This window comes from Ereboglobus sp. PH5-5 (genome assembly GCF_029504805.1).
Classification (GTDB): Bacteria; Verrucomicrobiota; Verrucomicrobiia; order Opitutales; family Opitutaceae; genus Ereboglobus.
Genome location: NZ_JAQFIT010000005.1, coordinates 1 through 115,343, shown reverse-complemented (window position 1 = coordinate 115,343; position 115,343 = coordinate 1). Strand labels below are relative to the sequence as shown.

The 115,343-nt window shown below is 60.8% G+C and carries 82 protein-coding genes (1 of these 82 running past the window's edge); 40 read left to right on the top strand and 42 right to left on the bottom strand.

Annotated features, from left to right (window positions below; translation table 11 throughout):
* The 7 genes from M2103_RS04575 to M2103_RS04545 all read right to left on the bottom strand — a co-directional run.
* Positions 1–1,945, bottom strand: partial view of a type VI secretion system contractile sheath large subunit gene (locus M2103_RS04575; RefSeq protein ID WP_277509032.1) — the 5' portion only. It extends 38 nt beyond the left edge of the window; 1,945 of the gene's 1,983 nt are visible here — the first part of the coding sequence; the start codon lies at positions 1,943–1,945; its stop codon lies beyond the left edge, outside the window.
* 547 nt (positions 1,946–2,492) lie between these two features.
* Entirely contained in the window at positions 2,493–3,467 is a 975-nt protein-coding gene (locus M2103_RS04570; protein ID WP_277509031.1) for an ABC transporter ATP-binding protein, read from the bottom strand.
* On the bottom strand, positions 3,464–4,093 hold the full coding sequence (locus M2103_RS04565; RefSeq protein WP_277509030.1) for a hypothetical protein: 630 nt from the start codon (positions 4,091–4,093) through the stop codon (positions 3,464–3,466). Before M2103_RS04565 ends, M2103_RS04570 begins: the two co-directional genes overlap by 4 nt.
* Before the next feature lie 254 nt (positions 4,094–4,347).
* A complete protein-coding gene (malQ, locus tag M2103_RS04560; protein WP_277509029.1) occupies positions 4,348–6,006 on the bottom strand; it encodes a 4-alpha-glucanotransferase in 1,659 nt (552 codons plus the stop codon).
* A gap of 179 nt (positions 6,007–6,185) precedes the next feature.
* On the bottom strand, positions 6,186–6,743 hold the full coding sequence (locus tag M2103_RS04555; RefSeq protein ID WP_277509028.1) for an FKBP-type peptidyl-prolyl cis-trans isomerase: 558 nt from the start codon (positions 6,741–6,743) through the stop codon (positions 6,186–6,188).
* Positions 6,744–6,801: 58 nt separating this feature from the next.
* Complete coding sequence (locus tag M2103_RS04550) at positions 6,802–7,491, bottom strand: hypothetical protein (protein ID WP_277509027.1); 690 nt, start codon at positions 7,489–7,491, stop codon at positions 6,802–6,804.
* A gap of 3 nt (positions 7,492–7,494) precedes the next feature.
* Positions 7,495–7,767 (bottom strand): zinc ribbon domain-containing protein, encoded by a 273-nt coding sequence (locus tag M2103_RS04545; RefSeq protein ID WP_277509026.1) that lies wholly within the window; start codon positions 7,765–7,767, stop codon positions 7,495–7,497.
* A gap of 198 nt (positions 7,768–7,965) precedes the next feature.
* Here M2103_RS04545 and M2103_RS04540 point away from each other — a divergent pair, with 198 nt between their 5' ends.
* The 3 genes from M2103_RS04540 (at position 7,966) to M2103_RS04530 (ending at position 10,283) form a co-directional block, all read left to right on the top strand.
* Positions 7,966–8,853 carry a polyprenyl synthetase family protein gene (locus M2103_RS04540; RefSeq protein ID WP_277509025.1) on the top strand — a complete coding sequence of 296 codons (888 nt, stop codon included), beginning with the start codon at positions 7,966–7,968 and terminating at the stop codon, positions 8,851–8,853.
* A 29-nt stretch (positions 8,854–8,882) separates the two neighbouring features.
* Positions 8,883–9,290 carry a protease inhibitor I42 family protein gene (locus tag M2103_RS04535; RefSeq protein ID WP_277509023.1) on the top strand — a complete coding sequence of 136 codons (408 nt, stop codon included), beginning with the start codon at positions 8,883–8,885 and terminating at the stop codon, positions 9,288–9,290.
* 75 nt (positions 9,291–9,365) lie between these two features.
* On the top strand, positions 9,366–10,283 hold the full coding sequence (locus M2103_RS04530) for an endonuclease/exonuclease/phosphatase family protein (protein WP_277509022.1): 918 nt from the start codon (positions 9,366–9,368) through the stop codon (positions 10,281–10,283).
* Between the two features lie 93 nt (positions 10,284–10,376).
* On the opposite strand, the gene M2103_RS04525 is transcribed toward M2103_RS04530, so the two are convergent.
* The 4 genes from M2103_RS04525 to M2103_RS04510 all read right to left on the bottom strand — a co-directional run bounded on the left by M2103_RS04525 (position 10,377) and on the right by M2103_RS04510 (position 15,303).
* The gene (locus tag M2103_RS04525; protein WP_277509021.1) at positions 10,377–10,757 is read right to left on the bottom strand and encodes an RNHCP domain-containing protein; all 381 of its coding nucleotides are present in this window, start codon (positions 10,755–10,757) and stop codon (positions 10,377–10,379) included.
* A 266-nt stretch (positions 10,758–11,023) separates the two neighbouring features.
* Positions 11,024–12,439: a DUF1343 domain-containing protein gene (locus tag M2103_RS04520; RefSeq protein WP_277509020.1), complete on the bottom strand. Its 1,416-nt coding sequence runs from the start codon at positions 12,437–12,439 to the stop codon at positions 11,024–11,026.
* A gap of 257 nt (positions 12,440–12,696) precedes the next feature.
* Positions 12,697–14,259, bottom strand: coding sequence for an RNA polymerase factor sigma-54 (rpoN, locus tag M2103_RS04515; protein WP_277509018.1), 1,563 nt, complete (start codon positions 14,257–14,259; stop codon positions 12,697–12,699).
* Positions 14,260–14,313: 54 nt separating this feature from the next.
* A complete protein-coding gene (locus tag M2103_RS04510; RefSeq protein ID WP_277509017.1) occupies positions 14,314–15,303 on the bottom strand; it encodes a serine/threonine-protein kinase in 990 nt (329 codons plus the stop codon).
* 170 nt (positions 15,304–15,473) lie between these two features.
* Here M2103_RS04510 and M2103_RS04505 point away from each other — a divergent pair, with 170 nt between their 5' ends.
* Both M2103_RS04505 and M2103_RS04500 read left to right on the top strand, forming a co-directional pair.
* Positions 15,474–16,184, top strand: coding sequence for a MazG family protein (locus tag M2103_RS04505; RefSeq protein ID WP_277509016.1), 711 nt, complete (start codon positions 15,474–15,476; stop codon positions 16,182–16,184).
* A gap of 44 nt (positions 16,185–16,228) precedes the next feature.
* On the top strand, positions 16,229–17,173 hold the full coding sequence (locus tag M2103_RS04500) for a tyrosine recombinase XerC (RefSeq protein ID WP_277509015.1): 945 nt from the start codon (positions 16,229–16,231) through the stop codon (positions 17,171–17,173).
* 33 nt (positions 17,174–17,206) lie between these two features.
* Here M2103_RS04500 and M2103_RS04495 read toward each other — a convergent pair whose 3' ends face one another.
* Positions 17,207–18,094: an AraC family transcriptional regulator gene (locus M2103_RS04495; RefSeq protein WP_277509013.1), complete on the bottom strand. Its 888-nt coding sequence runs from the start codon at positions 18,092–18,094 to the stop codon at positions 17,207–17,209.
* A 226-nt stretch (positions 18,095–18,320) separates the two neighbouring features.
* On the opposite strand from M2103_RS04495, the gene nagB reads away from it, so the two are divergent.
* From nagB to M2103_RS04470, 5 genes are all read left to right on the top strand, one after another.
* Entirely contained in the window at positions 18,321–20,231 is a 1,911-nt protein-coding gene (gene nagB, locus M2103_RS04490) for a glucosamine-6-phosphate deaminase (protein WP_277509012.1), read from the top strand.
* A 39-nt stretch (positions 20,232–20,270) separates the two neighbouring features.
* A complete protein-coding gene (locus tag M2103_RS04485; RefSeq protein WP_277509011.1) occupies positions 20,271–22,067 on the top strand; it encodes a beta-N-acetylhexosaminidase in 1,797 nt (598 codons plus the stop codon).
* A 60-nt stretch (positions 22,068–22,127) separates the two neighbouring features.
* Entirely contained in the window at positions 22,128–24,098 is a 1,971-nt protein-coding gene (locus tag M2103_RS04480) for a sodium:solute symporter family protein (RefSeq protein WP_277509010.1), read from the top strand.
* Between the two features lie 333 nt (positions 24,099–24,431).
* A complete protein-coding gene (locus M2103_RS04475) occupies positions 24,432–25,841 on the top strand; it encodes an ROK family protein (RefSeq protein ID WP_277509009.1) in 1,410 nt (469 codons plus the stop codon).
* Positions 25,842–26,011: 170 nt separating this feature from the next.
* Positions 26,012–26,863 (top strand): PIG-L family deacetylase, encoded by an 852-nt coding sequence (locus M2103_RS04470; protein ID WP_277509008.1) that lies wholly within the window; start codon positions 26,012–26,014, stop codon positions 26,861–26,863.
* A 58-nt stretch (positions 26,864–26,921) separates the two neighbouring features.
* Here M2103_RS04470 and M2103_RS04465 read toward each other — a convergent pair whose 3' ends face one another.
* The 4 genes from M2103_RS04465 to M2103_RS04450 all read right to left on the bottom strand — a co-directional run bounded on the left by M2103_RS04465 (position 26,922) and on the right by M2103_RS04450 (position 31,542).
* Complete coding sequence (locus M2103_RS04465; RefSeq protein WP_277509007.1) at positions 26,922–28,346, bottom strand: hypothetical protein; 1,425 nt, start codon at positions 28,344–28,346, stop codon at positions 26,922–26,924.
* A 183-nt stretch (positions 28,347–28,529) separates the two neighbouring features.
* On the bottom strand, positions 28,530–29,498 hold the full coding sequence (locus M2103_RS04460; protein WP_277509006.1) for an AraC family transcriptional regulator: 969 nt from the start codon (positions 29,496–29,498) through the stop codon (positions 28,530–28,532).
* Positions 29,477–30,406: an NAD-dependent epimerase/dehydratase family protein gene (locus M2103_RS04455; RefSeq protein ID WP_277509004.1), complete on the bottom strand. Its 930-nt coding sequence runs from the start codon at positions 30,404–30,406 to the stop codon at positions 29,477–29,479. The genes M2103_RS04460 and M2103_RS04455 overlap by 22 nt, the downstream gene beginning before the upstream one ends.
* The gene (locus tag M2103_RS04450) at positions 30,403–31,542 is read right to left on the bottom strand and encodes an aminoglycoside phosphotransferase family protein (protein WP_277509003.1); all 1,140 of its coding nucleotides are present in this window, start codon (positions 31,540–31,542) and stop codon (positions 30,403–30,405) included. The genes M2103_RS04455 and M2103_RS04450 overlap by 4 nt, the downstream gene beginning before the upstream one ends.
* A gap of 184 nt (positions 31,543–31,726) precedes the next feature.
* Between M2103_RS04450 and M2103_RS04445 the strand changes: the two genes are divergently transcribed.
* From M2103_RS04445 to M2103_RS04435, 3 genes are all read left to right on the top strand, one after another.
* Entirely contained in the window at positions 31,727–32,560 is an 834-nt protein-coding gene (locus M2103_RS04445) for a hypothetical protein (RefSeq protein WP_277509002.1), read from the top strand.
* A 31-nt stretch (positions 32,561–32,591) separates the two neighbouring features.
* Complete coding sequence (locus M2103_RS04440) at positions 32,592–34,211, top strand: sulfatase (protein ID WP_277509001.1); 1,620 nt, start codon at positions 32,592–32,594, stop codon at positions 34,209–34,211.
* A 71-nt stretch (positions 34,212–34,282) separates the two neighbouring features.
* Complete coding sequence (locus M2103_RS04435) at positions 34,283–35,224, top strand: TatD family hydrolase (RefSeq protein ID WP_277508999.1); 942 nt, start codon at positions 34,283–34,285, stop codon at positions 35,222–35,224.
* Positions 35,225–35,299: 75 nt separating this feature from the next.
* Here M2103_RS04435 and M2103_RS04430 read toward each other — a convergent pair whose 3' ends face one another.
* Together M2103_RS04430 and rph are read right to left on the bottom strand one after the other, a co-directional pair.
* The gene (locus M2103_RS04430; RefSeq protein ID WP_277508997.1) at positions 35,300–35,857 is read right to left on the bottom strand and encodes a DUF1287 domain-containing protein; all 558 of its coding nucleotides are present in this window, start codon (positions 35,855–35,857) and stop codon (positions 35,300–35,302) included.
* Between the two features lie 329 nt (positions 35,858–36,186).
* Positions 36,187–36,939 carry a ribonuclease PH gene (gene rph, locus M2103_RS04425; RefSeq protein WP_277508996.1) on the bottom strand — a complete coding sequence of 251 codons (753 nt, stop codon included), beginning with the start codon at positions 36,937–36,939 and terminating at the stop codon, positions 36,187–36,189.
* 242 nt (positions 36,940–37,181) lie between these two features.
* Between rph and M2103_RS04420 the strand changes: the two genes are divergently transcribed.
* The 5 genes from M2103_RS04420 to M2103_RS04400 all read left to right on the top strand — a co-directional run bounded on the left by M2103_RS04420 (position 37,182) and on the right by M2103_RS04400 (position 43,043).
* Positions 37,182–37,955: an endonuclease/exonuclease/phosphatase family protein gene (locus tag M2103_RS04420; RefSeq protein ID WP_277508995.1), complete on the top strand. Its 774-nt coding sequence runs from the start codon at positions 37,182–37,184 to the stop codon at positions 37,953–37,955.
* Between the two features lie 174 nt (positions 37,956–38,129).
* A complete protein-coding gene (locus tag M2103_RS04415; protein ID WP_277508994.1) occupies positions 38,130–38,582 on the top strand; it encodes a hypothetical protein in 453 nt (150 codons plus the stop codon).
* A 222-nt stretch (positions 38,583–38,804) separates the two neighbouring features.
* Positions 38,805–40,574: a hypothetical protein gene (locus M2103_RS04410; protein ID WP_277508993.1), complete on the top strand. Its 1,770-nt coding sequence runs from the start codon at positions 38,805–38,807 to the stop codon at positions 40,572–40,574.
* 178 nt (positions 40,575–40,752) lie between these two features.
* Positions 40,753–41,514, top strand: coding sequence for an imidazole glycerol phosphate synthase subunit HisF (gene hisF / locus M2103_RS04405; protein WP_277508991.1), 762 nt, complete (start codon positions 40,753–40,755; stop codon positions 41,512–41,514).
* A gap of 122 nt (positions 41,515–41,636) precedes the next feature.
* A complete protein-coding gene (locus tag M2103_RS04400; RefSeq protein ID WP_277508990.1) occupies positions 41,637–43,043 on the top strand; it encodes a class II fumarate hydratase in 1,407 nt (468 codons plus the stop codon).
* 67 nt (positions 43,044–43,110) lie between these two features.
* Here the strand turns inward: M2103_RS04400 and M2103_RS04395 are convergent, their stop codons facing one another.
* On the bottom strand, positions 43,111–44,613 hold the full coding sequence (locus tag M2103_RS04395; protein ID WP_277508988.1) for a GTP-binding protein: 1,503 nt from the start codon (positions 44,611–44,613) through the stop codon (positions 43,111–43,113).
* A gap of 104 nt (positions 44,614–44,717) precedes the next feature.
* On the opposite strand from M2103_RS04395, the gene M2103_RS04390 reads away from it, so the two are divergent.
* Positions 44,718–45,992 (top strand): glutamate-5-semialdehyde dehydrogenase, encoded by a 1,275-nt coding sequence (locus tag M2103_RS04390; RefSeq protein ID WP_277508987.1) that lies wholly within the window; start codon positions 44,718–44,720, stop codon positions 45,990–45,992.
* A 101-nt stretch (positions 45,993–46,093) separates the two neighbouring features.
* Entirely contained in the window at positions 46,094–52,078 is a 5,985-nt protein-coding gene (locus M2103_RS04385) for an alpha-2-macroglobulin family protein (RefSeq protein WP_277508986.1), read from the top strand.
* A 72-nt stretch (positions 52,079–52,150) separates the two neighbouring features.
* Here the strand turns inward: M2103_RS04385 and ruvA are convergent, their stop codons facing one another.
* The 4 genes from ruvA to M2103_RS04365 all read right to left on the bottom strand — a co-directional run bounded on the left by ruvA (position 52,151) and on the right by M2103_RS04365 (position 55,031).
* Positions 52,151–52,762 carry a Holliday junction branch migration protein RuvA gene (gene ruvA / locus M2103_RS04380; RefSeq protein WP_277508985.1) on the bottom strand — a complete coding sequence of 204 codons (612 nt, stop codon included), beginning with the start codon at positions 52,760–52,762 and terminating at the stop codon, positions 52,151–52,153.
* 228 nt (positions 52,763–52,990) lie between these two features.
* Positions 52,991–53,725 carry a 4-hydroxy-tetrahydrodipicolinate reductase gene (gene dapB, locus M2103_RS04375; protein ID WP_277508984.1) on the bottom strand — a complete coding sequence of 245 codons (735 nt, stop codon included), beginning with the start codon at positions 53,723–53,725 and terminating at the stop codon, positions 52,991–52,993.
* Between the two features lie 263 nt (positions 53,726–53,988).
* On the bottom strand, positions 53,989–54,879 hold the full coding sequence (gene dapA / locus M2103_RS04370) for a 4-hydroxy-tetrahydrodipicolinate synthase (protein WP_277508983.1): 891 nt from the start codon (positions 54,877–54,879) through the stop codon (positions 53,989–53,991).
* 11 nt (positions 54,880–54,890) lie between these two features.
* A complete protein-coding gene (locus M2103_RS04365; protein WP_277508981.1) occupies positions 54,891–55,031 on the bottom strand; it encodes a hypothetical protein in 141 nt (46 codons plus the stop codon).
* On the opposite strand from M2103_RS04365, the gene M2103_RS04360 reads away from it, so the two are divergent.
* Positions 55,030–55,995, top strand: a complete 966-nt coding sequence (locus M2103_RS04360) for a hypothetical protein (RefSeq protein ID WP_277508980.1) — start codon at positions 55,030–55,032, stop codon at positions 55,993–55,995. The two genes, M2103_RS04365 and M2103_RS04360, sit on opposite strands and share 2 nt — an antisense overlap.
* A 105-nt stretch (positions 55,996–56,100) precedes the next feature.
* Positions 56,101–58,155: a sulfatase-like hydrolase/transferase gene (locus M2103_RS04355; RefSeq protein WP_277508979.1), complete on the top strand. Its 2,055-nt coding sequence runs from the start codon at positions 56,101–56,103 to the stop codon at positions 58,153–58,155.
* 71 nt (positions 58,156–58,226) lie between these two features.
* On the opposite strand, the gene M2103_RS04350 is transcribed toward M2103_RS04355, so the two are convergent.
* Positions 58,227–58,925 (bottom strand): L,D-transpeptidase family protein, encoded by a 699-nt coding sequence (locus M2103_RS04350; RefSeq protein WP_277508978.1) that lies wholly within the window; start codon positions 58,923–58,925, stop codon positions 58,227–58,229.
* 112 nt (positions 58,926–59,037) lie between these two features.
* On the opposite strand from M2103_RS04350, the gene M2103_RS04345 reads away from it, so the two are divergent.
* Entirely contained in the window at positions 59,038–59,841 is an 804-nt protein-coding gene (locus tag M2103_RS04345) for an Hsp33 family molecular chaperone HslO (protein WP_277508977.1), read from the top strand.
* Positions 59,842–59,976: 135 nt separating this feature from the next.
* Positions 59,977–61,011, top strand: a complete 1,035-nt coding sequence (locus tag M2103_RS04340; RefSeq protein WP_277508976.1) for a hypothetical protein — start codon at positions 59,977–59,979, stop codon at positions 61,009–61,011.
* A 114-nt stretch (positions 61,012–61,125) separates the two neighbouring features.
* On the opposite strand, the gene argC is transcribed toward M2103_RS04340, so the two are convergent.
* Positions 61,126–62,160, bottom strand: a complete 1,035-nt coding sequence (gene argC / locus M2103_RS04335; protein WP_277508975.1) for an N-acetyl-gamma-glutamyl-phosphate reductase — start codon at positions 62,158–62,160, stop codon at positions 61,126–61,128.
* A gap of 248 nt (positions 62,161–62,408) precedes the next feature.
* On the opposite strand from argC, the gene M2103_RS04330 reads away from it, so the two are divergent.
* Entirely contained in the window at positions 62,409–70,304 is a 7,896-nt protein-coding gene (locus M2103_RS04330; protein ID WP_277508973.1) for an autotransporter outer membrane beta-barrel domain-containing protein, read from the top strand.
* Positions 70,305–70,501: 197 nt separating this feature from the next.
* Here M2103_RS04330 and M2103_RS04325 read toward each other — a convergent pair whose 3' ends face one another.
* The 3 genes from M2103_RS04325 to M2103_RS04315 are packed head-to-tail and all read right to left on the bottom strand — an operon-like array spanning position 70,502 to position 78,085.
* Positions 70,502–73,270 (bottom strand): sugar-binding domain-containing protein, encoded by a 2,769-nt coding sequence (locus tag M2103_RS04325; RefSeq protein WP_277508972.1) that lies wholly within the window; start codon positions 73,268–73,270, stop codon positions 70,502–70,504.
* 38 nt (positions 73,271–73,308) lie between these two features.
* Entirely contained in the window at positions 73,309–74,733 is a 1,425-nt protein-coding gene (locus M2103_RS04320) for a sugar porter family MFS transporter (protein ID WP_277508970.1), read from the bottom strand.
* A 28-nt stretch (positions 74,734–74,761) separates the two neighbouring features.
* The gene (locus M2103_RS04315; protein WP_277508969.1) at positions 74,762–78,085 is read right to left on the bottom strand and encodes a DUF5107 domain-containing protein; all 3,324 of its coding nucleotides are present in this window, start codon (positions 78,083–78,085) and stop codon (positions 74,762–74,764) included.
* A gap of 182 nt (positions 78,086–78,267) precedes the next feature.
* Here M2103_RS04315 and M2103_RS04310 point away from each other — a divergent pair, with 182 nt between their 5' ends.
* From M2103_RS04310 to M2103_RS04280, 7 genes are all read left to right on the top strand, one after another.
* Complete coding sequence (locus tag M2103_RS04310) at positions 78,268–79,164, top strand: AraC family transcriptional regulator (protein WP_277508968.1); 897 nt, start codon at positions 78,268–78,270, stop codon at positions 79,162–79,164.
* Between the two features lie 239 nt (positions 79,165–79,403).
* Positions 79,404–80,540, top strand: a complete 1,137-nt coding sequence (locus M2103_RS04305; RefSeq protein WP_277508966.1) for a translation initiation inhibitor — start codon at positions 79,404–79,406, stop codon at positions 80,538–80,540.
* The gene (locus M2103_RS04300) at positions 80,537–82,396 is read left to right on the top strand and encodes a DUF1553 domain-containing protein (RefSeq protein ID WP_277508965.1); all 1,860 of its coding nucleotides are present in this window, start codon (positions 80,537–80,539) and stop codon (positions 82,394–82,396) included. The genes M2103_RS04305 and M2103_RS04300 overlap by 4 nt, the downstream gene beginning before the upstream one ends.
* Positions 82,397–82,516: 120 nt before the next feature.
* Entirely contained in the window at positions 82,517–83,932 is a 1,416-nt protein-coding gene (locus tag M2103_RS04295) for a DUF1501 domain-containing protein (protein WP_277508964.1), read from the top strand.
* 35 nt (positions 83,933–83,967) lie between these two features.
* Positions 83,968–86,349, top strand: coding sequence for a peptidase (locus tag M2103_RS04290; protein WP_277508963.1), 2,382 nt, complete (start codon positions 83,968–83,970; stop codon positions 86,347–86,349).
* A gap of 315 nt (positions 86,350–86,664) precedes the next feature.
* A complete protein-coding gene (locus tag M2103_RS04285; RefSeq protein ID WP_277508962.1) occupies positions 86,665–87,669 on the top strand; it encodes a hypothetical protein in 1,005 nt (334 codons plus the stop codon).
* Positions 87,670–87,788: 119 nt separating this feature from the next.
* Positions 87,789–88,742, top strand: coding sequence for a hypothetical protein (locus tag M2103_RS04280; protein WP_277508960.1), 954 nt, complete (start codon positions 87,789–87,791; stop codon positions 88,740–88,742).
* A 1,075-nt stretch (positions 88,743–89,817) separates the two neighbouring features.
* Here M2103_RS04280 and M2103_RS04275 read toward each other — a convergent pair.
* Positions 89,818–91,044: a class I SAM-dependent rRNA methyltransferase gene (locus M2103_RS04275; RefSeq protein WP_277508959.1), complete on the bottom strand. Its 1,227-nt coding sequence runs from the start codon at positions 91,042–91,044 to the stop codon at positions 89,818–89,820.
* Positions 91,045–91,189: 145 nt separating this feature from the next.
* Between M2103_RS04275 and M2103_RS04270 the strand changes: the two genes are divergently transcribed.
* Both M2103_RS04270 and queG read left to right on the top strand, forming a co-directional pair.
* On the top strand, positions 91,190–91,786 hold the full coding sequence (locus M2103_RS04270) for a shikimate kinase (RefSeq protein ID WP_277508958.1): 597 nt from the start codon (positions 91,190–91,192) through the stop codon (positions 91,784–91,786).
* Positions 91,770–92,912, top strand: a complete 1,143-nt coding sequence (gene queG, locus M2103_RS04265; RefSeq protein WP_277508956.1) for a tRNA epoxyqueuosine(34) reductase QueG — start codon at positions 91,770–91,772, stop codon at positions 92,910–92,912. Before M2103_RS04270 ends, queG begins: the two co-directional genes overlap by 17 nt.
* An 18-nt stretch (positions 92,913–92,930) precedes the next feature.
* Here queG and M2103_RS04260 read toward each other — a convergent pair whose 3' ends face one another.
* The 4 genes from M2103_RS04260 to M2103_RS04245 all read right to left on the bottom strand — a co-directional run bounded on the left by M2103_RS04260 (position 92,931) and on the right by M2103_RS04245 (position 97,907).
* Positions 92,931–93,845, bottom strand: a complete 915-nt coding sequence (locus M2103_RS04260; protein WP_277508955.1) for an alpha/beta hydrolase — start codon at positions 93,843–93,845, stop codon at positions 92,931–92,933.
* Between the two features lie 34 nt (positions 93,846–93,879).
* Complete coding sequence (locus tag M2103_RS04255; protein ID WP_277508954.1) at positions 93,880–96,129, bottom strand: AMP-binding protein; 2,250 nt, start codon at positions 96,127–96,129, stop codon at positions 93,880–93,882.
* A gap of 63 nt (positions 96,130–96,192) precedes the next feature.
* Positions 96,193–96,849, bottom strand: coding sequence for a hypothetical protein (locus tag M2103_RS04250; protein ID WP_277508952.1), 657 nt, complete (start codon positions 96,847–96,849; stop codon positions 96,193–96,195).
* On the bottom strand, positions 96,846–97,907 hold the full coding sequence (locus M2103_RS04245; RefSeq protein ID WP_277508951.1) for an ATP-binding protein: 1,062 nt from the start codon (positions 97,905–97,907) through the stop codon (positions 96,846–96,848). Before M2103_RS04245 ends, M2103_RS04250 begins: the two co-directional genes overlap by 4 nt.
* A gap of 188 nt (positions 97,908–98,095) precedes the next feature.
* Here M2103_RS04245 and M2103_RS04240 point away from each other — a divergent pair, with 188 nt between their 5' ends.
* Positions 98,096–98,734 carry a superoxide dismutase gene (locus M2103_RS04240; protein WP_277508950.1) on the top strand — a complete coding sequence of 213 codons (639 nt, stop codon included), beginning with the start codon at positions 98,096–98,098 and terminating at the stop codon, positions 98,732–98,734.
* Between the two features lie 167 nt (positions 98,735–98,901).
* On the opposite strand, the gene M2103_RS04235 is transcribed toward M2103_RS04240, so the two are convergent.
* Positions 98,902–100,188, bottom strand: a complete 1,287-nt coding sequence (locus M2103_RS04235) for a hypothetical protein (protein WP_277508948.1) — start codon at positions 100,186–100,188, stop codon at positions 98,902–98,904.
* A 203-nt stretch (positions 100,189–100,391) separates the two neighbouring features.
* Here M2103_RS04235 and M2103_RS04230 point away from each other — a divergent pair, with 203 nt between their 5' ends.
* Positions 100,392–101,516, top strand: a complete 1,125-nt coding sequence (locus M2103_RS04230; RefSeq protein WP_277508947.1) for a hypothetical protein — start codon at positions 100,392–100,394, stop codon at positions 101,514–101,516.
* A 32-nt stretch (positions 101,517–101,548) separates the two neighbouring features.
* Here the strand turns inward: M2103_RS04230 and M2103_RS04225 are convergent, their stop codons facing one another.
* The 3 genes from M2103_RS04225 to M2103_RS04215 form a co-directional block, all read right to left on the bottom strand.
* Positions 101,549–102,862 carry a homoserine dehydrogenase gene (locus M2103_RS04225; protein ID WP_277508946.1) on the bottom strand — a complete coding sequence of 438 codons (1,314 nt, stop codon included), beginning with the start codon at positions 102,860–102,862 and terminating at the stop codon, positions 101,549–101,551.
* 76 nt (positions 102,863–102,938) lie between these two features.
* A complete protein-coding gene (locus tag M2103_RS04220; RefSeq protein ID WP_277508945.1) occupies positions 102,939–104,411 on the bottom strand; it encodes a flippase activity-associated protein Agl23 in 1,473 nt (490 codons plus the stop codon).
* Positions 104,408–105,373: an FAD:protein FMN transferase gene (locus tag M2103_RS04215; protein WP_161554885.1), complete on the bottom strand. Its 966-nt coding sequence runs from the start codon at positions 105,371–105,373 to the stop codon at positions 104,408–104,410. The genes M2103_RS04220 and M2103_RS04215 overlap by 4 nt, the downstream gene beginning before the upstream one ends.
* Before the next feature lie 195 nt (positions 105,374–105,568).
* Here M2103_RS04215 and M2103_RS04210 point away from each other — a divergent pair, with 195 nt between their 5' ends.
* From M2103_RS04210 to M2103_RS04195, 4 genes are all read left to right on the top strand, one after another.
* On the top strand, positions 105,569–106,153 hold the full coding sequence (locus M2103_RS04210) for a hypothetical protein (RefSeq protein ID WP_277508943.1): 585 nt from the start codon (positions 105,569–105,571) through the stop codon (positions 106,151–106,153).
* 36 nt (positions 106,154–106,189) lie between these two features.
* Positions 106,190–107,536, top strand: a complete 1,347-nt coding sequence (locus M2103_RS04205) for a Gfo/Idh/MocA family oxidoreductase (RefSeq protein ID WP_277508942.1) — start codon at positions 106,190–106,192, stop codon at positions 107,534–107,536.
* Between the two features lie 8 nt (positions 107,537–107,544).
* Complete coding sequence (locus M2103_RS04200) at positions 107,545–108,204, top strand: discoidin domain-containing protein (RefSeq protein WP_277508941.1); 660 nt, start codon at positions 107,545–107,547, stop codon at positions 108,202–108,204.
* A gap of 165 nt (positions 108,205–108,369) precedes the next feature.
* Positions 108,370–109,077, top strand: a complete 708-nt coding sequence (locus M2103_RS04195) for a dolichyl-phosphate beta-glucosyltransferase (protein ID WP_277508939.1) — start codon at positions 108,370–108,372, stop codon at positions 109,075–109,077.
* A 23-nt stretch (positions 109,078–109,100) separates the two neighbouring features.
* Here the strand turns inward: M2103_RS04195 and M2103_RS04190 are convergent, their stop codons facing one another.
* The 5 genes from M2103_RS04190 to M2103_RS04170 all read right to left on the bottom strand — a co-directional run.
* Positions 109,101–111,674 (bottom strand): VWA domain-containing protein, encoded by a 2,574-nt coding sequence (locus tag M2103_RS04190; RefSeq protein WP_277508938.1) that lies wholly within the window; start codon positions 111,672–111,674, stop codon positions 109,101–109,103.
* A complete protein-coding gene (locus tag M2103_RS04185) occupies positions 111,671–113,437 on the bottom strand; it encodes a BatA domain-containing protein (RefSeq protein WP_277508937.1) in 1,767 nt (588 codons plus the stop codon). Before M2103_RS04185 ends, M2103_RS04190 begins: the two co-directional genes overlap by 4 nt.
* A gap of 334 nt (positions 113,438–113,771) precedes the next feature.
* Positions 113,772–114,668 carry a DUF58 domain-containing protein gene (locus tag M2103_RS04180; protein WP_277508936.1) on the bottom strand — a complete coding sequence of 299 codons (897 nt, stop codon included), beginning with the start codon at positions 114,666–114,668 and terminating at the stop codon, positions 113,772–113,774.
* Entirely contained in the window at positions 114,665–114,976 is a 312-nt protein-coding gene (locus tag M2103_RS04175; protein WP_277508935.1) for a hypothetical protein, read from the bottom strand. The genes M2103_RS04180 and M2103_RS04175 overlap by 4 nt, the downstream gene beginning before the upstream one ends.
* 35 nt (positions 114,977–115,011) lie before the next feature.
* On the bottom strand, positions 115,012–115,343 hold a 332-nt coding region (locus tag M2103_RS04170; protein ID WP_277508934.1), incomplete at its 5' end, for an integrase core domain-containing protein.

The window sequence follows — 115,343 nt, the reverse complement described above, 5'->3', positions numbered from 1 at the left end:
CAACGGAGATGGAGTTGATGCGTCCGAGGCGGATGGAGTCGGAGTTCTTGATCGAGAGGATCGGTATGAAACCGGCGTTCGACACGGCGACGGCGGCGCGCTCGGTGAGCCACGCCTCGGCGCAGGGCATCATCTTCGACTCGCCTTTTTCCTTAAAGTGGAAAACGGGAATGTCGCCGAGCGTTTCGCCCGCGTCGAGGTCCATGCCCCAGCCCTTTTGCTTGAAGCGCTCAAGATACATGCGGGCAACAAGCACCGCGGGGCTCGCCCAGAGATATTGCTCGTGCTGGTCGGGCGACTCGATTTCCTCGAAGGGGAAGGGCGCGATGGGATCGGTCGTCTTGCCGTAGGGCAGGCGCATGAGGACGCGCGGCATGGCGAGCGCGAGGTAGGCGGCGTCCGGGCTTTCGCGGAGGGCCTTGAGCGCGGCGCCGATGTCGGTGTCCTTTGTTTTTGTCCAGTCGTCGGGATCGGGTTGCGTGGCGAAACTGGCGCAACCGAGCGCGAAGGGATGCCCCGCGGCGATGATTGGCGTCTGGTTCGCGGCGAAGACCGCTGCGAGTTTTTTGGTGCGCGCGAGATCGTCGGGCGAATCGCCGAAGGTGTGCATGCAAAACGCGGCCATCCACTGGTTTTCCGCGATGGTGTCGCGGATCATTTTGTGGAGCTCGGTCTCGGTCGGGTTGTCGCCGTTCTTGGTGAGGTCGAAGGCGATTTCCTCCTTCGAGACATCGTAGACGAGAAGTTTGATGCGGTCGCCGTCGTCGAAAAGGCGCACGAGCATGTCGATCGAGCGCCACGCGGATTCAAGCGCCTGGAAGCGCGGATTCGAGAGAATGGCGCGGAGGCGCACGGCGCACGCGGCGTCGAGCGCGGCGACGAGTTGTTGCTGGTGCGCGGTGGGGTTCTTGACGACGTTGTCGGCGACGGCCTGCTTGATGAGCGCCTCGACCGCCTGCGTGGCCGTGGACGCCTTTGCCGCCGGAGCCGCGCCTTTTTTGGCGGCGGGCTTTTTCTTGAGAAGGCGTTCGAGCGTTTGCTCGGTGGTCTCGCCGGGACGCGCGCCGGAGCTGCGGCGCGGGGCTTTCGGGAGCGGCGTGCCGAGGAGTTTCTGGAGTTGCGCGGCGGCCTTCGCGAGCGAGGCGGACGAGAGAAGCTGCGGACGCAGCGTGCGGAGATTCTGGATGCCGGGGAATTTTTTGTAGAACTGGTCGGGGTGGAAATCGTCGAGTTCGTTGAACGTGAGCTCGACCTTGGTGCCGGGCGCGCCGGGGTCCTCGATGGTGAGGGTCGGGGAAAGTTTTTCGTAGAGCTCGTCGTGCGAATCGAGATCGACGAGGTAGCCCTTGCGGTCGGCGAGCGGCTCGACAACGCCGCGGCTGACGCGTCCTGTGAAATCGCCGATCAGCGCGATGACGAGCGGCTGCTTCGAGCCTGGGTGCGCCTTCGGCGCGGAACGGACGCCGAGAGTGGCCGAGAGCGAAGGTTTCACGCCGGAGCCGGTGGAGGCTTTCGGTGCTTCGCGCGGCGGAGCGGCGGGCGCGGGAGAATCCTCATCCGAAGAATCAGACGAATCATCGAATGAAGAATCATCGGATGAAGAATCAGACGAATCATCGGATGACGATGCGGACGAATCGTCATCGCCACCGAGACCCGCGAGCAAGCTGTCGAGATCGGAGTCGCCGCCGGACGAGCTGTCGCTGTCGGAGGAGGACGACGACGATGAATCGTCATCACCGCCGAGTCCGGCGAGAAGGCTGTCGAGGTCGTCGTCGCTCGATTCGCTGTCGCCGGAGTCGGCGGAAGGCGTGTCGTCGCCGCCGAGACTTTTTAGGAGATCGTCGAGTGAAGTGTCGTCCGATGCGGAGGAGGATGCGGAATCGTCGCCGGAATCGCCGAGTTCGGCGAGGAGGTCTTCGAGTGATTTATCGTCGTCGCTCATAATGATGGATGGAAGGGTGGATTTAAGGCGCTCTGCAAAAGACTATTGGGAAAACACGCCCCTAGGTTGCGCACATATTTAAGGAGCTGAATCGAGGTCGTCGAGATTTGTTTATGTCATTGAGTTGTAAATGACTTGTGTTTGCGAAAAATTCTGCAGGGGAGCCGCCCGCCGGCCCCCCTGCAAGGGCCGCATCCACCCGCTTCCCTGTCGGGAAGTTCCATCGTGTGGCAGCCCTAAGTGGTGATTGAGGAAATTGCGTGTTGAGGAAATAGGTGAACACGGTTTGAGGAGGTTTTTCAGGTGGTGGGATGCCTGTAAAAAGCGACCGGCCGCAAATACCGTCAATGGGAAGGTAATTACAAACTTTGGATTTTTTTGTAATCACACGGCCTTGGCGCGACGCAGGCGAATGCGCGCGTGACAGGGTTTGCCGGGGAAATTTTCGATTTTCGAAATACCCCAAAGCCCGCACCGCCCGTAGTTCTCAGTGCGCTCGGCGAGCACGCCCTACCCGTTAAAAAACAAAACCATCTCGCAAATTGTGTTACTGCGAAGTAAAAAGCTCGGCGATCACGTCCTCAAGCGGGACGTCCTCAATGGTGATGTCCGCGACACTGCCGGCGGAAAGAATTTCCTGCGAAACGGCGACAATGTCCGCGGCGGGAACGCTGAGCGTGATGTGTCCGTCCTTGTCGCGCACGGCCTGTCCGTGGCGCGATGTCCAGTTTTCGGGAAACGCGCCGGGCTGGGGGAGGAATTTTATGATTTTGCCGCGGGCGCCGGAACCGGCCTCAAGGCGGTCGAGCGCGCCGTCGTAGATTTTTGTGCCGCGATGAATCACGATCACGCGGTCGCAGAGTTCCTGGATGTCGGCCATGTAGTGGCTCGTCAGCAGGATGGTGACATTGTGCCGGCGGTTGTATTCGCGCAAAAACTGGCGGACGGCTTTTTGCGAAACGACATCGAGCCCGATGGTGGGCTCGTCGAGAAAAAGGACGCGCGGGCGGTGGAGCAGGGCGGCGATGAGCTCCATTTTCATGCGTTCGCCGAGCGAGAGTTCGCGCACCATGACGTTGAGCTTGTGGCCGACGTCGAGCCGTTCGACGAGCTCATCGAGCGTGCTTTTGAAGCTGTCGGCGGGCAGGCCGTAGATGTGGCGCAGGAGCTGGAACGACTCGATGGCGGGCAAGTCCCACCAGAGCTGGTTTTTCTGCCCGAGCACGAGCGCGAAGATGCGCCTGTAGGCGGACTCGCGCCGCGTGGGATCAAAACCGGCGACGCGCGCCGAGCCGCTTGTCGGAAAAATGAGGCCCGAAAGCATTTTGAGCGTCGTGGTTTTTCCGGCGCCGTTGGGTCCGAGGAATCCGACAAACTCGCCCTCTGAAATGTCAAACGAAACATCTTTTGCGGCGGCGATCTCCTCGAAGTCGCGTTTAAACAACCCGTAAATGCCGCCCAGAAAGCCGGGCCGCTTTTTATAGGTGCGAAAGACTCGCGTGAGATTTCGGACTTCGATCATTTTGATACCGCAGAAGAGTCACTTGATGGAATAATTTCCACGTAAATAATTTTGCCGTTTTCGGCTTTGAGTGAAACTTGATCCGCTTTTTTTCGAATGACTTTGTGCGTCGCCGGATCGCGCAATTGCAATGTTACGCCAGTCCGCGCCTCAAACGTGATGACAAACGCATTTTCGTCCAATTTCACTTCTCCGGCATAGGGAATAAATGGAATGTAACTTGCGTGAGGCTTTCCATCAATTTCTATAACCGGTTGATTATAGTAAATTGAAAACACCGCCTCTTGCTTTAAAATTTTATCTGGAATACTAAAGCGAAAGAGGGCGCAGTATGCATTCGGAAACAACTCGACATTGGTTATGATGGTGGCCCCGTTGCCTTCATATTTAGGGCGGTATTCCTTGTCGTTGTATTTCAGCACCGGGTTTATTAGCTCGATCAGTCCTTCCGCTGTTTTTATACTTTTGGGAACAGGAACGGGGAGTTTTATTTCAAAATGCGTGTCTGATCGCGATTGTCCATACTGGGCAGGTTTTTGTTTCTTTTGAATTTTTATAAATTTATAATAGCCTGTGACGACAATTTTTTGGTGAGAGCATCCCACAGTAACATTTTCCTCCGTCATGGCGTAATGGGGTTCGACGACCAAATTCGCATGCAGGAACGCACATATAATACAATTTAATATGAGAAAATAGGATATGCGTTTTGTAGGGGCGCACCTTGCGTGCGCCCTCGTATGAGAAAGACGGTTTGCGTGCGTATCCACAACGCGGGCGGGCGCGAGAGCGCACGCAAGGTGCGCCCCTACAGGATCGCTTTTTTCAAAATGCTGTGTTTGCGCGGGCATTTATTATAATTGTCTGAAACTCGTTTCAGTCAGCGTCCGTAGAGCTCGCCGATTGATTTCAAATACCCCGCGCTTTCCCTGTGCAGTGTTTCCAGTTGTTGCGCGGTATAACGCCACTGCCAGTTGCCGGCGGCGACACCGGGTGTGTTAAAACGCGCCTCGCCGCCAAGGCTCATGAGGTCTTGCAGCGGGATGACGGCGAGGTTGCTCACGGAGGCGTAGGCGGAGCGCACGAAATCCCAACCGATTTCGCTGCCGTTGACGCGGAGGTAGCGGCGCACGTGATCGGCGGCGGATTCGTTGTCGGCGGCGCGATACCAACCGAGCGTCGTGTCGTTGTCGTGCGTGCCGGGATAAACGACGCTGTTGTGATGATGGTTGTGCGGCAGGTAGAGGTTGTCGGCTTGGCCGCCGAAGGCGAATTGCAGAATGACCATGCCGGGAAGCCCGGTGGCGTCGCGCAACTCGATGACCGAGGGCATAAGCTCGCCGAGATCCTCGGCGATGATTTTGGCGCGGGGCAGGGCGGCGCGGACTTTTTCGAAAAGGGCAAGGCCGGGACCCTGCTGCCATTCGCCGGTCTTGGCGGTCGGCGCGTCGGCGGGGATCGACCAGTAGGTGTCGAAGCCGCGAAAGTGATCGAGGCGCAGGACATCGCACAGCTCGAAGTTCACCGCGAGGCGGCGAATCCACCATGCGTAACCGGTGGCAGCGTGTTTTTCCCAGGCGTAGAGCGGGTTGCCCCAGAGTTGTCCGTCGGCGGAAAAATAATCGGGCGGCACTCCGGCGACGGCGAGCGGTTCGCCCGTGTTTTCGTCGATTTGAAAGAGTTCGGGATTTGCCCAGACGTCGGCGCTATCGCGGGCGACAAAGATGGGCGCGTCGCCGATGATTTCGATGCCGAGGCGCGCGGCCTTGGCGCGCACGCGGGCCCATTGGCCGTGGAAGAGGTATTGGAAAAACGCGTGGGCCTTGGCACGGGTTAAAACGTCCCGCGGCAGGGCGGCGGCGCGCGCTTTGTCATAAAAACGGATTTCCTCCGGCCAGCTCCACCACGGGAGCGGATTGTGATGCTCCTTGAGCGCTTGGAAGAGCGCGTAGGGTTCGAGCCAGTCGGCGTGCTTTTTCAGAAATTCGTCGTAATCACCGTAGGGAAGGGTGGTTGCGGCTGCGTGTGTGATGCTCGTTTTGTCGCTGAAGTTTTCGTAGGCGCGGTGCAGCGCCTTCCATTTGGCGGCGTAGAGCCAGCCGAAATCGACATGGTCGCGGGGCAGGGCGGTGAGCGGCGCGATGTCGGGGCTTTCGAGGAGCCCGTGTTTTTGCAGGACTTGCAGGTCGATGAGATACGGGTTGCCGGCGAAGGCGGAGAAACACTGGTAAGGTGAATCGCCGTAACCGGTCGGGCCGAGCGGGCAAACCTGCCAGTAGCGAAATCCGGCGTCGCCCAAAAACGCGAGCCACGGGTCGATGGCGTCGTCGCTGAGAACGCCGATGCCTTGCGCGCCCGGCAACGAGGTCGGGTGCATGAGCACGCCGGCGGCGCGTTGCGTGAGCCAGTTGAAGAGCGGTTCGCGAGAGCCTGATGCCGGGGCGATTATTCCGGAGCTGGCGGAAAGCAGCGAGGAGGTGTCGGCGCCCATTGGTCTGGCGGCGTCGGTTGAATGTTTGATGTTGGTGAAATCAGGCATCGGAAAACGGATGGTTCCTTGTGCGAATGGCGAAAGGAAACGCCTGAATAAAACAGGCGATGGCGAAATGAATCGAGTTTTGTTTTCTCCGCGCGCAACTCCCCTCGCGCGCTTCGGCATGGCTGACAAAACGCGAACTTTTCACCGGCGGCGTCTTTCGGCGCGCAAGCGCGCTTGCGTCAGTTTTTGACCGGTGGGACGTTGGTCACGGGACCGGTGTCCTTCTTTTTCGCGCGCGGCGCAATCGGGGTCTTCTCGATCTGGGTTTCCGGATCGGGTTTCACAACTTTCACCAATTCAACCTCAAAAACCAGGGTCGAGCGGCGCGGAATTTTCGGGGGGTCGCCGCGCGTGCCGTAGCCGAGTTCAAAGGGGATGATAAGGAGGCGTTTTTCCCCGACGCGCATCATCGGGATGCCTTCCTCCCAGCCTTCGATGACCTCGCCGCGGCCGACACGGAATGTGAACGGGTGATCGGCGCTGCGCGTCTGGTCGAAAACAGTTCCGTTGAGCAGCATGCCTTTGTAGAGAACGCTGACACGGTCGCCGCGCTCGGCTTTTTCACCAGTGCCGGTTTGCATGACGATTGTGCGCATGCCCGTGGAGGTGATTTGGGCGTCCGGCCAGGTTTTCTCAACGTATTCGAGATCGGCGGGCGGCAGCTTTTCGCGTTGCGCGTGGAGCGCGGCGGGCGTGGCTAGGATCAAAAGGGCGGCGAGTAATTTGAGCAAACGCATGTCGAAAGGTTTTTCTGCAGGCGCACTTTCTGGCGTCAATCCCCGGCTGTCAGCAATTTTATTCGTTCGTGTTTGAAATAATGATGCGCAATTCGCGTCCGGTGATTGTGACGCGCTCGATTTTTCTCCAAGCGGCGAGCGCCTCGCCGGGAGGTGTTTGGGATTGGAGCACTTTTGAAATGAGCCACGCGGTCGCGCCGGGAATGCGGTGCAGCGGCAGCGAGCCGGCGTGGGCCTCGCGCGGCGCATACATGATCACGCTGGGCAAGCCGGTGTCGGGATTGGCCGCGACGCGCTCAAAGTTGCCGCGCATCCGCATGAGCACCGTTCGTTTGCCGGCGGGCGTTTGCACGATGACGGGGGCGGCCACTTGCAGCAGATTGTCGCCGATGCGGAAGTCGAGTTGAGGGGCGGGCGCGGTCGTTCCGGAGCGGCGGGCTTGTCGTGCGCGCGAGCTCGCGGCGAACCAGGTGTTGAGCTCGTCCTCGCTCAATGTGATCACGCCCGGCGCGGCGGCGAGAAGCGCGGCGCGTTTGCGAATCCACGACGCGCCCTTGGCGCGATCCCGCGAACCTTGGGCGTAATAAACCTCGCGTGTGTTTTGCGGCGGGGACGAATCGCCCGGAATGATCGTGACCGGCTTGAAAACCAGGCAGGCGCAGGCGAGCGCGCCGCCCGCGATTAATGCGACGGCGGCAAGGATGACGTCAGGCCAGAGGCGGGAGGGGCGGGGGGAGGGCGAGGGCACGCGTTATTTTGATTTGCCGGCGTTTTTGCAGGCGCAGCTGTCGCACGCCTTTGTCTGCTTGGGCGCGGACTCGACGGGCGGCTTGCCTTTTTTTGTTTTGAAGTCGGTCTCGTAGAATCCCGTTCCTTTGAAGACAAAACCGGCGCCGGGGCCGATAAGCCGCTTGACGCCCGTTTTTTTGCACGACGGGCACTTGGTGAGCGGCTTGTCGCTCATCGACTGGAAGGCTTCAAATTCGAAGCCGCATTTCGGGCAGACGTAATCGTAGGTTGGCATAAAAAACCTCCTCTCATAGTAATTTTTTTGCGACATGCGAGCCGAGTGTTTGAGAGGGGCGCAAAAATGTTTTTTGCGTGAAAATTCGCGTGTCGAGGCGAATCGTGTGAATAGGCGTTTGCAAATTTGCCGGAGTGCCGGCATTGCGGGATCTGTTTTGACACGATAACGCAAACTGCAAGAACCGGATATCGCCCCATGGATTTCACAACAAAGCTCAACACCCACATCGCCCGCGTCGAGCAGGCAATTGACGGGCTCCTGCCCGCCGCCGCGGCGCGCCCGTCGCGTTTGCACGAGGCCATGCGCTACGGCATGCAGGCGGGCGGCAAGCGGCTGCGCCCCGTGCTGCTCCTTGCCGCGGCCGATCTGCGCGGCAATCCGCTCCACGATCCGGCTGCCGCGGCGGTTGCCGTCGAGTGCATTCACACGTATTCGCTGCTTCACGACGACCTGCCGTGCATGGACAACGACGACATGCGCAGGGGGCGCCCCACCGCGCACAAACACTATGACGAGGCCACGGCGTTGCTCGCGGGCGACGCGCTGCTCACGCACGCGTTTTTGCTCCTGGCGACGCACTACTCCGCCGACGCCGAGTTGTCGCGCGCGCTCGTGCGCGAGCTTGCCGCCGCCGCGGGCAGCGAGCAGCTCATCGGCGGACAAATGGAGGATTTGCTTGCCGAGAAAAAAGTCGACGCCACCGGCGAGCAGCTCGAATACATCCATCTCAACAAAACCGCGGCGATGATTCGCGCGTCGCTTGTCATGGGCGGCATGTGCGGCGGCCTGCTTTCCGAAAGCGAGCTTGACGCGCTTCGCGAACTCGGGCGCGAGCTTGGGCACGCGTTTCAGGTTGTTGACGACATTCTCGATTCGACGGCCGACAGCGCCACGCTTGGCAAGACCGTTGGCAAGGACGCGAAGTCGGGCAAGACGACCTACGTGCGCCTTTATGGAATCGAAGGCGCGCGCCGCCACGCCGAAACGCACACGCAGGCCGCGCTCGCCGCGCTCGCGCAGTTGCCCGGCGACACAACTTTCCTGCGCGACCTGATCACTTCGATGCTCGACCGGCGAAAATAATCGCCCGCACCCGCTTCAAAACTATTTCGATGAAAAAACTGACTTTGATAATTTCCATTGCCGCCGCCGCTCTCGCGCCGGGCGGATGCTCGAAATCCGCGCGCATGCCGCACCAGGTGAGTGTTGTGCAGAAAAATGACGAGCCCTCCAAGGATGCGACCATCGTTTTGGGCGATGTGCTCGTGATCGAGATGCCCGGCGACATGGCCGCGGGCTACATGTGGGAGTTGCGTCCGCTGCCCCCGGATGTGGCGGGAATGGCGCTGATTGAGGGACGGTATTCCAACCCGTCCGAAGCGGGCAAGCCGGGCAAGTTCACCTATCTGATGCGCACAATCCACATCGGCGAGCAGCCGCTCGAGTTTATCTATCGACACGCCGCCCAAAAAGACAGGCCGCCGGTGAAAACCTTCACGGTGAATGTGAGGATAAAGTGAGCGGGCCAAAGCCTCCATCTGGCAAACCGCCCCAGGCAACCTCAGCCTTCGCTTCGAAACAATTCCCTTAATATCATGACAAACCAAAAAAAATGCCCCCTCATAATCGCAATCGCACTGACTTTCTCGATACTTTCGGGATCGATTTGGGCGCAGGCTTCCGGCGAATTCGCGCTTCGCAAGAGGCGGACGACCGACGGCTTCAGGGTCGTCACCGCCAATGTGCGGCAAATGATGAAGGATGACTACAAAACAGGCAACGGCTGGGACCAAAGGAAGGACATCTGCCGCGATGCCATCATGGCCCAAAACGCGGACATTTATTGCATTCAGGAAAATCGCGCGGCCATCACCGATTACCTGATGAAAGCCATGCCCGGCTTCACGCTTTCCAACACCATTTACCGCTCGAAGCAGCCCATAAACCCCATCATGTATTCGACGAAGCGTTTCAAAAAAATGAACGAGGGCGGTTTCTGGCTCTCACCCACGCCGGATGTTGAGAATTCCATATTCGAAGGCGGCACGCGCCGCGTGGCAAACTGGGTGTTGCTGAAGGACAAAGTCACCGGGAAACAGCTGTGCGTTATCAACGCGCACCTGCAGCACGACTCCGATTCCGTCCGCATGTTGCAGATGGATGTGATGCTTGATTTTGCGAAGACTCTCCCGCCCGGCACGGCCGCGTTTATGACGGCTGACTTTAATTGCGGCATGAATTCCGGCCCCATGAAAAAAACCACGGCGGCAGGCTGGGCTGACAGTTACGCGGTTGTGCACGGCCCCGCCGAGCCGGGCGCGACCTTCCATGGTTTTCGCGGAACTGAAGGCGAGAAGAAGCGGGTGAAGATCGATCACATTCTCATCAACAAGTTCCTCAAGCCCGTCGCCGCCGAAATCAGCAAGGACAGCCGCCTCGTCGATGGCGTCCGGCGCTATCCGAGCGACCATTATTTTGTTTCCGCGGAGTTGGTTTACGCGGGCAAGCGGTGAGCGGTTAAGGCTGATTGAGAGAATGATTTTGCGAGGGGGTTAACAGGATGCGCGGAGCCCCGGTTTCGGGTGCCCCGCGCATCCCGTTCCCAATCATATTGGGAATGGCGATAGTTTGAGCGGACGCACGGCGAGCCCTAGCAACTCCCGTTCGCTGTCGTCGCCGGCGATCCGGTTTATGTGGACGACGAAGCAGGTTTTGCATTGGTGCACGATCAGCCATTCTCCATCGGGGCACGCGCTCACGGCGATGGGCTCCATTCCTCCATGACAATCCGAGTTTCGGTCGCCCGGTTTGTCGTCGAGGTGGATGCTCCAGAGGCACCACGGGCAGTGGTTGCGATGCCGCGTGCCCGGCGCGTTAAGTGAAAATTCGCCTCCGCAATGGCGGCATTTTAGCCATGCGGCTGGCGATGAATGACAAATGTGTTGTTTCGACCGACGACGATGCGACGGATCAGTAAAATGAGACATAGGTGTGAAAAACACCCCGGCGGCAATAAACCGGAGCCGCCTTGCGGCAGGCTCCCTTACCTATGTTTACACGCCACTGATCCACTTTGCGGAGCGGGACGCCATGGTTGCCGGGGCATAACCAAGCCTTCTCTCGCTCACAGTGTTCACCAGTGCGCGTGTATTACTTTGCAGACTCACCTGAATTATTTGTCATGAGTCACCAACCGTGCGCATTCGCGAATGGCAGTCAAGATCGGGAAACGCCGCGGAGAAAATCGCGGGCATTAATTATAAAGCCAAAACTGACGGCTCGCGCCTTGGAATTTCAGGCATTCGCGGTGCCATGCGCGGAGGAATAGGTTGACGTCGATGCTGGCGCCGTCCTTTACGATGGTGTTCCACCACCAACGGCTGCCGGTGTGGATGTTGAAGCTGCGGGCGGAGGCGGGGCTGGCGGCTGCAAAGGGGTTTTGCGCATTGTAAGCACAGGCGAGGCGCATGAGGTGGAAGCTGAGCTCGGTCGGACGCCAGGAATCCCAATCGGTCACTTCCACAAAAATACCGTCGCCCTTGGGCGAGCCGTTGGGGGCGGTGAGGGTGATTTTGCGGAAACCGAGGCCGGGGGTCTTGAGCGCGTTGAGATCGCGCAAGAGCAAATTGACGGAGCGCGCCTTGTGGGAGAGTCCCCGGAATGGGAATTGCGTGCCAATGCCATGCTTAAAGCCGCCAATCTGGCAGCCGAGGCCGGTCATGGCATAGCCGACGCAGGCGTGGAAATCGCGGATGTAGGGCGAGGTGGGCACGAAGCGCAGGCCGGTTTCGGGCCAGCGCATGGCGCGCCGCCAACCGCGCATGGGGACGACGGTGAGGCGGCCTTTGATGTTGGCGGAGACGTCGAGCCAGCCGGGGGTGCCGACTGTCATGCGGGCGAGTTCGGCCATTGTGAGTCCGTGGACGTAGGGGATGGGCATTTGTCCGACGCCGCTGAAGAGGGTTTTGTCGAGGATGGGCCCGTCAACCTTGAGGCCGCCGAGGGGATTGGGGCGGTCGAGGACGATGACTTCGACGCCGTGCTCGAAACAGGCTTCAATGGCGTATTTCATGCAGACGGAAAAAGTGTAGGAGCGCACGCCGATGTCCTGCATGTCGATGACGAGCGCGTCGAGGCCCTTGAGTTGCTCCTTGGTGGGGCGGCGGTTTTTGCCGTAGAGGGAATAGGCGGGGAGGCCGGTGCGCTTGTCGATGGTGTCGGCGATGTTTTGGCTGGCGGGCGCGTTGCCATAGATGCCGTGCTCGGGGCCGAAGAGGGCGACGAGTTTAGCGTTTTTAGCGCGGAGGAGAACGTCGATTGTGCTAACGCCGTGGCGGTTGACTCCGGCGGGGTGGGAGAGGAGGCCGATGCGTTTGCCGGCGATCTGTCGGAAGCCCTCGGCTTCAAGCACGTCGATGCCGAGCATGATGGCGGGCGAGGTGTCGCGCGGAATGACGGGTGACGCGGCGTTCGCGGGCGTGATTGGTGTTGCGGGGCGTTGAGGGGAGGGCGCGGTGATGACCGGTGTTTGCGTGGTCGTGGCGGGCGAGATGCGCGTGTCGGCGGGCGTGGGTTCGGAGGTGCAGCCTGCGAGTCCGAGGATGGCGACGAGGGTTGCGAGGAACGGGAGGAGCGGTGGAACCGGGTGTTTGCTGACGAGACTGCGCATGAGTGACGGTCACTGTGCGAGCGCGCGCGGATTCGTCGAGCGATTATGCGAAAAAGTTGTTCGCAGTGTGTTTTAATCGCGGAAACGCTGAAGAGCGGAAGGCGCGGAAAAGAATCAAACACGGGGGGCTCAATCTCGTGTGTTGATGATTCGGTGATCAATGATTTCCAGCGACATTTTTCTCCATGAGTTTCCGTCGAAATCATGGTTTGCGGAGCAAGACATTTCCGCCCTTTCGCGTTTCCGCGATTAGTTTTTTATCCGGTGTAGTCGCGGCGGAGGTTGCTGGGGAGGATGTTCAGTTCCTCGCGATATTTCGCCACGGTGCGGCGGGCGATTGTGATGCTTTTTTCGGCGAGTTTTTCGACGAGGTCCTGGTCGCTGAGGGGGTGCGCGCGATCCTCGACGGCAATGAGATCGGCGATCATTTCCTTCACACTTGTGTTTGATACGGCGGCGCCGTCGCCGGCTTGGTAGCCGGACGTGAAAAAGTATTTGAACTCGAATGTGCCGTGCGGGGTTTTGATGTATTTGTTGGCGATGGCGCGGCTGACGGTTGTCTCGTGCACGCCGACGATGCCGGCGATTTGGGTCATGGTGAGAGGTTTTAGCTTGGAGACGCCCTCCTCGAAAAACTCGCGCTGGATTGTCAATATCTCGCGCGTGATGCGCTCGATGGTTTGCTGGCGTTGCTCGATGGAGTTGATGAGGAATTTGCCGGAGTGAATGCGTTCCTGGATGTAGTCGCGCTCTTGTTTGGTGAGGCCGCCCTTGGCGATGAGCTGGCGGTAGGTGTTGGAGATTCGGAGCCGGGGGATGTAGTCGTTGTTGAGCTCGATTTTCCATTCGTCGCCGTCCTTGGTGACGGTGACGTCGGGGATGACGACGCGATTGCTGTCGTGGGCGAAACGGCGTCCGGGAGCGGGGTCGAGCGCGCCGATTTCCGCGATGGCTGCCTGCACATCGTCGGCGGGGACGGCGAGCTTTCGCGCAAGTTCGGGGATGCGGCGGCGTGTGAGAAGGTCAAAGTGGTCGCGAATGATGCTCGCGGCGAGGCTGTCCGCGCGGTTTTTGGCGGCGAGCTGAATGAGGAGGCATTCCTGGATGTTTTCACCACCGATGCCTGTGGGGTCGAATGTTTGAAGGAGGCGGTGGGCTTTCTGGACGGCGTCGAGGGGAAGGCCGGTTTGGAGGGCGATGTCGTTGGGGGATTGGGTGAGGTAGCCGCGATCGTCGAGCGAACCGATGAGATAGTTAAGAGCCTCGGTGGTTTGGGGCGAGCGGTCGGCGAGGTCGGCTTGTTCGCGTAGGTGTTCCTGCAGGGAGGTTTCGGCGGTGATGGATTCGAGAAAGTGCTGGCGCTTTTCGGCGTCGTCGGAGGTGTAGGGCTGGGCGCCGCCGGCGTTGGCCATGTGGTCGTGCCAGTCCTGGTCGAGTTTTTGGAGAATTTCGTATTCCTTGCCGTTGGAAAAATCGAGGGCTTCGGGACGGGAGTTGTCGTCCGGAGTGTCGTCGGCGGGGAGGATGTGCGTGGTGGCGTCGTCGCTGCCGGGGTCGTCGGAATTGGGGCGGTCGATGGTGTTGTCCCCGGCGGGATCGTCGCGATTGGCGGCGTCCTCGGCGGCGCGCTCTAGCGAGATGGAGCCGGTGTCGTTGGCGAGTTCCTCCAGGGTGGGGTTGGACTGGAGTTCCTCCTGGATGACTGAGCGGAGATCAAGGGCGGCAACCTGGAGGATTTTTAAGGACTGGCGGAGCTGGGGCGCAAGAACGAGGTTTTGCGTCTGGCGTTGCTGGAGTCCTTGGTTGAGGTTGCCGCTCATGTGGGAATATGCGGAGTGCGGAAATACCCGGTGCGTGGCGCGATTTTTTGCGGGTTATCGTTGATGCAAACCCGTGCGCGGGGGCAGGGGGGATCGCGTGCCGGGCAGCGTGTAGTTCATGATTTTTTTGATATAAACGCCGAGCTTTTCGTTGGTGGGGCCGTAGCGGTCCGAGTAAAGATAAAGCTCGAGGTCGGTGAGCATTTGCTCGGCGGTTTGGTAGCGTTTTTCGCGATCACGATGGAGGGCTTTTTGTATGATTACCTCGAGACGCTCGTCGATGTCGGAGCGGAGGGTTGCGAATTTGGGGATGGGCATCGAGAGGATGTTGCGTCGCGATTCGAGGCGGTCGGCGGAGCGGAAGATGTTTCGTCCGAGGAGGAGCTCGGTGAGGACGATGCCGAGGGGGAAGAGGTCGGCGCGCGCGTCGGTGACGACGTAGGTGGCTTGCTCGGGCGAGAGGTATTCGTCCTTGCCCGCGATGACCTTGCCTTCCTCGTTATACATAAGGTCGAGGGCTTTCGCGATGCCGAAGTCGGTGAGCTTCACGTCGCCTTCGAGGGTGAGGAGAATGTTTTTCGGGCCGATGTCGCGGTGGACGATTTTCAGGGGGCGCCCGTCGTTGTCGGTTTTGCCGTGGGCGTAGGCGAGGCCGCGGGCGACGCGGGAGATGATGAAGACGGCGATGTCTATGGGGATGTGCTGGCGGAGGTGATGGTGGCGCTCGATGAGTTGCTCAAGGTGCGGGCCGCGAACAAACTCCATGACCATGTAGTAGAGACCGCTGCCGGTTTTGCCGAGGTGGTAGGTTTGGACGATGTTGGTGTGGATGAGGTCGGCCACGAGGCGCGCCTCGCCGATGAAGTTTTTTTGAAATTCGGGGATGGCGGAATACTCCTCGCGAATGACCTTGAGCGCGACGTTCTTCGAGAAATTGCCCGCGCCCCGCTGGGCCGCCTCATAGACGATGCCCATGCCGCCTTCGGCGATTTTGCGCAGGATGTCGTAGCGCAGCTCGGTGGAGATTTGTTTGAGGTTCTGCATGAGTGTTAAGAAAAGAGGGTTTTGGACTCTGGCAAGTGATGAAAGGAGAATCTAGCACGAAACATGCTGCATGGTCGCGCGGGCGCCGGATTGCGCGGTGATTTGGTATTTGCGAGGGAAGTGTGTTTTTGTCGTTTGAAATCGGCGCGCGCGCGAGTATCAATCCCAACATGAGCGAACCCAGCGAAATCGAAAAACTAAAACGCACAATGGCGCGCCTGCGCGAGCCGGGCGGATGCCCTTGGGACCAGGAGCAGACGCATGCCACGCTCGCGCGCTGCCTTATCGACGAAACGAGCGAGCTGCTTGAGACAATCGACCGCGGCGACATGGATCACATGCGCGAGGAGCTGGGCGACGTGCTCATCCAGGTTGTGTTCCACTCGCGCCTCGCCGAGGAGCGCGGGTTGTTCGACTTCGAGGATGTGGCGCGCGACATAAACGAAAAACTCATCCGGCGCCATCCGCATGTGTTCGGCTCCGACAACGGCGGCGTGGACACGCCGGACAAGGTCGTCACGCAATGGGACCAGATCAAGTTGCGGGAAAAGGCCGCCAAGGGGATCGACACGACCAGGGAGAAACTTTTTAAGGACCTGCCGCCGCGCCTGCCCGCGCTCATGTTTGCCGAGACGGTTTGGAAACAAATCGAAAAGAAAAAACTTCCTCACGGGGACATTGTCGATGCCTCGCGCGTAAACGAGATCGCCTCCCGGCTCGACGAGGCGGCGCTCGGCAGGATGCTTTTCGAGATCGCCGCCGCCGCCCGCCAGCGCGGGCTTGATCCGGAGGGCGCGTTGCGGTTGCACGCGACGGGGGTGATGGACGCGGTGGAGGAGAAACTCGCGAATTCTGGAATCACAAAAAACGCCGGCGCTTGATTGCCGTTTCTTGGGATTTCCAGGCTTGAGATTTGATCCGCGCGATGAACCAACTCCCGCCCATCCCCGATGCCATCGCCCGCGACTGGCTTGCGCCGTTTCTCGATTTTCTAGTCAAGGAGCGCCGCTACTCGCGCTACACGGTGCGCAACTACCGGCAGGCGTTCGAGGATTTCTGGCGCTGGATTGAAGGCGCGAAACTGGCGCGCGGTGACGATACCTTCGCGGCGCTCAACGCGCGCGATGTGCGCGACTTTGTAATCGAGTCGCAAGCGCGCTTTGATCGAAAGACGCTGCACAATCATGTGTCGGGCTTGCGCGCGTTTTACAGGTATTGGATGCGCCAGGGACGGCTTGCGGCGAATCCGTTCACGGGTGTGCCGTTGCCGAAAGTTGAAAAACGCCTGCCCAAATTTCTCACCGAGGAACAAATGCGCCGCCTGCTCAACGGGCCCATGCTCCTGCTCGAAAACGAGACGATCGATCCGTTCATGGCGTGGCGCGACCGGCTTGCGATGGAACTGCTTTACGGGGGCGGATTGCGCGTGAGCGAACTCGCGGCGCTCAATTATGGAGACATTGATTTTGAGAGCGGAGTCGCCCGCGTTCTGGGCAAGGGAAACAAGGAGCGCCTTTGCCCGCTGGGTCGCGTGGCGATGGCGGTGTTGAATAAATTTCGCGCCGGTTTCGCGCAGGGAAAAACGCCGGGATCGCCCGTGCTCGTGACAAAGGGCGGCGCGCGCATAACGGTGCGCGAGGTGCAGTTGTTGTTGAAGCGCTATCTCGCGCTGGCCGACTTGCCGCTGGAGATTTCGCCGCACAAGCTGCGCCACAGCTACGCCACGCACTTGCTCAACGCGGGGGCGAACTTGCGGCTCGTGCAGGAGTTGCTCGGCCATGCGAGCCTGAGCACGACACAAGTTTACACGCATGTGAGCGTGGCGCGCTTGCGTGACATCTATAAAAAAGCCCATCCTCGGGCGACGTAACATGGCGGCGATTCCGCGGCGCAGGCGAAGGGGTTATTTTTTCTTCCTCTGGCTTGTCTGCAATTTCACATGGCCGCCCTTGCGGTAGTTCAGGGGGGCGACACCGTAGGCGGTGTGGAAGGCGCGGCTGAAGGTGTAGACCGACGAGAAACCGCACATCTCGGCGATTTCCGTCACACGGCGCGTGCTCAGGCGCAGGAGGCCGCGCGCTTTTTCCAGGCGCACGCGGCGCAGGTGTTTTCCCAGGCTCACACCGCACGATTCGCGGAAGCGCGCGCGCAGATGGCTCACGCTGATTCCGAGAGTCGAGGCCATCACCTTCACGTTTGGCGGCTGCGCCTTGTCCTCGACGATTTCGTTGACCCTGGTGAAGAGGCCCGGCGCGAGCGTGGGCTTGGCGCGGCGTTGCGAGGCGGGTTTCGTCTGCCGGATGTGCGCGAGCAGGAGCGAGAGTTGCAGCGTGATGAGGTCGTTGGCAGAGGGGCCGGTTTTTAAGTAGGTCGCGACCAGTTCCGTCGCGAGTGATCGCATCGCGGGCGAGATCGCGAACGGCTGGTAGCGCAACGCCTGCATCGTCCCGTCGTCCACAAGGTCGAACGTGATGAACAGCCATTGCAGCGTCTCGTCGCCGGGGTTTGTGTAGTCGTGAAATTGAAACGGAAACACCATCAGGCCCTCGCCTTCGTTTAATGTGATTTCGCGGTCGTCCACGCGCACGGTCACTCCCGTTTGAAGCGCGAGCATGAGCACGAAACGGCGGTGCAGCGCGCGTCCGCGTTGGGGCTGGTTGAGGGCGGAGGCCTCGCGCCGGCCAAAACAAATGATGTTTTCGGGCAGGTTGAGCGGCACCGTCCGGCGTCCGCGCAGCGGGTGCTTCGGCGACGGAAGCAGGGCGATCATTTTTTTAAGATCGGGAGTCATAATGCGGAATAGGGCAGGGAGTAGGGCGAAGCCTCCGGCTGAGTCGAAATTATGTAACGATATTCAAATTGTCGCGGCTCACCCGGAGGGTTCGCACCACCGTTTATGGCGTTCACAGCTTTTGTCATTTTTGTTAAAAACATAATCGTTTTTGCCATTTCACATGAACACGACGGCGGTTATTATGGGCAAGCTTTTTTAACGTCATTAACGTCACACGCCACACATGAACCAAGTCACCACCGAAAGCCAGCAACGCGAGCGCATCCGTATCCAGATTTATGATACAGCCGACGAGGCGTCGTGCACGCTCGCCCGCGAAATTGCCGGGTTAATCCGCGCCCGCGCCAAGGCCGGGCGCTCCGTCGTCCTCGGGCTCGCCACGGGCGGGACGCCCGTGCGCCTTTACCGCGAGCTGATTCGCATGCACCGCGAGGAGGGGCTGAGTTTCGCGAACGTCGTCACCTTTAATCTCGACGAGTATTACGGCCTGCCGCGCGAGCATTCGCAAAGCTACTGGCGCTTCATGCACGAGCAGCTTTTCGACCACATCGACATTCCCGCGTCCGCCATCAACGTCCCCGACGGCATGGTGCCGCGCGCGGAGGTGTTTGCGTGGTGCCGCGCCTACGAGCAGAAAATCAAGGACGCCGGCGGCATCGATTTGCAGGTGCTCGGCATCGGGCGCACCGGCCACATCGGTTTCAACGAGCCGGGCTCCGGCGCGGATTCGCGCACGCGCCTGGTCACGCTCGACAGCATGACGCGCCGCGACGCCGCGCGCGATTTTATCGGCGAGGCCAATGTGCCGCGCCACGCGATCACCATGGGCGTCGGCTCGATTCTCGACGCGCGCCGCATCGTCCTGCTTTCGTGGGGCGGGGCCAAGGCGCGCGTGGTTGCCGAGGCCGCCGAGAAAGCGCCCTCGGAGGCGCTGCCCGCGAGTTTTCTCCAGCAGCATGGCGACGTCACCTTCCATGTTGACCGCGCCTCGGCGTCGGAGCTCACGCGCATAAAACTTCCCTGGCTGGTCGGCCCGGTCGAGTGGACCCCGACGATTTCGCGCCGCGCGGTCGTGTGGCTTTCGAGGCAGGTCAAGAAGCCCGTGCTCAAGCTCCTCGACGACGACTACACCGAGCACGGCATGACCGATTTGCTCACGGAGCAGGGCCCCGCCTACATCCTCAACATCCGCATTTTTAACGAACTCCAGCACACCATCACCGGCTGGCCGGGCGGCAAGCCCGACGCGGACGACACGCATCGCCCCGAGCGCGCCGCGCCGCATCCGAAGCGCGTGCTCGTTTTGAGTCCCGAGCCTTCCGACGATGTGATTGGCATGGGCGGCACCATCCGCCGTCTTGTCGAGCAGGGGCACCGGGTCACCGTGGCCTGCCAGACATCGGGCAACCTCGGCGTGCCCGACGAGGAGGCCGCCTCGTATGCCGACTTCATGATCGAGCTGGAGGACTCCGACGCGAAGGGAGCCAGCAACACATTTGTCCGCAAAATCAGGCAGCAGCTCGACGAGAAATCCGCCTTCGACATCGACCCGCCGGAACTGCGCCGCTTCAAGGGCGCGTTGCGACGCGAGGAGGCGCGCGCCGCCGTCCGCGCGTGCGGCGTGACCAAGGAAAACTCGGTCTTCCTCGATCTGCCGTTTTACGAACAGGGCCGCTACCGCCAGTTCCGCATCGGCGACGCGGATGTGGACGCGGTTGTGGCGCTCCTGCGCAAGATCGAGCCGCATCAGATTTTTGCCACGGGCGCGTCCGAGGACCCGAGCTCGCTGCCCGCGATTTGTTTCAGCGTGCTGCGGCAGGCGCTTGAAAAAACGCGCGACGACGCGTGGCGGCGCGATTGCCGCGTGTGGATTTATCGCGGCACCTCGGGAATCTGGGACATCGCCGAAATCGACATGGCCGTGCCGATGAGCCCGATGGAGTTGTCCGCAAAAATCCAATCCATCTGCCACCACAAAAGCCAGCGCAGCCAGACGCCCGCGCGCAGCCAGCAGGCGGGCGAGGCGTGGCAGCAGGCCGAGCAGCACAACCAGTCCGTCGCCCGCGCCTACGACGAGTTCGGCCTCGCCAACTACGAGGCGATCGAGCCGTTCCGGCAGTGGATGGAAGACTGAGTTTTTTTCGATCCTTCGTTTCCCAAAAATAATACCGATATGAAAACTCAGAATGAGCGCGCGCCCATCGTTTGTAGGGGCGCACCTGGCGTGCGCCCTGGTGTTCGCCCGTTTTATGCGAACGCGCGCAAACAGTCCTCCGTGAACGAGGGCGCACGCAAGGTGCGCCCCTACGGGTTGCTGTTTTTCGGCGCGCTTGTGTGTGCGGTTTTTTCCTGCGGGCTTGCCGCCGGTGAAATCAATGTCATCCCGCGTCCCGCGCAGATCGTGCGCGACGATGCGAAGGCGGACGCGCCGTTGGGCGCGGCGCATGTCATTGTGTGCGCCGATGCCGCGCTTGGGCGCGTGTATGCGGACACGCTTTTGGAATGGACGGGCTTGCGCCTGGCGGTGCATCCGACAACGGCGACCGCGGCGGGCCGTCCGGTAATCAGCGTTGATTCCGCCTCGCGCTCGACGAACGCGCACATCGCGCATCCCGAGGGCTACGCGCTTGAGGTCGCCGCGGATGGCGCCGTGCGCATCGAGGCGTCCGCCCGCAACGGCGCGTTTTACGCGTTGCAAACACTCGCGCAACTCGTGGCGCGGGACGGCGCGCGCGTCACGCTGCCGGTCGTGCGCATTTACGACTCGCCGCGATTCAAGTGGCGCGGCGTGTTGTTCGACGACGGGCGGCACTTCTTCGGCCCGGTTGCGGCGAAGCGATTGATCGACGCCATGGCGCTGTATAAATTCAACACGCTGCACTGGCATCTCACCGAGGACCAGGGCTGGCGCATTGAGATAAAAAAATATCCCAAGCTCACGCAAATCGGCGCGTGGCGCGCCAACTCCCCCACGCCCGGCGACCGCAACAAACCCGACGGCGTGCCGCACGGCGGTTATTACACGCAGGACGAGGTCCGCGAGATCGTCGCCTACGCGCACCAGCGCGGCATCACCGTCGTCCCCGAAATCGAAATCCCGGGGCACGCCGCCGCAGCCATCGCCTCCTATCCGGAGCTCGGCAACAGCGACATCGAAGGCTACGCGCCCAAGGTCGTCGAAACTTGGGGCGTCAAGCCCTACGTCTTCGCGCCCAAGGATGAGACATTTCGCTTTTTGCAGGATGTGCTCGACGAGGTTTGCGAGCTGTTTCCCAATTCAAAATACATCCACATCGGCGGCGACGAGGCTCCGAAAAAACAATGGAAGGCGTCCGCCTTCGCGCAAAAAGTCATTCGTGAAAACAACCTGAAGGACGAGTTCGAGCTGCAATCGTGGTTCCTCGCGCGCATCGAAAAATATCTCAACGCGCGCGGCCGCCGCATCGTCGGCTGGGATGAAATCCAGGAGGGCGGCCTGTCGCCAACCGCGACGATGATGGTCTGGCGCGACTGGAAGTGGGCGCGGCTCGCCATCGAAAAAGGCAACGATGTCGTGATGACACCAAACTCCCATTGTTACGTGGACTATCTCTCGTCCGCCGACGACAAACCGACGGATCCGTATTACGAGCAGCCTCCGCTCAACCGTTCCGGCAACCGTCCGCAGCGGCTCGTCACGCTGGAGAAGGCGTATCACTTCGAGCCCATTCCCGAGGGCACGCTACCGGAGCGCGAAAAGCAAGTGCTCGGCTGCCAGGCGAACCTTTGGGGCGAGTATCTTTTCGATTGGAACCGCGCCGAGTATAGCCTGTATCCGCGCATGTTCGCGCTGGCGGAGGTTGCGTGGAGTCCGAAGGAGGCGCGCGACTGGAACTGTTTCCAAAAGCGGCTGCCTTCAGCGATTCGCTATCTCGACAAAGTCAACGCCAACTACCGCCGTCCCGACGGCTCGCCCGCGCGGGCGCGATAATTAATTGTCTCAATACGCATCATTGCTTCCTAGTTGTAGAAGAAAACCCACACACTCCCCATGCTAACAAACCTCTCGTCTCTCGATTTGGCGATCATCGCCGGCTTTCTGATCTCGGTGGTGCTCGTCGGTTCCGCCGCCGCGCGCCGCTCGGGCCGCAGCGCCGGCGACTTCTTTCTCTCCGGCCGCTCCATGCCCTGGTGGCTGCTCGGCGTCTCGATGGTGGCGTGCACGTTTTCGTGCGACACGCCGAACCTCGTCACCGACATCGTGCGCACGCACGGCGTGGCGGGCAACTGGGTGTGGTGGGCGTTTCTGCTGACGGGCATGCTGACGGTTTTTGTCTATGCGAAACTCTGGCGCCGCTCGGCGCTCGACACCGACCTCGGCTTTTACGAGATCCGCTACAGTGGACGTCCCGCGGCGGCCCTGCGCGGATTTCGCGCGCTGTATCTGGGCGTGTTTTTTAATGTCATGATCATGGCCACCGTGTCGCTCGCGGCGATCAAGATCGGGCAGGTGCTCTTCGGCCTTTCGCCTGTGGAAACATTGCTGTGGGCCATGGCGGGCGTGGCGGTTTACGCGACGCTCGGCGGACTGACCGGGTCGATCTGGGCGGATTTTTACCAATACTCCGTGGCGATGGTCGGCGCGATTTTTGCGGCGGTTTACGCGGTCAAATCGCCCGAGGTCGGCGGCATCTCGTCGTTGGGTGAATTGTTTTCCAACGCCGACGTCTCGGCGCGCATGGCGATGTTTCCCGACCGAGAGGGCGGACTTTCGACGCTGATGACATTGCTGATTCTGCCTGTGGCCGTGCAGTGGTGGAACGTCTGGTATCCCGGTTCCGAACCCGGCGGCGGCGGCTACATCGCGCAACGCATGCTCTCGGCGAAAAACGAAAAGAACGCCGTCGGCGCCACGCTCCTGTTCAACTTCCTGCACTACGCCGTGCGCCCCTGGCCGTGGATCATCGTCGCGCTCGTTTCGTTGACGCAGTTTCCGCTCACCCCGCCCGACCAGCAGGCCGCCGCGCGCACATGGCTCGCCGCGAATCCGGATCTCGTCACCCGCTACGAAAGCGGCGACGCGACACTCGGCGAAACCGTGCGCAACGAGGTGCGCCAGGCGCGCGCCGACGCCGCCGGAACGGGCAGTCTCGCGCGGGAGTTTCCGAATGTGGACGAGCAGTTCTTGCGGCACGACATCGCGTATCCCGGCATGATTTCCAAGATGCCCAAGGGCTGGCTCGGGCTGATCGTCGCCTCGCTCATCGCCGCCTACATGTCCACCATCGCCACGCACCTGAACTGGGGCTCCTCCTACGTGGTGCAGGATTTCTACACGCGCTTCATCCGCAAGGACGTCAGCCCGCGCCACGCCGTGTTCGTCGGGCGCCTTACGATGCTCGCGCTGCTCGCGCTTTCGGGGGTGGTCGCGCTCTGGATGCAAAACGCGAAGGATTCCTTCGACATTCTCCTCCAGATCGGCGCCGGCACCGGGCTGCTCTACATCCTGCGCTGGTTCTGGTGGCGCATCAACGCGTGGAGCGAAATCACCGCGATGATCGTCTCCTTCGCCGTCGCCTGTTTCTTCCAATGGGGCGCGCCGCATCTCGGCATCGAGGCGGCCATGCGCGAGAGCGGCTGGTTCTCAATCATGGATTACAGCGCGTGGAAGCTCGTCCTCGGCATTTTGCTGACAACCGCCGGCTGGCTGGTCGTGACATTCCTCACGCAACCCGAGCCGCAGGAAGTGCTCGCGAAGTTCTGCGAAAAAATCCGCGCGGGCGGTCCCGGCTGGCGCAAGGTGAGCGCTGCGATGCCCGCGTCGTCCGTTGCGAAGGGCAAGTGGGATGTGCCCACCGGCCTGCTGTGCATGATGGTCGGCTGCCTTGCGGTTTGGTCGGCCCTGTTCGGCATCGGCAATTTGCTCTACGGGCGCTCGACTCTGGGCACGGTGCTCTGCGTCGTGGCGGTGCTCGCCACGCTTGCCACGCTGCGGCTCTCCACACGCATCAAGCTGGGCTGATCGCGTCCGTCATTATCCATTGAAATTTTCCGCCATGAAAACTCGAACTGCGCTTCCTCTCATCCCCAACGGGGATGAATCCCTTAGCCCAGGGTTGGCGCGAGGAACGAGCGCCTACCCTGGGTTTGTTGAAAGAGAAAACACAACCCTGAAGGGGTTGCATCTTTTGCGAACGCATGGCGAACAAACAGGCCGCAACCCCGTTGGGGTTGGTTGTCATGTTTATTATTCCCGGGGTAGCTCGCCGCGCTCGCAACCCCGGGCTAGAGGACAGAAGCCCGTTGGGCTTCAAGCGCGGACTCATCTGTTTTTTTAATCCAATAATTTTTTCCCATGACAGACATTCGTCCGAAAATCACACCTCCCCTCGATTCCGCCTTTGTGCCCGCCTCGCTTTGGACGCGCGCCTACGGCAGGCTGGTGGCAAACGACAACGGCGCGCGCGACGTCGAAATCACGCTCGTGCGCGGCGACGGCGGCCGCACAACCCATCGCACGCGCGCACTCGCCGCCGCGCATCCGCGGGCCGCGCTCACGCTCCGCCACATCGAGCGCATGATCAAGTTTCTCCTCTGGCAGCGCGGCGGCTGTCGCGTGCTCATCGCGGGCGCGGACGAGCTGGTCGAACCGCTTAAGCGCATTTACGGCGCGCAGGGCGAGCGCGCGTTCGACTGCGAAATGATGGGGACGAAGATTTACGGAAAACCCTTCGAGGTCGCCCGCGCGGATGTGTCTGGCGGGGCGTCCGCATCCGAGTCGCAGGACGAGCTTTCGGTTGGCGGGCATCTCGACGGCTGCCGCATCGGTTTCGACCTCGGCGGAAGCGATCGCAAAGTCGCCGCGCTCATCGACGGACGCGTGGTGTTTTCCGAGGAAATCCCGTGGAGTCCGTATTTCGAAAAAGATCCATCGTATCACATCGACGGCGTGCAGGATTTGCTTGTTCGCGCCGCCGCGCACCTGCCGCGCGTCGATGCCATCGGCGGCAGCTCCGCCGGCGTGTATGTGAACAACGAGGTGCGCGTCGCGTCGCTCTTCCGCAACATCACGCCCGAGCTTTTTGAGAAGAAAATCCGCCGCATGTTTCCCGACCTGCGCGAACGCTGGGGCGGCGTGCCCTTCGAGGTAGCCAACGACGGCGAGGTGACCGCGCTCGCCGGCTCGATGTTCATGAAGGACAACGCCGTGCTCGGCGTCTCGATGGGCACCAGCCAGGCCGGCGGCTACGTCACCCCCAAGGGCGGCATCACGCCCTGGCTCAACGAGCTCGCGTTCACGCCAATCGATTACCGCGAGGACGCGCCCCGCGATGAATGGTCGGGCGACGGCGGTTGCGGCGTGCAGTATTTTTCGCAGCAAGGCGTGGCGCGTCTCGCCCGCGCCGCCGGTTTCGGCTTCCCCGAAACCATGCCGATGCCCGAGCAACTCGAAGCCGTGCAGGAGGCCATGACGAAGGATGATCCGCGCGCGCGCGCCATCTACGAAACCGTGGGCGACTGCTTCGGCTATTCGCTCGCCCACTACGCGGATTTCTACGAGCTGCGCAACATCCTCATCCTCGGACGCGTGACATCCGGCGAGGGCGGCCGCGTCATCATCGACCGCGCGCGCGCCGTGCTGGACGCGGAGTTCCCCGAACTCTCCACGCGCCTCGCGTTGCGCACGCCCGGCGAGCAGGAAAAACGCCACGGCCAGGCCATCGCCGCCGCCAGTCTGCCGGCGATAACTGACGTGCAAAAATGACGACGACGATTTTTCTTTGGAGTGCGGTGGCAGAGCGAAGCGGCGACACCGCTTTGAGCGATTTGCGAATTTTCTCCGCATTCGAAAGCGGCGTCGCCGGGCTCTGAGCCCTCTGCCGCCGCACTCCAAAACAGGCAATTTTCAACAACCAACAACCACACCTATTCATCATGAAATTCACACGCAACGAAGCCGACACCTTTGTTCCCGAATCCGCCCTCGCGCCCGCCGACGCGCTCAAGCGCACCACGCACCTGTGCATCGCCGCGCACCAGGACGACATTGAAATCATGGCCTACCAAGGCATCGCCGCCTGCTTCGGCCGCGACGACAAATGGTTTTCCGGCGTCGTCGTCACCAACGGCGCGGGCAGCCCGCGCTCGGGCCCCTACAAGGATTACACCGACGAGGCCATGCAGGGCATCCGCCGTCGCGAGCAGCGCAAGGCCGCCTATGTCGGCGATTATTCGATTCAGTTTCAGCTCGCGCATCCCAGCGCGGCGGTGAAGAACCCGACCGACGCCGGCGTGCAAGCCGACCTCGCCGCGATCCTCGCCGGATGCGCGCCCGAGGTCGTCTATTTGCACCAGCCCGCCGACAAGCACGACACGCACATAGCGGTGCTCTCGCACAGCCTCAAGGCGTTGCGCGCGCTTCCAGCGGAGCGTCGTCCGAAAAAAGTGATCGGCTGCGAAGTCTGGCGCGACCTCGACTGGATGTGCGACACCGACAAGCACGCGCTCGACACCGGCGCGCACCCGAACATCGGCGCCTCGCTCGTCGGCGTCTTCGACTCGCAGATCACTGGAGGCAAGCGCTACGACCTCGCCACGGCGGGCCGCCGCCTCGCGAACGCCACCTACCACACCTCGCACGCCACCGATGTTTACGACGGCATCAACTGGGCCATGGACCTGACGCCGCTCGTTGAAAACCCCGAGTATTCAATTTCCGAATACACGCTCGCCCACATCGACCGCTTCCGCCAGGACGTCGCCGACCGCATCAAGAAGTTTTCTTGATAGGCACGCACGCAAGGGCGCGCCGCCGCGCGCGCCCCCCGGCGTTGCGATGAGATAATTATTGTTTGTCGATGATGACGGTTGTCAGCGACCAGCTGTTCAGCGGCAGGCAGACGGCCAGATACTGGTTCTTGAATTTGACCTGAAAGCGCTGGCGCACCTTGGGGTTTTCACCGGCGGCAACGACGATCACATACTGGCCGTCCGGGTTTTTGAATGTGATGGCGGTCAGCGCGTCGTCCGGCTGCTCAATGGCCATGATCTGCGCGCCCCGCTTTACGTAGGGGCTGAAGTGGTAGAACACGGCGCACTGCGTGCTCTTGCTCACTTTTCCGGTTTCGGTGTCGATCGACATGAGGCCGCCGCAAGGGAATCTTCCGGTGTTGGGCTGGCCGTCCTCGTCCAAGAGCAGATTCCAACTGGTGAAGGAGGAGCAGCCGTTGTTGAGGGCGCCAAAAATCACCTCCGACCACCATTTCGGAGTCTGGATGTCTTTCAGCGCCAGGTTGGGGCCGCGCTCGGTCAGGTGCATTTTCGTGCCCGGGTTTTGTTTCAAAACTTCCCGCATCATCTCGGGCTTTCCGGCGTAGGGATGCCATGCCACGGCCGCCGCGTTGCGCTTTACGTCGGGGTCCGCGAGCATCTGGTTCACGCGATCACGACCCTCGTAATCCCAGTCATACAACCATATTTCCGTGTCGAGCCCCGCCTCCTTGAACGCCGCGGGCATCAGTTTTCCGGCCAGTTCGATTTCCTGTTTTGCGGAAACGAGTGTCGCGGGGCAGCCGCCGCGCTGGTCGGTTCCCGGTTCGTTTTGCACCGAGACGGCGTCGATGCGAACGCCGCGTTCCTTGTAGGCCTTGAGATAGGCCGTCCAATAGGCCGCGAACGACGGCAAATATTTGTCGAGCAGGCTGCCGCCGCACATGGCGCCGGAATCTTTCATCCAGCCCGGCACGCTCCACACGGCCGCGTAGGTGAACAAGTCGGAGCGGTAACTGTGGACGCGCTTGATGATCGGAATCATATAGGCCTCGTCGCGCGCCACGGAAAATTTCTTCATCTCAACATCGCCCTCGTGATCGTTGTAGTTGTAGAGCTCGGTTGCGTAGTCGCTCGATCCGCAGTTGAGGCGTATCATTGAGATGTTCATGCCGCGGGAGCTGAACGCCTCCTTGAGCACTTTGTGGCGGGCTTCGATATCCATCTGTGAAAGCAGCCAGCAACTGGCGTCGGTCATTGAAACCCCGATGCCGAAATATTCGTGCGAAGGCCTGGCGGCATCCAGGTCGATCGACTTAAGCAAACTGTATTCGTGCCGCGTGAAAGGTGTCGATGCCACTTCGCGCAGAGCCTTGTCCTTTGTGGTTTGCAGGATGCGAAACTGAATTTCGTTGTCCTTGGGCACATAAGATCCGGCGAAGGCGGATAACACACTGCCAATCAGGGCAGGCACTAGGAGGAAGGTTTTAAGGGGACTCATAACGCGCATGTGAAACGCAAGGAATTGCTGAGTCGATTAAAACATTCGGAATAAATATTTATTTAATGTTTGGCGCGGCATGTTTGGGGTAGGGCGAACCGTCCCGGTGAGCCGAGACTGTGGGCGGCTCACCGGGACGGTTCGCCCTGCCAAAGCGGTTCACGGGCGTCGCAAGCGACGCCCCTACGTGGAGGATTTGGCGTTGTTTGTCTGAACGAATTTTCGGTAGGCGCGCGGCGACATGCCCATGGCGTTTTTGAATGCGCGGCTGAACGCGAAGATCGACTCGAATCCGCATGCCCTTGAGATTTCCTCAATGCTGCCGCGTTCCGGATCGCCGAGCATTGACGCGGCAATCAACAGTCGCGACTCGCGCATGTAGCTGCCGAGACTCACGCCCAGGTTCTTGCGAAAAATCGCCCGCAAATAACTAATCGAGTAGCCGGTGTGCGCGGCGAGATCGGATATGCTCACGGACTCGCCGAGGTGCGAGCGCACATAGGCGTTGATTTTTTCCAAAATCGCGCCGCGCGTGTCCGACTCCTCGCCGTCGTTGCGAATCACGCAATCGGCTTCGCGGCATTTGGCGAGTCGTTGCAGAAAGTCGGAAACCTTGAGCACCAAATTCAAGCCGCGCCCGGGGGCGGCGGCGGGCGATGCATATTCATTAATAAGCGCGTCGAGCTCTTCGATTTCGCGCGCGCCGAGTTTGCGAGGCGAGTTGCGCAGGGGCCGCAGGGTGGCGGCATTTTTCATTTCAAAGGTAACAAACATCCATTTCATCGGCCCTTTCTCAATGTCCAGATAATGGTGAAACTGGTGCGGAAATATCAGGCAAGCCATGCCGGGTGTGAGTTGATACGGCACGCCGTCCACATGTATGCGTCCGGTTTTCTGGAGCGGCACCACCAATTCGTAGCGATGATGGTAATTATGCGTCACGCCGCGCGGCCGCAGCATGTCCGGCGAGGTGCGCTTGAAAATGATGATGTTGTCGGCAACCGCGGCGTTCTCCAGTTTCGCGCCGGAAAACAAGTCAGCCGGATTGACCAGCCGGTTGAGCGATTTGCCGATTCGATCGCAGGCTGCCTTGAGCGAAGCTTGGTCGTTTGCGCGCGCGCCGCTCTTTTTTATCGGGCTTCGTCGTGGCATGCCTTGTAATACGCGAGCGTTTCGTGCAGCCCCGTCTCAAGCGATCCCGACAGCGGAACGCCCGCCTGGCGCAGCGCGTCCACGTTTGCGCGCGAATGGCGCACGTCGCCGGCGCGTTCCGGCGCGTGACGGATCTCGGAGCGCGATCCGGACATGGCGATGATGCGTTGCGCCAGTTCGAGTATCGTGATCTGCCCGCCGTAACCCGCGTTGAACACGCCGGCCAGTCCGGGAGTGGTGGCTGCCTGGATGCACGCCGCCGCGAGGTCTTTCACGTAGATGAAATCGCGCGTCTGCCCGCCGTCGCCGAAGAGGGTGAGCGGTTCGTTCGCAAGCGCCTTTTGCATGAAGATCGGCACCGCGGCGGCGTAGGCGCTTTCGGGGTCCTGGCGCGGGCCGAACACGTTGAAGAACCGGAAGGCGACCGTGTCGAGCCGCCCCGTTTCGGCGAACTGGCGGCAGTAGTATTCGCCGTCGAGCTTGGTGACGGCATAGGGGCTGCGCGGCTCGGGAAGCATTGCCTCGAGTTTCGGCACGGAGGGATTGTTTCCATAGACGGCGGCGGACGAGGCGAAGAACAGTTTGCGCACGCCGGCCGCGGCGGCCTCCTCAAGCACATTGAGCGTGCCGGTCACGTTGAGGGAAACGCATTCGTGCGGACGCTCAACGGATTCGGGCACGCTGATCAGCGCGGCGAGGTGAAACACATAATCGACACCGCGCATGGCCGCGCGGAGCGCGTCGCGGCTCAGGATGGAGTCCTTGATGAACTCCACGCTCATGCCCGCCAGGTTTTTTTCGAATCCCGTGCGCAGGCTGTCGAGCACGCGCACTTCGGCGCGTCCTTGCAATTGTTCCGCGATGTGACTGCCGATGAATCCGGCTCCGCCGGTGATGAGCACTTTCATTGTGAGGTCTCCTTGTTTGCGATGCGTGTGGTGATGGTTTCCATTGCGGATTGTTGCGAGTCGATGCTGCGCGCGAGGGCGAATTGCGTGCGGCATCGGTCGAGGTTGTGGCCGGGGCGTTTTGTTTTGAAATACACGTCGCCCTCAAGGTAATCGGTGAGAAAACGCAGGCCGATTTCGAAGGTGATGAGTTTGCCCGAAAAAGCGAGGTGCGCGCGCTCGGCCTCGTTCAGGAATGAGCCGGCGGCGCTCAAGTAGCCGGAGACAAGCCCCTCGTAAAAGGGCATGCGCATGGAGATTTTGGAGAGGTCCCGCTCATCCTCCGCGCCCGAGTTTGTCGCGGAGCGCACCATGTCGCCAAAGTCGTAGAGGGCGAGGCCGGGCATCACGGTGTCGAGGTCGATCACACAAATGCCCTCGTGCGTGGCGTCGTCGAGCATCACATTGTTGATCTTGGTGTCGTTGTGCGTGATTCGCTCGGGGATCGCGCCGCTTTTCTGGAGGTTGAGCAAAACGCCCGCCATGGATTCGCTCTTTAGCGCGAAGTCGATTTCATCGCGCGCATTCGCCGCGCGGTTGTGCGCGTCGGCCGCGAGCGCGCGCTGGAAGTTTTCGAAGCGTTTGCGCGTGTTGTGAAAATCGGGGATGGTTTCGCGCAGGCGCCCGCCGGGCAGGTCGTTCAGCAGGCCTTGAAACGTGCCGAAGGCGCGGGCCGCCTCGCGCGCGTGCGACGGGGTTTCGACGATGTCGTAGGTGCGCGCGTTCTCGATAAAAAGGTAACACCGCCAGGCGTGGCCGCCGGCGGCATTGAGATGGGAGCGCCCGTCACGGGTCGGCACAAGGGTGAGCGCGCGGCGCGAGGCGTCGGCGCCTTTTTCCTTTGCGCGGCGCGAGGCGTGGCTGGTGACGCGTTCGATGTTGTCCATCAGCGCCGCGACGTCCTTGAAAATATTTTGGTTTATTTTTTGAAAGATGTAGCGAACCGGCGCGCCCGACTGGTCGAATCGCGCGACGAAGGTGTCGTTGATATGCCCGGAACCGTAGGGTTGCGCGTCCAGGAACTGCCCGTGCAGCATGAATTGTCCGGCAACATCGGCCAAGTCCGAGGGTGGGGAAGGGGGGGCGTTATGGCTCATCGTAAAGAATTATGGGTAGGTCATTAAAATAGTCGTTTTTGTCAATTAATTTTCATTTTTAACGTTTTAGATGCTCGCCAAAACACCGGCACCCGCGCGGTGATAGGGATTGTCAAACAACAGCCTCCCGGCAAACCATCGACTGTGTATTTCACCAACAACCCTCAACTTCATCCTTTTCGCCATGCCCAAGCCATTGCCTGAAGTTTTTCATTATTTCCACGAGGCCGCGTTTTTTATTGTTCTGGTCGCGCTTCTGTTGCTCGTCACCGAATGCGCGTTCCGCTACGGGCGCCGGCGCGCCGCAAATGCGCGCGAGCATCTGAGCGGCCAGGTCACCGCGCTCGGCGGCACGCTGCTGGGGCTTGTCGCGTTGATGCTCGGTTTCGCCTTCGGCATGGCGCTCGGGCGCTTCAACACGCGGCAGGATTTGCTGCGGCAGGAGGTCAACGACCTTCAAACCTCCTACCTGTTCGCCGACCTCCTGCCGAGGGATGGCGCGCAAAAAATGAAGTCGCAGATTTACGAATACACGGGCCTGCGCGCCGAGTATTACACGCCGGGCACGCGCGCCGACCAGATGCGCGACAACATCGACCGCACAAACATCCTGCAAAATGAAATGTGGACGGAGACCGTGCGATTGCTCGAACGCGCCAACACCGAAAAGGCCGGCGTCGGCGCGGACCAAATCGTAAATTTCATGAACACGCTCACCCGCGTGTTTTCCGATGAAAACGACCGCACCGCCGCGCGCGGCAATCACATTCCAGAGGCGATCATCTGGCTGCTGATATTTGTCTCGGCCTGCGCCACCGGCACGCTCGCCTACGGCATCGGTTTGAAAAGCACGCGCATCTTCTGGCCAAACGTCGTTCTGGTCATGGCCATTTGCTCGGTGTTGACGATCATTCTCGACCTCGACCGCCCGATCCGCGGCGTCATCATCATCAACCAGGGCAGCATGGCCGCGCTTCACCAAACGATCGGCGGGGATATCAAGGCGCCGAGGGAGTAGCTTATCAAGGAGCGCAAAAAATAATACCGGCATGAAGATTGTCAAAAATACCGCGGGCGGCGTTTTGTGCGCGATGGCCGCGCCGTTGCTGTTCACGTCCGGCGCGGTCGCGCAGCCGGACGCCAACAAGGCAGGCCGCCCCAACATATTGTTTTGCATCGCCGATGACGCGTCGTTCGGGCACATGTCGGCGTATGGTTGCAAGTGGGTGAGCACGCCCGCGTTTGACCGCGTGGCGAGGGATGGCGTTTTGTTCATGCGCGCCTACACGCCGAACGCCAAGTGCGCGCCGTCGCGCGCGGCGGTGCTCACGGGGCGCAACAGCTGGCAGCTCGGCGCGGCGGCGAACCACGGGTGTTATTTTCCCGCGGAATACCGCACCTTCATGGAGGCGATTTCCGGAATGGGGTATGAAACCGGCTTCACGGGGAAAGGGTGGAGTCCGGGCGATCCGGGAACCGCGGAAGATGGAACGCGCCGGCAATTAACCGGCACGGAATACAATGGGGGTAAAACAACCCCGCCGACAAAAGGCATTTCGCCAATCGACTACGCGGGGAACTTCGAGTCGTTTTTAAAATCGAGAAAACCCGGCCAACCGTTTTGCTTTTGGTATGGAGGGCGCGAGCCCCATCGCAAATATGAATACGGCTCCGGTGTCGCCGTCGGTGGCAAAAACACGGCGCAGATTGATCGCGTGCCCCCGTATTGGCCCGACACCGAAACCGTGCGCAACGACATGCTCGATTACGCGCTGGAAGTGGAGCATTTCGACAGGCACCTCGGACGCATGCTGGAGGCGTTGGAGCGCGCGGGTGAGTTGGAGAACACAATCATCGTCGTCACTTCCGACAACGGCATGCCGTTTCCCCGGATGAAGGGAACCGCCTACGAGGCATCCGTGCACATGCCGCTGGCGATTTGCTGGCCGCGCGGCATAAAAAATCCCGGACGTGTTTCACACGATTATGTGAGCTTCATAGATTTCGCCCCGACATTCATCGAGGCCGCCAGCGGAGCTCCACAGGCGGCAATCATGGCCCCGGTTCAGGGGCGGAGTTTGATGGATATATTTCAGAACAATGCGCGGGGACGGGAAATGTTGCTCGTCGGACAGGAGCGGCACGACCTGGGGCGTCCGAATGACACCGGATACCCGATACGCGGCCTGCTCATGGACGGCTTTTTATATTTGAAAAACTTCGAGCCCGCGCGCTGGCCCATGTGCGATCCGGTAACCGGATATTTGAACACGGACGGCGGTCCGACCAAGACCGCAATCCTCGAGCAAAACAGACGGGGCGTTAATCACTGGATGTGGGAGCTCAATTTCGGAATGCGCCCGGAGGAGGAATTGTATGACCTGTCAACGGATGCTGATTGCATGAACAACCTGGCCCGCGCGCCGGAGCACAGTGCGCGGTTGTCGCAAATGAAAGAGTGTTTGTTTGCCGAGCTGCGCAGGCAAAACGACCCGCGCATGGAGGGACGCGGCGATGTTTTCGACCAATATCCCTACGCGTCGAAAAACAGGGATTTATACAATCGCTTCATGAACAAAAACGAACGCGCCAAGATAAGAACCTCGTGGGTGGAACAAAGCGATTTCGAGGCGCCCGATTTCGATCCGGAGCGTCCGCTGAAACGATAGGGCGGTCACAGTCTTGAAAGTTTGGAATTGGGAATGGCTCCGCATGACTTTTTCGTCTTGAAACCAAGCAAATGGAAATCGTCGATTCGCATGTGCATTTGTATCCGCCGGAGCTGAACGCGGCTCCGGCTGAATGGGCGGCGGCGCACGGCGAGGCGCACTGGGCGGTGCTGTGCACGCGCACGCGAAAGGACGGGCGGCGCGTGCAGGAGTTTCCAAGCGTCGATGAATTGCTGCGCGCGATGGATGCGGCGGGCGTGGCGCGCGCGGTGCTCCAAGGATGGTATTGGGAGCGGCCGGAGACATGCGAATGGCAGAATGGCTTTTATGAAAAATGCGTGCGCGCGCATCCGGACCGGCTGAGCGCGTGCGCGGCCCTGCATCCGGGCGCGGGAGCGGATGCGGCGCGCGAATCGGTGAGGCGCGCGGCGGAGGCCGGGTTTGTCGGGCTTGGTGAATTGTCACCACATTCGCAGGGCGTGATGGCCGATGCGGCGGCGCGGGATGCGATGGATGCGGCGCTGGCGCTTGCGGGCGAGCTGGGGCTGTCGGTGTGCATGCACGTCACCGAATCGGCGGGCGAGGCGGGACGAAGAAATTATCCGGGAAAGGTGGAGACGCCCCTCGGAGATTTTGTGCGCTGGGCGCGGCGGCATCCTGGGACGCGCTTCGTGCTGGCGCATTGGGGGGCGCGGTTGCCGCTGGATGCGGAGTGGAGTGAGTCAGTGCGAAACCTCGGAAACATTTTTTATGACACGGCGGCGTCGCCGCTGACGTATGGCGCGAACACCAGCGCGGGCATTTGGCGCGAGATGGCGGATGCCTCGGGCGCGGAACGGGTTTTGTTTGGAACGGATTATCCGCTTGTTCTGTATCCAAAAAACAATGACGCGAACGCCGCTGATTCGATGGCGTCGCTCATCGCCGAAGCACGCACAGGCGAGTTGAGCGAGATGGAACTTGAGGCGGTTTTAGGCGGCAATGCGAAGCGGGTGTTTGCGCAATCGCGTTAATTTTTAACCCGAAACAAACCGCTCAATCTTTCGCTCTTCCCTCAAATTGGGATGGATCAATGGGTGTGAGGTTGGTCACAGCCGGAAGTGGGCGGTGATTTGGTATTGGAAAAGGATATTTTCCTCACGGGTGCCGGAGCCGATGTTGTGAATAATGAGCGGGGTGCTGTCGGGTGCTTTTTTGTCGGAGACGATGCCGATGTGCGGGAGCGAGCCCTTGGGACGGAGATTCCACGCGACGATATCGCCGGGCTTGTAGTCGGCGGCTTTGTCGGTGACGGCAACGGATTTCCCGGCGCGTTTGAAATAGGTGCAAAGATTGGGAACGCGGCGGTGATCGATGTTTTTGTCGGTTTTGCTGAGCCCCCAAATTTTTGGGTAGGCGGAAAAGTTGGCGCGCATGTCCTCGTGGACGAGTTGCTGGAGGTCGGCGTTTTGCTTGCGCAAGGCGCGCACGATCACGTCGGCACACACGCCGGTGTCGATGGGCACATCGCCGTTCGGGTATCCGATTTTTCGATACGCCGGATCATAGGAAGTGGTGACGCCGATTTGCGCGCGGGCTGCGGCAATGGTTTGGGCGGGGGTGATTTTAGGGAGTGCGCCGGAGGCGCTTGCGGCGATGACGAGCAAAGAAAAGAGAAGTGCGGTTCGCTTCAAAAACTTATCTCTCATCGTGATATTCATCATCAAACACAGAGAGTTGTTGTTTAGATTCTTCATATATCCACCAACCGGTGGGGCTTTGATTGCGATAGGGAATCTGTTTTTTGCGAGGCATATAAATTGTTACAGCAATTTAGATTTTCATTTTGAATCTACTCCCGTTGCCCTAATCAGATGTTTTTCTTTTCTGAAATAGTCGATATACATTGAATCGCTTGGCAAACCACAGACCTGTTCGATGTATACTGTTCCGGTAGATTCAATGAAACGATTAATACGATAGTGTTTTTCACGCCTCACCCGATCTTCACCGTTCCCAGCAGTTGTTTCGTCAAAAACGCGGTTTGTTGCGCGGCCAAATCCTTGAGGCCTTTTTGGGCGAGAACGAGAAGGCCTTGGAGCTGGTCGTTACTGAAAGTGGCCTCCTCGCCCGTGCCCTGCACTTCGACAAACTGGCCCTTGCCGGTCATCACGACGTTAAAATCGACTTCGGCGTCCTTGTCCTCGAGATAGTTTAAGTCGAGCAGTTCCTTGCCTTCGTGGATGCCAACGCTCACGGCGGCGACGGAATCGAGGAGGGGATTTTCGGCGAGCTTTTTGGCGTCGATAAGTTTTTGCACGGCGAGGCGCGCGGCGAGGTAGGCGCCCGTGATCGAGGCGGTGCGGGTGCCGCCGTCGGCTTGGAGCACGTCGCAGTCGATCCAGAGGGTGTTTTGGCCGAGTTTCTGAAGATCGATGATGGCGCGGAGGGAGCGACCGATGAGTCGCTGGATTTCAACGGTGCGTCCGTCGATGCGGCCCTTGGAGATGTCGCGCGATTTGCGGTCGAGGGTGGAGTAGGGGAGCATCGAATACTCGGCGGTGAGCCAGCCGCCTTTCACGCCCTGCTGTTTCATCCAGTTGGGGACGTTGGGTTCGATGGTCGCGGCGCAGATGACGCGTGTGTTGCCGAAACCGATGAGCACGGAGCCGGTGGCGTGCGGCGCGATGTCGGGAACGAGCGTGATGGGACGGAGTTGGTCGGGTGTGCGGTTGTCGTTGCGGTGCATGGATGAAAAAGGTGTCAGGAGTCGGAATCTGCGGTTTGGCGCTGTTGTGTCGCGGAGGTTGCGGAGCCGAAACTGTTAACTGAAAACTGTAAACCGTAAACTGCCGCCGAGGCATCCTCGCAGTCTGCTCGCGTCGCATAAAATAATCATGGTTTCTCGTTGCAGATGAAACGCGGGGCGGAGTATTCACTTGGACTCATTTTCAATTCCGGAAGTTGAAGCCCGCGTTTTCCGTTTCACAAATGTCCTCGTTGCGCATCGTCACTTACAATATCGCCCATGGCCGCGGGCTGCGGCCGTTTTCGGCATTGTCTTCGCAGCGCCGGATTCGTTCGCAGCTGACCAAGATCGCGAAGCTGTTGTCCATGTTCAAGGCCGACGTCGTCGCGCTGCAGGAGATTGACCAGGACTCGTCGTGGGCGGGGCATTTCGACCACCTGGAATACTTGAGGCGGTTCACGCGGTTTCCGTATGCGGTGTTCGGCGTGAACACGCGCAGGGACGGGTTGTTTCACTTCAACTACGGCAACGCGTTTTTGTCGAAGCATCCGATTTTGGACTCGGAGAATATTGCGTTTGGGAAAAAAACACTGGGAGAGAAGGGCTTCTTGTTTGTTGAGCTGGATGTGGGCGGAAAACGCGTCCCCATGGTCAACATGCACCTGCATCACCGGTCGCGCGCGCACCGCATAAAGCAGGTGGAAATGCTCATGGGTTACCTCACAAAAAAATCCGCCGAGATGCGTCCGAAGTGGACGGTGCAGCCGATTGTGTGCGGCGACTTGAACAATCCCTCGCACACGGCGGATGCTACGCGGTCGCTGTTTCAATATTTCTCGCGGCACGGCGACTACCGTTTGTTTCCGATGGATGAAAAAACATATCCCTCGCCGCTGCCCCAGCGCACGCTGGATTTTGTTTTTCTGCCGCCGTCCTGCACCAACGCCTCGTGCAGTGTGGTGAAATCGTTTTTGTCTGACCACCGCCCGGTCGTGGTGGATTGCAAATTAAAGTAAGGCAGGGCGGTTTCGAGCGCGCTTTAGTTTTAGTAATTTTTTTACGCGGGCGCGCAAACGAATATCAAATACGGTTGACTGCAAATAACTATTGCAGAGAAGGGCATTTAATTAAGAGTAAACGCCGTCTGGGCGAAAAAATTGCCTGATTAATCAAAACGGAGAATACAAATCATGAAGAAAAAAACAAAAGCCAAAGCTACCCCAGCGGCGCCGGCGCCCGTTCCGGCAAAAAAGAAGAAAACCAAAGCGGTATCCTCGGCTAAAGTCACTTCGCCCAAGGTGGCGAAAGCGGCGGCCGCGGCGGTCGCTCCCGCGCCTGCTCCGCAAGTGAAGAAAGCCGCCGCGTCAGCCGGGCAGCCAAAGCCCTCGATCATCAAGATCAAGGCGCAGATCGACATCGGTTTCGGCAATTCGCTCACAATTCGCGGCCTCGGCGCCGGCTTGAGCTGGGACAAGGGCATTTCGATGAATTGCGTCAACGACGACCTCTGGTCGATCACGCTCGTCGGCGTCAGCGGGCCTGTCTCGTTCAAATTCCTTGTCAACGACCTGTCCTGGAGCGATGGCGAGGACTACGTTGCGCAACCGGGCGACGAACTCGTTCTTATCCCTACCTTCGAGTAACCGGCGCTCGGCACAAACACATTTCGTTTATCGCGACATGCGGGGACGGCTTTCGGGCCATCCCCGCATTTTTTTGAAAAACCCGCGCGATTCCCGCGTTTGCGACGTAATTTTTTAACTTTACGAAAAATTACCTCTTGCACACGCATCCAAAACACTGGCAAAATTAACGACTTCATTGTTGCGCGCGTGGTGCGCACGACAGATTAGCCTACTACCTTCATGCACAGCTTCTCCGAGCAATGTCTCGAAATGGCCCGCACAATGCTGGCCCACAATTTAACCTCAATACAGCCGGAAGGCACTATTCTTCCTGTTGAAGGCGAGCACTCCCGGCCCGACGAACCCGGTCACGCCGCGCTTGCACTTGGCGAGTATTACCGCGCCACCGGCGCCACCACGCTCAAAGGCTACGACCTCGTTGACCTGACCGCGCGCTGCATCACCGCGCAGATGTTCACCGAACCCGCCGCCGAAAACGGCCTCGCCTACGCCTCGCTCGGCCTGCTCTGCTTCGGCCCGTCCAAGGAACGCAATCTCGTTTGGGAACGCCTTGTTGACGAAACCCGCGCCCGCATCGACAAACAATTGCTCCACCGCTCGGACTACGACAACCACTGGCAGGCGTTCAACGTCGCCAAGGCCGTCGCCCGTTTCTCATTCGGTCTTTCCAAGAAGGACGAAACCTCGCGCCTCATCGAGCGCATGGTCGAGCGCATCAACGCCACCAGCTCCACCGGATTTTTCGACGACGCGGCCCCCGGCATCGGCGGCAACTTTTCACTCTACGGCGTGATGACCTACGTGTTCATCCGCTCCTCGCTCCAGCTCCACGCCAACTCAGGCGTGCGCGACCGCAAGCTCCCCACACTTCGCACCTACGCCGAGAAATACATCAAAATGATGCCCGACCTCGTGCGCGCGGACGGGCTCGGCTGGGCGTTTGGCCGCTACTCGGGCGCCTACGGCCAGATGCACTGCATCAGCCTCATTCTGCAAGGCCTGCGCGACGGCTGGATCGCCGAGGATCAAAAACCGAAGTATTTCGACATCCTGCGCCGCCTCTTCCTGTTCTTCTACCAAACCTATCTCGACCAGGAGCACGGCTTCCTCGACATGCGCGACAACGAGCGCACTGCCAATCAGCACCATACCACGCGCATCGCCAATTTCGACGCCGCGCGCTTCCTCTGCCAGTGGTCGCGCCTCGCCAAGACCGTGCAAATGCCCGCCGCGCCGATCAAACCCGAGCCCGTGCGCGCCAATCCCACCGGACGCTTCGTCATCTTCGACAAGTCGAACCGCAAGGAGCAGGGGCTCTTCCTCTATCGCGATCCCACGAGCGGAATCCAAGCCCAAATCCCGCTCGTCAGCTCCAGCAAGGTGCCGAGCGCCGACACGCTGCCCTTCCCGCATTGCCCGGGTGTGTTTGACTGGCCGTGCAATGTTTACGCGCCGATCATGCTCCCAGAGCTCACCTTCGACGACACCACAGTCACGATCCCCGCGTATTACGGCAAAAACTGCGTGACCGGCCTCGGACTGCGCAACAGCTTCTATTTCCGCTACGAGCAACCCGAACTCATCACCAAGGACGAGGAACTCACAAAAAACATCGGCTCGGTGAAAGTGCAGTGGAATTTTGCGGGCCCAAGCATCAGCTGCGAATTCGCCTACACGGTGAAGCAGCAAGTCACGCTTACGAAGTTCCGCTACATGCTCGCCATCGCCGCGCCGCATTCGCGCTATCGCGTGGCCGGATCGCTCGCACTCGGCGAGCAGGCGCACCGTTGCACAGTGCAAAAGGATGATTTCCAGGCCTCCTGGCAGGAAACCGAGGTGGTGACCGACGACCCCAACTATTGCACGAACTACGGCAAAATCCACTATTTGCAGAGCCTCGTGCGCGACCATCCGCTCATCATGCGCCCCGGCAACATCTACCGCCTCATCGTGAACTTCGAACCCGACGTCATTAGAATTGAAGAGTGAAGAAGGAGTCAGGAGTCAGAATACAGGAGTCAGCCTCCGGACGGGCGCTGCCGCGCCATTGGAAAAAGTAAGGCAAAATGGACTCGCCTAGTCTTTCGGGGACTCCCGCACTTCGGCCTTCAGTCTTTTTTCTCCTGACTCCTGTATTCTGACTCCTTTTCCTCCAATCCAAAACACCATGCTTTCGAAACGAGTCATTCCCTGTCTGGATGTCAAAAACGGGCGCGTCGTCAAAGGCGTGCAGTTCGAGCAACTTCGCGACGCCGGCGACCCGGTCGAGTGCGCCAAGGCTTACGACGCGCAAGGCGCCGACGAACTCGTTTTTCTGGACATCACCGCCTCGTATGAGGAACGCAACATCATGCACGATGTCGTCGCCCGCACCGCGGAAAAATGTTTCATGCCCCTCACTGTCGGCGGCGGACTTCGCACGGTCGATGATATCGAGAAAATGCTCAAATCGGGTGCGGACAAGGTTTCGCTCAACACCGCCGCAATCAAAAATCCGCAGCTCATTGCCGACGCGTCAAACCGGTTTGGCAACCAGTGCATCGTTGTCGCCGTCGACGCCAAACGCGAACCCGATGGCAAGACATGGCGCGTTTACACGCATGGCGGCCGCAACCCGACCGAACTCAACGCGGTTGCCTGGGCGCGCGAGGCCGTCGCGCTCGGCGCGGGCGAAATCCTCCTCACCAGCATGGATTGCGACGGCGTGCAAAATGGCTACGACTGCGCGCTCACCCGCGCGGTGAGCGACGCCGTGACAGTGCCCGTGATCGCCAGCGGCGGCGCGGGAAAACTAGAGCACTTTGCCGAGGCGGTGACGGAGGGCCACGCCAGCGCCGTGCTCGCCGCGAGTCTCTTCCACTTCGGCACGCTGAGCGTCCCGCAAGTGAAAGGTTACCTCGCCTCCTGCGGCATTCCGGTAAGGCTGTAACTTTCAAATCGGTCCAAAAACGCGACGCGCGTTCGACGCGCCCGATGTTAAGTTTTTGGCAAACAGCGACAAAAACGGGCTTCCGCTTTGATTTTTTTGCCAAAGCGGTTATTGGTTTACCCATGCGTATTGAAAGAGATTCCATGGGCGAAATGTCCGTTCCGGACGAAACACTCCACGGCGCGTCCACCCAGCGCGCGTTTTTGAATTTTCCGATCAGCGGGCGTCCGCTGCCCGAGAGTTTCATTCGGGGCCTTGCGCTTGTGAAGTTCGCCGCGGCCGCCGCCAACGAGCAGCTCGGGCAGCTCTCACCCGAGAAATCGCAACTCATCCAGCAGGTCGCGCAGGAAATCATCCAAGGGGAGCACATCGCGCACTTTCCGCTCGATATTTTCCAGACCGGCTCGGGCACCTCGACCAACATGAACATGAACGAGGTCATCGCCAACCGCGCCAGCCAGATCACGGGCAATCCGATCGGCTCCAAAAAACCGCTTCATCCGAATGACGACGTCAACCACGGCCAGTCATCCAACGACGTCATTCCCACCGCCCTGCATGTTTCGGTCGCGCTTGCGCTGCACGCGCAGCTCGTGCCCGCGCTCAAGCACCTGCACACCGAACTCGCCGCAAAGGCGCGCGCCTTCGACGGCGTTGTGAAAATCGGGCGCACGCACCTGATGGACGCCACGCCCATCACGCTCGGGCAGGAGTTTTCGGGTTACGCCGCGCAAGCCAAGAAGGCCGCCGACCGCGCGGAAAAAGCCATCGCCTGCCTGCGCGAACTTGCGATCGGCGGCACCGCGGTTGGCACCGGCATCAACACCCATCCCGAATTTGCCGCGACAGTCTGCCGCATTCTCACGGAACGAACGGGCATCCTTTTCTACGAGGCGGAAAACCATTTCGAGGCGCAGGCGGCGCGCGACGATTGTGTTGAGGCCGCCGGCCATCTCAGCGCCATTGCCGCGGCGCTCACAAAAATCGCAAACGACATCCGGCTGCTCGGCTCCGGCCCGCGCAGCGGCCTGCAGGAAATCAAACTCCCCGCCACGCAGCCCGGCAGCTCGATCATGCCGGGAAAAGTCAATCCCGTGATGAGCGAAATGCTCGTGCAAGTCTGCATCTACACTCAAGGCATGGCCAACATTGTGGCCATGTGCGGACGCGACGGGCACTTCGAACTCAACGTCACGCTTCCGTTGATGTCTTACGCGCTGCACGACTCGATTCGGTGCCTGGCCGCCGGCGCGCGACAGTTTGCCGACGCCTGCGTGAAGGGCATCGAGGCCGACCCCGGGCGCTGCCGCGAACTCGTTGACCGCTCGCTCATGCTCGTGACCGCGCTCAATCCCCATATCGGCTACGATGCCGCGGCCGCGGTTGCGAAGGAGGCGTATTCAAAAAACAAGACATTGCGCGAAGTCGTCCTCGAAAAAGGCCTGCTCGACGCTGCCACGCTCGACCGCGCCCTTGATCCGACAACCATGGTCCGGCCCGGCGCAGGCACGCCCGGGGCGGGCGGATGACAGTTCGCTCTATATCTCGCTCGCCTCAATCAGCGAAAAAGAGCCGCCCATCGAGCGCGCGCAAATCTCACGCCAGGCACTTGTTAAAACCTTCGTTGAGCGCGGCGCGGTCCAGGTTTTTGCCGATGAAGACAAGCGTGTTTGCGCGCGTCTCGCCCGCGGCCCATTCGCGGTCCATCTTCGCGTCGAAAAGCATGTGCACGCCCTGAAAGACGAGACGGCGGTTTGAGCCCTTCACGCTGAGCACGCCTTTCATGCGGTAAATGTCGTTGCCCTTGGTGCGCAGCAATTCGCTGATCCACGCGTTCAGGCGCTGGCCGTCGAGGTCGCCGGGCGTGTTGATGCCCACCGACGAAACATCGTCCTCGTGCGAATGCGTGTGCTCAAAATCGCGCTGCCAGTCCGGGCGCGCGTTGTCGTCCTCGCCCGCGCCCTCGGGATAAATGTGCAGCGGATGCTCGCCGCAGCCCTCGAACACAAGGTAATAACCGGGCTCGGCGACGGTGAACTTAAAATGCCCGTGCTCATGCTCGCCGAGATGCAGGCGCTGAAGCGTGTCGCCGGGCGTGAACGCGTCGCCGTCGCGCACATTGTTTTCCCAATCGGAAAACGTGAGCACCGTGGTTTTCACCACCGCGTCAATATCCGCCTCGTCGAGCGATTTCACCGGCGCGACAACGACATCGAGCTCGCCCGGATTGCCGTGGTGATGATGGTGGTGATGCTCGTGCCCGTCGCCGTGTTCATGTTCGTCGCCGTGCGCGTGCTCATGCTCATGATCGTGTTCGTGATCGCAACCCTCATGCCCGTGCTCGTGGCAATGGCAGTGGCCGATCACGAGCTTGTGCGTGCCGGCGGGAAGTTTGTAAGCGCCGGCCCACTCGAACGGATAACTCGGCTGGAGAAATTTCGGATCGACCGACAGCGCGCGCGCCGGATCAAAGCCGGCGATGTTGATGACGGCGTCGAGCGGCACGTCGCAATTTTGGGCGCGGTAAATCTTAGCCGCGGCGTTCATGGCGTGAATGCGTTTTTCGAGCGCGTCGAGCTCGGCGGCGGCGATGAGATCGGTTTTGTTGAGCACGAGCACGTCGGCGAAGGCGATTTGTTTTTTCGCCTCGGGCGAGTCGTCGATGTGCCGGAGTATGTGCGCCGTGTCCACGATGGTCACGATCGCGTCGAGGCGGAAGTTCGCGCGCATCTCGTCGTCGGTGAAAAACGTCTGCGCCACGGGGCCGGGATCGGCGAGGCCGGTGGTTTCGATGATGATGCCGTCGAGCCGGTCCTTGCGCTTCATGAGGCGCGTGAGGATGCGGATCAAGTCGCCGCGCACCGAGCAGCAGATGCAGCCGTTGTTCATCTCGAAAAGCTCCTCGTCGGTCTGGACGACGATCTGGTTGTCCACGCCCACCTCGCCGAATTCGTTTTCGATGACGGCGAGCTTTTTGCCGTGCTGCTCGGTGAGGATGCGATTGAGGAGCGTGGTTTTGCCCGCGCCGAGAAATCCGGTGAGGACGGTGACGGGAATGGGCGCGGGCGCGGTGTTCGTGGAATCTGCGGAATTGCTCATGAAGAAAGCATAACAAACCCGTCCAGCCCGCCGACGCAAGCGCGGCTTCCGCTCTCCGCTTGCATGTGGGGCGCGCAACGCTAAATTGCATGCTTTTCAACATCATGTCCGCCGATCTCGCACAACTCGTCACCACCATCGCCCAACGCGCCCGCGCCGCATCGCTCGCCCTTGCCACGGCGACGCCCGAACAGAAAAACGCCGCGCTCACACGCCTGGCCGAGTTGATCGCCTCTTCACAGGACGCGCTTCTCGCCGCCAACGCCCGCGACCTCGCCGAGGCGAAAAACAACGGCTTGAGCGACGCGCAAATCGACCGGCTCACACTCACACCCGCGCGCATCGCCCAGCTTGTCGAAAGCGTGCGGCAGGTTGTCGCGCTGACAGATCCGGTCGGTGAGGTATTGGAGGACGCCACGCGTCCCAACGACCTGCGCATCCGCCGCGTCCGCGTGCCCATCGGCGTGATCGGCATTATCTACGAGGCGCGCCCCAACGTCACCATCGATTGCGCGATCCTCTGCCTCAAGAGTGGCAACGCCTCGATCCTGCGCGGCGGCAGGGAAATCTTCAACACCAACACCGCCTTCGCCGCGCTCATCCCCAACGCGCTGCGCCACGCAGGCCTGCCCGCCGACGCCGTGCAGCTCATCCCCACGACCGACCGCGCCGCGCTCAACACGCTGCTCAAGCTCGACCAATACGTGCACTGCATCATCCCGCGCGGCGGCGAGTCGCTTATCCGCTTTGTCACCGAAAACGCCACCGTGCCCGTGCTCAAGCACTACAACGGAATCTGCTTCGTCTATCTCGACGCCGCGGCCGACGCCGACATTGCCGAGCGCGTGACAGTGAACGCAAAAACGAGCCGCGTCTCCGTCTGCAATTCCGCGGAGCAACTCCTCGTGCACCGCGACGCGGCGGAAACACTGCTGCCCCGGGTGGCGCGCGCGCTAGTCGCCAAAAACGTCTCGCTCCGCTGCGACCCCGCGAGCGCGGCCATTCTTGCACGGGAAAACATTCCTCACGCCGCCGCGACCGAGGCGGATTATCGCACCGAATTTCTCGATTACGTGATGGCCGTGCGCGTGGTTGATTCGCTCGAAACCGCCATTGCAACAATCAACCGCGACAGCTCCGCGCACAGCGACGCCATCATCACGCGCGACGAGCTGACAGCCCGCCGCTTTCTCGCGGCCGTGGACAGCGCCGCTGTTTTCTGGAACACCTCCACGCGCTTCAACGACGGCTTTGAGTTCGGTTTCGGCGCCGAGATCGGCATCAGCACCGACCGCCTCCACGCCCGCGGCCCCATGGGCCTGCGCGAACTCTGCAGCTACAAGTTCCTGGTCGAAGGCACCGGCCAGATTCGCGAGTAGGGTGTTTTGGCGAGGGGAAGGGCAGGGGCGATGTCTGCGATTGTCTTTGTGATTAAGAAAAGCGAAAGTTGGTCGTGTTTCCACAAGTCACCCAACCCTTCATGAAAATCCCCTCAGCCATTTGTTGGAGCGCGCTGTTTTTTCTCGGCTTAATTTTTTCGCAAACCTCAGCCGCAAGCACCGAAAAAACATACGCGGTGCAAGTGGACAAGGCCCAGCGTCTCGCCGACGAAAAATCCTGGGCGCTGGCGCGCGACGCCTATGCCGAGGCATCCAAATTTCAAATTAGCGCCGAGTCGAAACGCTGGTGTGAAATGCGGCAGATGCAGGCTGAATGGCGGGCGTTGAACTCCGAGGAAAAGAAAGAACAGCGCCCCGCTTTTAATCGCAGGCTGGACGAGTTTCTTAAAACTTATGGCACTTACAAGAGCGGAGGGAGGCGGGTCGGCGGGCCTCGGGATTTTGACGCGGCGTGGACAGAGGCGATGATTTTGCAAATCGAGATATCCAGAAAACTTGAGGGTAGGTTGCACCGGTTAACATTGGCGGAAGTGCAACAGAAGAATTTAGAGATAACGGCCGAGGAGTTTCTTGAGTTGACGAACCGGAAAGATCCGCCTTGGGAGACGTGGCGGGAGATTCTTGATTATCACGCCAAAAGAACTCCGAATCCCTACAATGAAAAATGGTTGCTCGATTTTTTGGAGCAGGTGGATTTTCATTGGAGACGCCGAGGGGACGGAGTTGACAAGGGGCAGCGCTCATTTGGAAACGCGCTGATGTCGTTTGTGCGCAACGGCGCCTTGCCCGCCGAACAAAAGGCGAAATATGCGCTGAGGGCGGCATGGTTGTGCTGCGAGCCGGTGGACGACGGCTGGCAGCGGCGGGAACCGATCACGTCATGGCGGGATGCCGCGCTGGTTTGCCGTGGAACCCGCTACGAGGCGGCGGGAAAAGCGATGCTGTTTGCCGCCCAGGCAAGGTCTTGGAATCCCCGGTCAGTGGTTGATGACTTGGGAGATGATGCGGATTTGTGGAGCGGTGGTTATGCCGCGGTGCTGCCCAGGGCCAGGGAATTGCGATGCGAAATTGAGTCGGCTCCGGATGATTTTATCCGCGCGAGGGCGATTGAGTTGCTCGACGCGTTGATCAACAATTGGTCGAAGCCGATTCTTAGCATCTCGGGTGACAATTATGTATTGGCGGGGGACGCCTTGAAATTCTCGGCGAACTGGGTGCTGCAAAAATCGGTCAAGGCGGAACTGCATCAATATTCGATGGAGGGATACGCAAAAAAGGAGGCGCTGAAGCAGGAGGTGTCGCCCAAGGATGTGCTGGAGATCATGCAAGCGCGGCTGGTGCAGTCGATGGAGTTGTTTGAGCAAACACAGGACGGTGACATTGAGTGGCACTCCGACATGTTTGAATTCGCGCAACCGCCCGAGCCTGGATTTTACATGGTGGTTGTCCGGGCGCTTGGGATTGATGGCGAGGAGTGTGTGCGGGCGTGGCACGCCATTGTCACCGGCGCAAGGGCGGTCGCCATCGTGCCGGCGGCGGGCGACGCGCAGCTTTATGTGATAAACCGGAGGGACGGCTCACCCCTGGCTCGCAAGACGTTGGATTGGTTTTGGCTTGGGGAGATTCATCATTCGCGCGTGAGTGGACGAATGGTGCTTGATCCGCAAAAATGTTTCTCGGCAAAAACAGACGCGGAGGGTCGCGTGAGTTTTCCCATGCCGCGGTTGAAAAAGGCGCGCGAGATGCTTGCCATGATTGACGGGCAGCCGTTTCGGATTTCTGTGCAAGCCGATTATTCGGATTCAGAGAAAAGGTTTTTCGCGGAATTGCTTTTTGACAAGCCGATGTATTGGTATGGCGACATGGTTCGCTGGAAGCTGATCGTCAGGGAACGCAAGGAGGACGGGCGGTTTGAGCCGTGCAAGCAGGCCTCCTTTGCAATGTGGTCAAGGAACGAAACCTTTGTGAAACGGGGGCCTGTAAAATTCAATGAGTTTGGCACGGTTCATGGGGAGTTTGTGCTTACCAACAGAATATACGCGGAAGACAGTGTTCAGGCCGCGTTGCAAATTGACGGCGAAGAGATGGAATTTTTGAATGTGTTTCGCATGCACAGCCCTCCGCATTCTTCAATGCATGTGGAGGTCGGACTCGACGGAGCGCGGGACAGGGTAAGCCCCGGGCAGGAAATAAAAATCCGCGTGAAGGCGCGGTATCATCAAGGCGACGCGGTTGTGGGGGCGGATGTGAAATGCGAGATGCGCGTGGAGTCTGTCATTCATGACGTCGATAAAAAGAAGGCTTCGCAAAAAAGATACGAGCACTGGCTTAAGGAGCAAAACAAGAGCATGCCCGCGAAGGGCGTGACGGATGCCAATGGCGAGGCGGTGTTCACCTTTAAGATTCATGAGGCGCTTCCCGAGAATTCAGTGTTGCTGGCAATAGGAACGGTTGAGGCCGAGAAACTGTCGCCCGTCAGTGTCCTTGAACGTTTTTCCGTGAGCGACACGGGGAGTTTTGCCGACATGCCGGGGTTGTTGCAGCCGAGGCTTGTGGCTCCGGGGGTTGAATCGCAGTTCAACGTCAGGGTGACGGGACTGTCCGGAAAACCACGAGCTTTTGTCGGCGACGCTCGCATCTACGAATGTCGCTGGGTTGAGATATGGCTTGATCCGGAGGGGCGGCAGGTGACGGGAGAGGCGCTGGCAGAGGCGCGCCGCCAAAGGGAGCAGCCGTTGAGAGACAGTATGGGGCCGGGGTGGAAAAAGGTTTTTGCCGACTACGTGACCGTGCCGTTTGGGGACAGCCAGCCCGTGACGTGCGGGGATGACGGTTTGTGCGTCGTTAAATTCACGCCGCCAAAGAGCGGGATTTATGAAATACGCCTGGAGCAAAACGGACGCGTCCTTGCGCCGCGCAACTCGTGTTTCCGATGGATGGAAACTCCGAAGGATTACAAAGGCTTGTGGGGATTAATGAAGACGCACGAGCGCATGATTTTTTACGCGGCGGATGAATCGACGGCATCGCTTGAGGCGGACCCGCGCGAGGCCTTGCTTTTGGGGTTGGAAAACTACCGCGAGGGCAAACCTCTCAAATTGATGCTCATGTTGCCGGAGGAATCGAGAAACGTGTTCCTGTCCTTGCACGGTGCGACGAGGTCGGAGGCGCGACGTGTCATGCAAAAAAATCGCGTCGGCATGGTGACGATGGAGACCGTCCCGACGGCCAACGGCTTGATCGGCGCCGAATTGCACGGAGGGGTTTATCTTAACGTCAAGGAGCTGGTGCCGCCGGGCAGGAGGGGAATCACATTGGAAGTTTCCGCGGAGCAGGACGAGTCGCGGCCGGACGCCGTGACAAATATAAAAGTGGTGGCAAAAGATTTTGCAGGAAACCCGGTGCGGGCCGAGCTTGCCATAGCTGCCGCCGACAATGTGTTTATCGAGAAGGCGGAGCCGCCGGACTGGACGCCGCGATCCATCGCGTTTGAAGAAATCAGCAAACCAGCCAAACTCCGCTGGAATTATTCCGCTGTCAGAATCTGGTCCACGGCCATGACAGTATCGGATCGCAGAAGCGGGAGCGGATTGATGGAATTGCTCAAGATGAAGGCTGCCGGCGCGCCCATCCCCCGCCGCGCAAACGCGGGTGACTGGCGGGAAGGCCCTCAAGGGGGGGGCGGTTCGCGCCATGCCGGTTTATTTGCGAAAAGGCGTGTCGAGAGGATGTTCACCCCTTCGCAGAGGGACATCTCGGTTGTCATGCCGCGGCAACATTTCACACGAAAGAGCTTTTGGGCGCCGTCGATTGTCACGGACGCGAACGGGGTGGGGCGAGTGAGCTTTGCATTGCCGGACAATTCCAGACAATGGCGCATCTCGGCATACGCGGTGGGCGCGGATGGAAACACGTTTGGAGCCGCGCACATGGTGACGCGTCCGCGTCCGTCCCCGCCTCTGCGCATTCAAACGCCAAGATTCCTTGTCGAGGGTGATGATGCGGTGGTTTCTGGGAAAATTGAGAATCGAAATGCCTCGCCGCTGACCGCGACCATGCAAATGCGGGGCGAGGGCGCAGTGGAATTGGCCGATGCCGGAATGCAGCGGACTATTGTCGTGCCGAAACAGGGTGAGGCGATCGGCACTTGGAAGGCAAAGGCGGACGCCCTCGGAGAGGCGACGCTGATATTCACCGCAAGCGGCGAGGGCATGAGCGAAACAGCGCGCGCAACATTGCCGGTGCTGGAGAGCGGAATGCGCCGGGAAATTGCGGCCTGCGGGCGGCTTCCGCCCTCCAGTAAAAACGCAACGGTGACGCTGGCGTTGCCGGACTCGTTTAATCGCGAGCGCCTGGCGGGAGAGATTGTGATAACACGCGGACGCGCCGCTGTGGTGCTGGATGCACTGCCCGGCTTGATTGATTCGCCCCACGGCAGCGTGGAGCACATGGTGAGCCGTTTTTTGCCGGCGGTGGTTGTCAGAAAGGCGCTCGTTGACCGCGGGCTGGATGCGACGGCGGTTGAAAAGCGCATAATGGCCGTCGAAAGACGGAATGCGAACGCGCGGCCGGCGCATTTGGCAAAATTGAAAAGCGTGGACGATGTCGCGTCAAAATCGCTCGCTGAATTGCGCGAAGCCGGGGAACTCTACCAGCGCGGGTTTGGCTGGTGCCCCAAAAGTTACACGCCTGACATTTGGATGACCGCGTATGTGGCATGGGGGCTCCGGCTCGCAGCCGAGGCGGGGGTCGATGTTTTCGGCGACTGGTTGAAGTCGATTCACAAGATGATTCTCAAATATATGCACACCCCGCGAGATAATGAGGACCGGCTGGCGTGGGCGCTTTTTGTGATGTCGGAGGTGTCGGAATTGGACAACCAGGATGAGGAGATATTGCGGAAAGCGTATGCGAGTGCTTATGCCGCGCGTGAAAAATTAACGGCGTCCGGACGCGCCTGTTTGCTGGCGGCCTCGCTTCGATGGGGCGTGGATGAGAGCCGCGCCGTGCTGCTTGAGCATCTTGAAAAGAGCGCGCAACACACGCCGCGGGGAGTTCATTGGGGATCGACAGGCGGTCACACGCGCGCGATGGAAGGCGCGGTGGAATCGACCGCATTAAGTGTGCTAACGTTGAGGAAGATTGATCCCGAACACGCGTTGATCGAACCCGCGCTTGAATGGCTCGTCGCAAGCCGGCATGGCCTTGGCTGGCAAAACACAAGGGCATCGACGTTCGCCATACTGGCATTGATCCGTGCCGCCCCGCCAGAAGGTTTTGGCGGGAGCCTCGTGGCGGGCCGGAGTATGCAAATGGAGCTGTTGTTAAACGGGAAAAAACTGGAAGGCGTGACAATTCCCGGAGACGGTTTGCTTTCGGAGTCGGTTCGGGTGGCGCTGCCCGCGGATCAACTCGTGGACGGTGACAATCGCATCGAGTTGCGGCGGCGTTTTGCGGCGAAGAAAGACAGTAATCCCTTTTATGCGACGGCGCGGGTGTCGCTCTGGACAAATGGCGGTGATGTTGGGCGGAAAACCGACGGGCTGTTGCGAGTGAATCGGTATTTCACCACATCACGCCGTCAGCCAGACTTGGGTGGTATTGGAAATTGGATGATGATTCATTTGAATGAAAACTCAATCGTGCGGGCGGGCGAGGAAGTGTCGCTGCGAGTCAGGCTGTCAAAGGAATATAGAGGGGTGCATGCTGATGAGACTTTGGAATATGTGATTATTACAGTTCCTAAGCCTGCTGGCTGCGAGCCATTGAGTGCTGGCAATAGTTGGAGCGGGTTGTCCGAAAAATGGGATACAGCGTTGGTTATTGGGACGCTTGGCAATGCGAGAGACACGAGCTCGTCCCACCGCCTCGTTTACCGAGAGGAACATGATGATCGCAGCGTATTTTATTTGGATCGCGCGGTAGGATTGCAGGAACTTCGTTTCATGATGCGCGCCGTCACGCCGGGGGATTTCCGCGCGCTGCCGGTGAAGGTCGAGGCAATGTATGTGCCGGAAATCCGCGCCAACAGCGACGCTCGGCGCGTGCGGATCGATGCGAGGTGATGTGGTGAAAATGCAATGGGGGTTCGCGCGGATGCACCCGCACAGACAGGAATGTCCGTGCTACCTTGCGGATTAACCAAGCGCTTTTTTGATGAGTTGCTCGGTGGTGGCCTTGGGGCCGAGGGCGAGGTTCGCGCGGCGGATGGCTTCATCGGCGGCGGCAGTTTTGTAACCGAGCGCGGCGAGTGCGAGCACTGCGTCGCGGATGCGCGAATCGCCGGCGGGCTGGGGCTCGCCGGAGGCGTTTGTCGCGATTGGCGAATCACCGGTCGCGGTGCCCGTTCCGAGTTTGCCGCGGAGTTCGACGACGAGGCGCTCGGCGGTTTTTTTGCCGATGCCGGGGCATTTTGAAAGGGTCGCGATGTCTCCCATGCGAATCGCCGACTCGAGCGAGGCGAGCGAGAGCTTGCTCATGATTGTGAGCGCGCTTTTGGGGCCGATTCCGCTCACATTGTTGATCATGAGCTGGAAAAAATCGCGCTCTTCGATGGTTGCGAATCCGTAGAGCGTTTGCGAGTCCTCGCGGTAGATCGCCACGGTGTGCAGTTTCACATTGGAGCCGGCGGCGGGGAGTTTTTCGGCGGTGGTGACGGGGATGTTCACGCCGTAGCCAAGGCCGTTGATTTCAATGGTTGCGTGGAGCGGTGTGGCGGCGGCGAGTGTGCCTTGGATTGAGACGATCATTGAAGGAAAGTAGTCAGGAGCCGAAGAAGAGTGAAGAGTGTTCCGAACGAAGTGGGATATTTGACATTAAGAAGAGGGAAACGAACTTAGGCAGAGGGGCGCTACTGCGTTATTTTAGGTTCAAGATGAGGTTGAGGGTGTGGATCAGATTTAATCTTTCGGCCTTCTGGCTCTCCGGCCTCTGACCTTTTACTTCTGACTCCTGACTCCTGTATTCTGACTCCTTTTTCAGGCCGTCAGGCCTAAAACACGTTGCATGTCGTAGACGCCGTTTGGCTGGCCGGTGATCCACTCGGCGGCGCGGAGGGCGCCTCGGGCGAAGATGGCGCGGTCGCTGGCTTTGTGCGTGAGTTCGATGCGTTCGCCGAGGCCGGCAAACATGACGGTGTGGTCGCCGATGACGTCGCCGCCGCGCAGGGAGTGCATGCCGATTTCGGATTGCGTGCGTTCGCCGGTGATGCCTTCGCGTCCATGGCGGGCGGCGTCGGCGGCGAGTTTGCGTTCCTCAAGGATGATTTCGAGGAGGCGCGCTGCGGTGCCGCTGGGGGCGTCTTTTTTGAAGCGGTGGTGCATCTCGATCACCTCGGTGTCGTAGTCGGCGCCGAGGACGGCGGTGGCGCGGCGGGTGAGCGCGAAAAGGAGGTTCACTCCGATGGAATAGTTACCGGACCACACGCAGGGAATTTTGGCGGCCTCGACGAGGAGCGCTTTTTTCTCGGCGTCGGTGTGCCCGGTGGTGCCGATGATGAGCGGCTTGTTGTTGGCGGCGGCGAGCCGGATGATGTCGCCCGTGATTTTGTGCGAGCTGAAGTCTATGAGCACATCGCCGGCTTTCGCGCCCGCGTCGAAGTCGTCGCCGAGGTCAACGGTGGCGGCGATCGTGTGGCCGAGTTGTTGCGCGGCGTTGATGATGGCATGGCCCATGCGGCCCTTGGAGCCAAAGAGTGAGATGCGTAGTGACATTTTTTTAAAAGGAGGAAGGAGTCAGGATACAGGAGTCAGGAGGAAGATGCCGGAAAGCCAGAGACCAGAGGACCTGAATCTTAAACTTTCAGCTTAAACTTGGAAATTGGAGGGTTAGAGTTTCTGATTTTAACCACGGAGGACACTGGGAAACACGGAGAAATCGTGGGAAACTGTCGGTGATTTTTCTTCGTCTCCGTGCATCTCCGTGTCCTCCGTGGTTATTCTATTTTAGGCTTTTGGTGCTCCGGCCTTTCGACTCCTTATGCTTTGCCGAGTTTTTCGAGCGCGGTGGCCAGGATTTTTTCGTTGGCGGCGGACATTTCGCAGAGAGGCAAGCGCACGACGGCGGAGCTAATGATGCCGGCGCGGGCGAGCGCGGTTTTCAGGGGAACGGGATTCGGTTCGATGAAGAGCGCCTTGAACAGCGGGTAGAGTTTGCGGTGCAGCTTTGTGGCGGCGGCGTAGTTGTTGGAAAGGGCGAGCGCGGTGAGCTTCACAACCTGGCGCGGGATGAGGTTTGAGGCGACGCTGATGACGCCCTCCGCGCCAACCGACATGAAGGGGAGCGTGAGGCTGTCGTCGCCGCTGAGCACGGTGATGTCCTTGCCAAGCGCGTTTTTGAGCTGGTCAACACGATCGACCGAGCCGCCGGCTTCCTTGATGTAGCGGACGTGCGGATACTTGGCTCGGAGGCGTTCGACGACGGGCACGCCGATTTCGATGCCGCAACGGCCGGGGATTGAGTAGAGGATGAGCGGCCGGTCGGTGGCCTCGGCGATGGCGGCGAAATGCCGGTAGAGGCCCTCCTGGCTGGGTTTGTTGTAATAGGGCGCGACGAGGAGCATGGAGTCGGCCCCGGCCTCGTGCGCGAAGCGCGTGTATTCTACGGCCTCGTGCGTGGAGTTGGAGCCGGTGCCGGCGATGACGGGCACGCGGCCGCGCGCGGTTTCGATGACGGCGCGGATCACGTCGAGATGCTCGTCGTGGAGGAGGGTGGGGGACTCGCCGGTGGTGCCGACGGGAACGAGGCCGTTGATGCCCGATTTGATTTGAAACTCGACCAGCTTGCGCAAGTCGTCGTAGGCGACGGCTTCGTTCTTGAATGGCGTTGCGAGGGCGGTGATGGCTCCTGTGAGTGGACGCAGTTTCATGTCGGATGTTGTTAAGAGAATTTCCCATCAACAAAAGCATCCATTTGAATCAATGCGACACGTTTTTTCGCATTTGCGCAGGTTGAGGGATGCGGCTTGCCACGGGGCGCGGGATTGTTCATGTTCGGGGCAAGCTCAATGATTGCCCACATGATTTTCCCTCGCGTCCAAGTCCCCGTCGTCTGTGCCGTCCTCGCAATGGCGATCACGCCGTTGTCCGGCAACGAAGGGCAAAAGCAAGCGGATGCGCAACCGCAGCCATCGCCGTCGAACGCGGGCAAGGAGTTGCAGGCAATGGCCCCCGCGCCGGTTCCGCAAACCGGCCTGAACACGGGCGCCGCCGATTCCGCGTTCGCGCCGGATCGTATCGGCGGCCTGTCGGTCGTGCATCCCTCCGTCAACGAATACGCGCCGGCTTCGCGGATGCCGCGTGATCGCATGACCCCGGTGACGACGAACAACAATGTCGCGCACCAATTGCCGGGGAGCGCGGCCTACTCGCCCAACTGGCTGGTTGACGGCATGGCCCAGCTCGAGGCGGATGAAAAGCGGCAGAAGGAATTTGAGGCGCGTTTCGGCAAGCGCGAGGACGGGAGCGCGCGTGGTGCGTTGAACGAAAAATCGGAGCGCGACCGCGATATCGAAAACAATCCCGAAAATAGAAACGCCGTCGCGGCGAATGATCCGCTGGTGCAGTATTTGCAAAAATGGGCGGAGGCGTCGCCCGCGGCCGCAGGCATCGCCGCCGCCGCGCAGAATGCAGTTTCCGGCGACACGCCCCCAAGCGCGGGCGGTGTCGTTAATGCGGCGGATGCCGGCGCCGGCGACGCGCCGTCGAATGTGTCGCCGCGCGCGGCGGGCGGTGCCGATCTCGCCGCGATGATGGGGCAGCCCATGCTTGAGGCGACGGGCCCGAGCATTGTGCTGCCACCGCCACCGCCCGTTGCCCCGGCGGGAACAACCTTCCAAGGTGTCGGCGATCAGCAACCCGCGTCGGTTGCAACGGGAATCCCCGAGCACGCCGCGTTGAAGATCAAGCCGATCGAAAAAGACACCGAGCCGACCAAGCCGATCGTGAACGACAAAAAATATTTTCCGCAATTGCAGCGGTTCTGAGCCGCTCAAAAGGCGTTCACAAAAACGGCGCGCCGCCATGCGCATTCAGTCTGGCGCGACCGGAGTCATCATTCTTTTTATTGCCTCTCCAAAAAACAACCCGACATGAATCCCGCCGCCCGCCTCACTGCCGCAGCCGCCATCGGTCTCGGAGCGCTTGCCTCCGCAACCGCCCAGCCCGCGCAACAACCCAACATCATTTTCATCCTCACCGACGATCTCGGTTATGGTGACGTCGGCGTGTTTTACCAAAATCAGCGGCGCGCCGACGACAATCCCGGGCGTCCCTGGCACCGCACGCCCAACATCGACCGCATGGCCGCCGAGGGCGCGCGTTTCACCAGCCAGTATGTCGCCGCGCCCGTCTGCGTCGCCTCGCGCGCCTCGCTCATGCAGGGCGTCCACCAGGGGCACGCCACCGTCCGCAACAACCAGTTCGACAAGGCGCTCGAGGAAAACCACACCCTCGGCACCGTGCTTCGGCAGGCCGGTTACGCCACCGCCGCCATTGGCAAATGGGGGCTGCAAGGCACGGGCAACGGCCCCGACTGGACCAGCCATCCGCTCAACCGCGGCTTCGATTATTATTACGGCTACATCCGGCACATCGACGGTCACGAACACTACCCCGTCGAGACGATCTATTTTAAGAAAAAGGCCCGGCAGCGCGGCCCGTTGATCGTTTGGGAAAATCGCAACGACGTCACCGCCGGCCTCGACAAATGTTACACCACCGACCTGTTCACCGCCCGCGCAAAAAAGTGGATCGTCGAGCAAAAGCAAAACACGCCGAACAAACCCTTCTTCCTCTACCTCGCCTATGACACTCCGCACGCCGTCCTCGAACTGCCCGCGCAAGCCTATCCCGCGGGCGGCGGACTTCACGGCGGCATGCAATGGCTCGGCACGCCCGGTCGCGCCATCACCACCGCAAGCGGCACGCCCGATTCCTGGATTCACCCCGAATACAAGGACAAACCCTGGACCGAAGTTTACAAACGCCACGCCACAAGCGTGCGCCGCATCGACGATGCCGTCGGCGACCTCCTTCAACTTCTCAAGGATCTCAACATCGACGACAACACGCTCGTCGTGTTCACCTCCGACAACGGCCCCGCCGCCGAATCCTATCTTCCCGAGGATTACAAACCGTCCTTCTTCGGCACCTACGGTCCGCACGACGGCATCAAACGCGACTGCCTCGAGGGCGGTTTGCGCGTGCCCACCATCACCCGCTGGCCCGCAAAAATCCCGGCCAACCGCGTCATCGCCGCGCCCACCGCGTTTTGGGACTGGATGCCCACGTTTGCCGCCGCAAGCGGACTCACGCCGCCCGCGCGCACGGACGGCGTTTCCCTGCTCCCGCTCCTCTCCGGCAAAGGCGCGCCACCAAGCCGCGCGTTCTATTTCGAATACTTTAACAAAAGCAAAACGCCCGGCTATCCCGATTTTGAACCCGCGAGGCGCGGCCGCTTGCGCGGCGAAATGCAGGCCATCCGCATCGGCGACATGATGGGTGTGCGCTACGACATCAAATCGCACGCCGACGATTTTGAAATCTACAACGTCGTCACCGATCCGAAGGAAACACAAAACCTCGCCGCCGGGCAGCCCGCGCTGCAAGCCGAGATGAAGGCGCGCGTCCTGCAAATGCGCGTCGCCTCGGCGCCCGCGCCGCGTCCCTACGACGACGAGTTTGCTCCCGCAATCGACGCACCCGCGCCGCTTGCGGACGGTCTCGCGTGGAAATTTTATCCGGGCCAATTCCCCTGGGTGCCCGCCCTCGACAGCATGGCGCCGGCTGACAGCGGGACGCTCCCGCGCCCCGACACCAAGCCGGCAAAACAGCATGTCGCCGGCGCGATTAGTTTCACCGGCTACCTGCAAATTCCCGCTGACGGTGAATACACCTTCCACCTGCTCGCCCGCAACGGCGCCACGCTGCGCATCCACGACGCCACGGTTGTTGACGCGGACTATGGATACCAGGGCGACGCGGAAAAAACCGGCGCGATGAAACTCAAGGCGGGCCTGCATCCGTTCCGCCTTGTCTGCCGCAGTGCCAAGGATCGCACCGCGCCGCGCCTGGATGTTTCATGGAGCGCGCCCGGCCTGCCCAAGCAGCCGATTCCCGCCGGGGCGTTCAAGTCAGACAAATGATCGTGCCTGCCCGCCGGCGCATGAGCCAACCGTTGCGCAAGAGCGGCTCGCGCAGGGTGTGATTGTGCTCCTCATTTATAATCCTCGAGCACGAGCTTCAGGTTTTTGTAGATCGTGGCGGTCCACCCGGGGGCGGTGAAGGGCGGGAGAAAGTTTTCCTGCGAGCGCAGGTCGCAGGGGCAAAGGAGGACGCGGATGTTTTTAACGCCGGTTTGCGCGGCCATCACGAAGAGTTCCTCCGCGGCCTCGTCACCCATCGCGATGCAGCCGATGGACACCGCCTTGCCGTGGATCATGATGTCGCCGCCGAGGTTGGCACGGCGCTCCTCCCTGGCGCGGGCGCGGTCGAAGGCGTTCGGATAATTGATTCGCAACGAGAGATGGTAGCGGCTGTTGGGATTGAGCGATTCGATGGCGTAGATGCCCTCGGGAACCTGCCGGTCGCCCTCGCGGAGCTTGGGGCCTGCGGTGCCGCTGGCGGCCTTGATTTCGTAGGTTTTGACGAGGCGCATGGGCGCGTCCTTGGAGGTGTTGTTGCCCGCCCAAAGTTCGAGGCGCTTGACGTCCTTGAGCACGATGAATGTAAGGCGCGCGGCGGGGTATGTGAGGCCGGCTGCCTTGAAGCGCGGTTCCATGCGCGCGCGAACCGCGGCGCCGTATTGGTTGACCCGCTCCTGCACGGTGGCGGCGTTCGCCGCGAATGCGAAGGTTGCGAAAAGTATGAAGCTGATGAGAAAAATCCGATGTGTTCGAGTGATGCGAGTGCCCATGTTTTTGAGCCGCGAATGAACGCGAACAGGCGCGAATATTTCAAACCAATTAGCCTCAATGGCCGCATATTGCGGCTTTTCAAAAACGGGGAATTCGCCTTGCCTGTTCGCCATGCCTGAAAACACACCGCCCAACTTGAAGGACGCCGGCCACGAAGTTCGCACGTATTTTGTCCGCAATCGCAACGCGCTCGTCGCGCGCGGCATGTTCAGCGAGCTGTATGTCGATTACTTTTTGCATGCCGGCGAACAGAAACTGCGCGTCGAGCCCGCGCACGCGGAATTGTTCAAGCGCGCGCTGGCGGGTTTTGCGCTCCACCTGGCGTCGCGCCCGTGGAACGAGATGACCGCGTGGACGATTCATTTTCAGCAGCCGCTTTTGAACCTGTTTCTCACCGGCGACAACGAGACCGGCGCGATCACCGGGCGCGTGTTCGACGAGGACGTGAAGGAAATGCAGGGCAACTTGTTTTACGCCGACACGGTGCGGCCCGGCGAGCCGAAGCGCCGCAGCGCGGTCGAGTTCGAGGGCGGCGATCCGCTCGCGGGCGTTGAAAAGTTTTACGCGCAAAGCGAGCAGCGCCCCGCGCGTTTTTTTCAGCTGGCCGAGGAGGATTACGTGATGGTCGCGGAGCATCCCGATTGTGACAAGGCATGGTTCGACGCGCTCACGACCGACGCCATGCGCGGGATCGACAAAAGCGAAACGCTCGCACTGCTCGAAAAACGAATCTACCGCTGGCACTGCGGATGCAACCAGAGCCGAATGATGGAGGTGCTCCTGCCCGCGATGAAACGCGACCCCGGCGGGCTTTTCGGCGACGAGCCGAAAATCGAGATGCGCTGCCCGCGTTGCGGCGCGCGCCATATCATCACGCGCGAGGCGATGGAGGCGTTTGCGCCGGGCAAAAAGTAAACCGCTTGTGAAACTCGCGCGCTTGCGGCGACGGCTGTTTCTTCCGAACGAAATTCAATCCTTAAAACATTGAAACAAGGCAGCGCGTTTGTTTCATGAAATCGCCCGCCGCCCGTCCCCAAAAACAATTTTACCATGAAAACCACACTCCGAATCCCCATCCTCGCGCTCGCCTGCCTCATCGTCTCGACGGCCTGGGCGCAAACCGCCGACGAGTCCTTTAACAAATTTAAGGGCATGCGCAAAAGCCCCAAGCGGGACGTCGCCTTTAGCCAGCAACTGTGCGACGCCGGCGTGGGGTTCCTCGCCGATCACGGAGGCGATGCAAAACGGGCGAGGGAAGTCGTCAACGACATGCTCAGTTTCGGCACGAGCGTTCTCGCCAAAAATGACGCGCTGCGATCCGACTGGTATGCAAAAGTCAACTTTGCGATCATAGACAAGCAACCCGCCGCCAACGACAAGAACAAGGCCGCCTTTGCCGCGCTTCGCGCCGCGATCGCCGAGGGCGAAACCCTCGACGCGCCATCCGGAAGCGCGATCAATGACTGGCGCAGGCATATCGACGACCTTGCGCAAACCCCGGGCAGCGACATTTACATGCTGGATCGCGAGCGGGGCTTCTACCTGGTCTTGAACCGCATGAAGGCACGGCTGCCCTCGATGCAAAAGGTCATCGACACGCAGCTTGAGGGATGCTCAAAAAGCAAGATCAGGGACCTCTCCAACTGGGCGAAGCGGGAGCTCCGGCTCGGCGAAATGCGCAAGACGCCGTTCACGCTCGCCTTCACCACGATCAATGGAAAGGCGTTCGACTCCGCCAAGCTCAAGAGCGACACACTGCTGTATGTCTTCACCTGGAGCACGACATCCCGAAACGCCGCCGGCGAAATGGACCGGATGCTCGACCAGTATTACAATTACAGCCGCAGGCAGATTGAGTTTGTGGCTGTGTGCCTCGATCCGGAAAGCAAGAGCGCCGAAGTGAAGGCATTCATCAAAAAAACGAAGTGCAAGATGCCCGTTCATTTCGACGGCAAGGGAAACAAGGGCGAACTCTATCAACGCCTGGTTGCCGGCGGCCAGTGGAGCGGGCACATTTTCGACGGCAAGGGGAATGTTCGCGCCACGGACATCAGACCGTGGGATTTGAAGAAATTCATCAAGTGACGCTTTTGGCGAGGCAGAGCCTGGGGCAGGGCGAACCGTCCCGGTGAGCAGGGATGGCAAGGCGGCTCACCGGGACGGTTCGCCCTGCCTTTTACCCCGGCCAAATTTTTTGCCTCACACCAATCCGGCGGTTTCGTCGAAACCGCACCAGATGTTCATAATCTGCACAGCCTGGCCGCTCGCGCCTTTCACAAGATTGTCAACGGCGGAGGTGATCACAAAATTGCCCGTGCGCTCGTCGAGCACGGCGGACATGTCCACGCGATTCGTGCCCGTCACATGCGCGGTGTCGGGAGTCTCGCCCGTCGGGAGAATTTGCACGAAAGGGCGCCCGGCGTAAACGGACTTCCACGCGGCGTAGAGCGCGTCGATTGTCGCCCCCGGCGCGGCGGGCACGGTGATTGTTGTCGCGATGCCGCGGCGCATGGGGGCGAGATGCGGGTTGAATTGGATCGCGATGGGGCTGCCGCCGGCGCCGAGCGAAAGTTGCTCCTCGATTTCGGCAAGATGGCGGTGTTTAACCAGACCGTAGGCCTTGATGCTTTCGGCGCGCTCGACGTAGAGATATATTTCCTGCGCCTTTTTGCCCGCGCCGCTCACGCCGCTGTGGGAGTTGGCGACGATATGCTTGTGCGAAATGATGCCGCCCGCGCGCACAAGCGGCAGGAGCGGGGTGAGGATGCTCGTCGGATAACAACCGGGCGCGGCGATTAACTTGGCCTCGGTCTTCCACGAGGGCGGCGCGAGCTCGGGAAGCACAAAACGCGCGCCGGGCAGCAACTCGGGCGCGTGGTGTTTTCCGTAGTATTTTTCGTAGGTTGCGAGATCGGCGATGCGGAAATCGGCGCTCAGGTCGATCACGCGCTTGCCCGCCGGAACGAGCGCCTTGGCAAACTCAGCCGCGGCACCGTGGGGAAGGGCGAGGAAAAACAAATCGATGTCACTCGCGGCGAGCGCGGCGGCGTCCGAGTCGACAAACGCGAGCCCGCGATCCTGTCCGCGCAAAAACGGCACGACTTGCGAGAGCGGCTTGCCCGCCTGCGAACGCGAGGTGACGGCCGCGAGTGTGACGCGCGGATGCGCGAGAAGCAGCTTCAGCAACTGCTCGCCCGAATAACCCGATGCTCCGATGACTCCGACTTTTAACATAGCCCGCGAGGCTCAAAGAAAATCCTCCGCAGTGCGAGCGGTTTTTTAGCGTGCCCGCAAATGCGGTTCGGCGCCTTGCGTGTTCAAATTTCCCAGGTGTTTTGTTGGCGCAAATCTTCATTAGAGGATTGCAAAAATTGCCCGTAACTAAAAACGTGTAAAAAAACAAAAAACGTCCCATTCATCCATAAACCAGCAGGGCGCCATTTCCATCGCCCCATGTTAACCCTCAATCCTTTTTCCCCCTCATGCACACCACAAACCGTCTCACACGCCATCTGATTCGCGCCCGCTCGCGCGGCATCCTTGCGCTCATTCTGCTCGCAGCATTCATGAGCCACGCACCCCTGCCCGCCGAGTCGACACGCATCGAGGGCCTCAGCACCAGCTACACCTTCGCCAATTCCGGCACTTACACCCTCACCGGCACCGTCAGCGGCGGCACCGGCATGCAGGGCACGATGACCGGCGTGAACCTCACCATCGATGCCGGCGCGCTGGCATCGGGGTCATCCAATGGGATATACCTTTCGGCTGGAGGCGGTATCATTGACAACCACGGCATAATCATAGGCAGCAGCGATGGCATCAACTCCGGCACCGCATCGACCTTGGTCACCAACAACGGACTCATCCATGGCATCGGTGATGATGCCATAGACCTCTACGGAGGCGGCACGGTCGCAAACTCCGGCACCATAAAAGGGAACTGGGGTGTTCATGTGGGCAACGCCGTTTCCGCGCTGGTCACGAACGAGGCGAACGCGGTTATCAGCGGCACGGGCGATGCGGTGCTTCTACGTGCCGGAGGCACAGTTGCGAATAAAGGCTCGATTATCAGTGGAACCGGCCGTGGCGTATTTTCCAACAGCACGGCGCTCATCACCAACCAAGCCAGCGGCACGATTCAAGGATATGGCAATGGGGTGCGTCTGGTGAATGGCGGCACGGTGAGTAACTATGGTGAAATCACGAGCGACTCTAATTACGGCGTGTATATAGGCGCGGGCGAGGGCCTCGTGGAAAACAATGCCGGCGCCACAATCAACGGAGGCATCTACGCCGGCGGCACCACCAAGGTGGTGAACAACGGCACCGTTTCAGGCAGCCTGGGCATCTGGCTGGGCACCAATTCCACCCTTACGGGAACCGGCTCCATGGACGTCACCGGCACGGCGCTGATCCTGCTGGACGGCGCGACCCACACCAATCCAAACGAGATCAAGGGCGGCATGGTCGGCGTGTCCTTTGCGGGCACCGGTTCGCTGGGCAACAACGGCACGATCGAGGGCACAAACGACATCGGCGTGGAGGCGAAAAGCGCGCCGGTGACGATCACCAACACCACCGACGCCTTGATCATGGGTGGCAATTATGGCGTAAACCTCGACATGGGCGGCACAGTGACGAACGACGGCAATATCGAAGGCTACGCCGCGTCCGGCGTTTATTCCACCAACGCCGCCACGCTCATCACCAATGAGACGAACGGCATCATTTACGGTGGCATCGACGGCGTGACGCTCACTGCGGGCGGCTCGGTGGTCAACAACGGCTGGATACAGGGCGACAACGGTCACGGCGTGCGTGTGGAGGGCGGCGTGGCGCGGATCGAAAACAACGCCGGCGCCACAATAGAGAATGGCATTTATGCGGACGCAAGCGCCACCATAAACGTGCGCAACGACGGACGCATCGAAGGCGGCGGCGTTTATCTCGGCGTGAATTCCACGCTCACCGGCACTGGTGAGGTCTATGTCAGCAGCGGCACCGCGTTGATTCTTGCGAACACCAAAACTCACACCAACGAAGGCACTCTCACCGGTGGCATACTGGGCGTGCATATGCAGGGCACGGGCTCGCTGGGCAACGACGGCGCGATCTTCGGATATGGCGAGGCCAGCGTGCGCGTGTCCGGGGCGGCGACGATCACGAACAACTCCGCCGGACTCATCCAAGGCGGCCCCAGCGCCGTATTGTTCGAGGCAGGCGGCACGCTTGCCAATTCCGGCACGATTGAAAGCAGCTCGAGGGTGGGCGTCACGGCGACCGGCGCGGCGGTGTTTGTTGAAAACAACACCGATGCGCTCATCAACGCAAATTACGTGGGTGTTGAGTTTCTGGCGGGCGGCACGCTCGTCAATTCCGGTTCGATCACCGGCAACTACGGCGGTGTTTCCGGCAGCAATGTTTCCATCCGCATAAGCAACGAGACGGGCGGCTTTATCCGCGGCCATACCCGCGGTGTGAGCATCGAGCTGGGCACCGTGGCCAACTCCGGCACAATCCTCGGCGGCACGGGAGTCGATGCAATGACCGGCGCCATCCTCGTCAGCAACAGCAACACCGGCCTGATTCGAGGCGCCGATACCGGTGTGAACCTCGCCGGCGGCGGCACGGTCACCAACGCTGGCGCAATCAGTGGCACTTCCGCCACCAGCCAAGGCATCTATTCCAACAATAATGCCACGCTCATTTCCAACACCACCAACGCCCTCATCCAGGGGCTCGGACACGGCGTGAATCTGAACCAGGGCGGCACGGTTACCAACTCCGGCACGATCACCGGCACCGCCTACAACGGCATCGGCGTCAATTCCGCCGCCAACGCCACGCTCGTCACCAACGACACCGGCGGTCTCATTCAGGGCGGCGCAAGAGGAGTTTCCCTCGCCGCCGGCGGCACGGTGCGCAACTCCGGCACGATCATTGGCGCCACCGCCAACTCCACCGGCGTCTATTCAGCATCCAACGCCACGCTCGTCACCAACACCACCGGCGCCCTCATTCAGGGCGACCTCTACGGCGTTTCCCTCGTCGCCGGCGGCACCGTGAGCAACGCCGGCACGATCACCGGCACCGACGCCTCCTCAGGCCAAGGCGTCAATTCCGAAGTCTACGCAGCCTTCGTCACCAACACCACCGGCGCCCTCATTCAGGGCGGCTACAGAGGAGTTTCCCTCCTCGCCGGTGGCACGGTGAGCAACTCCGGCACGATCATCAGCACGGCCGCCAACTCCACCAGCGTCCTTTCCGACGCCAACGCCACGCTCGTCACCAACGACACCGGCGCCCTCATTCAGGGCGGAGCAAGAGGAGTTTCCCTCCTCGCCGGCGGCACGGTGAGCAACTCCGGCACGATCACCGGCACCTCCGCCAACGGCATCGGCGTCAATTCCGCTGGCAACGCGGCCTTCGTCACCAACGCCACCGGCGCCCTCATTCAGGGCGGCACCTACGGCGTGCGGCTGGTTGCCGGCGGCACGATCACCAATCACGGCGCCATCGTCAGCGACACGACCCGCGCCGGCAGCATCGGCGTGTATTCCAACGGTCGTGTTGACATCACCAACAGCGGCCTCATCGAGGGCTACTCGCAAGGCGTCTCGCTCGACACGGGCGCGGCGGGCGGCACGATCCTCAACACCGGCACCATCCGCGCCATGATGGGCAGCGAAGCCATCGTCTCGGCGACGACCACCCTCGTCACCAACACCGCGGGCGGACTCATCGAGGGCAACGACATCGCCGTGTGGCTGCAAGGCGGCGGCACCGTCGCCAACCACGCCCTCATCACCGGCGGCACCACCGGCATCCGGCTCGACGTCGGCGGCACGATCACCAACACCGGAACAATCAGCGGCGCCTCCGCCGGCAGCCACGGCATCTATTCCGGCGGCACCGTCACACTCACCAACGAAAACGGCGGCCTGATTTCGGGCGGAGCCGCCGGGGTGCGCATGACTGATGGCGCCATAACGAACTCCGGCACGATCAGCGGCACCTCCGCGGTCAGCCACGGCGTCAGGCTGGGCAATTGGAACGCGCTTGTCACCAACACCACCGGCGGCCTCATCCAGGGCGAGTCCATCGGCGTTTATTTTGAATCGAGCGGCACGCTGGCGAACCACGGCACGATCCTCGGTGTGTCGGGCAGCGGCCTGGGCGTTTATTTCAACGGCCCCGCCCTGCTCACAAACACGGGCCTCGTCCAAGGCGGCGGCACCGGCGCTTACCTCGCGGGCAGCGGCACGACGCTCAACACCGGCACCATCCGCGGCCTCGCGGCCGATGGCGCCGGCATCCACGTCTTCGGCACCATCGAAATCACCAGCACCTCCAACGCCTTGATCGAGGGCGGACTCTACGGCGCGTATCTGAACGGCAGCGGCACGGTGACCAACTCCGGCGAAATCACCGGCACCTCCGCCTCCAGCCACGGCATCTACGCCGACAGCGCCGGCCAGGTCGCGATTGTCAACAACGACACCGGCCTCATCCGGGGCGATGACAACGGCATATACCTCGCCAACGGCGGCCGTGTCACCAACTCCGGCACCATCTCCGGCACCGCCGACACTGGCATTTATGCCAATGCCCAGACCGTCATCACCAACACCACCGGCGGCGTGATCAGCGGCGGCACCCACGCGATCAACCTCACCGCCGACGCCGCGAACGAAGTGACTCTCTGGAACAGCGGCACACTCGTCGGCAACCTCAACATCGCCGGCGCGGCCTCGCAACTCACGCTCAACGGCGACGCGGGCGGCACGCAAAATTACTCCGACGCCGTCACCGGCGACACCACCTTCAGCGGCACGCTCATCAAGCAGGGCGCGGGCGCATGGACAATCGACAAGGATCCCGGCGCGGGCATGAAGCAACAAATCACGCTCGTGAAAACCGGCACCCTCAACGTCGCGTGGGACGAATACCAGCTCAGCGGAAGCGCCGCCTCCATCGACGCCGGCGCCACCCTGCAAATCTCCGCCACCGCCGCCGCGACCGTTAGCAACGCCATCTCCGGCGTCGGCCTGCTCGACCTCGCCAACACCGCCCCCATCGCCGGCACCATCGACTACACCATCGACATCGGCACGGCCTTCACCGGCACCGTAGGCATTCGCGGCGACAACGGCGGCGCGCACCTCGTCCTCGACACCAACGCGCTAGACACCCTGCGCAACGCCACCCTGAGCCTCGGCGAGAAAGGCAGCACCACGGTCGATTCCGCCATCACCGGCACCCTCGGCACGCTCGACATGGCCGGCGGCGCGCTCGTCGTCGTGACCAACACCAACACCAGCCCCGTCGCGCCCTCCGTGCTCAACACCAGCACGCTCACCGTCACCAACGGCGCGAGCCAAATCCACGTCGCCGACGGCATCCTCAACGGCCTCGACGCCACCGGCGCCCTCAGCGGACACCTCTTCGACGTTGACGGCGACAACCAAGCCCTCGTCGTCAAGGCGGACGTCCTCGGCGTCGGAGCCACGGACGGTGTCTCCTTCACCGTGAAAGACGCCTACGGCAACGAAATCGCCAACCCGCCCGGCACGGCCTCCACCACGATCGAAAACGCCGGCGGCGTCACGGTTGGCAACATTCACTACGGCTACACCGCGACCGTCGTTGACGCCAGCGGCACCCTCGGCGCTGCCGGCATCGCCCTCGGCTACGGCGTGAGCAAAATCGAAAGCACCACCTCCATCGCCGACGGCCTCGGCGTGGTGATCGACCACACCGGCTCGGTTGACAAAACCCTCAGCGCGCAACTCAGCGGCACGGGCGGCTTCGCCTTCACCGGCGGCGGCACCCTCTCGCTCGGCCACACCGGCAACGACTACACCGGCGCGAGCCTCATCACCGGCACCACGGCCGTGAAAGCCCTCGCCGACAACGTCCTCGGCCAAACCTCCAGCCTCACCATCGAAGCGGAGTCGGTCTTCGATCTCAACAATCAGGAGCAAACCATCGGCGACGTTGACATAGCAGACACCGCCAGCATCAACCTCGGCGCCAGCGGCGTGCTCAATATCCACGGCTCCGGCACGCTGCACGGCGACAACGCGCTGACCGGCGGCGACGCCTCCACGATCACCCTTACTGGCAACTCCGATGTTTACATCCACGGAGCCAATACCGGCTTCACGGGCAACGTATATGCCGGCAGCGACACATCGTGGAGCGATGTCCACCTCACCAACCTCGCCGGCCTCGGCAACTCCGGCACCGTATTTCTCGGCGACTTCGGCCCCACCTGGCTCTACCTCGATGCCAGCGGCACATTCAGCAAGGACCTCGTCAGCAATAGCGGCGTCGTCATCATCAAGGAGGACCGCACCGTGCTCCTCACAGGAAATAACACCGGCCTCACCGAAAACGCAGCCTTCTGGATTGATGAAAGCGGCACCCTGCGCGCGCAAACCCAGTCGGTGCTCGGCTCGGCATATATCGCCGGAGACGGCAATGACGCCACCCTGCGCCTCGAAGGTTACACCGACACACTTCGCAACGAGCTCGCCGGCAACCTCGCCGTGCACGTCGCCGAATCCTCGACCGTCACCATCTCGCGCGACAACTCCGGCCTCGCATCCAACGCACGCGCCGTCATCGACGCCGGCAGCGCGCTCGCCCTCACCGGCTCCTCCGCCATGGGCGACGCCTCGTTGCTCACCAACGACGGCCACCTCGCCATCACGCACGCCGTCGCCGTCGTCGCCACCGCCACGCTCGCCAACAACGCCGACCTCTACATCAGCTACGGCGGCACCGTCTCGAACCCCTTCGTCAGCACTGCGGACGCCACCGCCACGCTCGACGCCGACGGTTACGACATGACCCTCGCCAGCAACATAGGCGCGGGCAACCTCGTGCTCCCCGGCTCCGGCGTCACGACCATCGCCGTCGCGCAAACGCACGCCGGCGCCACGCTCGTCGAAAACGGCACCCTGCGCGCCGGCGTTGCCGACGCGATCCAAAACAGCGGCACCCTGACCCTGCGCAACGCGATGCTCGACCTGAACAATTACTCGCAATCCGTCAAAAACCTGCACGCCGAAAACGGTCGCATCAACTACAGCACCGCCGCCGGTCTTTCGACCAATTACACCACACTGACGATCACCGGCAACCTCACCGGCGACACCACCAGCGTCATGAACGTGGACCTGTTCAACCAAAACAGCGACACACTCTCGATCCAAGGCACGGCCAGCGGCACGCACTTTGTTTACCTCAACTCGACCAACGACACGCCGCTCGACGACCCGCTGCGCACCTACGCGCTCAAAGTCATCGGCTACACCAACGGCGACGCCGTGTTTGAGTCGGATGGCCTCGAATCCGGCATGCACACCTACAAGCTCCACAAAGGCGACGGCGGCCTGATTCTGCCCGACAAAAACGCATACTATCTCTCGGGCGGCGACGCCCTCAGCCGCGCCGCCGACGCGATCCTGCTCACCGCCGGCGTGATGGGCGCCGACTGGCACTACAACCTCGACAACGTCCACAAACGCCTCGGCGAAATCCGCGTGAACCTGCCCGTTGACACCGGCAACGTCTGGGCCCGCGTGAACAACTACCGCCTCAACGCCTCCGCGCAACTCGGCGGCAGCACCTTCGAGCAGGACAGCTACGGCGTCACCGCCGGCGGCGACAAAATCTTCCGCCGCGAAAACGCGGTGCTCATTGCCGGCGCCTACCTCGGCATGAGCCGCAGCGACCGCACCTTCGACGACGCGCGCAACCAATACGGCGACGGCAAGAGCAACATGATCGGCGCCGGCCTCTACGCGCTCTGGCTCTACGACAACGCCTGGTTCGTGGACGCGACCCTGCGCTTCGACCGCTCGACCAACGAACTCAACGCGCGCGGTGTGGACGGCTTTGTCTCGCGAGGCAAATACACCAACCAAACGCAAGGCCTCTCGGTGGAGTTTGGCCGCCGTCTCATGAACGGCCGCTACTGGGTTGAGCCCGGCGCGCAAGTGGCCGTGGCATGGATCAACGGCGCGGACTACACCGTCTCGAACGGCGTGAGCCGCGACCTGCAAGTGCACATCGGCGACTCCGACGCCTGGCAATATCGCGGACAACTGCGCACCGGCGCGGACTACGGACGCTGGCAGCCCTACCTGAAGTTTGCCGCGGTGAAAAGCGACACCGGCGGCGGCAGGGTGACGGTTGAAGGCCGCTCCTACCAACCCTGGTTCGACGGCTGGCGCATGGAAGCCGGCGCGGGTGTCGGCTACCTGATCGACGCGCGCAGCCAGGTGTATTTCGATTACGAATACAACAAGGCGACCCGTTACGAGCGCCCCTGGTCGCTAAACCTCGGCTACCGCCGCGCCTGGTAAGACACAACGCGCGCTTAACACAAACACGAGCACTGGCGTCCGCCCTTCGCTTATAATTCCACATGGCGAAGGGCGCGTCTCAAATGCCACGGACCAACCCCTGCCATCCACGATTTAGTTCTGGTTGTTGAAGGGCAGGGCGGACGCGCCGAGGTTTGTTGAATGTCAAACACGACCGCACTCTTTATATAAATGCGCTAGTTGCTCAAAATCATTCCGCCGAGTTCGTCCGGTTTCATTTCGGGGTTTGGATTAAAGGAGTCGCCGGCCATGTAGCCCAGTATGCTGTTGCGCAACTGGCGCGCGGGCGGGCGGGTTTGCAGGTCGGCGTCCAGGTCGATGGTGCAGAATAGCAGGCGTCCGTTTCCGATGCGCGCCTCGAACACGGCGGCGAGCGAGTGGTTGCGGGCGAAATTGTCAATCACCCGCACAATCGGCGTCACGGAGAGGCCGTCGATTCGCACGCTTTTTGATTTCAACGCCAGATCCCACCATTGCCAGTCGGAGTGCTCCCCGGTCGGGAAGTTTTTCAGCGCCGGATGTTTCGGGTCGCACAACATGCCCATCGTGCCGGGTTGCTCGGGGAAATGCACCGGGCTCCAGAAAACGGGAACGAATTTCCCATCGATGCCCTTGGTTTGCGCGACGGGTGGATTGAAGAGCACTTTCTTGCCAGCGGACAGGGCGGTCAATGCCTCGCCGAGTGTTCTTGTATAGGTGACGTTATCCGGCACGGGTGTTGTTTCCTTCGGATAGACCCACAGGTTCCAATGGTTGCGATATGGCGTGCCGTCGATTGTCACTTCGAGTGTCCAGCGCGCCGCGGGGCCGCTGCCTGGAATCGCAACCGAAATCCGACCGCAATCCACGGTGCCGCCGGATGCGATTTCCTGTTTATCAAATTGTCCCGACGCGATCTGTTTTCCCGCCTGGTCCTTGACGCGCCATTTGATGACGGCCGGGTCTATATCATTTCCATAATTTGCCACTTGTATGGCGGCGTTCACGGTTTCGCCGCGTTCATAAACCGCCTTCGGCAGGCGGGCGAGCGGCACGGTGGCGCTGCAAAACTCGCGAAACTCGGACGATTTTATAAAGCGTTTCCCCTCCCAAAACACGTTCACCATGCCGACAAGCGCGGTGCCCTGGCCCGGGAAATCCTGCAATCCCAACAACTGGAACCCGTCGAACTCGGGCGTGCGCAGGGCGCGCTCAATTTCCTCCTTGTAGAGCAGGGTTGCAAATCTGCCCGTGGCCTCGGTGAATTTGTCCGCCAGTTTCAAGAGTCCCTTTGCCTTCAAGTCGTTTTGCACGGCGATGAAATTTAACGGCACGAGGTTGCCCTTGTATTTTTTGATTTCGGCGAGATCGGGATAAACCGAATATTGTCCGATTTCGTGCGTGATGATCGGCACTTTTATATTTTTTGCGGCATGACTGTAGTCATTGTCAAAGGAGGGCGGTTTTTCATTAAACACACCCTGCCCGCGAACCCAGCCATCATTGGTGTATTGTGTGATGAAGAATTCGTCCTGCGGTTCGGGCGAGCGTCCGTGCCCTTTTTTGAAGGTGAACGAGGTCGTTGTGTAAAGCCGGCGCGAATCCTCCGCGCGCAGTTCCCCGACCAGCTTGTTCAACAAATCCAGGTCGCCTTGCAGTTCATTGCCGAGCGACATGAGCACGAACGAGGGATGGTTTCCATAGGCGGTCAATATGCGCCGCGCCTCCTCGTTTAGATAATTCCAGGACTTCTTGTTTTGACCGACCAGAAGGCTCCAGTGCGGCAACTCGGCTTGCAGATAAAAACCGAGTTCATCGGCCGCTTGAAACGCGGCGTCGGGCGGGCACCACGAATGGAAGCGGAAATGATTCAGCCCCCATTCCTTGGCCGTGGCGATTATGCGTTTCCACTCGGCGACGGATGTTGCCGGATAACCGGTGAGCGGAAACACGGCGCACTCGAGCGTGCCGCGCAAAAAGACGCGCTTGCCGTTGACGTGAAGCTCGCTGCCTTGCGCCGCGATTTCGCGAAATCCAAGAGTCGTCGATGCAAGCGCGCCGGATTTGCCGGGAGCGCGCACTTCCAGTTTATAGAGATGCGGCGCAAGTTCGTCCCATGCGCGCACACTGCCTTCCGGCAGCGTCCACGCGGCTTCCAGCGAGTCGCCCGCTTGGTTTGGCAGAAATGATTTTGTCGCCGCGGCGACTTGTTTTCCCGCGGCGTTGCGCAGCACCAAATCGAATGTCGCGGCATTGCGCGTTTTGCTTTTCGCCGCGGCGGAATCGAACGCGAGCGCGATTTGAACCGAGAAGCCGGGCGTCACGCGCGGGTGCGCCGAGATTGTCCTGATGGCGTCCGGTTCAATCGCGGCCAGGCGCATGAATCCGAGCGCGCCGTTCCACATCACTTGCGTGTGATTTGTATAGGCGTGGGCCAGCGCGGTGTCGTGGCGGGCCTGGTATTTTCGCGTGTGGTGGCGGCTCAAGTCCGGCAGGATTTCCGAATTGTCGATTTGCAAAATCAACTCGTGCCGCCCCGGTTTCAGCGCGGCGGTGAGGTCGTGCCGGTGCGGCGTGCTCAGGCTGTCTTCGCGGCTGATTTCCACTCCGTCAACAAACACCCGCGACTCCCAAAGCACGCGCTCAAGCTCCAGCACGACTTGTTTGCCGCGCCAGTTTTCGGGAATGACAACCTCGCGCCGATACCACGCGGGGCCGATGTGAATGTGCTTTCGCTGGAGTCGCGTGAGCACTTGCAACGTCAGCTCCGGTTTTAATGCGAGCGCCTCGCCGATGCCGGCGTCGTCGAGTGTTCCGGGCAGGCGGATTTCGCGCCATGCCGCGTCGGCGGACGGGGGAGGGCGCAGGCTCACCTGCCACTTGCCGGCCAATGACAATTCATCCTTCGCCCCCGCAAGCGTCTGGATCAATATTAGGGCGAATATAATTACTGTTTTTTTTGACATGGGATAATCAGGTTAAAATTTCGTTGTGGTGTGTGTCATTAATCAACCAGTTCCTTTTCCAATTGCTCGAGTGTTTTTCCCTTTGTTTCGGGCAGTTTAATTTTGATAAAAATAAATCCGGCGAGGCAGATCGCGGCATACAGCCAGAAGGTGCCGTAGGCGCCGAGCGCGCTGTTGAGCAGCGGGAACGTGTAGGTGAGCACGAAGCACGCGCCCCACAACGCCGCCACGGCGACGGCCATCGCCGCGCCGCGTATGCGGTTGGGGAACACCTCGGAAATCACCACCCAAGTCACGGGGCCGAGCGACATGGCGTAGCAGCCGATCGCGGCGAGCACGAGCAGCAGCATCGGCCAGCCTTGCACGCCTGTGAAATAACAAAAGCCCATCGCCGTGTAAATGAGCGCAAGCCCCGCCGCGCCGAAAAGCATCAGCGGGCGGCGTCCGCCCTTGTCCACCGTTCCGAGCGCGACAAACGTGAACGCGAGATTCACCGAGCCCGTCCACGCGATGTTTTTCAACACGGTCGAAATATCATATCCCGCCGCGCTAAAAATATCCTCCGCGTAATTGAATATGACATTGATGCCGCACCATTGCTGAAAGACGGCGAGCGTGATGCCCAGGATGAGCACGCCCCGCAAACGCGGGTCGAGCAGTTCGCGGAAGCTTATTTTTTCCCGCGTGGTGGTGATGGTTTGGTTGATCTCGCCAATCGCCGTTTGCGCGTAGGCCGCGCCGCCGATTTTGCCGAGGATTTTCGCGGCGTCATCCACGCGGCCCTTTGTCACGAGCCAGCGCGGACTTTCGGGAACAAAAAACATGCCGATGATGAACAGCACCGATGGCACCGCGGTGAGGCCGAACATCCAGCGCCAGCCTTGCTGGCCGAACCACGAGTTCACGATCCACTCGTTCGTCGCGCCCTCGGGCAGGTTGCGCACTAGAAACCAGTTTATGAATTGCGCCAGCAAAATGCCGATCACGATGGTGAGCTGGTTCACGGAAACGAGCCGTCCGCGCAAATGCGCCGGCGCGACCTCGGCGATATACAGCGGCGAGAGATTCGACGCCAGGCCGATGGCCACGCCGCCGAGCATCCGCCAGATGATGAACAGCGTGAAGTTTGGCGCGAGGGCGTTGCCGATCGAGGTGATCGCAAATGTGAGCGCGGCCGTCATCAGCAGCCGTTTGCGTCCGAAGCGGTCGCTGAGCATGCCGGCCACCATGACGCCGACCAGGCAACCGATGAGCGCGCAACTGTTGGCCCAGCCGGAAAGCGCGGGATTATCGAGCTGGAAATAGCGCTCGAAAAAGGGCTTCGCGCCGCCGATCACGACCCAGTCGTAACCGAACAGCAAACCGCCCAGCGCGACGACAATCGAAATGCACCAGACGTAGGCGAGGTTGTAACCGGTTTTCGGCGCGGGGACTGCGGAGCCTGCGGGGACGTTGGCATTCATGGTTTTTTATATGAGGTTAATGGTGCGGTTATTTTTCCAGTTTGTTTTTCAAGTCGGCGGCCCATGCGTCGGCGTTTGTGAAAGCGAGCGTGCGCGCGAGGTGTTCGCGAGCCCGAGCCGCGTCGCCGAGGCCTTCGCAGGCGAGCGCGATTAAGAGATGGTTTTCCGCGTCACGCCGGGCTTGAAGGTTTTCGTCGAACACAAGGATGTCGGGCAGCGACGTGGCGAAGTAGTCGATTTTCGCGCGCTCGCCCAAGCGGATTTTTGCGAAACTTTTCATTTCCTCAAACAGCGTTTCCGCCTCTTGCCCGCGTCCGAGTTTTCGCAGCGAAAGTCCGCGATAATAACTGAGCGGGCTGTGGACGGTGACGGCCATCTCGCTGAAATCGCCCTGCTCGGCGGCGCTCATTTCGAAGTGTTTCGCGGCCTCGTCGTTTTGTCCGAGCGCCAGCAGCGCGCAACCGGTCCAGTAGTTCACATTGGCTTTGGCTTGCAACAGGTGGTAGGACTCGCCGAGCGAGTCGGGCGTGTCCATCGCCTGTTGAAATTGCTTCAGCGCCTCGTCCGCGGTCCCGCGTTCCAGCGCGTCGCAGCCAAGCAGCAGCCGCGCCCGCGTGTATTCGCGCAGCACTTTTCCCTCGCCACCTTCCCACGGGTGGAACCGGCGCGAGAGCACGAGGTCGAGCGCCTTGGCGGATTGTCCGGTCAGGTTATACAGCGTGGCGAGCTCGACCGATGTGTCGTCGCGCTCGTTGACCAACTCGCGCCGCGCCTCAAGCCAGGCGAGGCGTTTTTCGAGCGGTTCGTTGCGCTTTTTGCAGAGTTGGTCGAATTCGTAAATCAGGCGCGGATCATTCGGGTCGATTTCAAGAGCGCGCTCGTAGGCGGCCTTTGCCTTGTCGCCGTCGTTGCGAATATTCCAATACGCGATGCCAAGGTTGCGGTGCGCGGTCGCGCATTTCGCGGAGGAGGCGGCGCAGCGCTCCCACACGGCAATCGCATCCTCGTGACGCTTTTTGTCGTAATAATAATTGCCAAGCGCGTAGGCCGCGAGCGGATCGTCGCCGGGTTGCGCGAGCGCCCATTCGAGCGCAACTTGCTCGTGCACGCGCGAGGGGAAGAAATATTCGAACGGCGCATTGCGCGCCGCTGCGAGTTCGCGCTCGGCGGTGGCGGCATCGCCGGTTTGCGCAAGCAGCCATGCGCGCGTGTAGCGGATCGACTGCGAGCGCTCCATCGGGTTCGGCGTGGCGCTGACGCCCACGGGTTGCGCCTCGTGCAAATCAAGCAGCGCGAGCGCTTCCGCAAACAGGCCGGCCTCGGCGTAATCAAACGCAATGTCCAGAATCGTCTGCGCGTCGTTGCGCGACAGCTTGAGGAACTCGGTGTTGTCGTTCATCGCGCGCGCCCGCTCGCAACGCGCCCAATGGTCGAGCGCGTCGGTTTTCAGCAAGGCGTCCAGCGCGGCGCCTGCCATTTGGTTCTCACCGAGACGGCGCAGCACGATGGATTTTAACACGAGGGCCTTGTTGTTTTCGGTGTTGGTTTTCAGGCCGCTCTCCAAGTGTTCGAGCGCGCGTTTCCATTGACGGTCGCGGCACGAAAGCGCGGCGAGTTCGTAGTGCGCGGGCGCGCGCCATTCGTAGTTCCATGTCGCCTTGCCGAAATGGCGAGCGGCCCCGGCATGGCGGCCTTGGAAGCGGCGGGCCAGGCCGAGGTAATAATGCGCCTCGCCCGTCGAGGGATTCGGATGCCGCTCCGTGAGCCGCGCAATGGCGCGTTCGAGATGCGCGGCGGCTTTCTCAAAGAGCCCGCGCGAAAGCAGGCGGCGGCCAAGCGCGATATTGCACGCGACATTGTCCGGATCGCGCCTGAGCGCCTCCTCCCAGTAGGGCTCGGGCGCGCGCGTGCAATGGCGGTATTGCTCAAGATGCTCGGCGACGGAGCGCAACTCATCAACCGTCGTTATGTCGGCGGGGGAGGGCGGCTCGATCGCGACGTTGCGCGATTGTTTCTGCGCGGCGCGGTCAACGGGACGGTAGTCGAGCACGCGTTCGCCGCGCGCGTCCTCAAGGATCAGCTCAAGCGCGGACGGATTGTCACCGCGCATGATGTGCTCGCGGTTTTGCCAGGGCCGGCCCGGACGCAGCTCGACGCGCGTGTCGATGAGCGTGTGCCCGCCCTCGCGCAAAATGACGCGCCCGTCGAGCGACGCGGGCGCGAGCGCCGCCGCGTCGATGCGCCTGTCGTCGGCGACGACGAGGCGGAGCGCGGCGCGTTCGCTGGCGTTTTGCACGGGGCCGGTTTTCTGGATGGGCCACCAGTATTGCGAGAACGTCTTGGTCTCGTAGGGCGCGAGATACGCGAAGTCGGGCTGGTTGTCCGTGTAAACGCCCGCCATCAATTCGATGTAGGGGCCGCCCTCGTCGGTCAGCTCGCGATCCCACGAATAGCCGAAAGGGTGGTTGCCCCAGGTCCATTGCTTTTTGCCGGGGGAAATCATGCGGTCGGCCACATGCACAAAACCGCCGTCCGCCTCGAAGTCGAAACCGCCGAAGAAATCGAACGCGGTCTGGCACACCATGTAGCTGGTCGGCACGGGAATATTTTTATACCAAGTCAGGTCGTTGGCCCCGGGGCGGTCCTGATAACGGACACCGTAATACGGACTCGTCGCAATCGGAAACGATGTCATCGCGCGCACCGCGTGGTCGGCAACGTAGGTGACATCCTCCGGGAAAAAAGACTGGTAGCGATCATGCACCCGAGCCGCGACATTTGCCCACCACAGAAATGTCTGCATGAAGGGCGTGCGATTGAACAAACGCGCGCGCAGCTCCACCAGCGAACTGCCCGGGCGCAGGCGAATGCCGTGCATGCCTTTCATGCGCAACATCGGATCGTGATCCGACATCCAGACCGTGCGCGCGCCGTCCGCCTCCTCCTCGATAAACATGTCCGCCGGCATGAAGGTGCCGGGGCGGTGGTGTTGCGGCCAGTTAAACTCCACGCCGCCGGAAATCCACGGCCCCGCGAGCCCGACGAGGGCGGGCTTGATGACGGTTTGCTTGTAGAAAAAATCGTAGTTGTTGTTGGTCTTGTCCTGCCCGAGAAAAATCCTGCCGCCGATTTCCGGCAGCATTTCGAGTCGCACAAATTCGTTCTCCAATTCCGCGACGCTGTAGTTCGCATCGACCGGATCGTCAAAAACCTTGTCGATAAACGGAACCGGATAAACGCGCCCCGACGAGCCTTGATAAACCCGCCGCTCGAAGAACATGGGGTTGCGCTCGGGTTTTCCGACCGGATACGTTTTTATTGTTTTCTGGATGATGTGTGCGTGGATTGACATGACTATTCGCAAGTGTGCCGGGGACTCGTTTGCCGTTGAATCGTGAGGTTGCGGGATTGAAGGGTGGGGAAGGGTGAAATGCGGGAAGCCGGTTTTGAAAACAGGATGCCGAAAGCGTAACACGCCGCGCCCGTGTTTGAAATGGACATCCCTATGATTGGCATGGAAGATATTATGGTATTGTGAAAACTCCAGCAACACCGCGCATCGCGGACGGATTCCCCGGCGAACGGCTTGTCATCCTTCCGCAAAACGTGCTCCGGCAGGCCGGGCGCATTCCCGCGTGCGCCGACCTTTGCGTGACGCACATCGGACGCTTTGACCGCGTGCTCGGGCATTATGTGGACCGGCCTGACGGTTGCGCGCAGCACGTTCTTATCTTTTGCCTCGGAGGGCGCGGCATTGTCCACGCGGGCTCGTCGAAGTGGTTTTTGCACCGCGGGCACGGCATTGTGCTGCCCCCGAATGTCGCGCACCGATACGCGGCGGACGCGCGCGATCCATGGACGGTTTTCTGGTTTCACTTCACGGGCGCCCGCGCCGCCGCCTACGTGAAAATGCTCGGCCTCACCACGCGACAACCGCGGTTTTGGATTCAGAATGTCGATGTGATGATCGAAGCGTTTGAGGAATGTTATCATCACACAATCGGCGGCCACACCGACTCCGACCTCATCGGGCTCTCGACCACGTTCATGCGATTCATGGGATTGTGCCGCACGATGAAACGCTCGCCGAGCACGCGCCGGAGGCACACCGAGGAGCGCATCGTCCGCAGCGTGCGCTTCCTGCGCGAGAACTTGGACCGCACGCTCACGCTCGTTCAAATCGCGAAGGAGGCGGGCATTTCGGTGCCGCATTTCTGCGCCATGTTCAAACGCCAGATCAACTGCGGCCCGCTGGAATTTTTCGCGCGCCTGAAAATGCAGCGCGCCTGCGAACTGTTGATGCAAACCGATCAGGGCATTTCTGAAATTGCCTACGGCCTCGGATTCACCGACCCGTTGTATTTCTCAAAACGCTTCCGCCTGCACGTCGGCACAAGCCCGTCGGAGTATAGGGAACAGGCGGGGCGCTGAATTGCCGCTCAAGACTGACTGGACAAACCGGAATGAGGAGCATTTCAATTTAATGTAATTAGACATAATCTATCTTGTGCGAATTTGATTAATCTTTCCCCGTAGCTCCAGTTTCCAGGGGTTTTACTCCTGAAAATCGCCTCTCAAAACCCTCTGTTGTAACCGCCTGCTGAAATAAGCGTCCTCAGTCGCATCAAAGTCCCCAAACCCAAACAACACTGACTTTTTCCTCGAAAACTATGTCACTGCAAACTCCCGTTCCATCTGATTTGGAATCCTCGCAATCCCACACCAACGGCTTCGTTCGTGAGAAATCACTTGGCGGAAGCATGGTCTCAATCAGCGCAAATGCCGGGTCCGACGAGTCCATCGTCGCGCTGATTGGCCGGTTGTCCGATGCGGCGCTCGCTCGCGGGCTCGTTCCGATTCAAGGCAATGCGTTTTGTGATCCCGCGCTTGGCAACGCGGCCGCGAACCTGCCCTTCCCGGTGGCGTTTCTCGGGCGTCACGACACACCGGCGGGCTGCGTCTTGAGCGCGCGCATCACGGCGCTTCCCAAGGAAATCAAGATTGACCGCGTGCTGGATGAGCGTGGAGCGGTTTGCGGCGCGCAATGGGAAACGCCCGATGCGCGTTATCTGCTGCTCGGCGCGCTCACGCCGCCGGATGTTCGCGCGGCGCGTGATGCCCAGTCCGCGGATGTGTGGCAGTTGTTGAAGGCGCGGCTCGAACACGCGGGTTTCACGCTCGGCAACCTAGTTCGCACCTGGTTTTTCAACGACCATATTCTCGACTGGTATACGGACTTCAATCGCGTGCGAAATGCGTTTTTCACGGAGCACAATATCTTCGGCACGCTGGTGCCCGCGAGCACGGGAGTCGGCGCAAGCAACGCCGCGGGCGCGGCGCTTTCACTCGATGCGCTCGCAGTCGCGCCAAAATCCGCCGTTGCGCCGCGCGTGAGCGCGGTGACTTCGCCGCTCCAGTGCGCCGCCTACGATTACAAGAGCGCGTTTAGCCGCGCCGTGGAATGCGCGGACGCGGACGGTTCGCGCCATTTGCTCGTGTCGGGCACGGCGAGCATCGAACCCGGCGGCAAGACCATCCATCTCGACGATCTCGACGCGCAAATCGACCTGAGCCTGCGCGTGGTCGAGGCGATTCTCAAATCGCGCGACATGGACTGGCGCGACACTGCGCGCGCGATTTTATATTTCCCCCGCATCGAATGGATGCCCCGCTGGGAGGCGCGCCGAACGGCGCTCGGGATTCCGCCATTGCCCGCGATTTTTGCGCATTGCGACATCTGCCGCGACGATCTGCTTTTTGAAATCGAACTGGACGCGTGGAAAAAAGAAAGCGAGGCGCGTGCATGAAAACGCAACACACCCGCGCGCTGCGGACGGCTTTTTGCGCATTTGTGTTTTGCCTGATCGGCTCCGTTTTGGCGCAAGCCGCGGCACTTAAAATCCGTCCCGAGTCGGTGGTCATTGAGCCGGGCAAAACGAAGCGCATTAAAATCCCGTCCGGCACGAGCGTCCATTCAAACGATTCCAACGTCGCCCGAATCAAAAGCGACGGCACGCTGGAGGCGGTTTCGCCGGGGCGCGCCGTGCTCAGTTTTCGCTCCGGGGATGATTACGCGACGGTTTTCGTGACGGTGAAACAAACACCTCCTTCCGGCGCGAAATTTTTCACGACAGCCGATGCCGCCGACGCGCATCCGATTGACATGCTGGTCAATAAAAACCTGCGGCAGCTCGGCGTTCTCCCCTCCCCTCTTTGCTCGGATTCGGAATTCCTGCGGCGCGCGTGTCTCGACCTGACGGGCGCGCTTCCCCCGCTCGAAAAAACGCGCGAGTTTCTTGCGGACACAGATCCGCAAAAGCGCGAGAAGTTGATCGACTGGATTTTTTCGCGCCCCGAATACGCGGATTATTGGGCGATGAAGTGGAGCGACGTGTTGCGCGTGAAAAGCGAGTTCCCCAGCAACCTCTGGCCCAACGCCGTGCAGGCCTACCACAACTGGCTGCGCGGAGCGATGGCCGGCAACATGCGCTACGATGAGATGGCGCGGACGCTTCTCACCACGGCGGGCAGTAATTTCCGCGATCCACCGTGCAATTTTTACCGCGCCACCCAGCGTCGCACGCCCGCGGGGCTCGCGTCGGCGTTTGCGCTTATTTTCATGGGCGCGCGTCTCGATTGCGCCGAGTGCAAGGAGCATCCGTATCAGACTTGGCAGTCCGGGCAGGCCGCGGGTCTCGCCGCGTTTTTCACCAATGTGAAATATAAAAAAACAGGCGAGTGGAAGGAGGAGATTGTGTATTTCAACCCCTCTTGGTCCCAGCACAGGATCGGCGCGGAAAAAAACACCGTCGCAGCCCCCGTTCTCCCCGATGGCACGCCGGTGAAATTTAACCGCGCGGACAATCCGCAAAAGCATCTCGTCAAGTGGCTGACCTCGCCGAAAAATCCCTACTTCGCGCGGCACGTGGCAAATCGTTATTGGTGCGCGCTGTTCGGGCGCGGCATCACAATGCCCGTCGATGATGTGCGCCCCGGCAATCCGCCGGCCAATCCCGAGCTGCTTGATCTGCTCGCGGAAAAGGTGGTCTCAAGCGGTTTCGATTTGCGCGCCCTGCTCCGCTTCATCGTGACCTCGCAAACTTACCAGCGCTCGAGCGCCGCAAACGAAAGCAACGCCCGCGACTCGCAAAACTGGTCGCATTACATTCCGCGCCGCCTCGACGCCGAGGTTCTTGCGGACGCGATCGGCACGGCCACCGGCGCGTATGAATATTTCGAGAGCCGTATCCCCGAGCCGTTTGCCATGTGGCCGGACGATTTCCACAGCGTGGCGAATCCCGACGCGAGCGTGACGAGTGGATTTCTCGAAACCTTCGGGCGCCCCGGACGCGACACCTCCCACGAGGTCGAGCGCGACCGCAGACCCTCGATGGCGCAGGCCCTCTACCTGTTCGACTCGGAGGCACTCACCAAAAAACTGCGAAAAAAAGACGGCGTTATTTCGCAGCTCGCCAAAAAGCACGGGGCGAACGCGGGCGCGTTTGCCGAGGAGTGTTACCTCACGTTTCTCGCGCGCATGCCGACCGGCGGGGAAACCTCCATCATCAACAGTTATTTCCAGGAGGCTCCCTCCAAAAACACCGCCGCGCAAGATGTCGTCTGGGCGCTGATCAACACAAAGGAATTTTTATACAATCACTGATACAAAATGCGGAATTCGGAATGTGGATTTCGGAATGCGCGCTGCCATGCGAATTTCAAAATCCCCAGTGGGGCGGAAGCACCACAATTCCTAAATCCGCGTTCTGAAATCCACATTTCCATGAACACTCCCGATCCTCTCTTTTCTCCCGATTCCGCCTCGCCACACGACCCGCTCTGCGCCCACGAAGACCACGCCTCGGACGCGCTTTACCGGCGCGCGTTTGACCTTGTTACCCGGCGCGACTTTCTGCGCATCGGCGCGCTCACCGTCGGCGGACTCGCCATGGCGCCGTATCTGCGCTCCGCGCCCGCGTCGAACGCCCGCGCCAAGGCCGTCATTCAACTGTTCCTGTTTGGCGGCCCGTCGCATATCGACACTTTCGATCCCAAACCGCAGGCCTCGACCGACATCACCGGCCCGTGGCGCAAAACCGCGCGGACCAACGTGGACGGCATCCAGATCGGCGAACTGCTGCCGCTCTCCGCGAAACACGCCGACAAATACACGCTCCTGCGCGGCCTCTCGCACAAAACCAACGCGCACGAAACCGCCACCTACATGATGCAAACCGGCACGGATCCCAGGTCCGGCCTTGTGTATCCGTCGATGGGCGCGGTCATCGCCTACAAAATGGAGGAGGCCGGCCTGCTCAAGGGGCGCGCGCTTCCCGCCTACATGACGGTGCCGGTTGCGATCGGGCGTTTTTCCGAGACCGGGTTTCTCGGCCCCCGCTACCGTTCGTTCATTCCGGGCAACCTCTCCAATCCGATCAGCGCCGAGCAACGCGCGCACCTCGAAAAACGAGCCGCGCTCCTGGACAACCTCGACGCCCTCGGCCATTCGCAAAAAGCCGTGTTCGAGGAAGCCGATTATTTCCGCGACCAGGCTCGCGAAATGGTGCTCGGCAAGGCGCGCGACGCCTTCGACATTTCCAAGGAAAGCGCCAAGACCCGCGAACTCTACGGCAACACCGAGTTTGGCCGCTCGTGCCTCCAGGCGCGCCGGCTCGTCGAAAACGGCGTTTCCTACGTCACCGTGAACATGCGCGGCTGGGACACGCACCGCGACCAGGCCGAGCGCTACAAAAAACTCATGCCCGAACTCGACCGCGGCTTCTCCGCGCTGCTCACCGACCTCACCGAGCGCGGCATGCTCGACTCAACGATTGTCACTTGCGGCGGCGAGTTTGGACGCACGCCGCGATTCATGACCGAGCCGCCGTGGAACGGCGGGCGCAACCACTACGGCGCGGCGTTTTCATGGGCGATTGCCGGCGGCGGATTCCGGGGCGGACAAGTCGTCGGCGAAACGGACAACCGCGGCGAACGCGTCACCAAGCGCGCCATCGCGCCGTGGGATTTGTCGGCGAGCATCTACAAGCTCCTCGGTATCGATCCCGACGGCACCCTCCCCCACCCCCTCGGTTGCGCCGCCTACGTGACGCCGCGCCAGGACGAAACCGCCCAGCCCGCAAAAAAATCCACCCAATTCACGCCCGGCGAGGGAATGTTAAAGGAGATCATGCCAACATGACCGCTCGCTGCGCTCTCGGTAAATCCCAAATTCCAATGAACAAATTCCAACGAAATTCCAAATTCCGGCATCCAAATTCCAAAACTGAAAAAGCATTCCTCCAGCCAACATTCCGCTGGCTGGTTGGAATCTGGATTTTGATCGTTGGAATTTGCGGCCACGCAGTGGCCGCGCCTTACATTGAATACCTTTACCCCGCGGGCGCGCAGCAAAACCGCACGATGGAAATCACGCTCGGCGGCAGATCGCTTGAGGGCGCGAGCGAGGTTTGGGTCAGCGGCAGCGGAGTCACCGGCAAGGTGCTCGAAGTCAACATGCCCACCGAGGCGCAAATCAGGGAGGCCCGAAAACGCGACGAAGTCGCCGCGCAAACCGCGCGCGTGCGCCTCACAATCGCGCCCGACGCCGAGCCCGGCATTCGCGATCTTCGCGTCATGGCGACGGCGGGATTGTCGAACCGCTTTCGTTTTGAAATCGGCAAGCTGCCCGAGGTTTCCGAAAAGGAGCCGAACGGCCATCTGGCCGACGCTCAGCAACTGCCCGCGCTCCCCGTCGTCGTCAACGGCCAGGTAACAAACGCCGACCGCGACTTTTTCCGTTTCAGCGCGCGCGCCGGACAGCAAATTCTCATCGAGGTCAAGGCCCGCGCCATCAAGTCCTATCTCGCCGATGCCGTGCCCGGATGGTTTCAACCGCGCATCGTGCTCTACAACAGCGAAGGCGACCGGCTGGCCGAGGCGGATGATTTTCGTTTCGACCCCGACCCGGTCATGTTCTTCAAGGCGCCCGGCGACGGCGACTACATCGTCGAGATATGGGACGCCGTTTCCCGTGGACGCGACGACCTTGTTTACCGCATGAAAATAGGCGAGCTGCCCTACGTGACGGACATCTTTCCCCTCGGCGCCCCGCAAGGGGTCAAGCACCACCGCTTCACCGCGCGCGGCATAAACCTGCCCGGCGAAACGGCAGACTGGATATGCGATGTGAGCGACCGCCAGCCCGGGGTTTCCGAGATCAGCTTCACGCTGGAAAACGGCGAAAAGACAAACGCGCGCCCGATCGAAATCAGCGAGCTGCCCGAGGTCGCGGAATACGAGCCGAACAACGCCCAGCGCCAGGCCCAGCGCGTGACCACGCCCGTCATCATCAACGGCCGCATCGACAAACCCGGCGATATCGACGTGTTCACCTTTTCCGCCAAGACCGGCGACAAACTCGTCATCGACGTGATGGCGCGCCGCCTCGGTTCGCCGCTCGACGCGCGAATCGTTCTTGGTCCGCAAAAACTGCTCGGCAAAACCCTGACGGCCGACGACGTGAAGGACGAGCGCTTCGGGCTCATCACCCACCATGCCGACCCGCGCCTCGCGCACACATTCACGCAGGACGGCGACTACTTCGTCCACCTCAGCGACACCCAGGGCAAGGGCGGTGTCGAATACGCCTACCGCCTCAGCATCGCGCCGCAGCAGCCCGACTTCGAACTGCGCGTCACGCCCGACAACCTCAGCGTGCCCGCGGGCGGAAATGTTGTTGTGCAACTCAAGTCCATTCGCATCGACGATTACAACGACCCCATTCGCCTGAGCACTGAAGGGCTGCCCCCCGGCTTCGAGCTTGCGGGCGCCGAGGTGAAGGCCGGCAAAAATCAAACCATCCTCACCCTCTCCGCGCCGCTCGACGCGAAACCGGGCGTTTACAAGCCGCTCTTCCGCGCCGAGGCGGAAATCGACGGCAAGACAGTGACGCACAAGGCCAATGTCGCCGAGGAGCTCATGCAGGCGTTTTTCTACTACCACACCGTGCCCGTCGAGCAGGGTTACCTCGTGGTCACGCCCGCCTCGCCCTTCCGCGTCGAAGTCATGCGGCCCGCAGACGCCGGCCCGCTCGAACTGACGCTTGGCAAGGAATGCGAAATCCCCGTGCGCATCATCCGCGACCCGAACTACCGCCCCCCTGTCGCCGCGCCGCAGCCGCCAAAGGCAAAAGCCGGCGCCGGCACAAAGGGCAAGGCAACGGCAAAAAAGAAGACGACTTCAAAAAACAAGTCTGCCGCAGCCGGAAAAAACGCCGGGAAAAAGAATGCGAAGAAACCCGTGAAAAAACAGCAGCCGCAATCCGCCGCCAAGGTTCCCATTCGCGTGATGGCCTCGCGCGGGGGCAAGGGCATGATTGTGGAAGTCGCCGTCATTGAAGCCGGCGCGACGGAAGGTGTGGTCAAGGTGCGCTGCACAAACGAAAAAATGGTTGGTGAGGAAGGCGTGTTTATCATCGAGGCCACGCAACGCTTCCGCGGCCAAAAGACTTCCTCTCTCGCGCCCGCCCTCCCCTTCAAGGTATTGCCCGCCGAGGACGGCGAGCCCGTCAATCTCGTGCGCGACCCATCCGAGAAAAAGAACCAGCCAAAGAAATAATCATCTGTGGAGAGGATATGTTCCGGCGTAAGAGCCTGATTCACACCGCAAAAAACCAAAATGGTGTGCATGTGGCAAATGACCCCGGAGACAGGACCGGCGAGCCGAAAAACTGGCCGGATTCACTCTGCACGTCAAATCGTGCATTTGTATTCCTGCACGGCTACAATGTGAACCCACAGGAAGCGCGTGGCTGGGGCGCGGAAATGTTCAAGCGACTCTATTGGGCTGAAAGTAAGGCGCAATTCCACATGGTCATCTGGCCGGGAGCGGGAGTCGCAATTACCCGATCCCTTAAAACCTGAGTCGATTGGATTGCTCACACCCGACTTTCACGTCAATGTTGAAAATGCCTTTAATGCCGCCCCTGCCTTAGCCGACTATTTGAGATATCTCGGGGCTCGAGGAAAAAAGATAACGACCGGAGCGCATAGCATGGGTAATATAGTGGTAACCAGCGCATTGTGGGATTATGAAGTCGGCATGAATATAGTAGATCGCCACATTGCATTGGACGCCGCCGTTCCAATCGAAGCACTTGATGGCGCAGAAACAAAACATCCGGAGATGCTCCATGGTGACTGGTATGATCACACCCTGCATAACTACATTTACCCTGAGGGTGCTATGGCAAGCGAGTGGCACGCATTGTTTAAAAACCGAACTCCCGTGGATCGTCGTGACGAACTGACGTGGCGAGACCGATTTAACAATGCATACAACCGCTATGCGAATCGAAACCTGATCATTGATCGTTGGTGGAACTTTTATTCGAGCGGAGAGGAGGTGCTCAATAATGTGGAAGCCGACACGCATAGTCTGTTTGTCAACGGGGCGCTGAAAGGTGGCGAATATTCATGGGGCATGCAGGAAAAATACAAGGGGCGCGGAGGCGATATATCAAGTATGCCATTTATGGCCAGCTGGCTGTATGGGGAAAATGGAGGATGGCGTTTTAACAAAAACGGCGGTTGGCCGTCAGATGCTTTTTTCCGTCCCAAGGATACATGGGTAACCGCAACGGGGAACGCAGGCGAAAGACAAGTATTCCGGGCCAGACCAGTGTTCCACAAGGGACCTGAGGAACTGGAGCTCCTCTATGATACCGTCACAGCCTCCGAGGGAGACCAAGGCTACCGTGTGCCGGATGCCTTCTTCACCTTAGCTGGCTACTCCAGCGGTTACAGCGCCAATGCTCTGCTTGCAAACTCAGTCCCCGCTAGGACCTTTGCCGCAGGAAGGAATGAAATTGATGCGATCAAAAGATTGCCAAATAGTGTTGCTCGAGATCGCAATATCGATATGAATACACTACAATAAAATGGATGGCCGTCGAACCGTGGAAACGACAGAAAGTGGAAGCATAGCGATATTAAGGATATAAGCTATATTTTTACCTATAAGGCCTATGATGAACTTGCAACAAAAGGAGCATTGAAATGAAAAAAATAGTAATTATATCAGCGTTTTTATTCACGATTACCGTGGCATTTTGCAGCCAGCAGATTCCCGTGGGCAAGGCCACAATAAAAATAATCGACGAGCAGGGAGAACCTATAGTTGGAGCGACGGCAGGCATTGCATTTAATGTTCCGTCTGGAACACCGGGAGGGCCTGTATTGAGTCATGAGGGGGCGACTGATAATAAAGGATGCTTCAGCGCATCGGATTCATGCAATGGTATATTTTATTATGGAGCCAAGAAAGATGGATATTATGAAGCGCATAGCATTCGCTATATGTATAAAGATGTAAAATTGGGCAGGTTGACTCCGGAAAACCCCGAGTTAACTGTGATGTTAAAGAAGATCATCAATCCGGTGCCCATGTATGTAAGGAAGGTAGCATTACAGACACCTGAGCTAGACAAACCAATAGGATTTGATTTTGAAGTCGGGGATTGGATTGCTCCTTATGGAAAGGGAATACAATCGGATTTTATATTTACTGTGCTATGTCGCTGGCAAGATATGAATAATTTTTACTCGCAAGTAAATGTAAGTTTTAAAAATCCCAACGATGGGCTGCTGGAGTTTGCAACACCTGCGGCGACAAGCAGCCTGCTGTCTCCACACGCTGCCCCGATGGATGGATTTCAATCGACCTGGGGACGAGAGGTCTCGGCAGACCCTGTGCATGGTCGAAAAAATTGGGGAACCCCAAAGACACAAAATTTCATATTTCGAACTCGAACAGTGGTTGATGAAAATGGAAAAACTACCGCTGCAAATTACGGGAAAATATATGGTGGGATTGATAGCGGTGGAGAATCAGGAGGAAAACCGTATATAACATTTACCTACTACTACAACCCTGATTCTCAAAGTCGAAGCTTGGAATTTGACCCCAAGCAAAACCTCGCAAAAGAAGAGAAATATCCGTTTCCGCCGTAAGGAGTCATCTGCAAAAATGCCCTTCCAAATGTGGCAACCAAGTGAACCAACGAGCCAACCATTAGCAGTTGATATGCCAGAAGATTTTCCAGCCTTATGCTAATTAAGGAAAAACGCGATGGACAGCTTTTGTTCATTACGTTCACCTACTCGCTTCGCTCGGGGCTGTTTCGCTGCGCTGCACAACGCCATCTCCGCACTTCGTGCTCCGTCGGCTACAACCCCTCATACTTTGAAACTTCTGAGTCAAAACTCGCCTGCTCAAACTAAACACTCCAATGGCTTGCCCGCCACGTGCCACTTGTCCCTGCTAACCATTCATACTCCCATCAACCATCCGGATTAGTTTCGATCTAAATCGGTAGGAATGCGACCGCCCATGCCATGCTATGTAAGACTCAAATCCCATGCAGAATGCGCCCATCAGTCAACCATCACAATTCGGTAGTGTCCGTCAAGGGAGCCGTTGCCCAAATCAAAAAAGGGGGAATATATTGCATGTTAAAATGTGATGTAATACATCATGATGGGAATCAAAGACAAGCAGGGAGCTCTGTTTAGCTATAATATAAATCTGGAAGAGCGAGTGCGGGAGGACAATATGATTGTTTTGTATCGGGCGGCTCTGTATATTACTTTTACTCCCATGAATCGAGGACTTACCTTGACGTGTCAGTCAGGCAGGAAAATGGTTCATTTGCCCGTGATGGAGAGGGAGTGTTGATCAGTGAAGGGCTTAATCCTATGAGGATATTTGAAAGGGTATTTATACCACCAAGTGACAATGCGCCGCTTCAACTTAGGGTTGGAAATCAAGGAAGGTATAAAATATACGAACTCAATTCTTCGGGGAAATTCGTGCTTAAAAAGGCAGAACTTGACTGACGCGAAGCATCAAAACGCGGCTGTTTGGCGTCCGCTTTTTGCGCAACTGAATTAGGGCCTTGTGGTTTATTTTGTCACATTTTGAGGCAGGGCGAACCGTTCCGGCGAGCCGGGAATGCCGTGGCGCGACCGGAGATTCGCCCACCCCAGAGGCATTTCCTCGAAAAAACCCAACCGAAACAGCCCCAACTCACTCCACGCGCAGAATGTAACCGCGCAGGTATTCGCTCTCGGGCATTGTCACGAGCACGGGGTGGTCCGGCGGTTGGTGGCAAAACTCCAGCACGCTCACGCGGCGACGCGCGTCCGAGGCCGCCTCGGCGAGAACCTGCCGCAACTCCGCCTCGTGCATGTGATGCGAGCAAGTGTAGGTCGCCAGAATCCCGCCCGGGGAAAGCCGCTGCATCGCGCGCAAATTGATCTCCTTGTAACCGCGCATCGCGCCCGCAAGCGCGCTCTTCGACTTCGCAAACGGCGGCGGATCGAGGATGATCAAGTCCCACGTCTCCGCGCGCTGCTCCGGCGACGGGCTGTTGAAAAAATCGAACACATTGGCCGCCAAAAACTCCGCGCCCACGCTGTTGCGCTCCGCGTTTTTCCGGGCCTGCGCAATCGCGTCCTCCGCGCTGTCAATGCCGAGCACGCTGGCCGCGCCGGCGCGCGCGCAATGCAGCGCGAACGGCCCCTGGTTGCAAAACGCGTCGAGCACGCGGCGGCCTTTTGCATGGCGCGCCACGGCCATGTGCTGCGCGCGTTGGTCGAGGTAAAAACCCGTTTTTTGCCCGCCCTGCAAATCGAGCCAGTAATCAAATCCGTCGATGCGCAACCAGCGCGGCTCCCAGGTTTTTTCCGAAAGCGTGCCGGTCGTCTGCTCCAGCCCCTCCAGCCGCCGGATGGGCGCGTCGTTGCGAAATATGATTTCAACCGGCGCGGGTTTCACAATCTCCAGCAGCAAACGCGCGATCACATCGCGCCGCTTTTCCATGGCGAGGGTTTGGATTTGCAACACAAGCGTGTCGCCAAACTGGTCGAGCACCACGCCCGGCAAGTCATCCGACTCCGACCAGATCAGGCGCCTTGCGTTTTTGTCGCAGTCCGGGGACTCGCGCCGTCCGATCGCGCGCGTGATCACCTCGCGCAAATAGGCCTCGTCGAGCGCCACGCGCCCGCGGCTGAGCCTGCGCCAGCAGATTTGCGAGCGGCTGTTGTAAATGCCCGAGCCGATGCGCCGCCCCGTGCGATCGCGGCACTCGACCACCTCGCCGTCGAACGATGCGGGAAGCAACGCCTCGACTTCGTTGGCAAACACCCACGGGTGGCCGTTAAGGGCGCGCGCCCTGGCGTTCATTTTGAGTTTGAGCGCGGGCGCCTGCGCGGATTCGGAGGCTGGGACTGGCGTGGATGGATTGTCAGACATGCGACCCGAAGTATTCGCAAAAACCCCGCCCGCCGAGAAGCGCAAAATTTTTAATCATCGGAACGGTGTTCTCCGGGTCGCCGTCCGTCGCGCATTTCTTGTTTTGCAAAACCCGGGCGGCTGCCGCAGGGTGCCGGACAGCACAATGACAACACCGGTTGTAAATCTTTACATGGTCGGCTTCATGGGCACGGGCAAAACCACCGTCGGCCGCGCCATCGCATACCGGCTCGGCGCCAAGCTGATCGATGTCGACGCGGCGATCGAACGCGAGCAAGGCAAGCCCGTCTCAAAAATTTTCGAGGAGGACGGCGAGCCTGTTTTCCGCAAGCTGGAGCGCGACTTCATCGAGAGCGGGCATCCCGCGCGAGGCTGCATCGTCGCGTGCGGCGGCGGACTGGTCGTGCAGCCGGGAATGCTTGAGTTGCTCGATTCGCGCGGCGTCGTCATCTGCCTGCACGCCTCGCTCGAAACCGTCCTCAAGCGCACGCGCCACAGCAAGTCGCGCCCGCTTTTGAACGTGGACGATCCCCTCGCCCGGATGCGCGAAATCTACTCGGTGCGCGAACCCATTTATCGAAAAGCGGGCACGCTTCTGCTCACGGACAACCGCTCGCTCCCCGACGTCATCGCGCACGCCATGCGCGTTTACAAACGCGAGGCGGCCGATTTTCTGCGCACGCACAGGCACGCGGAACCTCCCGCGACAAATCCCGCCGCCCCCGATGATCGAGCCGGCTGAACTGCGCAAGCGCCTGCTCGCCCTTGGCTTTGACGTGGCGCGTTTCGCGAGCATCCCCGCGAGGGACGACGGCGGCGCACTGCCCGAAGTCAACGCCCTTCGCAAGTGGCTCGACGCCGGATATCAGGCGGACATGCACTGGATCGAGCGCGGTTTTGCCAAGCGCGCCTCCCCCACCCTCGTTCTTCCCGATGCCGGGTCGGTCATCATGCTCGGCGTGAATTATTTTCAAGGCGCAGCCGGTGCATCATCCGATTTGCGGCACCCGCGCTGGGCGCGTTACGCGCTGTATTCGGATTATCACGACACGATCAAGCCGGCGCTGGAAAAAGCGGGCCGCGTGCTTGAGGAAACACTGGGGCTCACATCCGCCGATTATCGTTATTACGTGGACACGGGCCCCGTCCTCGAACGCGCCTGGGCATCACGCGCGGGTGCGGGTTTCGCCGGCAAAAACGCGATGCTCGTTTCGCGCGACTTTGGCAACTGGCTCTTTCTTGCCGCGATTCTTGTCCGCGCAAAAATCAAGGCGGACGAACCGCTCCCCGCGCGCTCCCACTGCGGCAAATGCACGCGCTGCATCGACGCGTGCCCGACCGGCGCAATCGCGAGCCCCGGCACGCTTGATTCCCGCCTGTGCATTTCCTACCAGACCATTGAAAACAAGGGCGCAATCCCGCGCGGGCTGCGCGCAAAAATCGGCGCGCGCATTTATGGCTGCGACGCGTGCGCGGAAGCCTGCCCGTGGAATCGCTTCGCGCAAGCAAGCAGGGGGCTGCTCCTCGAGGCGCGCCCGGAGATTACGCGACTTTCCCTTAACGAATTGCTCGCGCTGACACCGGAGAGTTTTGCCGCGCATTTCCGCAAAACCGCGATCAAACGCATCAAGCTCGCCGGGCTGCTGCGCAACGCGTGCATCGTCGCGGGCAACACCGGCGCGCGCGCCGCGGAGCATCTTCCGCAACTTTCGCGCCTCGCCGCGCACGAATCGCCGCTCGTGCGCGCGCACGCGGTCTGGGCCGTGCGGCGCATCGCGGACAGGGAGCTGGCAACGCGGCTGCTGGCCGAGGCCAGGAACGCCGAAAAAGACGCCGCCGTGCTGGATGAGTATGGAGCCCAACCTTGAGCGCGCCGCCGGCCGGTTTTATCGGCTTCTCGAAATCGTCAGCCAGCCGTTGTGTCGCATCCATTCCTCGCAACGCACGGGCCAGCCGGAGGGCGGGCCCATGTCGGGTTTCATTCCGAAACCGTGCCGGGCATTTTGATAAAGGTGCATTTCGGCGGGCACGCCGACTTTGCGCAGCGCGAGGTAAAAGCGCACGCTGTTTTCAACGGGCACGGTTTTGTCGTCCGTGCCGCTGACGAGAAACACCGGAGGAGTGTCCTTTGTGATTTGTTCGTCGGTCGAATACAAATCCACCAATTCCTGCGCCGGGGTTTTTCCGATGAGATTTTGGCGCGAGCCCTTGTGCGTGATCTCGCGCATGGAGATCACCGGATAAACAAGCACGGAAAAATCGGGGCGCGCGCTCACTTCGTCAATCGGCGCGCCGGTCTTGCCGTCGGGATGGGCGTGGAGCGTGGTCGCGGTTGACGCGAGGTGCCCGCCGGCGGAAAAACCGAGCACGCCGACGCGGTCCGGGGTCACGCCAAACTCGGCCGCTTTTGAGCGCACGGTGCGCAATGCGCGTAGCACGTCGCGGAGCGGGGCGGGTTGTCCGTATTCCTTGAGGCGGTATTTGAGCACGAACGCCGACACGCCGATGGAGTTGAGCCATTGCGCGACATTGCGGCCCTCGTTTTCCATCGAGAGGCGCGAGTAGCCGCCGCCGGGACACACGACAATGGCGGTGCCGGTGGCGTTGTTTTTCGGCGCGGGATAAAACAGCATCGTCGGCGTGTGGATGGCGCTGGAGCTTGTCGGCGTGTCCTTGTCGGGCGCGGCGTCGGCGCGAAGTCCGGGAACACCCTCGGGCCAGAGCGGAATAATCGCCGGCTCGGCGGCGGCGAGAGTAATCGGGAGAAGGAGGGCTGCGAGGGTGCGGAGGCGGATTTTCATTGGATTGAGGTTTTAAAATGCGAGGGCGCGTCGATCACAGCGCGCCGTGTCCGTGGCGGTGGATGCCGTTGGTCGCGGCTTCCTTGAGCGCCTTGAGGTCCAGCTTGCCGGAGCCGAGCACGGGGATGTGGTCCGTCTTGAGGATGATGCGCGGCACCCAGAGGTTGGGAAGTCCGGCGTCGGTGAGTTTTTGGCGCAAGTCGGCAAGCTCGATGTCGCGCGTGGTGAGCAGCACGAGAATCTCGCCCTTCGCCTCGTCGGGCACGCCGGTGACGGCGACGACGTAACCCTCCTCCTCGCCAAAGCCAAATGCCTTGACGATCGTCTCCTCGATCGTGCCGTGCGGCACCATCTCGCCGGCGAGTTTTGAGAAGCGCGATAGGCGGCCCTCGATAAAGAGAAACCCGTCCTCGTCGAAGCGAGCGAGATCGCCCGTGAAGAACCAGCCGTCGCGAAGCGCCTCGGACGTCTTGGCGGCGTCCTTCAAGTAGCCGGTGAAAACATTGTCGCCCTTGAACAGGAGCAGGCCTGTTGATGTGAGCGGCAGGTCCTCGTGCGTGTCCGGGTCGAGGATGCGCGCGCTCATGCCCGGCAGGAGGCGGCCGACCGAGCCGAGCCGCTTGCCGTATTGCGGCACGGAAAAACGCGAAATCGACGGCGGGTGCTGCTGGTTCACATTGGTCACGGGGCTCGTTTCTGTCAGGCCGAAGCCCTCCATGATGTCGATGTGGAACTGGTTCATGAACGAGTCGTAGAGATCCATCGGCATTTTTTCCGCGCCCGAGACGACGAGTTCAAGCGACTTGAGTTCGCCGTGCGTGGCGCGTTTCAGGATGGGCCTCAGGAACGAGGGCACGCCGATGATCACCGTGGCTTTTTCATCGCGAATCGAGTCCACCACGCGGCGCGTGTCGAGCGGACTCGGCACCGTGATCGTGGTGCATCCGCGCAGGATCATATACCAGACCGTGATCGAATAACCGAAGCTGTGAAACAACGGCAGGCACGCGAGCATGCGCGCGCTGGCGGGCAGCACCGCGATGGACGAAATCTGCCAGCACTGCGCGAGGATGTTGCGATGCGTGTAGACGACGCCCTTGGGCTCGCCCGAGGTGCCGCTGGTGAAAAGCAGCGAGCACTCGTCGTTGTCGCCGCGGCGCGGCAGGCCGAGCAGGCGCGGCACGAGCTGGTTGGGCACGATGTAGGCGACGACGATCCAGAACAGGATGCGCACTTTGCTGATGGCCATGATCTCAGCCTTCAGGTCCTTCGTGCCCGCGGGCCAGGGAAAATTCGGAACCCGCTCCTGCATGGCCGGCGCCGAGATGACCGTCGATATTTCGCCGAGTTTCATGCAGGCCTCCGAGGTCGTCTTGCCCGCGGTAAAGTTCAGGTTCACGGGAATCTTGTTGGCAAAGCTCACGGCGAGATTCGCGATATACGCACCCGCGCCCGGTGGCAGCACAATGCCCACGCGCTTTTCGGGAACTGTTTTTTTGAGACGGCGCGAAAGCGCGGCGGACACGGCGAAAAGTTTCGCCGCCGACAGTTCGGCGCGGTCGGCGGTGCGGTCGATCACCTGAATGAAACTCGGATGCTTCACAAGCGCGCGCGCCGCCTCGGCGCCGAGATGCCTGCGCAGCACGGGGCGCGCTGAAAACGCCTCCGCTCCCAAGTCGAGCAGCTCGCGGCGCATCTTCTCCGCCGTCGCCTCGCTCGGAAGCATCGGGCGCCCGAAGCACACGCACACATGCGTGGGCATGATGCGCGGTGACTTGAAAATCCAGCGGTCCCCGGAAAACGAAAAGACCGAGCCCCACAAGCCGTCGTGCGCCACGGGCACGACCGGCACGCCCGCGCGTTTCGCAATCGCCTCGAAGCCGTTTTTGATGCGCATCAACTCGCCGATGCGCGAGATGTGCCCCTCGCCGAAAATGCACAGCACCTCGCCGTCCTGCAACGAACGCAAGACGCGCCTCGTGCTGCCCACCGGGTCGCGCGGCGAAAACCCGATCATGCCCGACCAGCGGAAAAGTTTTTCGAAAAACACATTCGCCTTCAGCCCCTCGTAGCCGAGAAACCGCAGCGGCCTCGGGCACGCCAGTTGCAGCACGACCGCGTCCACAAATGAAAGATGGTTCGCAATCAAGATCACCCCGCCGCGCTCGGGCACGTTTTCAGGGCGCCTCGTCTTCACGCGATACATGAGCCGCACAATCGGAAGCAGCAGCCATTCGAGCGGCAAAGGCAGATACGAGCGTTTTCGAAAGAGTTTGGTGGACATGAAAAAAGGTGTCGGAAGTAAGAATACAGGAGTCGAAAGTGAGGGCGCCGGGCGCGGAACGGTTTATTGGGAAGCCGTTGTTGCTAACTGACTTTTCCAACTGCGCAAGTCTTTCGCCAACGATTCAAAGCCGGGAAAATCGTGCTCCAGCCGCCGCGTGTCGCGCCGGTGGCGCTGCACTTCCCTCATCGCGCAATCAATCTCGTGCGCCAGGCTCGGACGATCCGTGCCATACACGCGCACTTTCAACTCCTTGCGCGTGTAAGGCATCACGCCCGAGGCCTGTCCGTCGGTCCAAGCGCGTTCCGACACGGTCTCGTCGCGCCCGCACAAATACCATCCCTCCACCGCCGGCACCGCCACGCCCACGCAACGCAGCAGGTGCTTGCGACCGCGCGCGGGCGGCAGTTTTTTTGTCGTCTGCCTGAACACTCCGCGCAACTGGCACATGCGGCAACGCGGATGATAATAACCCTCGCGGTCGTGCTCCGCGGTGTGCACCACCGAGTCGTCCGCGTCCACGACCACGACGAGCCCCGTCGCGTCCGTGTTGAAATGCAAATGCCGGATCACCGCCGGCAACACTTGCGCAACCGACGGCCAGCCGCGCGCGCGCAGCGAGGGCGAGACCAGTCTCACGTTTTCGCCGAGCACCGACTCGACCAGCACGCGTATGACCATTTCGTCAGCGGGTGACTCACTAAGGATTCCAAGCTTCATCCGCGGGTGTCGTCAGGGTTGCTCTCGTTGACGTCTTCGGAAGGCATCCCCTCCTGCGGCACACCGCCGAGGATTCCCGAAAACCACATGTCACCAAGTCCCCCCTCGGCCATCAAATCCCGCAAATCCTTGCGATCCGACAAACGCATGAACCGCGCCGTCAGTCCGCGTTTCTCAGTTAGCACCACCTCCTCGGGATGCTCGCCAAACAAATCCAGCAAATACGGCGAATGTGTCGTGGCGATCACCTGCACCGGCGGGCGATCCAGCCCATACGCCTCCGGATAGGACAGCCGATACAAAACATCGCGCACCTCGCGCAACAATCGCGGATGAAACCCTCGGTCAATTTCCTCGATGCACACGATCGACGGCGGATTCGGGTCATACGCCAGCGCCAAAAACGCCAGCAAATATAAAGTGCCTTGGGAAAGATGTCCCGCGCCGATCAGTTCGCCGGTTCCCGTCAGGCGCAACAACAGCTCCGTGCCGCCATCCTTGGTAAACGTCCACTGCAGATCATCATACTCGGGCAAAATTCGGCATAGTTCCGCGCGCATTTCCTCAAATGCCTTTGGCTCACGCATTTGCAGTGAAGCGAGCACCGTCGCCAGGTTCTCCCCGTCGCTCTTCAAATCCGCGCCTTCGCGCGACATGCTTTTCTCCGCTAATGCCCGATGATCAAGCACATAACAGCGGACTCGCATCAACTCCGACCTCAACTTGGGCCAATCGTTCTGCCCCGAACCGGACGGCAGCGACACCACGTCCAGAAAATCACATTCCGTCTCCGAGGTGCATTTCATCACCGCCTCCAGCCCGTCAAACGGCGGCGTGAAATACCAATAAAGCTCCGGCCCGTCCGCGATGCCCTCGCGCGCCTCCTCCGATTTCACGCCGCAAAGCGGCAGTTTGGCGAGTGAGCTTAATCGTTGCACAGCATCGATAAGGCTCGTTTTTCCCGACCCGTTCGGGCCGATCAGCAGATTAAACGGCATCAGCGAAAGCTCCGCGTGTTTGAGCGCCCTGAAATTGCGAATGGTAACTGAGGCAATCACGACCAGAGGCTCGTGGAAAAATCCGCCCAAGGCAACCCCTAAGCGCGCAAACGCAAATGCCTGTAAACAGCCTCTTTTTCGCAAGCATTTCACAATCATTTATCCTAATACCTCACGCATTTCATTGCATCGCTCCGATAAAACTATTGATTGCTCCACCCTGCTAAAATCAAACTAAGGACAATCACATGGCATACGAATTACCAGAACTCGGTTACACATACGACGTCCTCGCGCCGCACATCGACGCGCGCACCATGGAAATTCACCACAGCAAGCACCACCAAGCCTACGTGACCAACCTTAACAACGCACTCGCCGGCGCAAACATCACCGGCCCCGAATGCGTCAACGAACTCATCTCTGATCTCAACAAACTTCCCGAGTCGATCCGCGCCGCGGTGCGCAACAACGGCGGAGGCCACGCCAACCACAGCCTCTTCTGGAAAGTGATCGCTCCCGGCGGTCAAACCGGCGCGCCGGTCGGCAAACTCGCCGACGCCATCAACTCCACTTTCGGCGGCTTCGACAAGTTCAAGGAGGAATTCGCCAAGGCCGCCGCGGGCCGCTTCGGTTCCGGCTGGGCATGGCTCCTTGTCACGCCCGAGGGCAAACTCGCCATCGGCTCCACCGCCAACCAGGACAGCCCCCGCATGGGCAAAGCCGTCGCCGGCATCGAAGGTTATCCCGTCATCGGCCTCGATGTGTGGGAGCACGCCTACTATCTCAACTACCAGAACCGCCGTCCGGACTACATCGCCGCGTTCTGGAACCTCGTCAACTGGACCTTCGCCGAGGAACGCTACACGAAAGGTTCAGCCAAATAATTTCGCGCCGCTACCAGCGGAGCAAAAAACAACGCCAGGGTTAACGCCATACGATCAACAAAAAGCCGCGATGGAAACATCGCGGCTTTTTTGCGCTTTTCGAAAACGTCAAACTTAAGCGCCGCACTCATCATCCTGCCAACCCCGTTAATCCTGTCCCAAAACCATCACCGTTTCCCCCTCCGAAAGCGCCCTTTCAGCGACTTGTCGATCTCCTCCAGCTCCGGCTTCGGGATTCGCGTGAAGGCAATCCGCATCGGCGCGTCGGCAGTCGCGCCGTGCGCGCCTCCGAAATAAACCGTGTTCTTGCCGAGCACGCGATTGATCTCGTCCATCGCGCCGAGCAAACGCCCGCGCGCCCGCTCGTTCGCCGCCTCAAACAAATCGGGCGTGTGCGCCTCCGCCTTCAACAACCGAAACAGCATCACGCCGATGCGCACCGGCGTTTTTTTCGCGACACCCGGCTTCGCCATGCGGCGCGCCCACAATTGCGAAAGCGCGCGCGTCAGCACGATCGTGTCCTGAGTCTCGTTGAAGTGCAGCGCGTCGCTCCATGTCGTGTCGTCGCCGTGCGCCGCGTAAACCTGCAGGCCGCCCGCGAACAAACCCGAGTCGCGCAGCCGCATCGCCGCCTTTTGCAGCAGGCGGTGCAGCACGGCGAGCGCCGCGGTGTTGTTGCGCAACTCCGGCGGCAGCACATGCCCGTGCCCGATTGACTTGTCGCCCTCCTGCTCGAAAAACGGCAGGTCCTCGCAATGCAGCAGCCGCCACAACCGGTCGCCGACAACGCCGCGCCAGATCGCGCGCATCTCGTCGCGCGACAGCGCGTAAAGCTTTTCCATTGTATCCACGCCACGGATGCGCAACCGCTCGTCCATGCCGCGACCGATCCCCGAAATATCCGAAGGTCGCAGGTGCAGCAATTTTGCCGGGATGTCGCCTTCGTCGTCGTTCAGCACCACGAGGCCGTCCGGCTTTTGCATGTCCGACGCCACCTTTGCCAGCAGCCAGTTTGGCGCGACACCGATGCTGCTGCGAAGGCACTCCCCCGCCCTTCTCGCAATCTCCGCCTTTATTTTTTTCGCCACCGCAACCGCCTTCGCCGGCTCCGACCACGTGCCGCGCAGTTCGCACGTCACCTCGTCGATCGACTGCACCTTGCTCACGTGAATGCACGATTCGATAATGTCCACGAGCCTCCGGTGATAATCGATATACACCTCCGGTCGCGACTCGACGATGCGAAGCCCCGGGCACATGCGCCGCGCCTCGGCCACGCGCGTGTTGCGCTTCAGTCCCGCTTGTTTCGCCTCGATGCTCACGGCGATGCACCCGGTCGTCTCGGCCATCACCGGCACGATCCCCACAGGCCGCCCGCGCAACTCCGGACGCTCCTGTTGTTCGACGGAAGCGAAGAAGGAATTAAAATCAACGACCATGGCGCGAAGAGGCACGACCGAAAATGAGAAACGCGAATCAAACGGATGCGCAATTCAAAGTGACGCCAGAAAAACAAACCGGGCGGACAAAAAACGCGCATGTGAACGGGCCTCTGACCGCGCGGACGATTCCCGCCGCAAAAACCCGCCCTGCCCGCTTGCACACATCCGCCACATCCGTTTGATTGCATCCTTTTCGCGCACATCATCGCATGACCATGTTCAAACGCCCTCTTCTACTTCTACCGCTCCTGCTGGCATTGATGCCGCCCGATGTGAGATGCGCCGGCGAACCCGCCCCGCCGACAAACCCGCTCGAAGCCTACAAAACAAAAATCACCAACGACGCCACCATCACCTACCCCGCCGACGAACAAGCCTTCGCGGACGAAATCCTGCTGAGCTACCAATTTCCCCTGCGCATTCTTGACGACGCCAGTTTCGAGGCCCAGCTCGCCCGGTGGAAAAAGAACGACCTCGCGCTGATCGCAAAAAAACTCGCGCTCGAAAAACCCACCGAGGCCATGAGCGCCTCATTCGACCAATTCCGCGACATCTGCCGCCCCGCCGTTGTCGAGGAAATCGGCGTGGTTCGCATCTACCATTTTTCCGACATCAAGGCCGCGCAGGCATCCGGCTCCCTGCCCGACGGCCTCGGCTACAATCCGGAAAACGAGGCGCTCAGCATCGCCAACCACATCACAGCGCCGCGCGCCGGACGCGCCCGCGCGCGCGTCGTTCCCATCGTCCTCATGAAAAAGGCCCCCGGCATGACCGATGAAAAAATGCGCCTCTTCAACGCCACCATTCGCGACATGCGCTGGCGTCTCGACGAGGCCGTCTACAACGCCTATTGCGGCAAACTCTACGAAATTGCGCGCCCTTCAATCATCGCCACCATCGACAAGGCCAGCTTCCCGCTCTGGATCGTCGATGGCATGGTCAACATCATCCCGATCTCGGTCCTGCGCTCGCACAATCCCAATCTCAGTTACGAGCAGCTTCTCCAGGCGCACACCGCGCGACCGTCCGATTTCGAAACCCACGCCGCGGGCATCAACCTCGACACATGGATCGGCACGCGCACCGCGGCGACGCCAAAAGCCGTGGCCGACTCCTACTCCTACCTGGCGATGCTCGTCATCCTCGACGCGATCAAGGAAAACGGGGAGGACTGGATTCCCCCGCTGTTTGAGCGCATGCGCGCGCAAAACAGCCCCGCGTTCAACATGGGCGCCATCTACAAAATCTACACCGAGATCACCGGCGGCAAAGACCTCCGGGAAAACATCGCCATCGTAAAGGAGCGCCTCGCAAAAAAGCGGGGCGCCAATCCCGGCTGAGCCATTTTTCACAACTGGGGCGGGTGCGTTTCTTATTCGAAATGCTCCACGCGCAACAACACGGGCTTCGCCTTCACATCCGAAAGGCGCGCGATCTGCTTGAGCGCCTTTTGCAGCGAGGCCTCCTTGCAAGCGTGCGTCATGATGATGAGCGGCACGCTTGGCCGCGCGACCGCGCTCTCGGGCTGCACGACCGACGCGATGCTGATCTTGTTGTCGCGGAAAATCGCGGCCACGCGCGCAAGCACGCCGGGTTTGTCCTGCACGCCGAGGCGGATGTAGAATTGCGAAACGCTTTCGCTCGCCGGCATCACGCTGGCGCGCCTGCCGTAATCGACAAACGCGGGCACGCGACGCGGCGTCCCGTTGACGAGATCCGTGGCGGCGTCGGCGATGTCGCCGAGCACGGCGCTGGCCGTGGCGTCCTTGCCCGCGCCGCGTCCGTAATAAAGCGTGTCGCCCACGATGTCGCCGCGCACAAACACGGCGTTGAACACGTCGTTCACATTGGCGAGCACGTGCTGCTGGGGAATGAGCGCGGGATAAACCGAGATTTGCACCTTCTCAGACTTGCCGGCGCCGGCCGCTTTCACGATGCCGAGCTGCTTGATCGTGTAGCCGAGTTTTTCGGCAAACTGGATGTCGGTCTGCGAAATCGAGCGGATGCCCTCGACGAGAATCTTTTTCTCATCAACCCAAAAACCGTGCGCGAGCGAGGCGAGGATGTGCGTCTTGTGCATCGCGTCAGAACCGTCAACATCGAGCGAGGGCTCGGCCTCGGCATAACCGAGCTTTTGCGCGTCGCCGAGGATTTCGGCAAACTCGGCGCGCTCGTTTTTCATGCGCGTGAGGATGTAATTGCAGGTGCCGTTCACGATGCCGTAGATCTGCGTGAACCGGTTCCCGACGAGCGCCTCGCGGATCGTCTTGATGATCGGAATGCCGCCCGCGACGCTGGCCTCGTAATAAAGGTTGGTGTTGTTTTTGGCGGCCGCCGCGAAGAGCTCCGGGCCGCACTTGGAAATGAGCGCCTTGTTGGCGGTGATGACCGGCTTGCCGAGCTTGAGCGCGGCGAGCACGACGGTTTTTGCCAGGCCGGTGCCGCCCATCAGCTCGATGACGACCTGAATCTTGGGATCGTTCACGACAGTCGTCCAATCGGTCGTCATGGTTGCGACGGGGATTTTATACGGGCGCGGTTCGTCGAACGCCTTGACCGCGACTTTCGCGACCTTGAGTTTGACGCCGAGGCGCGCCGTCATGAGGGCGCTGTTTTTTTCAAGGGCGCGGAAAACTCCGCTCCCCACAGTGCCGCCGCCAATCATGCCGATGTTGATCTGTTCCATAAGTAAAAACAGAAAGACTGAGGCGAAAGTCCCCCGGGCAACAATCTTTTTTCTCAACCGCGGGGACGTCCGGGCATCAACGCGAAATGCTCACAAAATATCCGGGGCGCAGTTCAAACACGCGCCAGCCCGGGCCCGTGGCGGAGGGATCGAGCTGGTAGCCCGTGTGAATCACCAGCGCGAATTCCTTCAACTCCTCCGACGAGGGCGCGCCGGCCTCCGAGAAAAATCCCGTCCGCTCCCGGGCCGCGCGAAAATACCAGGGCAGCGGCCAGTAGTCGTTGCCAATCACCGCCGTCATCGCATCCGCGGGCAGCGCCCTGGCGACGCGGTCGAGCTCCGCGTCCGCATCCGGCAGCGTGGGCACGTAAACGAAAGGGAACGCCGCGCTCGTGGGCGCCTTGAAACTCGACACAAGCGCGGGCGCCAGCAGCCCCGCGGCCACGACAAGCGCGCACACCGCGGCGCGCCACCAGCGCGGGCGCCGCCCCAGCGCCCAAATCCAGCCGTGCGCCGCCAGCGGCACAAACGACGCCAGCGGCGCCAGCATGAGCCACGGTGTCTTGTATTTGATTATTGAATACACAACAACCTGCGCCGCGCCCGACACCGCCAGGAACAGCGGCAGCGCCGGCACATGGTGCCCCACATAGCGGTTTTTCCTCCGCCGCCACGCCATGACGCCGCCGGCGATCGCGAACAGGCCGACAACGCCCTCCCCGACCGGCCAGCCTCCGGGCCGGTAAAACCCGAGGCATTCCACCGCGTAATACCACCAGCCCTTTTCATGCCCGCCGCCCGTGCGATAGGAAAAGAGCGTGCGCCATGCGTCGGCAAACCCGCCGGGATGTTTTCCGAAGTTGGAATACAGCAAAAACGAAATCCCCATCGCCGCCGCCGCGACCAGGGCAATCCTGGCCGCCCCCGCGCCCCGCACGGCATGCCATGTTTTTTTCGGCCACAACGCAAAGGCGGCCACCGCCCAGCTGAACGCGATAATGCACCAGGTTTCCTTCGTCGCGTGCATGCAGCCGAACGCCAGCGCGGTCACAATCAGCCAGCGCGCGCGGCGCGTCTCCAGCCAGCGCGCCACGGCAAACGGCACGGCGAGCGCGCACAGGGCCAGCAGCGTCTCATGAATCGCCATGCGGCTGAAATACAACAGCATCGGCGCGATGCCCGCGAGCAGCATCGCCCGCCAGCGAGCGCGCGAATCCCCGCCGGCGCACGCGCCCGCAAGCGCCGCGAGCAACAGCCCCGCGAGCGCGGGCTGCAGGCGAAACTGCCACGCCTGAAGTGTATCCAATTTACGGATACCGAGCGCGCGCATCAGCGGCAGGTTTATAAAGTGCGGCAGCGGCCCGTGGTAGTGCGACGGGTCGTAGCGGTATTTTCCCTCCTCAAGCAAATCGGCGAAAATATACGCCTGCACCGCCTCGTCCGCGTGCATCGGCCGCGAGCCCAGGTCCGCGAAACGCAACACCGCCGCGAGCGCCAGCAACAGCACCGGCGGCAGCACAACAAGCCAAGCGCGCGGGTTGTTTTTCATGCGGGCCAGCTGAGCGCGTGGGTTCGTTTGATTTGCGTCCACACGCCCGAGCGGCGGCAGATGTGGAGCCGTCCGTTTGTGTCCTCGGTGATCGCGGCATGCCCCTTGCCGAGCTCGCGCAGCGCGCGCGCGATTTCCTCCGGCATCATCGTCATGCACGCAGTCGAGAGCGCGTCCGCGGCCGCGGCGTTCGGCGCGAGCACCCACGTGCGCAAATGTGTGTAGCTTTGCCCGCCCCGCCGCGGATCAATGATGTGGCGCCCCAGCTCCGACGTGCCCGAGCTGCTCAGCGAGCATTCGTGCAGCGTCACGGGGGTCGATTGTTTGTCGCCCGCGATGTTGACCACCCAGCCGCCGGGTTTCGGCTTGGCCGTGATGATGTTTTCGTAGGGGGACGCGTGCTTCGCGCCCGCGGTGACCGCGTGTTTTCTGGACGAGCAGGTGCCCGTCGCAAGCACGGAGCTGTTGCCCGCGCTCAACAGCGCGTGCTTGATTCCCCACTCGCGCAACAAGTCCCGCGCTCGGTCGACCGCAAAGCCTTTCCCGATGGCGCCGAGGTCGATTGAAATTCCCTTGTGCTCCACGCGCAGCGCCAGCGAATCCTCGGCCATTGAAACAAGCGCGTTCGCGCTCCGCTTGAGCGCGGCGCGTAGTTGCGCCATGGGCGCCTTTTTCGATTCGTGCTGTTTCGCGATGTCCGCCGCGTCGCCGACGGACACGTTGAACGCGCCCTCCGTCGCCAGCGATATCTGCACCGCTTGTTGCAGGCACGCGTGGCACTCCTCGCTGATCATGATCGTCTCGCCATCCTCGGCGTGATTGATCCGCCACACATCGCTGCCCTCCTCGAAACGGCTCAGGAGTTTTTCAAGCCGGTCAACTTCGGCAAAGGCGGCCTGCGCGGCCTGGCGCGCGTAGTCCGCGTCCGCATGACGTATGCGGAAGTCGAACAACGTGTTCATTGCCTCATGATTGAATGCGTGCGTGCCCATGCCTGTTTGTGCAATGTGCAAAAAGATATGCCGGTGGCCACAACTTCAACCAAAACTTCCCCTAAAATTTAGGAATGGCAGGCGTCGCATAATTATTCCGCATTTTTGGGCTTTTATAATTATTTCCTTTTATTTCAACTTACCCTTTTAGTTTCAAGCAAACCCATGACTCAACAATCTGACTCCGCCTCCGGTTCAACCAAAACTGCGCGTGCCTGTGCCTGCCCGGCCTGGCTGCCCTCCGGCGCCTCGCTCGGCTTCATCGTCCTGCGCCTCTGGATCGCCATCCGTGCCATCGTCACGGCCGTCGAGAAATTCACCGGCACCAAAATGCTGCAAAAACCCTTGCTCGATGAATTCGGAGAGCCCGACATCAACGGCGCGATGGTCGAGGTCAAAACCAAGGTTTACGGGCTTGAGTATTACCACGGCATGGCTCCCGGAATGGAAGAGTCATTCCGCGCCGAGCCACTCATGCCCGGCTGGATGCTCACCGCCTACGGCTACGCGCTCGGACCGCTTCTCCTCATCACCGGCATCGCGCTCTTTCTCGGCATCGCCCCCCGCATCACTCTTTTCGTCCAGGGCCTCATCTATATGTCGCTCACCGTCGGCATGATCATGCTTGGCGGCCAAAACGAAATTCTCGGCTCCGCCATGCTTGGTGTGCATGTCATCATGATCGCGCTCGCGCTCAAGTGGGTTGACCACAACCGCTGGTCGGTCTGCGGCTGCTGCGCAAAATACTAATTTGAACCGATTCCGTTTTTTGTTTTCCAAATAGACATGAGCAACACAAGCAACACTCCCATTTTCACCCGCCGCAAATTCCTCGCCGCCAGCTCGCTCGCGACCGCGGGCCTCGTGCTCTCGCGCACGGCCCCCTTCGCCATCGCGCAGCCCGGCCAGTCGCCCAACTCCCAGATCAACGTCGCCCTCGTCGGCCTCGGTTCGCAAGGACGCATCCTTCTGGAGTCGATGCTCAACATCCCCGGCCTCAAGTTTCGCGCGGTGTGCGACATCTGGAAATACGCCCTCCAATACGGACGCAACAAGCTCAAGAAAGCCGGGCACGACGTTAATGTTTACACCGACATCGAGGACATGCTCGCCAAGGAAAAGGATCTCGACGTCGCCATCATCGCCACGCCCGATTTCTGGCACGCACCGCACACCGTCGCCTGCCACAAGGCCGGCCTCCACGTGTATTGCGAAAAGATGATGTCCAACACCATCGAGGGCGCGCGCAGCATGGTGAAAGCCTCCGAGGCCGCCGGCAAGCTCCTCCAAATCGGCCACCAGCGCCGCAGCAACCCGCGCTACCTCCACGTTTACAACAACCTCATCAAAAGTGCGAAACTCCAGGGCAAGTTTGTCGCCGCCAACGGCCAGTGGAACCGCGCCGTCACCGACGACCTCGGCTTCCCGAAAGCCTACACCATCGACGCCGCCACGCTTAAAAAATACGGCTATCGCGACATGCACCAGTTCCGCAACTGGCGCTGGTTCCGCGACCTCTCCGGCGGCCCCATCTCCGACCTCGGCTCGCACCAGATCGACATCTTCGCCTGGTTCCTCGGCGCGAATCCCTCCACCGTCCTCGCCACCGGCGGCATCGACTACTACAAAAATCACGAGTGGTATGACAACGTCATGGTCATTTACGAATACCCGCTCGCGCACGGCACCGTCCGCGCCTTCTACCAAGTGCAGACGGCCACAAGCTCCGGCGGCGGCTATTTCGAAAACTTCATGGGTGACGAAGGCAGCATCAGCATTTCCGAAAACCCGAAGCTCACCGCGGCCTACCGCGAGGATCGCGCCCCCGAATGGGATCAATGGGTGAAGAAAAACTACCTTCGCAAAACCGCGGCCCCGCCCGAACCCGAGACGAAATCCGTCATCGACGTGCGCGAAACAAAGGCCCTCGCCGCCTATGAGATTCCCGTTGTGCTGAACAAGCCGATTCACCAGCCGCACCTTGAGAATTTCTTTGCCGCCGTCCAAGGCAAGGGCAAGCTCACCTGCGACGGACGCCACGCCTTCGAAAGCGAGGTGCCCATCTACCGGGTCAACGACTCGGTCGCCGCCAAAAAAGTCATCCAGTTCAAACCAGAAGATTACATCGCCTGATTATCGCCATGAAAATTAAAAACATCCTCCTTTCCACACTCGCCCTCGCCGCCTGCGTCACGCTCGGCGCCCAGGACAAAATGGTGCCGTTCAAAACCACGCTGCCCAAGCCCAAGCTCGCCGGCACTCCCGTGGCCATCCGCGTGCCCCATCTCGAAACCGCCGCCGACATCGACGCGCGCAAACCGGTGCGGGTGCCCGAGGGTTCCAAGAACCTCGCGGCCGAAAAACCCGTCACCTCCAGCGACTCGATGCCCATCATCGGAATGCTCGAGCAAATCACCGACGGCGACAAGGACTCCGACGAGGGCTGCTTCGTCGAGCTCGGCGACGGCAAGCAATGGGTGCAGATCGACCTCGAAAAAGCGCACAAAATCTACGCCATCGCGCTCTGGCACTTCCATTCGCAGGAACGCGCCTACCACGACGTCATCGTGCAAATCTCCAACGACGCCGACTTCCTCACCGGAGTGACGACCGTCTTCAACAACGACCACGACAACTCCAGCGGACTCGGCAAGGGCGCGGACAAGGCCTACACCGACACCAGCCGGGGCCGCGTGCTCCCCGTTGACGGCGTGAGCGGCCGCTACGTGCGCCTCTACAGCAAGGGCAACACCGCCAACTCCGCCAACCACTACATCGAAGTGGAAGTCTGGGGAAAATAATGGTCCCCCCGGAATCATTGTTTTCAGTTTAACATTTGGGGCTTGGATGCGTGAAGCTGTCCAAGCCCCTTGTTTATTTCAAGGCCGGGAAAATGTCGCACGATGAGTCCCCCGCCCCTTCCCGCCGCAATCCCAAACCCTAAGCCAAAAAAACCAACGCGCGGCGTGCACCTCTCAATAGTCATCCCCGCTTACAACGAAACGCGCCGGCTGGCCTCCGCGATGCAAAATCTGGCGGCAATGCTTGGCACGCTTCCCTTTTCGCATGAAGTCCTCCTGGTCGTTGAAAAATCAAGGGACGATTCCCTCGCGCTTGCCCGAAAAATCGCCGCCGGGCATCCCAACTGGAAGGCAATCGACAACCACGTTCACCGCGGCAAAGGCTACGCGGTGCGTTCCGGCATGTTGCGCGCAACCGGGGATTTCATCTGTTTCATGGACGCCGATCTAAGCAGCGATCCCGCCGCCATAAACGACGCGCTCAAAGTCCTCGAAACCACGTCCGCGGCCGTTGTTGCCGGCAACCGCAGGCATCCCGAAAGCGTGGTCACCCACAACCAGGGCAAATCGCGCCCCCTGCTCAGCAAGGTTTTTAACCTCACCGCGCGCATGCTCTTCCCCGGCGGCATAAAAGTCCGCGACACCCAATGCGGTTTCAAAATGTTTCGCGCTGACGCCGCGCGCGAAATATTCAACCGCGCCCGCATCGACGGCTTTGCCTTCGACATCGAAATTTTCCTGCTCGCGCACCGCCTCGGCCATGAGGTTCGCACGATCCCCGTCCACTGGACCGATTCCCCTCATTCAACCGTGCGCGCCTTTCGCCACGGCCTCCAAATGTATCGCGACCTCCTGCGCCTGCGGTTCCGTTAAGCCCGCCGCAAAAGCCCGGGCGACTACACGCGCCGACGCGCCAACCGCACTCCGATTCGCGTCAGCAACGCGTCAAGCAGCGCCAGCGCGATAAACATCGCGATCACCCAACCGCGCACGCTGCGCACCGTCGCGGGCCTTGGCGCGTCCCAAACGCTTGCAAGGTCCAGCCGCTCTACGCCGCCGCTGCGCACGGACAACTGCCGCAATTCCCGCGCGCGCGCGCGGTCGAAATTCCACTCGAGCGACCCGCTCACCGATGCCGGGCCGAACACCAGCGTCGCGCTGCGCCCGCCTCGCTCGCTCCCGCCCACGCGCACCACGCCGCGCGCCAGGCGCCCCGGCGTCAGCTCCGTCGTCGCCCGAAAATGCCCCGGCTCGATTTTTTCCCACACAAGCGCGCGCACATTCTCGCTTCCAAGCCCCGCGCCGCTTTCGGCCAGCATAGCCACCGGCCCCGAGCGCGCGATCCGCGACGCCCACGACTCGTCGTAAAACAAATCCACCGCAAGCCGTCCGCCGCTCGTCTCCGTGCGCAAACCCAACCCCTGCGGCACATCCTCTCCCGCCAGCCAGCGGCACAACGTCTGCTCAAAGTCCCCCAGCCCGCTCCACGCGCGCGCCGCCCCGGAATAGTTTCCTCCGAGCGCAAACGAGATCGCACCCACGCGTCCCGCGCCCCGCGACCACGCCGCGACAAGCGGCGCCTGATACTCGTCCGTCGTCACAAACGACGCCGTCGCGCCCTCGCGCAAATAACTCAAATTATAGCCGTCCACCGCCGGCGGCCACTCCGGGGTCTTCGCCGCGATCTCGCCCCACCCCGCCGTGCCCGCCGCGTCGGTTCGCTCCTTCACAAACGCCGAGCGCGCGACCGACACCGTTTCCTGCGCAAAAATAGCGGGCAGCTCCGCCGCCGTCTCGCCGAAGAAACACCGTCCGCCGCCCAGCGCCGCGATTTCCTCCAGCAGCGCCGCGTCGCTGTCCGCGCGCGTTCCCATGCCAATCACGCTCACCGTCGCGCCCGCCGCGCGCATCGCCGCCAGCGTCTCCTTGTAATCATCCGGCTGCTCCGCGTCCGCGGCGTCGGCAAACAAAATCAAGTGCCGCTGCCCCGTCTGCGCCTTCTGCAGCTCCGCCCAGCCCGCGCGCAACCCCTCGCCCACAAAAATCCCCCCGCCTTCGCTCGCCACCCGCCGCACCGCGCTGACCAGTTTGTCCCGGTTCGCCCCCACCTGCATCAACGGCACGACCTCGTGCGCCGTCGAATCCACCGCGTGCACCGACACCGCGTCATGGTCGCCCAAAAGCTCGATCGCGCGCGCCGCGCCCGTGTTCGCCAGGTCCATCTTCGTCTGTCCGCCGCCCGCGCTCGCGGCCATGCTCCCCGAGCGGTCCATCACAATCGCCATCGCCGTCGCGAGCCGCCGCTGCTCCTTGCGCAACTCCATCGACACCGGCAGCAGCGCGTCCACGGGCGACGCGAAATAGCCGCCCGCGCCGAAACTGTTTTCACCGCCCGCCATCAACAATCCGCCGCCCTGCTCCCTCACAAAAAAGTCCAGTCCGCGCAAAAAACGCGCGCCAACCCTGTGCGCGGGCACGTTGTTGAGCACCACAAGCCGCGCCCCCGCGAACGCCGTCTCCGTGAGCGCCGCCGGATCACCCGCGTGCTCCACCTCGAACCCCATCGCCGCCAGCAAATCCGCCAGCGGGTCATCCGGATAATTCGAAACGAGCAGCGCCCGCGGCCCGCCCGTGACATCCACCCACGCCTCGCCCGAATTGTTCTCGGGATGCGCATCCTCCGACGGACGAATCCGCACCTCGTAGTGGCCCGCCCCCCCTGCCGCGAGCCGGTCGCTCAACTGCACATGCGCCGCGCCGTTGCGCAACACCGCCTCGCCGCTCGCCGCCACGCGGCCGCCCCGCAAAACCTCCCAAGGCACGCGCGCCGCGCCATCCGCGCCCGCCCCCGAGCCGACAACAAAAAACTCCACCAAAAACGCCTCGCCCGGAAGCACCCGGTTCGGAACCGCCACGCGCTCCACGCGGAAATCCCGCTCCATTCCCGCGCCAGTTAACCGGTAATCAAGAGGCACGCCGCTGCGCAACACACGCTCCGCCGCGTCGCCAAGAGGCTCGGTCGAAAACCCGTCGCCCAGAATCAGCAGCCTCGACGCGCGGCGTTGCCCCGCCGTCTCGATTTGCGCCAGGGCAAAATCCAGCGCCGCGCCCGTGCGCGTCAAATGCGTGCCCCCGCGAAACACCGGGTCGCCTTGGTCGCGCCTCACCGCATCGACGGCGTAATCCACAAAAAACACCCGGTCGTCGGCGCGCTTTGATCTCCTCAAAATTGACTCCACCTCCGGCGCATGCGCCGCCGTCACCGCCGCCGATGAGTCCGACCTGTCCGCCAGCACCCACAAATCCAGCCCGCTATCGCTCATGCGCGCCTGCGGATTTGCCAGTGCCAGCACGCACGCCAGCAACGCCGCCGCCCTCGCCGGCTCAAACAGTCGCAACGCGCGAAACCGCCAGCCGATCACAATCAGCGGCGGCACAAGAAAAAACCACTCCGGCGCGGCGAAACTCATGCGACCCGCCCTCCATTGACGCGTGTTTCGCGAAGCGCGCCCGCGCGCGGCCACCAGCTCCACATCAGCAGTGCGCCCATGAGCAGCAGCCACGCGTTCGCCAGCGGATCGCCGCGCGAATTGAGCATCCACACCTCGCGCTCCGCCCTCGCATCGGGCGCGCCCGACACAAAACTTTCGCACTCGCGAAAATCCCCCTGGCGCGCGTCGGCAAACTGCGACGCGCCGCGCACCAGAATTTTGTCGCCGCGCTTGATCGTGAAAAATCCCGGTTCCTCCGGCGCGCGTAACACGCCCGCCTCGGCCATCGTCAGCTCGCGCGCGCCCTTGCGCGTCTCCAGTATCAGCGCGCCATCGAGGCCTCCGCCGGCGCGGATTCGCGCGCCCGAGTCAAAGTTCGCCGTGTATCCAACATCTTGATACGCCTGCGTCTCCCCGATGAAACGCCGCGCGAGCAGCACCATCGACGGCAGACGCGACGCGTTGCTTGTTTCCCAGTCGAAATTCAAAAACAACTGCCTGTCCGCCACCCATGCCAGCGCCTCGCCGCCCTGCCACAATAGCACCTCCGCGCCCTCCGCGCGCCGCAATCCCGCCGCGCCCGTTCCTACCAGGCCCTGCCAGTTCAGCCCCGCAGTCAGCGCGTGGCGCTCCGCCACCGCGGGCGCGGTTTGCACCGCGCGCCGCGCGTCAGCGCCCGTCGGCGCGCGCGCCACAAAAATCGCCGCGCCCTTCGGCGGCACGCTCCCGTCCTGCAAATCCGCCAGTCTCAGCGCGCCCGAGTCGCGCGGCACGAACTCCACACCCTCCATGCTCTCCGCAAGCTTTCGGAAAAATACGCGCGCGCCTTCGCCGTTCATTTCCATGCTTGCCGAAAGCCGTTTCGGAACGGGCCGAACCATGGGCAACCGGTCGTCCAGGGTGAACTCGTCGCCCGCCAGCACGAGTTCGCACGATTCCGCGCCTTCGGGAAACTTTGCCGACAACTCGATCAATCCACCGGGCTCGATCTCGATTCGCCGAGGCGCGCTTTTTTGCCCGCCGCTCTCAACCCACCATTCTCGGCTCAACGGCTCGCTTGAATAATTCCGCACCAGCGCGCGCCATTCGTCGCGTCCGACACGCGCCCCCGCAAATCCCGCGTTGTTTATCCGCCGCCCCGCGCCCGCCGTCGGCTGGTCCGCCGGGGCGCGCCCGCGCCTGTCCGTGAAAAACCATGTCGCGCCCGAGGCGCCCGCCAGCGCGCGACCAAGCCGCAGCGCGCTTTCCGCCTCGTGCGTCCCGCTCGACGGAATCCATTCCGACACCGCGGCCAGCGCCGCGCGCTTATCCGTCCCTCGATAGAGCGCCGGCCGCCGGGGATTGCTCGTCATCACGACCCACTCGGTGTGCGCCGCGCGCCCCTCGTTTTGTGAAAATGCCTTCTCGACGGCGCGCGCCGTCCCGTCGCGAAACACGCGCATCGACACCGAATCGTCGAGCACGGCCACGACTACTTGCGCCGACTCGTTGCGCGTCCATCGCGGCTGCGCGAGCACCCACGTCGCGAGCAGCACCGCCGCGATTTGCAGCGAAAACGCCCGTGAGAAACGCAACCGCTCCCACTGCCGGCCCTCGCGGCTTTCGGGAGCGAGCGCCTCCATCAAAAACAGCGTGCTGGTGCGAACCGTGCGCGAGCGCTGTTGCAAAAAATGAATCGCCACCACCACCGGAATTCCCAGCAGCGCCCAAAGTCCGGCAAGGTTGGAAAGGGTCGGAATCATGGGGTCGCCTCCGGCTCCAAATTCCAATATCCAATATCCAAATTCCAAAACAAGCATTCGCCACGCGGAGGCACCTTAAAATTTTGTGATGCGCGAAGGGACGCGTGCGCAAGGAGCGGCGCGCGTCCCGCCGCCGGACGCGAGCAATGCGAGCGCCCTTTGCGTATTTGTTTTTTGAATACAAAACGGGAGGCGAATCGGCAAGCGGGCGAGGCTTTCGCCTCGTCCGGCAGCGGGGCGCAGCCGCTCCTTGTCGCACGCGTATTTCGGCCAAAACTTTGAAATATCCCCCCCGCCCCCCTTTGGAATTTGGGATTTTGAAATTTGGAATTTTTCATCTTGTCACCTCCACCGCGCCCCGGACGAGCGCCTCGCCGCCAAGCACATTCACGAGCGCGTCCTCGCAAGGCACGCGCACGAGCGTCGCGCCGCAACGCCGCGCCGACTCGTCCCACAATTCAAAATGCCGCTCATAGGCCGCGCCATAACGCGCCGCCAGATCGTCGTCGATGCGCTGGTGGCGCTTTTCCCCGCTCTCGCAATCGACCAGCTCCACATTGCCGCGCAGCGGCGGCTCCGCCTCCGTCGCGAGCGCCGGCGCAAACACAACCGCCGAACCGCCGCCCGCCGACATCGCGGACAACAACAGCGACGGATCTCCCGGAAAAAGCAAGTCGCACACCAGCACCTTCAGCGCGCCCGCGCGCCAAGGCAAATGCGACGGCGCAGAAGGCAGGGCCCGCCCGACGAGCGCCAGTCGCCCGCGCCAGTCGCCCGCGCGCGCGCTTTCCACGGGCACGGGGCGTGTTTCGCGTCCGCGCGCGGCAAACACGCGCACCGGCGCGCCCGCCGCGTCGGCGCTCGCCACCGCAAACGCCACCAGCGCCTCCGTGCGCGCCGCCTTCGCCGCGTCAAACGTCATCGACTCCGACACATCCACGACGACATCCACCATCGGCGACACCTCCGCGCGATAAAGTTTCATCGTCAACTGCCCCGTGCGCGCATACGCCGCCCAGTGGATGTAGCGCGGATCGTCGCCCGGCGCATACGCGCGGTGATCCTGAAAATCAATCGAGCTTCCCGTGCCCGCGCCCTGCCACGCGCCCTGATAACCGCGCCAGCTTTGCCGCCCGAACGGCAACCGGTAGCGCCGCGCCGCCTCGATCCCCTCGCGATGCGGCGAGGAGGTCGTTTGCGCGATCGGGTTGGCTGCGGGCGCGTTGCTCATTTGTCATCGTCCTTTTCGGGTTCCGGCTTGATGCTTTGCACGCCCGATTTCAGCGCCTGGAAAAACGGCCTGCTGCACCACCACGCAAAACATGCCGCCGCCACAAAAACGAGAAACTGCAGTCCCGTGACCATCGTGCTCCAGTCGCCATGGCGTCGCGTCATGTAGCCGAGCTCAAACCAAAAACCGGTCACCGGCATCACGCGAAACAGGTTGTCAATCGTGCGGCTTATGTTTCCCGACGCCTGTGTCTCGTGAATGACGAACGCGGCGAAAATGCACAGAAGTCCGATTCTGGGCTTACCCACGAATTGCGGACAGTGGCGCAGACGGGATGGGAAGATCAGTTGTTAAGTTTTTCGAAGTCAACCGGGGAAAGATATCCGAGTGAGGAGTGCAGGCGCCGGGGATTGTAAAACGCCTCAATCCACTCAAAGACCGTCGCACGGCCCTGCGCCCGGCTCTTGAAGCGCGAGCGATAAACCAGCTCGATCTTCAAGGTCGAGAAAAACGACTCGTTCTGGGCGTTGTCGTAACAGTTGCCGCGACGGCTCATGGACGCGAGGATGCCGTGCGCGGCCAGTTGCGCGCGAAAGCGTTCGCTCGCGTATTGGACGCCGCGATCGGAATGCAATATGAGCCCGGGCGCGCATTTGCCGCCCCGGCGCAATATGG

Bases quoted from the DNA above. Each gene is read 5' to 3' on its own strand.
- M2103_RS04300 (WP_277508965.1), top strand. From the start codon at position 80,537: ATGAAAACGCAACACACCCGCGCGCTGCGGACGGCTTTTTGCGCATTT.
- M2103_RS04340 (WP_277508976.1), top strand. From the start codon at position 59,977: ATGAAAACCACACTCCGAATCCCCATCCTCGCGCTCGCCTGCCTCATC.
- M2103_RS04355 (WP_277508979.1), top strand. From the start codon at position 56,101: ATGAATCCCGCCGCCCGCCTCACTGCCGCAGCCGCCATCGGTCTCGGA.
- M2103_RS04470 (WP_277509008.1), top strand. From the start codon at position 26,012: ATGAAATTCACACGCAACGAAGCCGACACCTTTGTTCCCGAATCCGCC.
- malQ (WP_277509029.1), bottom strand. From the start codon at position 6,006: ATGCCTGATTTCACCAACATCAAACATTCAACCGACGCCGCCAGACCA.
- M2103_RS04440 (WP_277509001.1), top strand. From the start codon at position 32,592: ATGAAGATTGTCAAAAATACCGCGGGCGGCGTTTTGTGCGCGATGGCC.
- M2103_RS04360 (WP_277508980.1), top strand. From the start codon at position 55,030: ATGATTTTCCCTCGCGTCCAAGTCCCCGTCGTCTGTGCCGTCCTCGCA.
- M2103_RS04305 (WP_277508966.1), top strand. From the start codon at position 79,404: ATGTCACTGCAAACTCCCGTTCCATCTGATTTGGAATCCTCGCAATCC.
- M2103_RS04450 (WP_277509003.1), bottom strand. From the start codon at position 31,542: ATGAGCCATAACGCCCCCCCTTCCCCACCCTCGGACTTGGCCGATGTT.
- M2103_RS04390 (WP_277508987.1), top strand. From the start codon at position 44,718: ATGTCCGCCGATCTCGCACAACTCGTCACCACCATCGCCCAACGCGCC.
- M2103_RS04570 (WP_277509031.1), bottom strand. From the start codon at position 3,467: ATGATCGAAGTCCGAAATCTCACGCGAGTCTTTCGCACCTATAAAAAG.
- M2103_RS04445 (WP_277509002.1), top strand. From the start codon at position 31,727: ATGCCCAAGCCATTGCCTGAAGTTTTTCATTATTTCCACGAGGCCGCG.
- M2103_RS04200 (WP_277508941.1), top strand. From the start codon at position 107,545: ATGAAAATTAAAAACATCCTCCTTTCCACACTCGCCCTCGCCGCCTGC.
- M2103_RS04455 (WP_277509004.1), bottom strand. From the start codon at position 30,406: ATGAAAGTGCTCATCACCGGCGGAGCCGGATTCATCGGCAGTCACATC.
- M2103_RS04420 (WP_277508995.1), top strand. From the start codon at position 37,182: ATGTCCTCGTTGCGCATCGTCACTTACAATATCGCCCATGGCCGCGGG.
- M2103_RS04205 (WP_277508942.1), top strand. From the start codon at position 106,190: ATGAGCAACACAAGCAACACTCCCATTTTCACCCGCCGCAAATTCCTC.
- hisF (WP_277508991.1), top strand. From the start codon at position 40,753: ATGCTTTCGAAACGAGTCATTCCCTGTCTGGATGTCAAAAACGGGCGC.
- M2103_RS04520 (WP_277509020.1), bottom strand. From the start codon at position 12,439: ATGCGCAGTCTCGTCAGCAAACACCCGGTTCCACCGCTCCTCCCGTTC.
- M2103_RS04555 (WP_277509028.1), bottom strand. From the start codon at position 6,743: ATGCGTTTGCTCAAATTACTCGCCGCCCTTTTGATCCTAGCCACGCCC.
- M2103_RS04190 (WP_277508938.1), bottom strand. From the start codon at position 111,674: ATGAGTTTCGCCGCGCCGGAGTGGTTTTTTCTTGTGCCGCCGCTGATT.
- M2103_RS04505 (WP_277509016.1), top strand. From the start codon at position 15,474: ATGAGCGAACCCAGCGAAATCGAAAAACTAAAACGCACAATGGCGCGC.
- M2103_RS04180 (WP_277508936.1), bottom strand. From the start codon at position 114,668: ATGAGCAACGCGCCCGCAGCCAACCCGATCGCGCAAACGACCTCCTCG.
- M2103_RS04270 (WP_277508958.1), top strand. From the start codon at position 91,190: ATGACAACACCGGTTGTAAATCTTTACATGGTCGGCTTCATGGGCACG.
- M2103_RS04220 (WP_277508945.1), bottom strand. From the start codon at position 104,411: ATGAAAAACAACCCGCGCGCTTGGCTTGTTGTGCTGCCGCCGGTGCTG.
- M2103_RS04295 (WP_277508964.1), top strand. From the start codon at position 82,517: ATGAACACTCCCGATCCTCTCTTTTCTCCCGATTCCGCCTCGCCACAC.
- M2103_RS04320 (WP_277508970.1), bottom strand. From the start codon at position 74,733: ATGAATGCCAACGTCCCCGCAGGCTCCGCAGTCCCCGCGCCGAAAACC.
- M2103_RS04400 (WP_277508990.1), top strand. From the start codon at position 41,637: ATGCGTATTGAAAGAGATTCCATGGGCGAAATGTCCGTTCCGGACGAA.
- M2103_RS04210 (WP_277508943.1), top strand. From the start codon at position 105,569: ATGACTCAACAATCTGACTCCGCCTCCGGTTCAACCAAAACTGCGCGT.
- M2103_RS04260 (WP_277508955.1), bottom strand. From the start codon at position 93,845: ATGAAAATCCGCCTCCGCACCCTCGCAGCCCTCCTTCTCCCGATTACT.
- M2103_RS04500 (WP_277509015.1), top strand. From the start codon at position 16,229: ATGAACCAACTCCCGCCCATCCCCGATGCCATCGCCCGCGACTGGCTT.
- M2103_RS04350 (WP_277508978.1), bottom strand. From the start codon at position 58,925: ATGGGCACTCGCATCACTCGAACACATCGGATTTTTCTCATCAGCTTC.
- M2103_RS04530 (WP_277509022.1), top strand. From the start codon at position 9,366: ATGACAAACCAAAAAAAATGCCCCCTCATAATCGCAATCGCACTGACT.
- ruvA (WP_277508985.1), bottom strand. From the start codon at position 52,762: ATGATCGTCTCAATCCAAGGCACACTCGCCGCCGCCACACCGCTCCAC.
- M2103_RS04250 (WP_277508952.1), bottom strand. From the start codon at position 96,849: ATGAAGCTTGGAATCCTTAGTGAGTCACCCGCTGACGAAATGGTCATA.
- M2103_RS04565 (WP_277509030.1), bottom strand. From the start codon at position 4,093: ATGACGGAGGAAAATGTTACTGTGGGATGCTCTCACCAAAAAATTGTC.
- rpoN (WP_277509018.1), bottom strand. From the start codon at position 14,259: ATGAGCGGCAACCTCAACCAAGGACTCCAGCAACGCCAGACGCAAAAC.
- M2103_RS04345 (WP_277508977.1), top strand. From the start codon at position 59,038: ATGCCTGAAAACACACCGCCCAACTTGAAGGACGCCGGCCACGAAGTT.
- argC (WP_277508975.1), bottom strand. From the start codon at position 62,160: ATGTTAAAAGTCGGAGTCATCGGAGCATCGGGTTATTCGGGCGAGCAG.
- M2103_RS04395 (WP_277508988.1), bottom strand. From the start codon at position 44,613: ATGAGCAATTCCGCAGATTCCACGAACACCGCGCCCGCGCCCATTCCC.
- M2103_RS04315 (WP_277508969.1), bottom strand. From the start codon at position 78,085: ATGTCAATCCACGCACACATCATCCAGAAAACAATAAAAACGTATCCG.
- M2103_RS04225 (WP_277508946.1), bottom strand. From the start codon at position 102,862: ATGGAACAGATCAACATCGGCATGATTGGCGGCGGCACTGTGGGGAGC.
- M2103_RS04365 (WP_277508981.1), bottom strand. From the start codon at position 55,031: ATGTGGGCAATCATTGAGCTTGCCCCGAACATGAACAATCCCGCGCCC.
- M2103_RS04540 (WP_277509025.1), top strand. From the start codon at position 7,966: ATGGATTTCACAACAAAGCTCAACACCCACATCGCCCGCGTCGAGCAG.
- M2103_RS04545 (WP_277509026.1), bottom strand. From the start codon at position 7,767: ATGCCAACCTACGATTACGTCTGCCCGAAATGCGGCTTCGAATTTGAA.
- M2103_RS04290 (WP_277508963.1), top strand. From the start codon at position 83,968: ATGAACAAATTCCAACGAAATTCCAAATTCCGGCATCCAAATTCCAAA.
- M2103_RS04465 (WP_277509007.1), bottom strand. From the start codon at position 28,346: ATGAGTCCCCTTAAAACCTTCCTCCTAGTGCCTGCCCTGATTGGCAGT.
- M2103_RS04475 (WP_277509009.1), top strand. From the start codon at position 24,432: ATGACAGACATTCGTCCGAAAATCACACCTCCCCTCGATTCCGCCTTT.
- M2103_RS04485 (WP_277509011.1), top strand. From the start codon at position 20,271: ATGAAAACTCAGAATGAGCGCGCGCCCATCGTTTGTAGGGGCGCACCT.
- dapA (WP_277508983.1), bottom strand. From the start codon at position 54,879: ATGAAACTGCGTCCACTCACAGGAGCCATCACCGCCCTCGCAACGCCA.
- M2103_RS04240 (WP_277508950.1), top strand. From the start codon at position 98,096: ATGGCATACGAATTACCAGAACTCGGTTACACATACGACGTCCTCGCG.
- M2103_RS04185 (WP_277508937.1), bottom strand. From the start codon at position 113,437: ATGATTCCGACCCTTTCCAACCTTGCCGGACTTTGGGCGCTGCTGGGA.
- M2103_RS04215 (WP_161554885.1), bottom strand. From the start codon at position 105,373: ATGAACACGTTGTTCGACTTCCGCATACGTCATGCGGACGCGGACTAC.
- M2103_RS04330 (WP_277508973.1), top strand. From the start codon at position 62,409: ATGCACACCACAAACCGTCTCACACGCCATCTGATTCGCGCCCGCTCG.
- M2103_RS04525 (WP_277509021.1), bottom strand. From the start codon at position 10,757: ATGTCTCATTTTACTGATCCGTCGCATCGTCGTCGGTCGAAACAACAC.
- queG (WP_277508956.1), top strand. From the start codon at position 91,770: ATGATCGAGCCGGCTGAACTGCGCAAGCGCCTGCTCGCCCTTGGCTTT.
- M2103_RS04410 (WP_277508993.1), top strand. From the start codon at position 38,805: ATGCACAGCTTCTCCGAGCAATGTCTCGAAATGGCCCGCACAATGCTG.
- M2103_RS04480 (WP_277509010.1), top strand. From the start codon at position 22,128: ATGCTAACAAACCTCTCGTCTCTCGATTTGGCGATCATCGCCGGCTTT.
- rph (WP_277508996.1), bottom strand. From the start codon at position 36,939: ATGCACCGCAACGACAACCGCACACCCGACCAACTCCGTCCCATCACG.
- M2103_RS04385 (WP_277508986.1), top strand. From the start codon at position 46,094: ATGAAAATCCCCTCAGCCATTTGTTGGAGCGCGCTGTTTTTTCTCGGC.
- M2103_RS04495 (WP_277509013.1), bottom strand. From the start codon at position 18,094: ATGACTCCCGATCTTAAAAAAATGATCGCCCTGCTTCCGTCGCCGAAG.
- M2103_RS04460 (WP_277509006.1), bottom strand. From the start codon at position 29,498: ATGCCACGACGAAGCCCGATAAAAAAGAGCGGCGCGCGCGCAAACGAC.
- M2103_RS04510 (WP_277509017.1), bottom strand. From the start codon at position 15,303: ATGCAGAACCTCAAACAAATCTCCACCGAGCTGCGCTACGACATCCTG.
- M2103_RS04280 (WP_277508960.1), top strand. From the start codon at position 87,789: ATGAAAAAAATAGTAATTATATCAGCGTTTTTATTCACGATTACCGTG.
- dapB (WP_277508984.1), bottom strand. From the start codon at position 53,725: ATGTCACTACGCATCTCACTCTTTGGCTCCAAGGGCCGCATGGGCCAT.
- M2103_RS04535 (WP_277509023.1), top strand. From the start codon at position 8,883: ATGAAAAAACTGACTTTGATAATTTCCATTGCCGCCGCCGCTCTCGCG.
- M2103_RS04230 (WP_277508947.1), top strand. From the start codon at position 100,392: ATGTTCAAACGCCCTCTTCTACTTCTACCGCTCCTGCTGGCATTGATG.
- M2103_RS04415 (WP_277508994.1), top strand. From the start codon at position 38,130: ATGAAGAAAAAAACAAAAGCCAAAGCTACCCCAGCGGCGCCGGCGCCC.
- M2103_RS04435 (WP_277508999.1), top strand. From the start codon at position 34,283: ATGGAAATCGTCGATTCGCATGTGCATTTGTATCCGCCGGAGCTGAAC.
- nagB (WP_277509012.1), top strand. From the start codon at position 18,321: ATGAACCAAGTCACCACCGAAAGCCAGCAACGCGAGCGCATCCGTATC.
- M2103_RS04255 (WP_277508954.1), bottom strand. From the start codon at position 96,129: ATGTCCACCAAACTCTTTCGAAAACGCTCGTATCTGCCTTTGCCGCTC.
- M2103_RS04325 (WP_277508972.1), bottom strand. From the start codon at position 73,270: ATGTCAAAAAAAACAGTAATTATATTCGCCCTAATATTGATCCAGACG.
- M2103_RS04275 (WP_277508959.1), bottom strand. From the start codon at position 91,044: ATGTCTGACAATCCATCCACGCCAGTCCCAGCCTCCGAATCCGCGCAG.